This is a genomic window from Haloterrigena sp. KLK7, from assembly GCF_037914945.1.
Lineage (GTDB): Archaea > Halobacteriota > Halobacteria > Halobacteriales > Natrialbaceae > Haloterrigena > Haloterrigena salinisoli.
Map to the genome: position 1 here is coordinate 2,022,161 of NZ_CP149787.1, position 111,773 is coordinate 2,133,933.

Annotated in this window: 112 protein-coding genes and 1 pseudogene (2 of these 113 running past the window's edge); 65 read left to right on the forward strand and 48 right to left on the reverse strand. The window is 66.0% G+C overall.

What is annotated here, in order from left to right; all coding sequences use genetic code 11:
• Window positions 1-1,287, forward strand: the 3' end of a protein-coding gene (gene folP, locus WD430_RS09920; RefSeq protein WP_339102288.1) for a dihydropteroate synthase. The gene continues 1,296 nt to the left of window position 1, outside the view; 1,287 of the gene's 2,583 nt are visible here — the last part of the coding sequence; the start codon falls outside the window, past its left edge; its stop codon occupies window positions 1,285-1,287.
• A 490-nt stretch (window positions 1,288-1,777) separates the two neighbouring features.
• Entirely contained in the window at window positions 1,778-2,266 is a 489-nt protein-coding gene (locus WD430_RS09925) for a hypothetical protein (protein ID WP_339102289.1), read from the forward strand.
• 10 nt (window positions 2,267-2,276) lie between these two features.
• Here WD430_RS09925 and WD430_RS09930 read toward each other — a convergent pair whose 3' ends face one another.
• Window positions 2,277-2,549: a hypothetical protein gene (locus WD430_RS09930; RefSeq protein WP_339102290.1), complete on the reverse strand. Its 273-nt coding sequence runs from the start codon at window positions 2,547-2,549 to the stop codon at window positions 2,277-2,279.
• A gap of 177 nt (window positions 2,550-2,726) precedes the next feature.
• On the opposite strand from WD430_RS09930, the gene WD430_RS09935 reads away from it, so the two are divergent.
• Window positions 2,727-3,497, forward strand: a complete 771-nt coding sequence (locus tag WD430_RS09935) for a hypothetical protein (RefSeq protein WP_339102291.1) — start codon at window positions 2,727-2,729, stop codon at window positions 3,495-3,497.
• Between the two features lie 115 nt (window positions 3,498-3,612).
• Here WD430_RS09935 and WD430_RS09940 read toward each other — a convergent pair whose 3' ends face one another.
• Entirely contained in the window at window positions 3,613-3,873 is a 261-nt protein-coding gene (locus WD430_RS09940) for a hypothetical protein (protein WP_339102292.1), read from the reverse strand.
• A 145-nt stretch (window positions 3,874-4,018) separates the two neighbouring features.
• Between WD430_RS09940 and WD430_RS09945 the strand changes: the two genes are divergently transcribed.
• Window positions 4,019-5,074, forward strand: coding sequence for an aldo/keto reductase (locus WD430_RS09945; protein ID WP_339102293.1), 1,056 nt, complete (start codon window positions 4,019-4,021; stop codon window positions 5,072-5,074).
• Window positions 5,075-5,132: 58 nt separating this feature from the next.
• On the opposite strand, the gene WD430_RS09950 is transcribed toward WD430_RS09945, so the two are convergent.
• From WD430_RS09950 to WD430_RS09960, 3 genes are all read right to left on the reverse strand, one after another.
• Window positions 5,133-5,402, reverse strand: a complete 270-nt coding sequence (locus WD430_RS09950; RefSeq protein WP_339102294.1) for a hypothetical protein — start codon at window positions 5,400-5,402, stop codon at window positions 5,133-5,135.
• Between the two features lie 82 nt (window positions 5,403-5,484).
• Complete coding sequence (locus WD430_RS09955) at window positions 5,485-5,805, reverse strand: hypothetical protein (protein ID WP_339102295.1); 321 nt, start codon at window positions 5,803-5,805, stop codon at window positions 5,485-5,487.
• A 1-nt stretch (window position 5,806) separates the two neighbouring features.
• Window positions 5,807-6,151 carry a winged helix-turn-helix domain-containing protein gene (locus WD430_RS09960; RefSeq protein ID WP_339102296.1) on the reverse strand — a complete coding sequence of 115 codons (345 nt, stop codon included), beginning with the start codon at window positions 6,149-6,151 and terminating at the stop codon, window positions 5,807-5,809.
• A 102-nt stretch (window positions 6,152-6,253) separates the two neighbouring features.
• On the opposite strand from WD430_RS09960, the gene WD430_RS09965 reads away from it, so the two are divergent.
• Window positions 6,254-6,682, forward strand: a complete 429-nt coding sequence (locus tag WD430_RS09965) for a hypothetical protein (RefSeq protein ID WP_339102297.1) — start codon at window positions 6,254-6,256, stop codon at window positions 6,680-6,682.
• A gap of 26 nt (window positions 6,683-6,708) precedes the next feature.
• Here WD430_RS09965 and WD430_RS09970 read toward each other — a convergent pair whose 3' ends face one another.
• Window positions 6,709-7,512, reverse strand: coding sequence for an NAD(P)H-binding protein (locus WD430_RS09970; protein ID WP_339102298.1), 804 nt, complete (start codon window positions 7,510-7,512; stop codon window positions 6,709-6,711).
• Between the two features lie 150 nt (window positions 7,513-7,662).
• Between WD430_RS09970 and WD430_RS09975 the strand changes: the two genes are divergently transcribed.
• The 3 genes from WD430_RS09975 to WD430_RS09985 all read left to right on the forward strand — a co-directional run bounded on the left by WD430_RS09975 (window position 7,663) and on the right by WD430_RS09985 (window position 9,559).
• The gene (locus tag WD430_RS09975; RefSeq protein WP_339102299.1) at window positions 7,663-7,797 is read left to right on the forward strand and encodes a zinc ribbon domain-containing protein; all 135 of its coding nucleotides are present in this window, start codon (window positions 7,663-7,665) and stop codon (window positions 7,795-7,797) included.
• A gap of 187 nt (window positions 7,798-7,984) precedes the next feature.
• Window positions 7,985-8,974 carry a bile acid:sodium symporter family protein gene (locus tag WD430_RS09980; protein ID WP_339102300.1) on the forward strand — a complete coding sequence of 330 codons (990 nt, stop codon included), beginning with the start codon at window positions 7,985-7,987 and terminating at the stop codon, window positions 8,972-8,974.
• 120 nt (window positions 8,975-9,094) lie between these two features.
• Window positions 9,095-9,559, forward strand: a complete 465-nt coding sequence (locus WD430_RS09985) for an NUDIX domain-containing protein (RefSeq protein ID WP_339102301.1) — start codon at window positions 9,095-9,097, stop codon at window positions 9,557-9,559.
• A gap of 55 nt (window positions 9,560-9,614) precedes the next feature.
• Here the strand turns inward: WD430_RS09985 and WD430_RS09990 are convergent, their stop codons facing one another.
• The 3 genes from WD430_RS09990 to WD430_RS10000 form a co-directional block, all read right to left on the reverse strand.
• Entirely contained in the window at window positions 9,615-11,054 is a 1,440-nt protein-coding gene (locus tag WD430_RS09990) for a DUF402 domain-containing protein (RefSeq protein ID WP_339102302.1), read from the reverse strand.
• Window positions 11,055-11,145: 91 nt separating this feature from the next.
• Complete coding sequence (locus WD430_RS09995; protein WP_339102303.1) at window positions 11,146-11,523, reverse strand: hypothetical protein; 378 nt, start codon at window positions 11,521-11,523, stop codon at window positions 11,146-11,148.
• A 78-nt stretch (window positions 11,524-11,601) separates the two neighbouring features.
• The gene (locus WD430_RS10000) at window positions 11,602-11,757 is read right to left on the reverse strand and encodes a hypothetical protein (protein ID WP_339102304.1); all 156 of its coding nucleotides are present in this window, start codon (window positions 11,755-11,757) and stop codon (window positions 11,602-11,604) included.
• A 123-nt stretch (window positions 11,758-11,880) separates the two neighbouring features.
• Between WD430_RS10000 and WD430_RS10005 the strand changes: the two genes are divergently transcribed.
• Both WD430_RS10005 and WD430_RS10010 read left to right on the forward strand, forming a co-directional pair.
• Window positions 11,881-12,894, forward strand: coding sequence for a PrsW family intramembrane metalloprotease (locus WD430_RS10005; protein ID WP_339102305.1), 1,014 nt, complete (start codon window positions 11,881-11,883; stop codon window positions 12,892-12,894).
• A gap of 114 nt (window positions 12,895-13,008) precedes the next feature.
• Complete coding sequence (locus WD430_RS10010) at window positions 13,009-15,594, forward strand: AAA family ATPase (RefSeq protein WP_339102306.1); 2,586 nt, start codon at window positions 13,009-13,011, stop codon at window positions 15,592-15,594.
• 410 nt (window positions 15,595-16,004) lie between these two features.
• Here WD430_RS10010 and ubaA read toward each other — a convergent pair whose 3' ends face one another.
• Complete coding sequence (ubaA, locus tag WD430_RS10015; RefSeq protein ID WP_339102307.1) at window positions 16,005-16,847, reverse strand: SAMP-activating enzyme E1; 843 nt, start codon at window positions 16,845-16,847, stop codon at window positions 16,005-16,007.
• Between the two features lie 185 nt (window positions 16,848-17,032).
• Between ubaA and WD430_RS10020 the strand changes: the two genes are divergently transcribed.
• The 4 genes from WD430_RS10020 to WD430_RS10035 all read left to right on the forward strand — a co-directional run bounded on the left by WD430_RS10020 (window position 17,033) and on the right by WD430_RS10035 (window position 20,693).
• Complete coding sequence (locus tag WD430_RS10020; RefSeq protein ID WP_339102308.1) at window positions 17,033-17,218, forward strand: HVO_0416 family zinc finger protein; 186 nt, start codon at window positions 17,033-17,035, stop codon at window positions 17,216-17,218.
• 162 nt (window positions 17,219-17,380) lie between these two features.
• Window positions 17,381-17,539, forward strand: a complete 159-nt coding sequence (locus WD430_RS10025) for a hypothetical protein (protein ID WP_339102309.1) — start codon at window positions 17,381-17,383, stop codon at window positions 17,537-17,539.
• A 98-nt stretch (window positions 17,540-17,637) separates the two neighbouring features.
• Window positions 17,638-19,512 carry an ATP-dependent helicase gene (locus WD430_RS10030; protein ID WP_339102310.1) on the forward strand — a complete coding sequence of 625 codons (1,875 nt, stop codon included), beginning with the start codon at window positions 17,638-17,640 and terminating at the stop codon, window positions 19,510-19,512.
• Window positions 19,509-20,693: a M24 family metallopeptidase gene (locus WD430_RS10035; RefSeq protein ID WP_339102311.1), complete on the forward strand. Its 1,185-nt coding sequence runs from the start codon at window positions 19,509-19,511 to the stop codon at window positions 20,691-20,693. Before WD430_RS10030 ends, WD430_RS10035 begins: the two co-directional genes overlap by 4 nt.
• A gap of 22 nt (window positions 20,694-20,715) precedes the next feature.
• On the opposite strand, the gene WD430_RS10040 is transcribed toward WD430_RS10035, so the two are convergent.
• Together WD430_RS10040 and WD430_RS10045 are read right to left on the reverse strand one after the other, a co-directional pair.
• Window positions 20,716-20,868, reverse strand: a complete 153-nt coding sequence (locus WD430_RS10040; RefSeq protein ID WP_339102312.1) for a hypothetical protein — start codon at window positions 20,866-20,868, stop codon at window positions 20,716-20,718.
• Between the two features lie 49 nt (window positions 20,869-20,917).
• Complete coding sequence (locus tag WD430_RS10045) at window positions 20,918-21,202, reverse strand: hypothetical protein (RefSeq protein ID WP_339102313.1); 285 nt, start codon at window positions 21,200-21,202, stop codon at window positions 20,918-20,920.
• Window positions 21,203-21,335: 133 nt separating this feature from the next.
• On the opposite strand from WD430_RS10045, the gene WD430_RS10050 reads away from it, so the two are divergent.
• Window positions 21,336-21,941 carry a riboflavin synthase gene (locus WD430_RS10050; RefSeq protein WP_339102314.1) on the forward strand — a complete coding sequence of 202 codons (606 nt, stop codon included), beginning with the start codon at window positions 21,336-21,338 and terminating at the stop codon, window positions 21,939-21,941.
• A gap of 649 nt (window positions 21,942-22,590) precedes the next feature.
• On the opposite strand, the gene WD430_RS10055 is transcribed toward WD430_RS10050, so the two are convergent.
• The 3 genes from WD430_RS10055 to WD430_RS10065 all read right to left on the reverse strand — a co-directional run bounded on the left by WD430_RS10055 (window position 22,591) and on the right by WD430_RS10065 (window position 25,262).
• Window positions 22,591-23,376, reverse strand: coding sequence for an SDR family oxidoreductase (locus tag WD430_RS10055; RefSeq protein ID WP_339102315.1), 786 nt, complete (start codon window positions 23,374-23,376; stop codon window positions 22,591-22,593).
• 102 nt (window positions 23,377-23,478) lie between these two features.
• Window positions 23,479-24,963: a sodium:solute symporter family protein gene (locus WD430_RS10060; RefSeq protein WP_339102316.1), complete on the reverse strand. Its 1,485-nt coding sequence runs from the start codon at window positions 24,961-24,963 to the stop codon at window positions 23,479-23,481.
• Complete coding sequence (locus WD430_RS10065) at window positions 24,960-25,262, reverse strand: DUF3311 domain-containing protein (protein WP_339102317.1); 303 nt, start codon at window positions 25,260-25,262, stop codon at window positions 24,960-24,962. The genes WD430_RS10060 and WD430_RS10065 overlap by 4 nt, the downstream gene beginning before the upstream one ends.
• Before the next feature lie 216 nt (window positions 25,263-25,478).
• Here WD430_RS10065 and WD430_RS10070 point away from each other — a divergent pair, with 216 nt between their 5' ends.
• Window positions 25,479-26,333: a helix-turn-helix domain-containing protein gene (locus WD430_RS10070; RefSeq protein WP_339102318.1), complete on the forward strand. Its 855-nt coding sequence runs from the start codon at window positions 25,479-25,481 to the stop codon at window positions 26,331-26,333.
• Here WD430_RS10070 and WD430_RS10075 read toward each other — a convergent pair.
• Window positions 26,297-26,464 (reverse strand): hypothetical protein, encoded by a 168-nt coding sequence (locus tag WD430_RS10075; protein WP_339102319.1) that lies wholly within the window; start codon window positions 26,462-26,464, stop codon window positions 26,297-26,299. The genes WD430_RS10070 and WD430_RS10075 overlap by 37 nt on opposite strands.
• 136 nt (window positions 26,465-26,600) lie before the next feature.
• On the opposite strand from WD430_RS10075, the gene dnaG reads away from it, so the two are divergent.
• From dnaG to WD430_RS10090, 3 genes are all read left to right on the forward strand, one after another.
• Window positions 26,601-28,040 (forward strand): DNA primase DnaG, encoded by a 1,440-nt coding sequence (gene dnaG / locus WD430_RS10080; protein ID WP_339102320.1) that lies wholly within the window; start codon window positions 26,601-26,603, stop codon window positions 28,038-28,040.
• A gap of 153 nt (window positions 28,041-28,193) precedes the next feature.
• Entirely contained in the window at window positions 28,194-28,379 is a 186-nt protein-coding gene (locus WD430_RS10085; protein ID WP_339102321.1) for a hypothetical protein, read from the forward strand.
• A gap of 100 nt (window positions 28,380-28,479) precedes the next feature.
• Window positions 28,480-28,683: a hypothetical protein gene (locus WD430_RS10090; protein ID WP_339102322.1), complete on the forward strand. Its 204-nt coding sequence runs from the start codon at window positions 28,480-28,482 to the stop codon at window positions 28,681-28,683.
• 57 nt (window positions 28,684-28,740) lie between these two features.
• On the opposite strand, the gene WD430_RS10095 is transcribed toward WD430_RS10090, so the two are convergent.
• On the reverse strand, window positions 28,741-30,090 hold the full coding sequence (locus WD430_RS10095; protein WP_339102323.1) for a DUF92 domain-containing protein: 1,350 nt from the start codon (window positions 30,088-30,090) through the stop codon (window positions 28,741-28,743).
• 211 nt (window positions 30,091-30,301) lie between these two features.
• Here WD430_RS10095 and WD430_RS10100 point away from each other — a divergent pair, with 211 nt between their 5' ends.
• Window positions 30,302-30,907, forward strand: a complete 606-nt coding sequence (locus WD430_RS10100; protein ID WP_339102324.1) for an undecaprenyl diphosphate synthase family protein — start codon at window positions 30,302-30,304, stop codon at window positions 30,905-30,907.
• On the opposite strand, the gene WD430_RS10105 is transcribed toward WD430_RS10100, so the two are convergent.
• Both WD430_RS10105 and uppS read right to left on the reverse strand, forming a co-directional pair.
• Window positions 30,904-31,302: a hypothetical protein gene (locus WD430_RS10105; protein WP_339102325.1), complete on the reverse strand. Its 399-nt coding sequence runs from the start codon at window positions 31,300-31,302 to the stop codon at window positions 30,904-30,906. The two genes, WD430_RS10100 and WD430_RS10105, sit on opposite strands and share 4 nt — an antisense overlap.
• Before the next feature lie 74 nt (window positions 31,303-31,376).
• On the reverse strand, window positions 31,377-32,333 hold the full coding sequence (uppS, locus tag WD430_RS10110) for a polyprenyl diphosphate synthase (protein ID WP_339102326.1): 957 nt from the start codon (window positions 32,331-32,333) through the stop codon (window positions 31,377-31,379).
• A gap of 117 nt (window positions 32,334-32,450) precedes the next feature.
• Here uppS and WD430_RS10115 point away from each other — a divergent pair, with 117 nt between their 5' ends.
• From WD430_RS10115 to hemA, 4 genes are all read left to right on the forward strand, one after another.
• Entirely contained in the window at window positions 32,451-32,858 is a 408-nt protein-coding gene (locus WD430_RS10115; protein WP_339102327.1) for a DUF5778 family protein, read from the forward strand.
• 129 nt (window positions 32,859-32,987) lie between these two features.
• Complete coding sequence (locus WD430_RS10120; protein WP_339102328.1) at window positions 32,988-34,070, forward strand: Lrp/AsnC family transcriptional regulator; 1,083 nt, start codon at window positions 32,988-32,990, stop codon at window positions 34,068-34,070.
• Between the two features lie 29 nt (window positions 34,071-34,099).
• On the forward strand, window positions 34,100-34,756 hold the full coding sequence (locus tag WD430_RS10125; RefSeq protein WP_339102329.1) for a bifunctional precorrin-2 dehydrogenase/sirohydrochlorin ferrochelatase: 657 nt from the start codon (window positions 34,100-34,102) through the stop codon (window positions 34,754-34,756).
• The gene (hemA, locus tag WD430_RS10130) at window positions 34,753-36,081 is read left to right on the forward strand and encodes a glutamyl-tRNA reductase (protein ID WP_339102330.1); all 1,329 of its coding nucleotides are present in this window, start codon (window positions 34,753-34,755) and stop codon (window positions 36,079-36,081) included. The genes WD430_RS10125 and hemA overlap by 4 nt, the downstream gene beginning before the upstream one ends.
• Before the next feature lie 84 nt (window positions 36,082-36,165).
• Here hemA and WD430_RS10135 read toward each other — a convergent pair whose 3' ends face one another.
• On the reverse strand, window positions 36,166-36,345 hold the full coding sequence (locus tag WD430_RS10135; protein ID WP_339102331.1) for a hypothetical protein: 180 nt from the start codon (window positions 36,343-36,345) through the stop codon (window positions 36,166-36,168).
• 216 nt (window positions 36,346-36,561) lie between these two features.
• Here WD430_RS10135 and WD430_RS10140 point away from each other — a divergent pair, with 216 nt between their 5' ends.
• Window positions 36,562-36,843: a 4a-hydroxytetrahydrobiopterin dehydratase gene (locus WD430_RS10140; protein ID WP_339102332.1), complete on the forward strand. Its 282-nt coding sequence runs from the start codon at window positions 36,562-36,564 to the stop codon at window positions 36,841-36,843.
• A gap of 7 nt (window positions 36,844-36,850) precedes the next feature.
• Complete coding sequence (gene lwrS, locus WD430_RS10145) at window positions 36,851-37,237, forward strand: LWR-salt protein (protein WP_339102333.1); 387 nt, start codon at window positions 36,851-36,853, stop codon at window positions 37,235-37,237.
• Window positions 37,238-37,283: 46 nt separating this feature from the next.
• On the opposite strand, the gene WD430_RS10150 is transcribed toward lwrS, so the two are convergent.
• Window positions 37,284-37,745, reverse strand: a complete 462-nt coding sequence (locus WD430_RS10150; RefSeq protein ID WP_339102334.1) for a hypothetical protein — start codon at window positions 37,743-37,745, stop codon at window positions 37,284-37,286.
• 194 nt (window positions 37,746-37,939) lie between these two features.
• Between WD430_RS10150 and WD430_RS10155 the strand changes: the two genes are divergently transcribed.
• Together WD430_RS10155 and WD430_RS10160 are read left to right on the forward strand one after the other, a co-directional pair.
• A complete protein-coding gene (locus tag WD430_RS10155) occupies window positions 37,940-38,569 on the forward strand; it encodes an HAD family hydrolase (protein WP_339102335.1) in 630 nt (209 codons plus the stop codon).
• Window positions 38,570-38,694: 125 nt separating this feature from the next.
• Complete coding sequence (locus WD430_RS10160; RefSeq protein ID WP_339102336.1) at window positions 38,695-38,892, forward strand: hypothetical protein; 198 nt, start codon at window positions 38,695-38,697, stop codon at window positions 38,890-38,892.
• Window positions 38,893-39,297: 405 nt separating this feature from the next.
• Here the strand turns inward: WD430_RS10160 and WD430_RS10165 are convergent, their stop codons facing one another.
• The 3 genes from WD430_RS10165 to WD430_RS10175 form a co-directional block, all read right to left on the reverse strand.
• The gene (locus WD430_RS10165; protein ID WP_339102337.1) at window positions 39,298-39,561 is read right to left on the reverse strand and encodes a glutathione S-transferase N-terminal domain-containing protein; all 264 of its coding nucleotides are present in this window, start codon (window positions 39,559-39,561) and stop codon (window positions 39,298-39,300) included.
• 145 nt (window positions 39,562-39,706) lie between these two features.
• Window positions 39,707-40,360 carry a helix-turn-helix domain-containing protein gene (locus tag WD430_RS10170; protein WP_339102338.1) on the reverse strand — a complete coding sequence of 218 codons (654 nt, stop codon included), beginning with the start codon at window positions 40,358-40,360 and terminating at the stop codon, window positions 39,707-39,709.
• A 103-nt stretch (window positions 40,361-40,463) separates the two neighbouring features.
• Window positions 40,464-42,329 carry a molybdopterin biosynthesis protein gene (locus tag WD430_RS10175; protein ID WP_339102339.1) on the reverse strand — a complete coding sequence of 622 codons (1,866 nt, stop codon included), beginning with the start codon at window positions 42,327-42,329 and terminating at the stop codon, window positions 40,464-40,466.
• 240 nt (window positions 42,330-42,569) lie between these two features.
• Between WD430_RS10175 and WD430_RS10180 the strand changes: the two genes are divergently transcribed.
• From WD430_RS10180 to WD430_RS10215, 8 genes are all read left to right on the forward strand, one after another.
• Complete coding sequence (locus tag WD430_RS10180) at window positions 42,570-44,054, forward strand: MATE family efflux transporter (RefSeq protein ID WP_339102340.1); 1,485 nt, start codon at window positions 42,570-42,572, stop codon at window positions 44,052-44,054.
• Window positions 44,055-44,222: 168 nt separating this feature from the next.
• Window positions 44,223-44,546 carry a hypothetical protein gene (locus tag WD430_RS10185; RefSeq protein ID WP_339102341.1) on the forward strand — a complete coding sequence of 108 codons (324 nt, stop codon included), beginning with the start codon at window positions 44,223-44,225 and terminating at the stop codon, window positions 44,544-44,546.
• Window positions 44,547-44,686: 140 nt separating this feature from the next.
• A complete protein-coding gene (locus WD430_RS10190) occupies window positions 44,687-45,721 on the forward strand; it encodes an AIR synthase family protein (RefSeq protein ID WP_339102342.1) in 1,035 nt (344 codons plus the stop codon).
• A gap of 615 nt (window positions 45,722-46,336) precedes the next feature.
• Window positions 46,337-47,698 (forward strand): bifunctional hydroxymethylpyrimidine kinase/phosphomethylpyrimidine kinase, encoded by a 1,362-nt coding sequence (gene thiD, locus WD430_RS10195; protein WP_339102343.1) that lies wholly within the window; start codon window positions 46,337-46,339, stop codon window positions 47,696-47,698.
• Window positions 47,695-48,714, forward strand: a complete 1,020-nt coding sequence (locus WD430_RS10200) for an LLM class flavin-dependent oxidoreductase (RefSeq protein WP_339102344.1) — start codon at window positions 47,695-47,697, stop codon at window positions 48,712-48,714. Before thiD ends, WD430_RS10200 begins: the two co-directional genes overlap by 4 nt.
• A gap of 49 nt (window positions 48,715-48,763) precedes the next feature.
• The gene (locus WD430_RS10205) at window positions 48,764-49,093 is read left to right on the forward strand and encodes a tRNA-binding protein (RefSeq protein WP_339102345.1); all 330 of its coding nucleotides are present in this window, start codon (window positions 48,764-48,766) and stop codon (window positions 49,091-49,093) included.
• Between the two features lie 110 nt (window positions 49,094-49,203).
• Window positions 49,204-50,625, forward strand: coding sequence for an APC family permease (locus WD430_RS10210; protein WP_339102346.1), 1,422 nt, complete (start codon window positions 49,204-49,206; stop codon window positions 50,623-50,625).
• Window positions 50,622-51,338 carry a universal stress protein gene (locus WD430_RS10215; RefSeq protein ID WP_339102347.1) on the forward strand — a complete coding sequence of 239 codons (717 nt, stop codon included), beginning with the start codon at window positions 50,622-50,624 and terminating at the stop codon, window positions 51,336-51,338. The genes WD430_RS10210 and WD430_RS10215 overlap by 4 nt, the downstream gene beginning before the upstream one ends.
• Before the next feature lie 57 nt (window positions 51,339-51,395).
• Here WD430_RS10215 and WD430_RS10220 read toward each other — a convergent pair whose 3' ends face one another.
• Window positions 51,396-52,226 carry a universal stress protein gene (locus WD430_RS10220; protein ID WP_339102348.1) on the reverse strand — a complete coding sequence of 277 codons (831 nt, stop codon included), beginning with the start codon at window positions 52,224-52,226 and terminating at the stop codon, window positions 51,396-51,398.
• Between the two features lie 174 nt (window positions 52,227-52,400).
• Here WD430_RS10220 and mutS point away from each other — a divergent pair, with 174 nt between their 5' ends.
• A complete protein-coding gene (mutS, locus tag WD430_RS10225; RefSeq protein ID WP_339102349.1) occupies window positions 52,401-55,091 on the forward strand; it encodes a DNA mismatch repair protein MutS in 2,691 nt (896 codons plus the stop codon).
• A gap of 73 nt (window positions 55,092-55,164) precedes the next feature.
• Window positions 55,165-56,223, forward strand: coding sequence for a hypothetical protein (locus tag WD430_RS10230; RefSeq protein WP_339102350.1), 1,059 nt, complete (start codon window positions 55,165-55,167; stop codon window positions 56,221-56,223).
• A 53-nt stretch (window positions 56,224-56,276) separates the two neighbouring features.
• On the opposite strand, the gene WD430_RS10235 is transcribed toward WD430_RS10230, so the two are convergent.
• Window positions 56,277-57,113 carry a YihY/virulence factor BrkB family protein gene (locus WD430_RS10235; RefSeq protein WP_339102351.1) on the reverse strand — a complete coding sequence of 279 codons (837 nt, stop codon included), beginning with the start codon at window positions 57,111-57,113 and terminating at the stop codon, window positions 56,277-56,279.
• A 187-nt stretch (window positions 57,114-57,300) separates the two neighbouring features.
• On the opposite strand from WD430_RS10235, the gene WD430_RS10240 reads away from it, so the two are divergent.
• Window positions 57,301-58,098, forward strand: coding sequence for a glucose 1-dehydrogenase (locus tag WD430_RS10240; RefSeq protein ID WP_339102352.1), 798 nt, complete (start codon window positions 57,301-57,303; stop codon window positions 58,096-58,098).
• A 15-nt stretch (window positions 58,099-58,113) separates the two neighbouring features.
• Here the strand turns inward: WD430_RS10240 and WD430_RS10245 are convergent, their stop codons facing one another.
• Together WD430_RS10245 and WD430_RS10250 are read right to left on the reverse strand one after the other, a co-directional pair.
• Entirely contained in the window at window positions 58,114-58,569 is a 456-nt protein-coding gene (locus WD430_RS10245; RefSeq protein ID WP_339102353.1) for a PIN domain-containing protein, read from the reverse strand.
• Window positions 58,570-58,938, reverse strand: a complete 369-nt coding sequence (locus WD430_RS10250; protein ID WP_339102354.1) for a hypothetical protein — start codon at window positions 58,936-58,938, stop codon at window positions 58,570-58,572.
• A 2-nt stretch (window positions 58,939-58,940) separates the two neighbouring features.
• Between WD430_RS10250 and WD430_RS10255 the strand changes: the two genes are divergently transcribed.
• The 3 genes from WD430_RS10255 (at window position 58,941) to mutL (ending at window position 63,177) form a co-directional block, all read left to right on the forward strand.
• A complete protein-coding gene (locus WD430_RS10255) occupies window positions 58,941-59,825 on the forward strand; it encodes a dihydrodipicolinate synthase family protein (RefSeq protein WP_339102355.1) in 885 nt (294 codons plus the stop codon).
• 39 nt (window positions 59,826-59,864) lie between these two features.
• Window positions 59,865-60,875, forward strand: a complete 1,011-nt coding sequence (locus WD430_RS10260; RefSeq protein WP_339102356.1) for a hypothetical protein — start codon at window positions 59,865-59,867, stop codon at window positions 60,873-60,875.
• A 94-nt stretch (window positions 60,876-60,969) separates the two neighbouring features.
• The gene (gene mutL, locus WD430_RS10265) at window positions 60,970-63,177 is read left to right on the forward strand and encodes a DNA mismatch repair endonuclease MutL (RefSeq protein ID WP_339102357.1); all 2,208 of its coding nucleotides are present in this window, start codon (window positions 60,970-60,972) and stop codon (window positions 63,175-63,177) included.
• Between the two features lie 51 nt (window positions 63,178-63,228).
• Here mutL and WD430_RS10270 read toward each other — a convergent pair whose 3' ends face one another.
• Window positions 63,229-63,438 carry a hypothetical protein gene (locus tag WD430_RS10270; RefSeq protein WP_339102358.1) on the reverse strand — a complete coding sequence of 70 codons (210 nt, stop codon included), beginning with the start codon at window positions 63,436-63,438 and terminating at the stop codon, window positions 63,229-63,231.
• A gap of 218 nt (window positions 63,439-63,656) precedes the next feature.
• Here WD430_RS10270 and rtcA point away from each other — a divergent pair, with 218 nt between their 5' ends.
• The 4 genes and pseudogenes from rtcA to WD430_RS10290 form a co-directional block, all read left to right on the forward strand.
• On the forward strand, window positions 63,657-64,862 hold the full coding sequence (rtcA, locus tag WD430_RS10275) for an RNA 3'-terminal phosphate cyclase (protein WP_339102359.1): 1,206 nt from the start codon (window positions 63,657-63,659) through the stop codon (window positions 64,860-64,862).
• A 136-nt stretch (window positions 64,863-64,998) separates the two neighbouring features.
• Window positions 64,999-65,952, forward strand: a complete 954-nt coding sequence (kdgK1, locus tag WD430_RS10280; RefSeq protein WP_339102360.1) for a bifunctional 2-dehydro-3-deoxygluconokinase/2-dehydro-3-deoxygalactonokinase — start codon at window positions 64,999-65,001, stop codon at window positions 65,950-65,952.
• A 169-nt stretch (window positions 65,953-66,121) separates the two neighbouring features.
• Entirely contained in the window at window positions 66,122-67,495 is a 1,374-nt protein-coding gene (locus WD430_RS10285; RefSeq protein ID WP_339102361.1) for a hypothetical protein, read from the forward strand.
• A gap of 104 nt (window positions 67,496-67,599) precedes the next feature.
• Window positions 67,600-67,764 (forward strand): annotated as a pseudogene (locus WD430_RS10290) (NAD(P)/FAD-dependent oxidoreductase); the annotation flags it as partial.
• Between the two features lie 12 nt (window positions 67,765-67,776).
• Here the strand turns inward: WD430_RS10290 and WD430_RS10295 are convergent.
• The 4 genes from WD430_RS10295 to WD430_RS10310 all read right to left on the reverse strand — a co-directional run bounded on the left by WD430_RS10295 (window position 67,777) and on the right by WD430_RS10310 (window position 70,102).
• Entirely contained in the window at window positions 67,777-68,838 is a 1,062-nt protein-coding gene (locus tag WD430_RS10295; protein ID WP_339102363.1) for a site-specific integrase, read from the reverse strand.
• A 20-nt stretch (window positions 68,839-68,858) separates the two neighbouring features.
• Window positions 68,859-69,299, reverse strand: coding sequence for a hypothetical protein (locus WD430_RS10300; RefSeq protein ID WP_339102364.1), 441 nt, complete (start codon window positions 69,297-69,299; stop codon window positions 68,859-68,861).
• Window positions 69,296-69,697: a hypothetical protein gene (locus WD430_RS10305; protein ID WP_339102365.1), complete on the reverse strand. Its 402-nt coding sequence runs from the start codon at window positions 69,695-69,697 to the stop codon at window positions 69,296-69,298. Before WD430_RS10305 ends, WD430_RS10300 begins: the two co-directional genes overlap by 4 nt.
• Before the next feature lie 210 nt (window positions 69,698-69,907).
• Window positions 69,908-70,102 (reverse strand): hypothetical protein, encoded by a 195-nt coding sequence (locus WD430_RS10310; RefSeq protein WP_339102366.1) that lies wholly within the window; start codon window positions 70,100-70,102, stop codon window positions 69,908-69,910.
• Window positions 70,103-70,176: 74 nt separating this feature from the next.
• On the opposite strand from WD430_RS10310, the gene WD430_RS10315 reads away from it, so the two are divergent.
• A complete protein-coding gene (locus WD430_RS10315) occupies window positions 70,177-70,506 on the forward strand; it encodes a hypothetical protein (protein ID WP_339102367.1) in 330 nt (109 codons plus the stop codon).
• A gap of 374 nt (window positions 70,507-70,880) precedes the next feature.
• Here WD430_RS10315 and WD430_RS22610 read toward each other — a convergent pair whose 3' ends face one another.
• Genes WD430_RS22610 through WD430_RS10325 form a run of 3 tightly spaced genes read right to left on the reverse strand, consistent with a single transcriptional unit; the run spans window position 70,881 to window position 71,550 of the window.
• Entirely contained in the window at window positions 70,881-71,015 is a 135-nt protein-coding gene (locus tag WD430_RS22610) for an AbrB/MazE/SpoVT family DNA-binding domain-containing protein (protein ID WP_407067119.1), read from the reverse strand.
• Entirely contained in the window at window positions 71,015-71,308 is a 294-nt protein-coding gene (locus WD430_RS10320) for a hypothetical protein (RefSeq protein ID WP_339102368.1), read from the reverse strand. The genes WD430_RS22610 and WD430_RS10320 overlap by 1 nt, the downstream gene beginning before the upstream one ends.
• Window positions 71,309-71,310: 2 nt before the next feature.
• On the reverse strand, window positions 71,311-71,550 hold the full coding sequence (locus WD430_RS10325) for a hypothetical protein (protein WP_339102369.1): 240 nt from the start codon (window positions 71,548-71,550) through the stop codon (window positions 71,311-71,313).
• 80 nt (window positions 71,551-71,630) lie between these two features.
• Between WD430_RS10325 and WD430_RS10330 the strand changes: the two genes are divergently transcribed.
• Entirely contained in the window at window positions 71,631-71,945 is a 315-nt protein-coding gene (locus WD430_RS10330) for a hypothetical protein (protein WP_339102370.1), read from the forward strand.
• Window positions 71,946-72,110: 165 nt separating this feature from the next.
• Here the strand turns inward: WD430_RS10330 and WD430_RS10335 are convergent, their stop codons facing one another.
• Window positions 72,111-72,536, reverse strand: coding sequence for a response regulator (locus WD430_RS10335; RefSeq protein WP_339102371.1), 426 nt, complete (start codon window positions 72,534-72,536; stop codon window positions 72,111-72,113).
• 1,299 nt (window positions 72,537-73,835) lie between these two features.
• Here WD430_RS10335 and WD430_RS10340 point away from each other — a divergent pair.
• From WD430_RS10340 to WD430_RS10355, 4 genes are all read left to right on the forward strand, one after another.
• Entirely contained in the window at window positions 73,836-76,760 is a 2,925-nt protein-coding gene (locus WD430_RS10340) for a hypothetical protein (protein ID WP_339102372.1), read from the forward strand.
• 474 nt (window positions 76,761-77,234) lie between these two features.
• Window positions 77,235-78,836 carry an NAD(P)/FAD-dependent oxidoreductase gene (locus tag WD430_RS10345; RefSeq protein WP_339102373.1) on the forward strand — a complete coding sequence of 534 codons (1,602 nt, stop codon included), beginning with the start codon at window positions 77,235-77,237 and terminating at the stop codon, window positions 78,834-78,836.
• Between the two features lie 131 nt (window positions 78,837-78,967).
• Complete coding sequence (locus WD430_RS10350; protein WP_339102374.1) at window positions 78,968-79,327, forward strand: hypothetical protein; 360 nt, start codon at window positions 78,968-78,970, stop codon at window positions 79,325-79,327.
• Window positions 79,328-79,586: 259 nt separating this feature from the next.
• A complete protein-coding gene (locus WD430_RS10355) occupies window positions 79,587-81,029 on the forward strand; it encodes an APC family permease (RefSeq protein WP_339105810.1) in 1,443 nt (480 codons plus the stop codon).
• 220 nt (window positions 81,030-81,249) lie between these two features.
• Here WD430_RS10355 and WD430_RS10360 read toward each other — a convergent pair whose 3' ends face one another.
• On the reverse strand, window positions 81,250-81,654 hold the full coding sequence (locus tag WD430_RS10360; RefSeq protein WP_339102375.1) for a CBS domain-containing protein: 405 nt from the start codon (window positions 81,652-81,654) through the stop codon (window positions 81,250-81,252).
• Window positions 81,655-81,846: 192 nt separating this feature from the next.
• Here WD430_RS10360 and WD430_RS10365 point away from each other — a divergent pair, with 192 nt between their 5' ends.
• The 3 genes from WD430_RS10365 to WD430_RS10375 are packed head-to-tail and all read left to right on the forward strand — an operon-like array spanning window position 81,847 to window position 89,102.
• Window positions 81,847-84,099 carry a hypothetical protein gene (locus WD430_RS10365; RefSeq protein WP_339102376.1) on the forward strand — a complete coding sequence of 751 codons (2,253 nt, stop codon included), beginning with the start codon at window positions 81,847-81,849 and terminating at the stop codon, window positions 84,097-84,099.
• Window positions 84,092-85,189: a hypothetical protein gene (locus tag WD430_RS10370; protein ID WP_339102377.1), complete on the forward strand. Its 1,098-nt coding sequence runs from the start codon at window positions 84,092-84,094 to the stop codon at window positions 85,187-85,189. Before WD430_RS10365 ends, WD430_RS10370 begins: the two co-directional genes overlap by 8 nt.
• Window positions 85,182-89,102: a UvrD-helicase domain-containing protein gene (locus WD430_RS10375; protein WP_339102378.1), complete on the forward strand. Its 3,921-nt coding sequence runs from the start codon at window positions 85,182-85,184 to the stop codon at window positions 89,100-89,102. Before WD430_RS10370 ends, WD430_RS10375 begins: the two co-directional genes overlap by 8 nt.
• A 50-nt stretch (window positions 89,103-89,152) precedes the next feature.
• Here WD430_RS10375 and WD430_RS10380 read toward each other — a convergent pair whose 3' ends face one another.
• Both WD430_RS10380 and WD430_RS10385 read right to left on the reverse strand, forming a co-directional pair.
• On the reverse strand, window positions 89,153-89,572 hold the full coding sequence (locus WD430_RS10380; protein WP_339102379.1) for an EamA family transporter: 420 nt from the start codon (window positions 89,570-89,572) through the stop codon (window positions 89,153-89,155).
• A complete protein-coding gene (locus WD430_RS10385) occupies window positions 89,569-89,991 on the reverse strand; it encodes an EamA family transporter (RefSeq protein ID WP_339102380.1) in 423 nt (140 codons plus the stop codon). The genes WD430_RS10380 and WD430_RS10385 overlap by 4 nt, the downstream gene beginning before the upstream one ends.
• A gap of 166 nt (window positions 89,992-90,157) precedes the next feature.
• Between WD430_RS10385 and WD430_RS10390 the strand changes: the two genes are divergently transcribed.
• From WD430_RS10390 to WD430_RS10400, 3 genes are all read left to right on the forward strand, one after another.
• Window positions 90,158-90,715 (forward strand): 8-oxo-dGTP diphosphatase, encoded by a 558-nt coding sequence (locus tag WD430_RS10390; RefSeq protein WP_339102381.1) that lies wholly within the window; start codon window positions 90,158-90,160, stop codon window positions 90,713-90,715.
• Window positions 90,716-90,792: 77 nt separating this feature from the next.
• Window positions 90,793-91,005, forward strand: a complete 213-nt coding sequence (locus WD430_RS10395; protein ID WP_339102382.1) for a hypothetical protein — start codon at window positions 90,793-90,795, stop codon at window positions 91,003-91,005.
• A 182-nt stretch (window positions 91,006-91,187) separates the two neighbouring features.
• Window positions 91,188-92,036 (forward strand): hypothetical protein, encoded by an 849-nt coding sequence (locus WD430_RS10400; protein ID WP_339102383.1) that lies wholly within the window; start codon window positions 91,188-91,190, stop codon window positions 92,034-92,036.
• A gap of 53 nt (window positions 92,037-92,089) precedes the next feature.
• Here the strand turns inward: WD430_RS10400 and WD430_RS10405 are convergent, their stop codons facing one another.
• Window positions 92,090-93,064: an NADPH:quinone oxidoreductase family protein gene (locus tag WD430_RS10405; RefSeq protein ID WP_339102384.1), complete on the reverse strand. Its 975-nt coding sequence runs from the start codon at window positions 93,062-93,064 to the stop codon at window positions 92,090-92,092.
• A gap of 147 nt (window positions 93,065-93,211) precedes the next feature.
• Here WD430_RS10405 and WD430_RS10410 point away from each other — a divergent pair, with 147 nt between their 5' ends.
• The 3 genes from WD430_RS10410 (at window position 93,212) to gltB (ending at window position 100,630) form a co-directional block, all read left to right on the forward strand.
• Window positions 93,212-93,988 carry a YihY/virulence factor BrkB family protein gene (locus WD430_RS10410; protein WP_339102385.1) on the forward strand — a complete coding sequence of 259 codons (777 nt, stop codon included), beginning with the start codon at window positions 93,212-93,214 and terminating at the stop codon, window positions 93,986-93,988.
• Between the two features lie 105 nt (window positions 93,989-94,093).
• The gene (gene proS / locus WD430_RS10415) at window positions 94,094-95,575 is read left to right on the forward strand and encodes a proline--tRNA ligase (RefSeq protein ID WP_339102386.1); all 1,482 of its coding nucleotides are present in this window, start codon (window positions 94,094-94,096) and stop codon (window positions 95,573-95,575) included.
• Between the two features lie 501 nt (window positions 95,576-96,076).
• Entirely contained in the window at window positions 96,077-100,630 is a 4,554-nt protein-coding gene (gene gltB, locus WD430_RS10420) for a glutamate synthase large subunit (protein ID WP_339102387.1), read from the forward strand.
• Window positions 100,631-100,737: 107 nt separating this feature from the next.
• Here the strand turns inward: gltB and WD430_RS10425 are convergent, their stop codons facing one another.
• The 3 genes from WD430_RS10425 to WD430_RS10435 form a co-directional block, all read right to left on the reverse strand.
• Window positions 100,738-101,346, reverse strand: coding sequence for a peroxidase-related enzyme (locus tag WD430_RS10425; protein ID WP_339102388.1), 609 nt, complete (start codon window positions 101,344-101,346; stop codon window positions 100,738-100,740).
• Window positions 101,347-101,422: 76 nt separating this feature from the next.
• Window positions 101,423-101,842, reverse strand: coding sequence for a GIY-YIG nuclease family protein (locus tag WD430_RS10430; RefSeq protein WP_339102389.1), 420 nt, complete (start codon window positions 101,840-101,842; stop codon window positions 101,423-101,425).
• An 87-nt stretch (window positions 101,843-101,929) separates the two neighbouring features.
• Window positions 101,930-102,583 (reverse strand): hypothetical protein, encoded by a 654-nt coding sequence (locus WD430_RS10435; protein WP_339102390.1) that lies wholly within the window; start codon window positions 102,581-102,583, stop codon window positions 101,930-101,932.
• Between WD430_RS10435 and WD430_RS10440 the strand changes: the two genes are divergently transcribed.
• Window positions 102,551-103,762 carry a hypothetical protein gene (locus tag WD430_RS10440; RefSeq protein WP_339102391.1) on the forward strand — a complete coding sequence of 404 codons (1,212 nt, stop codon included), beginning with the start codon at window positions 102,551-102,553 and terminating at the stop codon, window positions 103,760-103,762. The genes WD430_RS10435 and WD430_RS10440 overlap by 33 nt on opposite strands.
• 560 nt (window positions 103,763-104,322) lie before the next feature.
• On the opposite strand, the gene WD430_RS10445 is transcribed toward WD430_RS10440, so the two are convergent.
• Window positions 104,323-105,336, reverse strand: a complete 1,014-nt coding sequence (locus WD430_RS10445; RefSeq protein ID WP_339102392.1) for an RAD55 family ATPase — start codon at window positions 105,334-105,336, stop codon at window positions 104,323-104,325.
• Window positions 105,337-105,493: 157 nt separating this feature from the next.
• Here WD430_RS10445 and WD430_RS10450 point away from each other — a divergent pair, with 157 nt between their 5' ends.
• Together WD430_RS10450 and WD430_RS10455 are read left to right on the forward strand one after the other, a co-directional pair.
• The gene (locus WD430_RS10450) at window positions 105,494-106,483 is read left to right on the forward strand and encodes an NAD-dependent epimerase/dehydratase family protein (protein ID WP_339102393.1); all 990 of its coding nucleotides are present in this window, start codon (window positions 105,494-105,496) and stop codon (window positions 106,481-106,483) included.
• A 90-nt stretch (window positions 106,484-106,573) separates the two neighbouring features.
• Window positions 106,574-107,635 (forward strand): NAD(P)-dependent glycerol-1-phosphate dehydrogenase, encoded by a 1,062-nt coding sequence (locus WD430_RS10455; protein WP_339102394.1) that lies wholly within the window; start codon window positions 106,574-106,576, stop codon window positions 107,633-107,635.
• A 45-nt stretch (window positions 107,636-107,680) separates the two neighbouring features.
• Here the strand turns inward: WD430_RS10455 and WD430_RS10460 are convergent, their stop codons facing one another.
• The 3 genes from WD430_RS10460 to WD430_RS10470 form a co-directional block, all read right to left on the reverse strand.
• Entirely contained in the window at window positions 107,681-108,502 is an 822-nt protein-coding gene (locus WD430_RS10460) for an ABC transporter permease subunit (protein ID WP_339102395.1), read from the reverse strand.
• Entirely contained in the window at window positions 108,499-109,446 is a 948-nt protein-coding gene (locus WD430_RS10465) for an ABC transporter ATP-binding protein (RefSeq protein WP_339102396.1), read from the reverse strand. Before WD430_RS10465 ends, WD430_RS10460 begins: the two co-directional genes overlap by 4 nt.
• 189 nt (window positions 109,447-109,635) lie before the next feature.
• Window positions 109,636-111,462 (reverse strand): S9 family peptidase, encoded by a 1,827-nt coding sequence (locus WD430_RS10470; protein ID WP_339102397.1) that lies wholly within the window; start codon window positions 111,460-111,462, stop codon window positions 109,636-109,638.
• Between the two features lie 310 nt (window positions 111,463-111,772).
• Between WD430_RS10470 and WD430_RS10475 the strand changes: the two genes are divergently transcribed.
• Window position 111,773, forward strand: partial view of a hypothetical protein gene (locus tag WD430_RS10475; protein ID WP_339102398.1) — a 1-nt sliver only. It continues 602 nt past the right edge of the window; a 1-nt sliver of its 603-nt coding sequence is all that appears in the window; its start codon straddles the right edge of the window (only 1 of its three bases is visible, at window position 111,773); its stop codon lies beyond the right edge, outside the window.

The following is a 111,773-nucleotide window of genomic DNA, read 5'->3' on the forward strand; positions in this document are numbered from 1 at the left end:
CCGAAGCGGATTCGCGACCGCGAGGACGCCCGCGAGGCGCTCGCGACGGCGAACGTGCCCGCCGCGGGTAACTCGGAGATTCAGGGCGACGCCGTCCACCGCGTGGTCTCGCTCTCGCTGGGCTATCGGCAGGCCGCGGCCGTCGAACGGGAACTGCTGCGCCTCGGCGGCGAGTGTGCCCTCTCGGGGCTCCAGCGCGACGAGGAATCGGTCGACGCCGTCCTGATGGGCACCCTCTCTCAGTTCGAACGCCTCGTCGAGCGCCTCGAGTCCGGCGCCCCGTCCGCGAGCGGGCCGGACGCCGACGTCGACTCTGGCGGGCTGCTCGGCGTCGTCCGCGAACTCCGGGAGCGCCTCGAGATCGATCCGAACGAGGCGTTCACGAACGTACGCGGGGCGAACGCGGCGGGCTCGAGCGGCGAGCCGTCGACTGCCGGTGTCGACGTCGATGCCGACACCGCCGACGCGTGTCCCTGGACCGATCGCACCGCCGTCATGGGCATCCTGAACGTCACGCCGGACAGCTTCCACGACGGCGGCGAGTACGACGCCCTCGAGGACGCCGTCGCCCGCGCCGAGGCGATGATCGAGGCGGGCGTCGACGTGATCGACGTCGGCGGCGAGTCGACCCGGCCCGGTGCCGAGCCCGTCTCGACCGAGACGGAGATCGACCGCGTCGTGCCCGTCGTCGAGGCGATCGCCGACCGCGACGCCCTCGTCTCGATCGACACCCGAAAGGCCGCCGTCGCCGAGGCCGCCCTCGAGGCCGGTGCGGACATCATCAACGACGTCTCGGGGCTCGAGGACCCCGAGATGCGCTTCGTCGTCGCCGAGCACGACGCGATGCTGGTGCTGATGCACAGCATCGACGCGCCGGTCGTCCCGGGCCGCGAGATCGAGTACGACGACGTCGTCGAGGACGTGATCGACCGGCTCTCCGAGCGGGTGCTCCTCGCGGAGAAGGCCGGTATCGACCGCGAGGACATCATCGTCGACCCGGGGATCGGCTTCGGCAAGTCGGCTCGCGAGGCCTTCGAGATCCTCGATCGCACCGACGAGTTTCGGGCGCTGGGCTGTCCGATCCTGATCGGCCACTCCCACAAGTCGATGTTCGAACACGTCGACCGCGAGGCCGGCGAGCGCGGCGCGGCGACCGTCGCTGCGAGCGCGATCGCGGCCGATCGCGGCGCCGATATCGTCCGGGTCCACGACGTTCCCGAGAACGTCGCCGCGGTCCGGACGGCGCTCGCGGCCCGCGATCCGGAGCGGTTCGACTGGCAGTCCTGACGCCGATCCCTCGCGTCCGGGGACCGGTCACGGTTCGCTTGCAGTAGCTAGTAGCACGGTTTCTTTATTCAGAGATCTGTCTGAGAGCGGATCGGATAATTCGGTCACCACAGGTGCGTATCTTCCGCAGAGAGTACTCCTAGAGTATTTTCTACACCACGGAGATATGCAATAACCGAAACATATTATTGAGTTTCTCGATATCATTTCGCATGGACGGACCATTCATTCCTCTCGACGAGGCGAGTAAGGGTTCAGATAGCCCCTGGGTACTAGCCATACTACTTCTCTTCTTCCTCATTCTATTAGCGATGTTTTATCTTACTTAATTCACGTTAAAAGTGAGAGTCCAGAGAATTACGTAGCTCTACACTTCTGAACGGATAGCTCTCACCGTGCTAGATTCGGCCTCTACACTGACAGCAGTTGCATATGGAAATTGAATTACATATACAGAAGACACTTATAATACACATCGGTAGGAAGGAATATGAAACGGCGAACACTTCTCGCGACTATTCCGAGTACAGCCCTCATCGCTGGCTGCATCACAAACAACACCGATGAAAATAACAACGGTCAGAGAAGAAACAATGGTGTGAGGGATGAAGGCCCATACAATCAACCCGCACAGTATGATGAAGTAAAGCATCTGACCGTACAGAATGGCCTGAACGAAAGTATCGACGGTACGATAGTAGTTAGAGATCTTGACACTGGGACTGTCCTTTCAGAGACGAATATCACTGCCCCCAAACCGCAAGGAGACGATAGAGGTGTCCCGGCAGACACGACCATACCAACAGCTGATGAAAGTGGAAACTACTCAGCAGAAATCACGGTCGAAGGCCGAGGAACCGTAACTACTGAATTCCATTTGCGCACTCCTGTCAGTGACCCTGTTCTATACATCGGCGGGGTAGCACCTGACGAGGACGAACCGTTCGGTGCTGGTGTAGATGGTGCGCCGGCTGTCTGATTGCTCGCTATTACGCCGTATCGCTCGTCCCGCCCTCGGCGGGTACTGACTCGAGCCAGTACCCGATCCGTTCGCGTCGCGTTCGCGCCTCCGATAGCCACGTCGTCGCGTCGTGCCCGCGTATCCTCACGGGCGGGTGTCTGGACCAACCATCGGTTTCGGCTCCGCTCTCGCGCCGTCGCCGCGTTTCCTCGAGCGCACTCGCGAGTCGCGAGACCTCGCCCCAGTCGTCCTCGAGAGCGGCCAACAGTCGGGTCGCCCGCCGTCGTCGCTCGAGGCGCATCTATCGGGTATCGTGACCGAGTGCGTCCATAGTCGTTCCGCTGGGCTGACCGTTCGCCGGCCGACTGACGGCGACCGACCGCCGATCCCTCGATATTCCGTTTCAGGTGCCGGTCCAAGCTTCAACCGTCCGGACAGTGTAGCCACCACGAGCGCAGCGAGCGCGGAGGTTCATTCAATGTCCGAGGAACACGATCACGACCTGGCGACGGAACTCCCGACGGAAGCGGCCGAGAAACTCGACGAGTACGACGCAGAGAAGCCGATGGAGGCGGTCACATCGGTCGTTAGCGGCGACCTCAAGACCGTGCTGCTGCCGTTGCTCGGCGGCGGCGCGGTACTCCTGTCGGCACTCAAATCGCTCGGGAAGGGGCAGCTCCGAGCGATTCCGAAGGCCGCTATCGCTGCCGGCCTGCTCGGCTACGGGCTCCGGAACCGCGGCGGGGACGAAGCGGAGACGTTCCAGCCGACGTTAGACGAGATCGAGGGCGGAAGTGACGACAAGGACGTCTCCGACGCGGCCCACGCGGCCGCCGAGCGCCCCGATTCCGGACAGGAGTCCGAGATCGACGCCAGCGGGGACGTCCACGAGTCGGCGCAGCTCGGCGAGGAGGGCGAGACGGGATCGCGGATCGAGTTCACCGACGACGGGGACGCGGAGGAGACGCGCACGAAACCGGACCACGTGGGTGACGAGGAGGACCCGCGCCGGGATACCGGCGACGACGACGAGACGGTCGAAGTCGACGTCTCCGATACGGCCATGGCCGAGGAGACCAGCGAGGCGACGGGTCCCGACCCCGAACAGGCCCAGCCCTCCCAGACCGACGCGATCGAACCCGAGGAGACGCCCGAGGCGGACGCCTCGGACATGAAGGTCGAACCGGGCGAGGAAGCCGACAGCGTGACCGACGAGGACGACGAGACCGAAGACGACGAGGACCGGTAACGCGACCGCGCCGGCGACGACCTCTGCGGAACACGATCGCGTTCGGCCGCGCTCGCTCGAGACCGACGACCGGCTGTCGGATCTCTCGAGTGCGTGTTCCCCTCCCGTGTGCCGGCTACGGGCGCCGACGCTCTCGCGTCGCGTCCTCGCGCGCCGATCGCTGGGCGGACTGCCAGCCGGAGAGGAGGAGAGCCGGGAGGGCGACCGCCGCGAGCGCGAGCAGCGCGCCGCCGACGGCCGTCCAGCGGGTAACGCGGCTCGGGTCGAACCGCGCGAGAGCGGTGACCTCGAGGACGATCACCGCCGCGACGGGGACGCCGAGAACGGCGAGTCCCAGCGCGGCGTACTCGAGGCGCCGGGAGCCCTGCGTTGTCATACGGAGTGAACGGCGTCCGTTCACAATGAGTCGTTCGAATCGCGGAGCGCGTCCCTCACGGGATTACACACAACGCCATCATATTTCGCGATCCGAAAAGCGATATTCCGAATCCCATAAGTCCCCTCGATACGAACGGGCGACTATGCAATACCAGGAACTCGGCGACTCCGGCGTCGAGGTCAGCGAAGTCGGTTTCGGCGCGTGGGTCGTCGGCACCGACTGGTGGGGCGACCGCTCGGAAGACGACGCCATCGAGATGATCCAGTACGCCGTCGACCAGGGGATCACCTACTTCGACACCGGCGACGTCTACGGTCACGGCCGCAGCGAGGAGTTGCTGGGCGAGGCCCTCTCGGAGGTCCGCGACGAGGTCACGATCGCCACCAAGGTCGGCTACGACTTCTACGACAACCCGCAGGCCGGCCACGGCGAACTGCCGAAGGAGATGGACCCCGAGTACCTCCGGGACGCCGTCGAGCAGAGCCTCGATCGGCTCGGCGTCGACTCCGTCGACGTCCTCCAGTTGCACAACGCCGACGTCGACGAGATCACGCCCGACGTGCTCGAACTCTTAGACGAACTCGAGGCGGAGGGGACGATCGACGCGACCGGCCTCGCGCTCGGGCCCTCGATCGGCTGGCTCGCGGAGGGCGACCTCGCCATCGAGGAGGAGTTCGACTCCGTCCAGCTGGTCTGGAACATGCTCGAGCAGGAGGTCGGCAACCACTTCCTCGAGACGATCGAGCGCACGGGCTCGTCGACGAGCCTGATCCCCCGCGTTCCCCACTCCTCGGGGATCCTCAACGAGCAGGTCACGCCCGACACCGAACTCGGCGAGGGCGACCACCGCGGCTTCCGTCCCGACGAGTGGTACGAGACCGGCTGGGAGAAACTCGAGCAACTGCGCTTCCTCGAGCGCGACGGGGAGCGCACGATGGGGCAGGCGTCGATCGCGTGGCTCCTGAGCCACGACTCCGTCGCGACCGTCACGCCGACCTTCCGGACGAAAGACGACATCGACGAGTGGGCCGCCGCCAGCGACGTGCCGAAGCTCTCCGACGAGGAACTGGCCCGCGTCGAGGAACTGTACGAGAACGACTTCGACATCGACCGCGACGACGGCATGGACTCGCTTCGCTCGTCGGTCGACGGCGAAGACATCGAGTCGGCCGGTCTGGACAAGCTGGCAGCTGACTGAGCCCGAACGTCCCGACGCGCGTCCGTCTCGCTTCCCGGCCGTTCGAGCCGGCGTCGAATCACTCCCGATCGGTGTTCGTCAGTCTGAACTCGAGTTCGAGCTTCCCCTCCGTTTTCACGTTGACGCCCCCGAGTTCGTCCGAGAGCTGGTCGCGCGCTCGAGAGCTGGGTTCGACGGTGACCGAGACGCTGTTGCTGTTGGCGTTGTACGCGATGTTGCCGACCGTGACGTCGAACGAGAAGAGGTCGGGGACGTCCTCCCTGAGACGGTCGCGGACGTCGTCGACCTCCGACCGCACGTCTGCCATCTCGTCGTTGAGCGTCGACATCGACGGGAGTAGTGCGTGCGAGCTGTTAACGATTCACCTTGAATGTTCCCCTCGAGTCGTTATCCTCGGCGCAACGGGACCGTCAGGAGGGCATCCGGAGGGCGTAGAGGATCGCGACCAGCCCCGACAGCTGACTGAGTTGGCTGAGGACGGCGACCGTCGTCTCCGAGAGGAACGGGATCGCGACGTAGAGCACGACCAGCAGGAACGGCACGGCGAGCGCGAGAGCGAAGCCGACGGCGATGACCAGCATCGGTCGGCTGTCGTTGCGCCGGTAGCCGCGGTAGGCCTGGTACGCGATGAACAGCCCGATGAGGGCGCTCAGGACGTCGGTCGCCTGAACGAACGTCACGAGCCACTCCGCGGCCGTCGACTCCCAGAGCTGCAGCGGTAGCGACTGCACGCTAGATCCCCTCGATGAGATCCGTGAACCGGTCCGCGATGTCCGTCCGGCGGTCGATCCGAAGCGTCAACCCGTCGTCCTCGAGGTCGATCGTGATCCGCTCCAAGTTCGTCGCGTAGACGGTCCGGTGGTGACCGCCGTCGGGATCGGGTTTCGTTCGCTCGACGAGGAGCCCGCACTCGCGGAGGTCGTCGAGCCGCCGGTACACCGTCGGTTTGGACGCGTCACAGCGGTCGCTCAAGGTGGTCGCTGACATGGGTTCCTGGCTCGTCTGGGTGAGGATCGTGCGCACCGTCGGGTCCTCCAGCAGGGCCCCGATCGTCTCGACGTCCGGCTCCTCACTCACGGTAGGGACGTCTACCGAGAACTGACATAAAGGGGTTTTCACGACTGCAGCGGCTGCAGTCGTTCTCGCGGCTCTTTCGTGACCGAACGCGTCGGTACTCGTATGTCGCCATCGACTCGAGCGACCGACGATCGAACCGGCCCGGCGATCCCGTCCCGCGTCGCGACCTGGCTGTGGACCCGAGTGGCGGGCTCGAGCCCGCTCCGGCCGACCGCAGGCGGCGGACTCGCGCTCGTCGTCGCCAGCGCCGCAGTGAGCCTCGCCGCGTCCGGCCTCCTCGAGGGGACGATGCGAATCCGCTGGAGCGTCGGCACCTACTACGGCCCGGAGCACGCGCCGACGACGCTCGTCCTCGCCGCGTTTCCGATCCTCGTCGCCGTCGCGGTCGGCGCGTTCCGCGGACTCGTGGCCGGCCTCGAGCGCCTCGAGGAGTTCGACGGGAACCGGGGGTACTACGAACTGGCGGCGCTGGTGGTTCTCCTGTCGCTACTGCTCACCCAGATCGCACTCGTCGTCGCGAACCTGTGGTGAGCGGCGGCGGTGGAGCGTGACAGCGCCTACCGTTTCGCGTCCGCCGCGAGACGGTCGCGGTGCTCGGCCTCGAGCCACGCCTTCCACGTGGTCGTTCCGACGGTCCGATCCGGACAGCAGGCCGCGCCGGATCGGAAGCCGGCGGCGACTTTTCCCGGCAGCGGGAGTCGGACGATCGGCCGTCGGAGTCCCCGAACGTCGCGGTAGGTTTCCGCGAGATCGCGGACGGTCAGGATCTCGGGCCCGCCGACGGCCGGCGCCCGTCCGCCCGCCTCCGACGTCGCGTAGTCGGCGATCGCCGCTGCCGCCTCGTCGACGGCGATCGGCTGGAGGCGAATCCCGGTCGGGAGCGGCCAGATCGGCACGCGCGCGATCGTCTCGAGGACGTCGCGGACGAACGAGTGGAACTGGGTCGCCCGCACGATGGTCGACGGGACGGGGCTCTCCGCGACGGCCCGTTCGGCCGTCAGCTTGCGCTCGTAGTACGAGTAGGGAATCTCGTCGACGCCGACGATCGAGACGTAGACGAAATTCGAGACGCCGGCGTCGGCCGCCGCCTCGAGCAGCCGTTCGGTGCCGCGGACGTCGACCGCCTCGGTGTCGCCTTGCGGCGCGGTCGCGGCGTGGACGACCACGTCGACGTCCGCCACGGCGTCGCGGATTCCCGTTCCGTCGATCAGATCCATCGCGGCCCACTCCACGTCCGTCCCGCCGCCCGTCGGCGGCGATCGACTCGCCGCGACCACTCCGTGGCCCGCGTCGCGCAGGCGCGGTCGCAACGCCGATCCCAGCGTCCCGGTCGCGCCCGTCTGGAGCGTTCGACGAGTCATCGGTGTTACAGCTTCGATCGGCATCACCGAAATACGTGTGGGTCAGTCTCCCGTGCGTCGCCGGCCGCGAGCCGGTATATAACCCCCTCTATATCTGGGTACCCCCCCTATCCCCGACGCGGACGTACCGTTATCCGGAGGAACACGGCAATGAACACCTACGAGTTTACCTGTCCGGACTGTCGGCGAGCCATCCCGGTGACCGAACCGATGCGAGAGGCGACGCTGTCGAGCGGCTGTCCGGTGTGCGGGCGGTCCGTCTCCGGCGAACACTTCGCGGTTTGATACCGACGGGCACGACGATCGGAACGCGGTGATCGAGCGTTCGAGCGACGACAACGCCGTTTTCAACGGGAACGGTCGATCTGCGAGCGGTCCCGACCCTCGATTCGACGGATCTCGCGGTTCGGCGTCCCGAACGAACACGGAAGCCGGAGTTTTGATAGTCCGGACACCCAGAGGACCCAGTCGAATGCGTTTGCATACCACTCTCGAGCGGATCGGTGAGTTCACGAGCAAGTACTTCGTCCTCTGGGTGGTGATCGCGGCGCCGCTGGCGCTGTACGCGCCCGATCTCTTCACGCCGATCGCCCCGTACATCACGCCGCTGCTGGGGATCATCATGCTCGGCATGGGACTGACGCTGACCCCCGACGACTTCCGTCGGATCGTAGAGCGGCCCCGCGACGTCGCCGTCGGCGCACTGGCCCAGTGGCTCCTGATGCCGACGATCGCGTACGTCCTCGTCGTCGCGCTCGGCCTGTCGTGGGAGATCGGCCTCGGTCTGATCCTGGTCGGCGCGGCGCCCGGCGGGACGGCGTCGAACGTGATGACCTACCTCGGGCGCGGCGACGTCGCGCTGTCGGTGTCGATCACCACGGTGACGACGATCGCCGCGCCGGTGGTGATGCCGGCGTGGATCGTCCTGCTGGCCGGCGAGTCCATCTCGGTCACGTTCGCGGAGATGGCCGGATCGATCGTGCAGGTCGTCCTGTTGCCGGTCGTCGGCGGACTGGCGCTGCGCTACGTCCTCGACAGGCGCGCCCCGGCCGTCGCGAAGGCGGGGCTCTCCGTCTTCCCGGCGATCAGCGTGGTCGCGATCGTCGCGATCGTCGCGGCCGTCGTGGGGCTCAACGTCGAGACGATCCTCGAGGCCGGCGCGCTCGTCTTCCTCGCGGTCGTCCTGCACAACGGGCTCGGACTGGGCTCCGGCTACGCCGTCGGCCACGCGACGGGCATGGCCGAGGATCGGTCGCGGGCCTGCGCGTTCGAGGTCGGCCTCCAGAACAGCGGGCTCGCGGTCGCCCTCGCCACCGCGCACTTCAGCGCCGGCGCCGCGCTGATCCCGGCGCTGTTCAGCGTCTGGCACAACGTCTCCGGGCCGGCGCTGGCGACGCTCTTTACGCACCTCGACGATGACGAACCGGTCGAGGACGCCGACGCGACTATCGCGTCGGACTGAGATCCCAGACGTCCGTTTCGCTTCCCTCTCGATTTCGAATCGAACGTACAGTCACCTTAGTGTCTTTTAACGTACTATGGGGCAGGGTTTTTACGGGAGAACGGTGTGCAGTTTCGTATCATGACCGACGTAACGTACGTCCAGAAAGCGTGTGCGTACATCACCCGCGGGTCGGGTGAGCTGCTGGTCTTCGAGGGGCCGGGCCACGAGGGCCTCCAGATCCCGAAGGGGACCCTCGAGGCCGGCGAATCGCCTGCGGAGGCACTGTTCAGAGAGGTCGTCGAGGAAAGCGGTCTCGGAACGTTAAACGGAGCGACGAAGCTGACGACCGACGTCTGGACCCGCCGCGAGTCGCCGCCCAAGCGGTACATCCGGCACTTCTTCCACGCGACGGTCCACGAATCGCGCGATCGCTGGACACACACCGTCACCGACGGCGGCGGGGAACACGGCGCCGAGTTCGACTTTCGGTGGATCCAGCCGTCGACGGACCGCGAGTTCGCCCTCGATCTCGACGACTACGTCCATCTGCTGCCGTCCGACTCCGCGTCCGACGAGGGCGACGTCGCGAGCATCTCGGACTGAGTCGGCGTCTCCGGCGCTCGAGCGCCACCTCCGGCGATCCGTATCCGATCCGTCCTTACTTCGAGAGCGCCCGTTCGACGGCCGCCGCGACGCTCGTCGCTTTCTCGGCCAGTTCCTCGGAGACGTGGCCGTCGTCGACCGCGGCCTCGAGTTCGTCCGCGTCGACGGTCTCGACCGTCCCGTCGGCGCGGCGGATCACGTCGATGTAGAGATCGACGTACCGCGCCGTGTCCGGGAACAGTTCGACGGGCGTGCAGACGTTGACGTACGTTCCCTTCGCTGCCCCGGTTTCGTCCCTGTACGTCGTCGGATACCACCAGCGACCCTCGCGGAACTTCGTGACGGCGACGTCGCCCTCCTCCTTCGGAACGCCGAGCGCGTCGTAGCTGCCGCCGCCGCGCATCGACCGCTCGAGGGTGACCGAGCCGTCGGGGTCCCAGTCGGTCACCTCGCCGCGACCGAGCGAGATGAGCCGGCCGTCGGGCTTGCCGTGACCGATCTCGAGGCGGTCGCCGGTCGTCGGCCCGAACTGGCGGGAGACGGCGCCGAACGGGAATCCGTCGCCGTCGTCGCCGTCGCTCTCGACGGGCGAATCGCAGACGGCCTCCGCGAAGTCGACGGCCGCGCTCGCGGCCCGGTCGGCGGCCTTGGTCCGGTGGTGGCCCGCCATCGTCGTCTCGACCTCGCGGCGCACCCCGTCCAGTGCGAACCGCGACTCGCGGCCGAACCAGGTCCACGTCGTCGCCCGCGGCGCGGCGAGTCGGCCCGGTTCGCCCGGCGATTCCGGCGCGTCGGCGAGCGCGTCCTCGAGCGCCCGCGCGCGATCGACCGCCCGCTCGAGGGCGGTCCCCATCGCCTCGAGGTCGGCGTCGGCGGCCGCGCCCTGCCAGCGCACGCCCCAGTCGTCGGGAACGTCGACCGACAGGAGGTCGGTCATGCCGACGAGTTCGTCGGCCCGTTCGCCCCGGAGCGCCGCCGAGACGCCGGTGCGATCGCGCGAGAGGGTGACGAGGCCGTCCGCGACTTCGAGGGTCGGCTCGACGCGCGGGTCGTCGTCGGCCCACGGCGGCGCGGGCTCGGTGACCTGCACGCGGTAGCGGTTCCCCGCATCGACGTAGCCGTCGACGTCGTCGTAGTGGAGGTAGCCGCGTCGGCCGTCGCCGAGGTCGACCGTCGCACCGCCCCCGCCGCCGGCGTCGACGACCTCGCAGTCGAAGACCGCACCGCGAGGGACGTCGTCGCCCCAGCGGAAGCCATCGATCGCGAGGGACTCGAGTTCGCTCGCGACCGTCCCGACCGCGTCGGGTTCCCCCGAGAGTTCGACGCCCTGTCGGTCGCGGGTCGTCTCGATCGCCACGTCCGCCGGCGCGGCCTCGAACGAGGCGTCGAACCGCTCTCGGATGGGCTCGGAGGCCTGGACGACCTCGAGGTCGCGCTCGCGGAGCAACTGCGTGATCGCCGTGGTGTAGATGCCGCGGACGCGTCCCGTCGTCATCGCTGTCCCTCCGTCCGTCGGTCCCGGTCGGTCCCGCGATACGCTCGCGCACGGCGACCGCCGCAGGCGGTGACTCGCTCGTCCACTGGGATCACCGCAGCGTCTCGCGGTCCGGTGCGAATCGAACGCGGCCGTTGATCGTCGGTCCCAGCGTCAGTTCGACCGACTCGTCGGGCAGTACGCGGCCGTCCTCGACGTAGACGCCCCACGTGTCGAAGCGGAGCCAGCCCCGCATCTCGTCGGCGTGAGTCGTCAGATCGAGGTATTCGACGGTGTGTTCCGGATACTCCGAGGACGAGTGAGCCATGTCCATGTCGGAGTAGACGGTATCGTGCTCGTCGAAGAATTCCTCGAGGGCCGCCGCGTCGGCCGCGACGGCCTCGACGACCGCCTCCGAGGCGGCCCGGAGATCGTCGGTCTCGAGGCCGACGTCGCGAAGCGCCTGCTGGGTTCGCTGATCGAAGTGCATGAGCGCCGATTCGGGCGGGAGACCTTTGTGGATTCCGAGTCCGTGCGGGCTACTCGTCCCGCCGAAACCGGACCGTCGCTAGTCGTCGGCCGCGACGCCGTCGTCGGGCTCCGCGGACGGGGCCGTCGAAACGTCCTCCGACGGCTCCGAGGTCGCGTCCGCCGCTGTGTCGTCGTTCGGTTCGTCCGGTCCCGGCGGTGCCGTGTAGTGAATTCCGCGGCTGCCACTGTACATACTTGGCGACCATCGGTAGCACGCCCGGATAAGTACAGTCCTTATACAGTTCTTGATAGTTAATATCATACTAGGTGCAGGCGCCGCCGAACGCTTACCGGAGCGGCCGTCGTAGGACCGCCCATGGCACGCAGGCGCGATCCGGTCGAAGCGGCGAGCGAGGAGTCGACCGATCTGTACGACGTCTCGACGTGGGAGCCGCGATCGATCCTCGATCGATTCGCGTACGCGATCTATACGGGCATCAGCTACGGACTACAGACGATCGTTCTCGCGGTCGCGTTCGCGATCACGGTCGCGTTACTGGTCCAACCGGCGCTGCTCGTCGTCGAGGAGGGATCGGTCGTCATCGCCGTCTTCTTCGGGCTCTCGGTCGTTCCGGCGGCGATACTCGCGGCCTTCATCTGGTACTCGGACATCACGACGCACGAACCGCTCACGCTGCTCGTCGCGACCTTCGTCCTGGCCGTGCTCTTCGCGACGTTCGCGGCCGTCGTCAACTCCCTATTTAGTCCGAGCTTTCAGACGCTCGGATCCCTCGGCATGGTCCTCTTTTTCTACCTGATCGTCGGTCCCGTCGAGGAGACGGTGAAACTGCTCGCGATCCGGTTCTTCGCGTACCGGAGCGACGCGTTCGACGCCGTCATCGACGGCGCGGTCTACGGTGCCGTCGCCGGCCTCGGGTTCGCCGCGATCGAGAACACCCTCTACATTTCCGGTGCGATCGCCACGGCCGACACCGGGCTCCTCACCGTCGCGGCCGGGACCACGACCGTCCGGGCGCTCGTCGGCCCCGGTCACGTCATCTACTCGGCGATCGCGGGCTACTACCTCGGGCTCGCGAAGTTCAACCCCGAGCACGCCGGCTCGATCGTCACGAAGGGGCTGCTGATCGCCGCGTTCATCCACGGCACGTACAACGTCACGGTCGGCATCGTCCCCAACCTCGTGACGAGCGCCACCCCGCTTCCGTTCGGAGCGGCGTTCATCGGCTACGTCGTCCTGTTCGACCTCGCCATCGGCGCGTTCCTCTACCGGAAGATCGCCAGGTACCGCCGGGCCTTCCGCGCCGTCAGGGACGACACCGGACCGGATCCGCAGTCGGAACCGACCGAGTTCGATCCGCCCCAGCGCTGACGGACGCGATCTCGAGCGACGTTCTCGGCGCCTCGACCCGTCGGACCGCGCGGTCGGACGCGGCCCGCTGGTGCAGGCAGCATAGGCTTGCCTCGGAGAGCGCCATGGTCTCCCATGAGTGCCACGTTTACCGACGACGATCTCGAGAAAACCGTCGAGAACGAGTCCGGCGAGGTGATCGGGACCGTCGCGTCCGTCGAAGACGAGACCGCCCGCGTCGAACCCCGGGCCGGCCTCGTCGACTCGATCAAGGCCGCCCTCGGCTGGAGCGGGAGCCACGACGACACCGTCGCGATCCACGAGGACGCCGTCGACGAAATCTCGAGCGAGACGATCCGCCTCGAGACGGTCGCGGCGAGCGAGACGGCGGCCGAATCCGCGACGGACGAACCGGCGGGCGCCGATGCGACTCCATCGGCAGCGACCGAAGCCGACGACGCGACGGAACCGCGGGCTCGGGCGGACGACGAGCCCGCGAACGCCGCGGAACGCGATCCCGACACCGAACTCGCCGAGAACGCGGGCGGGGACACCCGCAGCGAAGCGGACCAACCGACGGGGAACGCGGCCGATCAGGTCGCCGAGTCCGACGACAGTGCTCCTGACGAGGAGCGCGACCGTTCCAGGTCCGGTAGCGCGTCGTCCGAGACGACGACACAACCCGCGAAGCCGTCCATGATCGACGATCCGGACGTGGACGAGCCGAGGGACGTTCCCGACGAACCGGAAATGGGTGAGCCGATGACTGCTCCCGACGAATCGGACGTGGACGAGCCGGAACCGGCTCCCTCCGAGCCGGATATGGGCGAACCGGTAAACACCCCCGACGATCCGGAGACGAGTGAGCCGAGAGACGCTCCCGACGGCTGGGAGTCGGACGATCCGATGGACGAATCCGGTGACAGCGATCTCTCCGACGGGACGGACGCGGCCGATACGTCGAGCGAGGCCGACGTGATCGTCGAACGAGACGAACGGGACGAAGCGACGGATCCGCGAGAAGGGGCCGTCGAAACGGACGACAGAGACGCCGACACGAGCGAGCGAGCTGCCGAAACAGATGAGACAGACGTCGATATGCCGGCGTCACCCGACGAACTGAGCGAGACTCGAGCCGGCGACTCGTCGGACGAGACGGACGAGACGGACGGCGCGGGCGTCCAGAACACGCCGGTCGGCGAGGCCAAGTCGGCGCCCGACCACGCCGAGATGGGGGCGCCGGTCGACGACGCCGAAACCGAGGAATCGGTCGACGATGCCGAGATCGAGGAACCGGTCGACGACGCCGAAACCGAGGAATCGGTCGACGACGCCGAAACCGAGGAACCGGTCGACGATGCCGAGATCGCGGAATCGGTCGACGATGCCGAGATCGAGGAACCGGTCGACGACGCCGAAACCGAGGAACCGGTCGACGATGGCGAGATCGAGGAATCGGTCGACGCCGACCGCGAAGCGGAGACCGAACCGACTGCGGCGTCGGCGGGGAGCGACACGAACGACGCGAGCGACGACGCGTCGGAATCGACGGCCGAGGAGACGGATCCGGCCGACGAACTGAATCCCGGCGTCGATCTCGAGGCCGTGGCGGAGTCGACTGACAGCGAGCGTTCCGAGGAACGAGGGCGGACGGAACGCGACTCGTCCGCGACCGACGGGGACGCCGATATCGCCGATGCGGTCGATACCGGCGTCGACCTCGAGTCGGCCGCGGAAGCGACCACTGGTGCCGACCGCGAGGGATCCTCGAGCGAAACCGAATCGATGGATCTCACCGACGCGGTCGACACCGGCGTCGATATCGAATCGGTCGCGACGGACGACGCGGCGTCGCGGACCGACGCCCGTCCGGAGACGGAACTGGATCCCGACGTCGACGCCCGTTCGGGTCCCGAGGCCGATCCGCGGCCGGAGACCGAACTCGAGTCGACGGAGTCGACGGTCGACGACGCGGCGCCTCGAGACGACTCGCTGACCGCGGACGAGCGGCAGTCGCAGGCGGACGTCGTTCCCGGCGTCGACATCGAATCCGCCGTCGACGCCGACGAGGACGCGAGTTCGGGTCCGGAGATCGATCCGGAGACGCTCGCCGGCCGAGAGACCGAGACCGAGCCGACGGACGGGACGGTCGCCAGAGAGCGCGTCGACGACGAGACGGACGTCGACGGCGCGGAGCCGGCGACAGCCGATCGGTCCGATCGATCGAGCTCGCCGTTTGCGGCCGCGATCGCGGCGCAGCGGGCCGCGATGACCGGCGGGCAAGAGCTGGTCAAGCAGGGTATCGCCGCCCAGCAGGCCGCCGCCCGATCCGCCGTCGAGACGCCGCTGCGCATGCAACAGCAGGGCCTCGAGGCGACGCAGGCGGCGACCAGCGGCTACTTCGATGTCGTCGGTGCGCTGCTGGGCGGTGGCGCTGGGTCCGATCGTGGCTCGTCCGAGTCGATGGACGAGATGGTTACCGAACTCGAGGACGCATCTGCCGAGCTTCCGGCCACCGAGTTCGAGCAACAGCTCGCGGTCCACCTCGAACTGCTCCGATCGATGCAGACGCAACTCGAAGAGACGGACGACGAGATCGACGACGACGAGATCGACGACGACGCGACCGACGACGACGCGACCGACGAGATCGCCGGCGACCTGCTCGAGCGACAGATCGCGATCCTCGAGGCGTGTCAGCAGCGGCTGACCGACGACTGAAGACGACCGTATCCGTCCCCGTTCGCGTCTTCGAACGGCGCGTGGCTGAAATGGGAGTCTCCGGCCAATCGCGGCAACGGGGAATTGCCACCCCCTCCCCAGCCGATTCGCTCGCTTCATCTGCTCACGGGCGCTGCGGGACGGCGAAGCCGTCCCGGCAGTCGCGGCGCATAGCGCCGCGCACTGCTCGTTCGCATGGTATGCGGGACCTCCGGTCCCGCACTACTCGCTCATCCCTCGCGCAGCGTCGGCGATCAGTTCTCGCTGTCGCTCACGGTTCACTCCGTTCACCGTTCGCCTCGCTCGAACGTGATCGACAGCGCGCGCCACCGCACTTAGCCCGCCAAAGCGACTGGACGAGCAGTGTCTACCGCGGTCACTCGAGAACGAATCGAGGACGGACCGGCCGTTCAGTCCGCGGAAATCTCGCAGCTGCCCTCGTAGCTGACGTCCTCGACCGATTCGATCTCGGGCTCGTCGCCACAGACCGGACAGGTCGGGTTCGACTGGATCGGGACTTCCTCGAAGGTCATGTCCATCGCGTCGTACATGAGCAGGCGGCCCTCGAGGAGGTCGCCCGTCCCGAGGACGTACTTGACGACCTCGGTGGCCTGAATGCAGCCGACGGTGCCGGGCAGGACGCCGAGGACGCCGGTCGTGGCGCAGTCGGGGACGGTGCCCGGCTCGGGCGCCTCGGGGAAGATACAGCGGTAACAGGGCGGGGAATCGTCTGTTCCCTCCCCGCGCTCGTTCGTGAACGTCGTGACCTGCCCCTCGAAGCGGTAGATCGCGCCGTGGGAGAGCGGCGTCCCGGTGAGGACGCAGTGGTCGTTGAGCAGATACCGGGTCCCGAAGTTGTCGCTGGCGTCGAGAACGACGTCGTAGTCGGCGACCAGTTCGCCGACGTTGGCCGCGGTGAGGCGGGTCTCGTGGGTGTCGACGTCGATGTCGGGGTTCAGCGCCGCGACGTAGTCGGCCGCGCTCTCGACCTTCGGGCGGCCGACGTCGCCGTCGCCGTGGACGATCTGGCGCTGCAGGTTCGATCGCTCGACGACGTCGTCGTCGACGATTCCCAGCCGGCCGATCCCCGCCGCCGCGAGGTACTGGATCGCCGGCGAGCCCAGCCCGCCCGCCCCCACGACGAGCACGCTGGCCTCGAGCAGCCGCTGTTGGCCCTCGGGACCGATCTCGTCCATGATCACGTGTCTCGAGTAGCGATCGAGTTGGGTCGCATCGAGGCGGAGGTCGCTCATGGCCGATAGTTGGGCCGAGACCGAGAAAAGTCCGCGGGTCGTCCCAGGGGCGCTGGACCGCCCATCGGACGACTCGAGCGTCGCAGTCGACCGTCGGTCATCGGTTCGGCGATGGTGTTCGGTGGTCGAGGCAGATCTAGGGGCCAACCCAATCGTTTAATACTGTGGCAGCCATTGACACACTTATGGCAACCTCACCCAATGACGGCGGTGACGACGTCATCGACCAATTCCTCTCGGACCGCGGTCACACCGTAGAACGAGTCGGGTGGGAGCAGGAGTATAACAAGAAGCAGTGCCCCGACTGTGGCGGCCTCCACGACACGTCCGCCACGGCCTGTACCGTCTGTGGGTGGGAACCGACGCCGTAGTCACGGCGTCGGGTCGCTCGTTTTCGGCGTCCGCTGAACCGCGATCAGAGGCAGCGCTCGCTGGTCCGACGACGGGGAATCAGTGCTAATTCGGCCGTAATTTCAACGTTCAACATGCGATACAATTATAACGTATGGTTACCCTATAGTTCGCTGAGAACAATGCCGGAATGCCAGAACTGCGGCGCGTTCGTAACGGATGCCTACGCACGCGTGTTCACGCCGCGCAACGTCGACGATCCGCGGGTCTGTCCCGACTGTCAGGACAAGATCCGCGACGGTGCCGACGTGCGAAACGCCCGCTCCCCGCGAAACCCCTGAGACGTTTCGAAACGATCCGTTTCGTCGTCGAACGGCTGTCGATTTTTGCCGACGAAAACCCACGTGACTTATGGGTATTGCGACCCTGAACAGGGATAATGGCTACCACGGAGACGAAGGTGACCCGGTTGTTCGGTGGTCCGGGCAGCGGGAAGACCACTGCCCTGCTCGACCACGTCGAAGAGATCCTCGAGGAGGAGGGCGTGACCTTCCGGGATATCCTCGTCGTCTCGTACACGCGAGCGGCAGCACAGGAGGTTCGTGAGCGACTGGCCGAGCGACTCGGCGAGAGTCCCCGCGCGCTGCAGGGGAACGTCTGTACGATGCACGCGAAGGCCTACGAGCTGCTGGACCTCTCCCGAAGCGACGTCATCGGCGAGTCCGACAAGGAGGAGTTCTGCGAGCAGTACGGCCTCGAGTACGAGGACGAGTACTCGGGCGCCGGTCGCCGCACCGCCCGATCGACGACGATCGGCAACAAGGTCATCGCGACCAGTCAGTGGCTCCAGCGGACGCGACGGGACGTCACGGACTGGTACGACGTTCCCTTCCAGTGGAACGACGAGGAGGTCCGACTGCCGCCCGAGATCGACCCCAACGCCCAGGAGGGCAACAAGTACACCCCGACCTGGCCCAGCGACGACGATCGGATCGACGTCCCCGAGGCGATCCGCGCCTGGCGCTCCTACAAGGGCGAGGAGGGCAAGATCGGCTTCGCGGACATGCTCGAGCGGGTCGCACAGCGCTCTCTGCTGCCGAACGTCGACTTCCTGGTGATCGACGAGTTTCAGGACATCACCACGCTGCAGTACGACGTCTACGAGGAGTGGAAACCCCACATGCGGCAGGTGCTGATCGCCGGCGACGACGACCAGGTCGTCTACTCCTGGCAGGGCGCCGATCCCGCGCTCCTACTCGACGAGGAAGTCGACGAGGACGTCATTCTCCCCAACTCCTACCGACTGCCGTCGAACGTCCTCAACGCGGTGAACAAGGAGATTCGCCACATCGAGACGCGCCAGGACAAGGACTTAAAGCCCCGTAAGGAGGGCGGCGCCGTCGAAGCCCGCGCGAACGCGTCGATGCTCGACGTCGTCAGGAACGTTCGGCGGACGCTCAACCAGACTGACGGCACCGTCATGGTGTTGTTCCGGGCGCGCTACCAGATGTTCCAGTTCATCGACGAGTTCATCACCGAGGGCGTCCCCTTCACGTCGCTGACCGACCAGCGGATGTGGACCGACCGACTCACCCAGTACGTCCGGGCCGTCGAGGCCATCGACGAGGGCGAGGACGTCACCGGTCTGCAGGCGCGGCGACTCGCCGACATGCTTCAGGAGTCGGCCTTCGGGACCAACGATCGCGACGACCTGTTCGACACAATCGACGACCGCCAGGAGGAGGCCGGCATCGACGACCTCGAGGAGCTCATGATCCCCGCCGACGTCGTCGAGGACCACGTCCCGTTCATGCCCGGTCCCGCCTCGGCGGCCGACATGGTCCGGAAGGTCACCAACTTCCAGACGAAGAGCGTCCAGTCGTACTTCGCGATCGGCGAGTACCTCGGGATGGAGACCGACCGCGTCCGCGTGGGCACGATCCACTCCGCGAAGGGTCGCGAGGCCGACCACGTCATCGTCGGCACCGACCTCACCGAGAAGGTCGTCGAGCAGATGGTCGCCACCGTCGACGACCCCACTGACATTCCCGGCTGCGAGGAGTTCACCAAGAACACGTCGCCGGTTCCCGTCCTGACCGACAACGAACGCCGCGTCTTCTACGTCGGCATGTCCCGGGCCCGCGAACGGCTCGTGCTCCTCGAGAACCTGGTCGACGGCGCGCCGACGCTCCCGATCGACGTCCTGCTCAACAACCGGCTGACCGAGATGCCGCTGGAGGAACTGGTCGAGCAGGCCCAGCAGCCCCAGGACGCCGACGCGGACGACAACGAGGTCGAAGCCGAAGCGCCGTGACCGACGCCGACTCGACCGCGGGCGACGCGGTCGACACTGCCACCGCCCCCGCAGGCGACGTCGCCACGCGCCTCGAGTCGCTTCTCACCGACACCCTCGAGCGACGCGACGCCGCGGCGTTCGTCCACGTCGGGACTCCGCGCGATCCGGGGATCCGGTACTGTCGGTCGGCCCTCGAGGATGTCGAGGGCCGGTCGACGGCCGATCGAGAGCGGACGCTCACGGCCGTCGCGTTCGACGGCGACGCCGGCGAGTGGATCGCGGTCACGGCCGCCGACGCGTCGTCCCATCCCGCTCGGGCGCTCGCCTCGCGACTGGCCGACCGCGTCGACGGCGGGACGGTCCTGACGCCGGCGCGGCTGCCCCACGACGCCGCGCTCTACCTCGAGGAGGCCGACTTCGAACCGGCCTCGACGGACGTCCTCGAACGCGCTCGAGCGGCGAAGACGCCGGCCGAACGCGAGCGGATCGCCGCGGCCCAGACCGCCGCGGCCGCCGGTATCCGTCGAGCGGCCGCGCTGCTCGCCGACGCGACGGTCGCGGACGGCCGCCTCGCGGCCGACGGCGAGGCCGTGACGCCGGCCCACCTCCGGACGGTAATCGACGAGGGCGTCGTGGCAGCGGGCGCGTTTCCAGCCGGTAACACCGTCGTTAACCCCGATCCCGGACACGCGCCCTCGAGTCGCGACGCGGCCGACGAACCACTTCGCCCCGCCGAGCCGATCGTCCTCGAGACGGCGCCACGCGGCCCGGACGGTTACCACGGCGGTCTCGTCCGCACGCTCGTCGTCGACGGCGACGGCGGCCGGGAGCGGCGGGCCCACGTCGGCGCGACCCAGTCGTTTCGCTCCGCGGCGGCGATGCTGACCGCCGACGCCGAGTCGGTCACCGCCGTCGAGGCCGACCTCGAGGCCGAGGTCCGCGCGTTCGGCTTCGAGGACCCCGACGCCGTCGCGACGCGCGTCGGCGGCGTCGGCCTCGAGCCTCGAGAGCGACCGCTCGCGGGCGGCGACGAGATCGGTCCGGGGAGCGTCGTTCGACTCGAGTCGGCCGTCCGCGTCGACGGCGACCGCTGGCTGCGGATCGCCGACCTCCTCGTGAAGGGCGACGCGGGGGAACGGGCGACCTATCTGGCGGCGCCGTCGCGCTCGCTCGAGCCGCGGGCGCTGCTCGAGGAGTAGCGGCGTCGGGCGCGCTCAGCGCTCAGCCGTCGGCGTCGGTATCGTTCGTCGAGCGCTCGTCGGTCGCGTCGCTGTCCGTCTCTGTTTCGGAACGAGTCACTCGAGCGTAGAGGCTCAGAACGGCTTCACTCACGAGGGAGACGGCGTGAACGAGCGCGATGACGAGGTCGGACATCTATCGGTTCGATACTCGCTCCGGCGGAATAGTTGTTGTTGATCGAACACTATCGCTGTTCGTCCTCGGGAGTCACGTCCACGATGTCGCGGTCCTCGTCCTCTGGCTCCGGCTCGCTGACGACCGATCCGACGACCCGTTTGACGGCCAGTTCCGGGAGGTCCGACGGCGTCGTCATGCGGTGCTGGACGACGACGAGCAACACCGCGAGGGAGACCAAGACGGCCCCGACGAGCGTCTTCCCGTCGATCAGGAACTGAACCCCGGCCATGGCGGCGGGAAGCGCGAAGACGAGCGTGCCCGCGAGTTTGATCGTGTCGATGATACCGGCCATTACCCGGGGTACGCGCGATGCCGTCAAAAACGCGGCGACTCCGTCACTGCCGTCGCCGCGTTCTTGGGGACCACAGAACTGGAACGAGTTCCGAGTTCGGAACGGCTTTATCCGTCGACTCGGACGTTCGCATATGTTCACGGGAATCGTCGAGGAGACCGGCGAGATCGTCGCCCGCGAGCGGACCGACGACGGGCTCCGTCTTCGCATCGGCGCCGACGAGGTCGCGACGGGCCTCGAGCACGGCCAGAGCATCAGCGTCAGCGGCGTCTGTCTGACGGTCGAACGCTTCGAACCGAGCGCGTGGTTCGAGGTCTTCCTCGCGACCGAGACGGTCGAGCGGACCTATCTGGGCGCACTCGAGGAGGGGGACGTCGTCAACTTAGAGCGGGCGATGCCGGCCGACGGCCGGTTCGACGGCCACGTCGTGCAGGGCCACGTCGACGCGGTGGCGACGGTGACGGATATCGAGTCCGTGGAGGAGGACTGGTTCTTCGAGTTCGAACTGCCCGAGGGGTACGGCCGCTACGTCGTCGAGAAGGGGTCGATCACGCTCGACGGAATTAGCCTCACCGTCGCCGACTTAGACGAGGCCGCGGGTCGGGTGACCGTCGCCATCATCCCGACGACCTACGAGCTCACGACGCTTTCGGAGAAGTCGGTCGGCGATCCGGTCCACCTCGAGGTCGACGTCCTCGCGAAGTACGTCGAACGACTGCTCGAAGCGCGGTTCGAGTGACGACTCCGTCGGTGAGTCCGCTCATCGTTCCCGTCATAATTTCGGCTACTTACCGAAACCGCTCCGCTGGGACCGGACGGTCGATACAGAGCACCGCTTACTGATTGTTTTCTAATATATCGGAAAGGTATTTGGCGCTCGAATATGTAAGTCAAATATGGTCTCTGCGAATGGTCGCATTCCGAGGGAGTTACCGACCCCAGTACGTCTCGGACTCGCTATCGCCCTCATCGGTAGTTTCGCGCTCGCTATGTACACGATGCAACCCTTACTGTGGCTGTTCAGCGTCGTCGCTGTCGGGTTGACGCTCTACCTGTTCTCTCTGTTTTATCGACTAGTGATCGCCGTCGAAACGATTGCTCGCAAATTGTAAACGACGCGCAGAGCACAAGACAGTGATCCTCCGAAAATACTTCCGCAGTCCGTTCTCGTGGCAGCTGTGAGTTCCACGGTCCTCCCCAGCCGATTCACTCACTCACTTCGCTCGTTCGTTCATCCCTCGCGCAGATTCGTGCCGCGGTTCGTCGCCGGCGAGGACCTCACTTCGTTCGGACCTCGCAGCACTCACCGCGGCACAGCGCGCGCCACCGCGTGGTATTCGTCTGTCGCTCGACTCCCGCTGGAGGGGGTCGAGCAGATTTGAGCGCGCCTAACTCCGCAACAGCCCGCCGTCGATCGGGAGCGCGACGCCGTTGACGAAACTTCCGCGGGGACTCGAGAGCAGCGCCACGACGTCGCCCAGTTCGCTGGGCTCGCCGAGGCGGTCCATCGGGATGTCGCTCGACATGTCCGCCAGCCCCTCCTCGTAGTCCTCGTAGACGCCGCGCTCGATGTTCGCCTCGATGAGCTCCTCGATGCGGGGCGTCTCGATCGTTCCCGGGAGGACCGCGTTCGCGCGGATCTCGGGCGCGAACTCCCGCGAGACCGTCTTGACGAGGCCGATCACGCCGCGGCGCACGGAGTTCGACAGCAGGAGGCCGTCGGCCACCTCGCGGACCGTTCGGGACGTGATGCAGGTGATCGTCCCGTACTCGGACTCGAGGAGGTGCTCGTGGGCGTTCTCGATCGTCCAGACGACGCTCATCACCAGCAGGTCGTAGGCCTGGTACCAGTCCTGTTCGTCGGTCTCGAGGAAGGTCGTACTCGGCGGACCGCCCGAGGAGGTGACGAGGTGATCGATCCCGCCGAAGGCGTCGACCGTCTCGCTGACGAGGTGGGAGACCTCGTCGGGGTCCGTGAGGTCGGTCGGCGTCGCCCGAACCTCGCCGTCGCCGACCTCGGCGAGTTCCTCGCGGGTCTCCTCGAGGCGCTCCTCGTCGCGTCCGCAGATCATCACGTTCGCGCCCTCCTCGGCCAGGGCCTCGGCGCTCGCGAAGCCGAGGCCGCTCGAGGAGGCCGTCACCAGTGCGCTGTTCTCGTCGAGTTCGAGGTCCATGCGCGTACCCAGGGCGACGAACTACAAAATCCCGGTGCCAGTGGCAAGGGAGTCACGAGCAGCCAGTTGCGGCGCGGCGAGGTCGGTCGGACGGACGGCCGTTCAGTCCGCCCCCAGTCGCTCGAAGTAAATCGCCCGCCGCTCGTCGGCCGCGGGCGTCGTGACCAGCGAGACGGCGACGGTGACGACGAGACCGAGTCCCATACCGACGATGCCGGCCGTCCATCCGGCGTAGCTGCCGGGGACGAACGCGAAGAAGAGACTGGCGAGGTAGAACGCCTGGCTGATCAGGATTCCCGCAGTGATTCCGGTTCGGGTCGTCCGGCGCCAGTAGAGGGCCACGAGCACGGGAAACGCGAGCTGCGCGAAGCCGCTGAAGGCCGCGTCCCCGAGTTCGAACAGCGTCGCGGGGTTCAGGAGGCTCGCGACGAACGCCGCCGTGGCGAAGATCACGACGACGCTGCGAGCGATCAGGTCCTCGGTTCGCTCGGAGAGCGCCCACCCGAAACGGGCGAGGGTCGGTCGGCACAGGTCCCGGGTGAAGTACGACGACCCCGACAGCAGCATCGAGTCCGAAGAGGACATCATCGCCGCCATCGCGCCCGCGATGACGAGCGCGGCGAACCAGATCGGCGTGTACTCGGCGAGCACGATCGGGAGCACGTTGCCCCCCTCCGGTACCGTCACGTCGAGGCCGGCGGCCCACGCGCCGAGCATGAACGAGGGGAGGAACAGCAGGACGCAGAGGATCGGCCAGAGGGCGAAGGAGCGCTTGAGCACCGTCTTCGAGCCGGCGGCGAAGAACCGCTGGTTGACCTGCGGGAACATCGCGACGCCGAAGCCGATCGTGATCGCCGTCGAGAGCATCCACTGGGCCGTGTAGTAGTCGCTCCCCAACGAGAGGAAGCGGGCGGTCTCCTCGCTCGCCGCGAGCGCCTCCGTCGCCGCCCCGGCGCCGCCGATTTCGGCGAGCACCCACAGCAGAGCGACCCAGGTCGTCACGAGCATGAACGCGCCCTGCAGGGTGTCGGTCCAGGCGATGCCGCGCATTCCGGCGGCGACGACGTAGAGGATCATGAACGCGGTGATCAACCCCGCGCCGGCGGCGTAGGAGATCGCGCCCTCGGTCAGCGCCTCGAGCGCGGTCCCGGCGCCGACCTGCTGGAGCATTATGTAGGGAAACAGCCACAGCAGGCTGACACCGGCGACCAGCGCCCGAAGTCCCCGCGAGCCGAAGCGGTCGCCGAGCATCTCGCCGAGCGTGACGTAGCCGTACCGGCGCCCGAGCAGCCACTGCTTGTAGCCGATGACGTACCAGAGAATGGCGAAGATGATCCCGTCCATCAGTCCCATGACCAGCACCCACTCGGGGCCCTGCGCGTAGGCGATGTTCGGCCCGGCGAAGAAGGTGAACGCCGACAGTAGCGTCGCGAAGGTGGTAAAGAGGAGGACGACCGTCCCCAGCGTCCGACTCGCCAGGTAGAAGTCCTCCGCGGTCCGGTCGGTCAGCCGATAGGCGACCAGCCCGATCGCCAGCGCCAATAGCAGGTAGCCGACGATGATCCCCAACTGTAGGGCGACGCTCACGGCCGATCACCTCCCGTTGCCGGTCGCGACGAGCGATCCCCGTGCTCGAGACTCGAGGCCTCCGACCCGTTCGCCTCGCTCGAGTCGCCCTCGCGTCCGGGTTCGATGCCGATACCCCACGCCCGCTGGGCGAACGCCCAGAAGACGGCGGACGCGAGTCCCATCCAGCCGACGTGCCACCAGAGCCACAGCGGCAGGCCGGCGACGACCGTCGAATCGCCCCAGAGGAACCACGGGACCGCCAGCGCACAGAGGACGATCCCGACCGCGCCCCATCCCAGAAGTTGCAGTCGGCGCATATCCGGGTGTTCGGCCCGACGTTGGTAACAGTTTCCCTTCAACCGTGGTCGTTGAAGAAGTTTCGTTATCGATAGCGCGAGAGCGTTCTCCGCCGGGATTTCGAGGCTGAAATCGCTCTTTCGCCTGCTCGAGAAACTGGTCGTCCCAAGCTAAAATCGCTCTTTCAGACAGGACAAAACGTATAGTAATCGCCGAACGAGTACGACGCGAACCACATGGCTCGGCTGTTCCCGTTTCGCTCCGAACCCGCCGAGAACGAGGGCCGGCCGCGTATCGTCGGGCTCGAGGGCGAGGACGCCGACGCGGTCTTTAGCGCGCTCTCCTCGACGACGGCCCGCCGGATCTACGCGCGCCTCGACGAGGACCCCGGCACGCCCAGCGACGTCGCCGAGGCCATCGACTCCTCGATCCAGAACGTCCGCTACCACCTCGAGAACTTAGAGGAGGCGGGGCTCGTCGAGGTCGTCGACACCTGGTACTCCTCGCGGGGCAACGAGATGAGCGTCTACGCGACGACCGACGGGCCGCTGATCGTCACGAGCGACGAGTCGACGGCCAGTCGGCTTCGCGAGGCCCTCTCGCGGTTCGTCGGCGGGGTCGCGTTGCTCGCTGCCGGCGGGCTGTTCGTCCAGTACGGCCTCACGCGGTGGGCCGAGTCGGTGACGGAGTCCGCGCCCGCCGAGGCGACGCCGGAGGGTGCCGACGCCGACGCCGGCGGTGGGGCCGATAGGACGAGCGGCGACGAGACGGGCGGCGACGGGACGGACGGAAGTGGAAGCGGGGGCGGTGACGGCGACGGTGCCGACGCCCTTGAGGAGGAGACGGACGACGTCGGAATCGCCAGCGACGAGCCCACGGGCGACGGCGCGTCGAGTCCCGACGGCAACGGAAGCACCGAGAACGCGACCGGGAACGAGACCGTCGACGGCGCGGCCGACGGCGCCGCGGACGTGGCCGACGCGATCTTCGACGTCGCACCGCCGGGACTGCTCTTCTTCCTCGGCGGCCTGCTCGTGTTGCTCGCCGTCGCGGGCTACTGGTACTGGTACCGGTACCGGCCGGCGTACTGAGTCTCCCTCGAGACGATCGCCGGCGTATCGGGAATCCGCTCGTCGGCGTCCGGGGAGCGGATCACCGACGCCCCGAACGATCGGCCCGTCGGCGCTCCGTTCGGCCGGATCGCCGCCGTTCCGACCGTCACTATCGTCGGTAGCCCCGTCGGCGGTCGGTTCGATCCTCGGAGTCCTTGAAGGTCAACAGCTATTTCCCCGTCACGATCCAAAACCTACATAAATCGATCGCGGTCCCGATTCGCGGGACCGCGCTGCGAGGACACTATGGAAGACACGTCGAAATATCTCATCCACGCCGATGTCACGGCCGAGGGGGTCGTCGAGCGGAGCGACGTCGTCGGCGCGATCTTCGGTCAGACCGAAGGCCTGCTCGGCGACGAACTCGATCTCCGCGATCTCCGCCAGTCACAGAAAGTCGGACGCATCGACGTCGAAATAGTCAGTACCGGCGGCCAGTCTCGAGGCCATCTCACCATCGCGACCAGCCTCGACAAGGTCGAGACCGCGACGCTCGCCGCCGCCCTCGAGACGATCGATCGAGTCGGTCCCTGTCGGGCCGACCTCGAGGTGACCGAGATCGAGGACGTCCGCGCCGCCAAGCGCAAGGCGGTCGTCGACCGCGCGAAGGAACTGCTCCAGACGGGGTTCGACGACAGCGTGATGTCCTCCGAGGAGATCCTCGCGGAGGTCCGCCAGCACGTCCGCGTCGAGGACATCACCGAGTACGAGGGACTGCCCGCGGGGCCGCGAGTGACGGACAGCGACGCGATCATCGTCGTCGAGGGACGGGCCGACGTCCTCACCCTCCTCAAGTACGGCGTCAAGAACGCCATCGCGGTCGAGGGCACCAACGTCCCCGACGCGGTGGCCGAACTGACCCACCACCGCACGGTCACTGCCTTCCTCGACGGGGATCGGGGCGGCGACCTCATCTTAGAGGAACTGTCGCAGGTCGGCGACGTCGACTACGTCGCGTTCGCGCCGGCCGGCGAGTCCGTCGAGGACTTAGACCACCACCAGCTGTTCACCGCCCTCCGGAACAAGGTTCCCTACGATACCGTCTCGGGGATGAACGAGCCCCGGGAGGCCGTCGCCGCGACCGACGGCAGCTCGACGCCGGCTCCGGCCCCGACGGAGTCGGCGGCCGACCGCGACGCCGACGGCTCGTCGCAGGCGATCGACGGCCCCGCGGAGTCACCGCCCGAGACGGTGAGTCCGTCGACGCCGTCCGGCGACGCGAGCGACAGGAGTCGGACCGCCGTCGACGATGACGGTGTCGGCCACGGCGACGAGTCCGGTTCGTCCGCGTCGGAACAGACCGCGGGGTCGGCGTCGGTCGAGACCGATTCCGACGCGGAGGCGGCGACCGGGGACGACGAGGACGCCGAACCCGAGACCGTCTACGGCCACGCGACGGCGATCGTCCGACGAAACACCGACCGCGTCCGCTTTCTCGACGCGGACGGCGACGCCGTCGACGAGACCGACGCGAGCGACGCCTACGCCGCCCTCGAGTCCCTCGAGACGGTGCCGACGGCGATCGTCCTGGACGAGATCCTCGACCAGCGGCTGCTCGATCTGGCGGCGGATCGCGGCGTCGAGCGGATCGTCGCGCGCTCGCTGGGCCAGTTCACCAAGCGACCCACCGACGTGCGGATCCACGCGATCGACGACATCGCCGAGGAGCCGCCCGACACGGAGTGACGGCCGTCGATCGGATCGTCCGACCGTCCCGGTTCGGGACGACACGTGACTGGTAGTAGGCGTTCGGCATCTCATCTCGGACGAGCGCCGCGTGAGTCAACCCACGCGGGAGGACTGTGTCACGTCCTGGTGTTCCGACGACGACACGGGCACGTGTCCCTCCCGATCGACGTGACGGACGGTGGGGTCGACTCCCTCGGGGAATCGTCGGGGTATCGAGGCGAGCGTCGGCACCGTCCCCGGACTGTGGCCGGAAGCGTCGCGGTCGTCGTCGGCGCCGGACTGTCTCTGTGGATCGAGCGGACGACCGCGGGCTGTGGCTGTGGCGGCGGCTGTTGAGCCGCGTCGCAGACCGACACGATCGCTTCGGTTTCGCTCACTCCCGTCGCATGGGACCCGGACGAGTAATTGATATGCGACCAGTGTCGAGCGACTGGTAATGACTCCGCCACCGACGGCCGCGCTCGGGTTGCTCGGCGCCTGGGCGCTCGTGATATTCTGGGTGACTGCGGCCGGCGCGATCGCGCAAGCGCGCGACGACGATCGACTGGACTCCCTCGTCCCGGACGAACGACTCGACGGACTCGACGACTCCCCGTCGGGCCGAGCGACCGAGCGCTCGTTCCCCACGGCCGACGACTGACGACCCCGAACCGCGACGGACCGACGCCGCACCCGCCGACACCGATTTCTCGTTTCCTCAGCCGAGCACGGCGAACGACAACACCAGCAGCGCACAGACCAGCGCGCCCGAGAGCGTCGCGAGGAAGTTGACGCTCTGGTTGCCCAGCACTCGCCCCTCGAGGGTCGCCCCCAGCAGGCTGTCGACGGTCATGCCGACGACGCCGGCGGCGACGATGATCACCGCGCCGACGGCCGAGACCTCCTCGAAGAGACCGTAGGAGATCCCGGCGACGACGGTCGCGCCGACGATGCCGGCGATCTCTCCCTGCCAGGTGACCCCGCCGTCGGTGCCGGGTTCGACGGGTTCGAGGGTGGTGATCAGCCGCGGCGTCTCGAAGACGCTCCCGATCTCGCTCGAGAGGGTGTCGCTCATCGCCGTCGCGACGGAGCCGGCGAAGGCGAAGAGGAACAGGCTCGGCTCCGGATCGCCGGGCAACAGCGTCGCCGAACTGGCCGCGTAGCCCAGGACGGCCCCGAGCGCGACGGCGGCGTTGCCCAGCACGTTCCCGCTGCCGCGGGCGCCGTTGTTGTCCTCGGCGACGCCCAGTTCCGTCTTCTCCTCGTAGCGGTACTTCGAGGAGAGCCCGCCGATGGCGAAGAAGGTGATGAGGACGGCGAACCAGCCGTAGCCGCCGAGGACGATCGTCAACAGCCCCAGCAGGGTCCCGGTGAGCATCCCCGCGATCGAGGCCGTCTCGAGGGCGTAGGAGGCGTAGCCGAAGGCGACGGTGATCGCGAGCGCGGCGGCGATCTCCCCCCCGGAGAGGGCCAGCGCCGGCTCGAGCTCAGCGAGCAGCCACGCGAGGAGGCCGACCGTGAGCATGACGACGGGATCGTCGTTCGCGAACAGGACGTCCCGGAGCAGCGACGCCAGCAGCGCGCCGCTGGCACCGAGAAAGACCATCGTCGGCAGCGCCGCCGACAGCGACTCGAGGGCGGCGCCGTCGGCGATCGAGCGCGCCGCCGTCTGTCCGACGACGGCGGCGAGGGTCGCGACGACGCAGAAGACCGCCACGTGGACGACGTCGCGATCGGTCCACTGGCCGGCGAGCTGCTCGGCGAGGTTGCCGTAGCCGACCAGCAGGACGGTCCCGACGAAGACCGCGACCGACATCGACGTCGTGACCGCGATGAGACCGAGCGTGGACCCCGCGAGTACGAGCGTGACGATGCCGTAGAGACGCCCCGCCTCGTAGTCGCTCGGATAGGCCAGCAGTTCGAAGAGCGGCCCGTCAGTCACGGCGAGCGCCCCGAGGACCGCGACGGCGGCGATCGCGGCACCGACCTGCGGATTGCCGAGCGGAACGGCGAGTGCGAGCGTACAGAGGGCCGCAAACACGCCTGCTCGCCGAACAGGTGCTGTCACGATATCGAGTCCTTTCTGTGGCGTTCACTTGAAGCTTCGTGAACTGCGGTGTGGCCGTTCTGCCGCGCCTCAACGGTGTGCTGCGTCGGAACGACTCCGTTCCGCCGGCCGACATTTCGGTCGCGGACCGGGACGATCGCTGCTCTGACTGGGGAATCGCTGCTCGCGAAAACCCGAAACCGGTATCACACCGGACCGGAAACTCACTGCCGTGGGTCTGTACGAACAGTATCTCGCTCTGCGGATCCGTCGCCACGACGGCGAACTCCCCGATCACATCGCGCTCGTCATCACCGAGCGCGACCTCCTGGAGCGGGACGCCTACGAGACGCTGACGGATTTCTTCGCGTGGGCCTTCGAGTACGCTACCCAGGTGACCGTCTACGTCAGCGTCCTCGACGCCGCGGCGGTGCCGGCCCTGCGACGCGAACTCGAGACGCTCGAGGCGCCCCGCGAGGTGGCCGTCCGCGGCCCGGAGGATCGAACGCCGGCGGAAGCGCCCATTCGAATCGGGATCGGTCTCGGCGGAAAACACGAGTTCACCAGCGCGGTCCGGACGCTCGCGGAACACGTCGACGACGGGCAGCTGGCGCCCGAGGAGATCGACGACGAGCGGGTCGAAGATCACCTCATCTTCCCCTCCGAGCCCGATCTCGTGATCAAGACCGGCGCCGAACGGCTCTCGGATTTCATGATCTGGCAGTCGGTCTACTCGGAGCTGTACTTCACGGACGTCAACTGGCGGGACTTCCGCAAGCGGGACTTCCTGCGGGCCGTCCGGGAGTACTGTAACCGATCGCGTCGGTTCGGTCGCTAACGGCGCGGGTCACGGGACTCGACCGACTCGCGGTCGTCGCCGTTCGGCGGCGTTCCCAGCGGTTCCTCGAGGGCGACGACGGGCCCCGACAGGTGGACGGTTTCCGACCGGAGTTCGTACTCGAGCAGCCCGTGGTCCTCGAGTTTCGGCAGCGTCACGTGAACGAGCGCGACGCGAACCGCCGCTCGGGTTCGCTCGCCGTCGAACGCGGCGATGTCGGCCGCCAGCCGATCGAGCGAGATCGGCGGCTCACACCGCGACAGGACCGGAAGCGCGATCCGCGTCCGCGAACTACCGAGCAGGGTCGCGGCCGTCTCGGTCGAGCAATCCGCCAATCGCGTGAGCCGCTCGATGTCGACGACGGTGGCAGCTACAATCGCAATTATTACGTCCATATATGGGGGAAAATTTCCGGGACGGAGCGACTCCGCTGTCGGGTTCGGGGCTTCGTCGACGGTCGCCGACGCGGTCAGTCGGCGGCCCGGCGGCTCGAGTCGATTCCGTCGCCCTGTTCGCTCTGGATCGCGTCTAACTCCTCCAGATCGGGCTGTTCGGACGTCGGGAGCGAGTCGCGGAACCGCTCGACGATCGACTTCGCCTCCGCGAGTTCGGCGTCGCTGACGGCGCCGAGCAGGGCCAGCGCCCGTCGGGCACGGTTCCGCCGCCAGGATTCGGCGCGGTGTTCGTAGGTCCGAATCCCCCGTAGGAAGTCCGTCTTGGAGAACTCCGGCCAGTAGGGCGTACAGAAGAAGACGGCCGCCTCGTTGCCGTTGGCGTGCCACGGCAGGAAGTTCGAGGTTCGCTCTTCGCCGGCGGGTCGAATGATGAGATCGACGTCTCGAAGCGGTCGGTCGTACAGTCGACGTTCGATGTCCTCGATATCGATCTCCTCGGGATCGAGTTCTCCCGCTTCGACATCCTCGGCGACCCCACGGGTGGCCTCGAGCAGCCGCGAGCGACCGCCGTACGCGAGCGCGATATTGAGCACGAACCGGTCGTAGTCGGACGTGCGGCGTTCGGCGTACTCGATGGCGTTTTGAACCCGATCGGGGAGCAGCTCCGTTTCGCCGATAGCGCGGATACAGACCTCGTTCTCGTGAACGCGGTCGGCCTCCGCGAACTCGTGGAGTTTCTCGCAGATCAGGTCGAACAGCGCCTCGTTTTGCTCGTCGGGTCGATTGAAGTTCTCCGTCGAAAACGTGTACAGCGTCAACTCCTCGACGCCGATGTCCTGGCACCACTCGAGGACCCGTTCGGTCGTCTTCGCTCCTTTGCGGTGGCCCTCGGGAGCATCGTCGCCGTTGCTGCGGGCGTACCGTCGGTTCCCGTCTTGAATCACTGCGACGTGGGTCGGTGCGCCGGAGATCTCCCGCGAGAGCAACCCCTCGTAGGCAGCGTCGACGCGTTCACGGAGCCACCGCTTCATTGCTCGAGTAAAGGTCTCCTATCCCTATGTGTCTTGTGTGGCATCCCACGGCATGCAAACGCCGGCCGCTCGAGAGAATCGTGACCGCTATCCGTTCGGCCCCGCTCGGTTCGGACAATGGCAGACGCGATCGACGACGACCTCTACCAGCGGACCAAGGCACTGCTCGAGCCCGGCGAGATCGATCTCAACGGCGCGATCGTCCACACTGACTACGACGGCCAGGAGGACGTCCAGATGATGCAGGCCACCCTCGACGTCGGCGACATCATCGCCGACAAGTCGGGGTACGATCCGGACGACTGCTACGTCTACTCGGGCAACGACGACCCCGACTTCTCCTCGAACCAGCATCAGGGACTGACGCTGGACGACGAGGAGTTCGTCTGGGAGTGCCAGCAGCTGCTGCGCGAGGGGAGCTTCGACATCGTCATCTACTACCGGGCGAGCGCGGACCACGAGGCGATCCTCGAGGAGATCCGCGAGCTCGGCCACGAGGTCACCGGCGTTCGGGGCGACGAGTAGCGGGATCGAATCGACGCGCCGGTTCTCGACCGGACGTCGCTCTCGCCGCCGGACGCTCGAGTCGGGGCGCGCCGACTCGGGAGGCCCGTCTCCGAGTTCCTTATAGTTCGGTAGTCCGGAGTGGCGCGTATGACCACTGACGTCGACCTCACGGAGCGCGAGCGGGCGGTCGTCAACGCCTATCAGGGCGGATTTCCCGTCACCGATCGGCCGTTCGAACCGGCCGCGGCCGCACTGCGCGATCGCGGGGTCGACATTTCGGCGACCGAGTTGCTCGAGACGATCAGCGAGTTGGACGAGCGCGGCGTCCTCTCGCGGTTCGGCCCGCTCGTCAACGCCCAGGAGATCGGCGGCGCGGCGACGTTGGTGGCCATGCACGCCCCCGAAGAGCGGTTCGACGAGCTCGTCGAGCGAGTCAACGATCACCGCGAGGTCGCGCACAACTACGAGCGCGAGCACCCCCATCTCAACGTCTGGTTCGTCGTGAGCGTCGCCGACGAGGACCGCGTCGACGACGTCCTCGCGGAGATCGAGGACGAAACTGGGCAGGAGACGTACAACCTGCCGAAACAGCAGGAGTTCCGCGTCGAGGCGAAGTTCTACGTCGACGGCCCGCTGGACGGCGACGGCGACGTCGAGCGCGCCGGCGTCGACTGCACCGATCTCGGCCCCGACGTGGCGCCGGCCGACAGCGAGACGCTCTCGCCGGCCGAGCGCGACCTGATCCTCGAGGTCCAGGACGGCCTCCCCCTCACCGAGACGCCGTACGCCGACGTCGCCGACGCCATCGGTCGAGAGACCGAATGGGTCCTCGAGACGATCAAACGGTTCGAACGGGAGAGGAAGATCCGCCGGATCGGCGTCGTGCCCAACCACTACGCGCTGGGCTACACGGAGAACGGGATGACGGTCTGGAACGTGCCCGACGAGCAGGTCGACGAGGTCGGCCCCGAGATCGCCGCCCTGCCGTTCGTCACTCACTGCTACGAGCGGCCGCGCCACGAGGGCGTCTGGCCGTACAACTTCTTCGCGATGACCCACGGCCGCAGCGAGGACGAGAGCCGACGGCGGATCGAACAGGTTCGGGAACGGATGGACGACCACTGGAACGTAACTGACGACGACTGGGACACCTTGCACTCCACACAGATCTTGAAGAAGACCGGTATTCGTTTGGACGAGCGTGCCGAGGCGAACACCGAGGCCGAGTAACGGATGACGAACGAACGTTCGATACCGAAATGATTCCACTCCTGCACGATTTCACGGGCGCGACGGTACTCGTCTTCGGCGGCGGTCGGGTCGGCTCTCGGAAGGCCCGACGGTTCGCCCGCGAGGCCGACGTGATCGTCGTCAGTCCCGACTTCGCCGACCGGGAGTTCGGCGGGGCCGAACTGATCCGTTCCGCGCCCGATCCGGCCGACGTCGACGGCTGGCTCGAGCGAACGGACCCCGCGCTGGTCGTCGCCGCGACCGACGACGCGGCGCTCAACGAGGCCGTCGCGGAGGCGGCTCGAGCGCGCGGAGCGCTGGTCAATCGCGCCGATCGATCGGGCGAGCGCGACGTCGGCAGCGTCGTCGTTCCCGCGACCGTGCGCGAGGACCCCGTCGTCGTCTCGATCGCGACCGGCGGTACCGCCCCCGCGTTGAGCAAGTACCTCCGGCAGGACCTCGAGGAGACGCTCGCGGGAGCCGGTGAGATGGCGCGGGCGTGTGCCGAGTTGCGGACGGAACTGAAATCCCGGGACGTTCCGCCCGAGCGACGGCGGGAGCTCGTCACCGGCGTCGTCAATTCTCCGGACCTTTGGACAGCTTTACGTACCGGTACTTCCAACTATCGTCAAGTGATTGAGGACGTGCTGGACGAGGAACTATCTACTGGGGGTGATCGACCGTGATCTCGGCCGGAGTCGTCACGGCTGCGCGCGTGACACACGAGAGCGGTAGCGTCGACGACCTCGCGGCCGCGAGTCCCGAGAGCCAACGCGCCGCCGTCGCCGACCTGCTCTCGGTGCCGGAGATCGAGGAGGCGTACGTGCTCTCGACGTGCAACCGCGTCGAGGCCTACGTCGTCGGCACCGACGCCGCCGTCGGCCGGGCCGCTCTCGAGGAATTCTTCACCGGGGTCGAGGACGACGCCGTCGTCGTCACCGACCACGACGAGAGCCTCCACCATCTGCTGTCGGTCGCGGCCGGCCTCGAGTCGGTCGTCCTCGGGGAGGATCAGATTCTCGGACAGGTCCGGACCGCCTACGAGGACGCCCGGACCACCGGCGGCATCGACGAGATGCTCGAGACCGCCGTGACGAAGGCGATCCACGTCGGGGAACGGGCACGCACCGAGACCGAGATCAACGAGGGCGTCGTCTCGCTGGGCTCGGCGGCGACGAAACTCGCCGGTCGAGAGATCGACCTCGACGGGACGACCGCGCTCGTCGTCGGCGCCGGTGAAATGGGCCGGCTCGCGGCTCGCAGCCTCGCCGACGCCGGGGTGGACGACGTCGTCGTCGCGAACCGGACGATCGATCACGCCGAACACCTCGCGGCCGAACTCGACGTCGCCGCCGAGGCGGTCCCCTTAGAGGCGCTTTCCACCGTCGCCAGCGGTGCCGACGTCGTCGTCACCGCGACCGGTAGCGAGGAGCCGATCCTCGAGTCGGAACAGCTCGCGACCGACGGCGACGTCGACGCCGGTCCGGACCGGGTCGTCGTGGACCTCGGTCAGCCCCGCGACGTCGATCCGGCCGCCGACGAGCTCTCGACCGTCGCCGTCTACGACTTGGACGACCTCGAGTCGGTCACCGAGGAGACCCGCGAACAGCGGTCCGACGCGGCCAGCGAGGTCGAGTCGATGGTCGACCGCGAGTTCGAGCTGCTCTGTGACCAGTACAAGCGCGCCCGCGCCGACGAGGTGATCGCCGCGATGTACGAGTCCGCCGAGCGCATGAAGGAACGCGAACTCGAGACGGCGCTGTCGCGACTCGACGGCGAGGAATTCTCCGAGCAGCAGCGAGAGGTCGTCGAGGCGATGGCCGACGCGCTGGTCAACCAGCTGCTCGCCCCGCCGACCAAGAGCCTCCGCGAGGCGGCGGCCGAAGACGACTGGAGCACGATCAACACCGCCCTCCAGCTGTTCGATCCCGACCTCAGCGGCGCCGACGAGCCGGTCGCCCCGCCCGTAACCGGCGCCGCGGCCCCGCTCGAGGCGACCGACGACGACTGATACGGATTCGTGTCCGTAGTTACCGCCGATCGGCCTCGCGAGTCGCCGATCGGTGGGAATTGATGACACGAATCCGTATGACGGTCAGTACCAGAGCTTCGTCGCGTCGACGATATCGAGGGCGTCGTCGGCTTCGACTTCCCATATTCTGAGGACGAGGTGTGCCTTGCAGTAGTACTCGGTCGTCTCGATCCCGGTGTGTTCGTTTTTGAGAACGAGTTGGCACGTCTCGTCGTTCGCACAATCGCCTGACCGATCACACATTACACTGCCAGCACGTACTCCGTTCGGGGATAAGTCCTTGTCGGCGCCTCCGTTCGTTCGCGACCCCGATTCCGTCGGTCGATTCGGTCGCGACGCGTCCCGCCGATCTTCGCTCAGTGAATCGCCGATTCGTCCCGTTCGAGGCGGTCTCGAGACCTGTCACGGCGAATACGGCGTGGCACAATCATTATTTGATTGGCTTCCGTTCGGGCGACTATGGCCGACCTACTCTCCGACGACGAGATCGATGCGCAACTACCCGACGAATGGTCGCGCGAGGGCGACGAGATCGTTCGGGCCTACGAGTTCGACGACTACCTCCGCGGCGTCAACTTCGCCCAGATGGTCGGCGAGATCGCCGAGGCGCAGGTCCACCATCCCGAGATCGTCATCCGCTACGAGGAAGTCGAGATCCGACTGACCTCCCACGAGGAGGGCGGGATCACGGAACAGGACATCGAGATGGCGGAGCTGATCGAGTCAGAGCGCGACGCCTGAGTCGAGAATGGAGGCACGGTACGTCTTCCGCGCCGAACTCCGCCTCGAGGCCGACGAGGCCGAGGTTTCCCTCGAGCCGTCGACGACCGGGACGACCGTTACCGTCTTTCGCGAGGCGCCGGAGCCGGGCGAGGAGGGCTGGCTGTTCTTCCGCGATACGCTGTGGCGCGGCGAGGTGGGCGACGCCGAGTACGGCCGTCGGCTCGCCGAGGAGTGGCTCGGCGAGCCCGTCGAGTCGGTCTCGTTTCGCGAACTCCAGGTCGACGAGGCGTACTTCGCGGCGCTGAAGAAGGAGATCGCCGACGACCTCGAACTCTTCAACGCCGAGAACGTTTCGGAAGTGCTCTCGAAGTACCTCGGCTCGAGTATCCGGGTCAGGGGCGACGACGAGTAGAAACGGTTCGTCGTCTTCGCCTCGATCCTCGTCCCAGTCGAGCGCCCTACTCCTTCGCCGGGCCGTCCGACGCGTCGCCGGACTCGCCAGCGACGTTCGGATCGTCGAATGTCGCACACGCGTCGAGTAGCGTTTCGACCGCCGCCGACGGATAGTCGAGACACAGCGTTCCGGTTCGGCGATCGGACGAGACGACGCCGCTTTCCTCCAGCATCGGAACGTCGACGTGAACGAACATGGTTTCGACCTCCCGAACTCGATCGTCGGCGACGTCCTCGGGATCGGTCCCGGCCAGTTCGGCGGCGACGTATCTCGCGAGAGCGGTCCGGTCCCGCAGGTCGTGTTCTCGCAGGTAGTACAGCGCGTACCGTCGCCGTCGGTTGCTCAGCAATCGCAGGAACTCGTCGAGGTCGGGGACCCCGCCGTCGGGGACGCTCGGAGCCGAGAACGGTTCCATTCGAGCGCTCGAGCCACCATCGTCGTCGGAGTCGTCCTCCCACTTGTCCATACTACCACTCGTGTATAACATCCGGTTATATATTTGGGATGGTACGGCGCACCTCATGAATGGGTTCTAGTAATACTTGGGATGATATTTGATCGATCTAGCGCTCCGGATCGTCACCGGGTCTCGCCCGCCGGCGTCCGACGCGGAGAACAGGCGATACATCTTTACTCGAGACGACCGTATCCCTGTGTCCGATGGACGGCGAGTACGACTTCTGGCTGCTCGACCTCGACGGGACGCTCGTCGACGTCGAGTGGTCCTACACTCGGGACGTGTTCGATCGGGTCGGTGAACGGCTCGAGTACGAGTTCACTGACCGGGAGGCCGACATTCTCTGGAGCGGGCTGACCGGCTCCCGGGACCGACAGCTCCGGGAGTGGGGCATCGATCCCGACGAGTTCTGGACGGCCTTCCACGACGAGGAGGATCCGATGGTTCGCGCCGAACAGACCTATCTCCACGACGACGCCGGGTTCGTCGCCGACCTCGAGGAACCAGTGGGGCTGGTGACCCACTGTCAGGAGTTCCTCTGCGAGCCGGTGCTCGACCGGCTCGGGATCCGCGACTGGTTCGACGCTCGGCTCTGTTGTACCCCCGAGACGGGGTGGAAACCCGACCCGAACCCGGTCTACCGCGTGATGGACGAACTCGGCGTCGGCGAGAACGGCCACGCGGGCGTCCTCGCGGGCGACGGCGCCAGCGACGTCGGCGCGGCCTGGAACGCCGGTCTCGACGCGATCCACGTCGAGCGCGTCGGCCACGAGCGCCGGGGGCGGTGCGTCCGCGGCGACTACCGCGTCGAGTCGTTCGACGAACTGTTCTGATCGCCTCGCGGTTCGCGACGACCCGTGCCCGACTCGAGGCGCCCGCCCCTCGCGGTCGCTCGCGACCCCTGGATAGACACCGAAAAGGCTTCAGGAACCTGGTCGCAGATAGCGATAGAGACGCGATGAAGTACTGTCTGAACTGCGACTGGCATACGAGCGCGACCGACGAACCGTCCGCCCACGCTCGATCGCGCGCGGCGATCGAACACCACGTCGAGACCGGGCACACGATCGACTCGAGCGACGGCGTCGTCCCCCCGCGGATCCCCGACGTTGCCGACGAGGTCTTCGTCGGCGATCTGGTTCCCTCGAGCGACTGACGCTCGCTCGGCGTCCGTCGCGGCCCGCGTCCGAGCGATGGTGGCCGCTCCGGTTCGTCTTCCTCACCGCTGCGCTGCCGAGCGGTCGGCTGAGACCGCACAATCCAGCGTGACAGCCCTCGACTGCCCGACGCTCGTCCGATCTGCGTATCGGAGGTGTTTTGTGGCGGTACCAACAAGCGGGAGTAGACGGCACGGTCAGCAGTCACCTTTCAGCCTGCGTGGTCTCCACGCGGGTTCACCTGCCTTGACCTACCCCGTCGCTTCAACAACCGCGAGCGGTCGCTATGGCGGATTCTGGGATACGTCGACGAAACGTCCGGCAGCCGTGCAGACGGACTGATTCTTTCCGGCGCGCTCGAGGCGGACGGTTCGAGTCGGTCGCGGGGGTAACGCGACCGAGCGCTAGTCGTACTGCGTCTCGAGGTAGTCGACGATCTCCTCGCTCTCGTAGCGCGTCTCCTCCCGGTCGGTGTCGACGAGGAACGGGATCGCGTCCTCACCGCCGATGGCCTCCATCGCCTGCAGCGTCTGTTCGTTGAGCGTGTCACCGCCCTCGTCGCCCGGCCGCCGGGGATTGTGGATCACGTACGAGACGCCGAGATCGGTGAGTTTCTCTCGGACCTTCGCGCTGTGCGGACAGCCCTCCGCCTGGTAGAGTTCGAGCATGCACGGCCACCGTCGCCGCTCTGCGGCGTAACTGTTGGCCATGCACTCGTCGCGTGCCGTCCTCGAGCGGCGTCGCCTGTACCCGACCCGCGTCGCGGTCCGTCCTCGAGTCGCTCCGTCTCGGAGTCGGATCGCCGCGCGTCGCTCACTCGAGTCGCGAGCGCTCGCCGGCCGGCTGGAGTTCGTCGTCGACCAGCGTCTCGTAGGCCCGGCGGAACCGCTCGGAGAGCGCCTGATGGGAGATCCCCAGCTCGTCGGCCAGTTCCTCCATCGAGATGCCGCGGGGGATCTCGAAGTAGCCGTGCTCGAGGGCGGCCTCGAGGGCCTCCTGCTGTTCGGGGGTCAGCTGCGTCTCGTCGTCCGTGACGCCGCTGACGTCGCTGACCCGGCGCAGATCGGCGGAGATACCGGCCTCCTCGAGGCGGTCGTAGGCGTCGACGAGGGCGTCGCGGTCGCGAAACCGGACCCGCACCTGCCACCAGCCGTCGGTGCCCCACATCTCGAGCAGCGAGCCGCCCTCGGCGAGCAGTTCGTCGCTGAGTCGGACCGTCTCGTCCACGAAGTTCACGTCGTACAACAGCCGGGACTCGGTCTCGACGAGGAGTTCGTGGCCCGCGACCGTCGGGTCCGCCTCGAAGGCGGCCTCGGCCGTCTCGCGGTCGACGTCGGAGACCCAGAGGGACGGTCGCGTCTTCGACACCGAGGACTCGAGTTCGAACGTGGCGTCCGGGACGTGCTCGAGGGCGACCCCCAGTGTCGTCTCCGCAGCCGGAAGGCGGAACTCGGCGATCGTGGACATTACCACTCGTACACTCCACGGGAGTAAAAAGCGCTATTCAGACGGGGATGACTGTCGCTCGCGTTGATACCGCCGATCCGTATCGACGGTTCCGGCCCCGTCGTCAGCCGTCGGCTTCGGGACCGAACTCGCGCTCGAGGGCGGCGGCGAGTTCCCGCACGCTCTCCTTGCCCGTCCGATCGGGGTTCGCGAGGACGCGGACCGGCTGCTGGTCGACGGACACGAAGCCGAGATCGAGGCGTTCGGCGGTCGCGCGCAGCCCGAGACCGACGTCGGCGTCGCCCGCGATGACCTTGCGGGCGGGGCTCTCGTGGGCCCGCAGGCCCAGATCGAAGCCGTCGATCGCCTCGCGGAGGTCGCGAGCGCTCGCGTCGCGGTCGGCCGCGAGGTCCGACAGGGCCGCCTCGAGACTCGAGCGCAGTCCGGAGTCGGTCGTCCGGTTGACGAAGCGCAGGTCGCGGTCGATCAGATCGGCCAGTCCCTCCACCTCGTGGGGGTTGCCGGCCTGCGTGACCAGCCCCCACTCGCGGGTCCAGCGGCCGAGTTCTTCGGCGTCGATGTCTCGGTCGATCGACCCCGCCGCGACCGCGACGTCCGGCACGCCCTCGCGGAGCCGTCGCAGTCCGGGACGGGTGCCCACCGAGAGATAGCGGGGGTTCTCGAGGCCGTCGAGCAGCCGATTGAGGGCGGGATCGTCCTCGCCGACGCCCAGCAGCGTGGGCGGTCGGACGTCCGGCGAGAACAGGCGGACCGTGACGGACTCGCCCGCCTCTACGTAGTCGGTCTCGGGGCCGACCTCGACGACGCCGTCGGCCTCGGCGAGGCTGGTCGTCGCGCCGCTGCCCTTGTCGACGGGGTAGACGAGCGGTTCGTCGTTCGAATCTTCGACCAGTCCGACCGGCATCAGCCGCATGCGGCCCTCCTCGTAGCGTTCCTCTCGAGCCATCGTCCCGGCGACGGTCGCGGCACGCGGCTCCGGCACGCCGGCGGCCTCGCGGATCGCGGGCGCGACGAAGGTCCGGAAGACCATCATCGCGGAGACGGGGTAGCCGGGGAGACCGACGTACGCCGAGTTCTGGAGGCGGCCGACGAGCATCGGCTTCCCGGGTTTGACGCTGACGCCGTGGAGGAGCAGTTCGCCCTGCTCCTCGATCACCCGGTAGATGACGTCGACCGCGCTCGCGCTGGTCGACCCCGAGGAGAGCACGAGGTCGCACTCGTCGGCGGCCTCCCGCAGGATCCGTTCCATCTCGTCCTGTTCGTCGCCCGCGTGCGGGTAGAGCACGGCCTCGCCGCCGGCGTCCTCGACGCCCGCGGCGATCGTGTAGCTGTTGACGTCGTAGATCTCGCCGCGCGCGCTCTCGAGGTCGTCGCCCGGTCGCACGAGTTCGTCGCCCGTCGAGACGATACCGACCGTCGGGCGCCCGCGGACGGGAATCTCGTCGACGCCCAGCGCCGAGAGCAGTCCGATGTCGCGAGGGGTGATCCGCGTGCCGGGGCCGAGCGCCCGTTCGCCCGCCGCGACGTCGGCGCCGGCGAACATGACGTTATCGCCGGGCGCGACCGACGTGCGCACGAGCACCTCGCTCCCCTCCGTATCGGTCCGTTCCACGGGCACCATCGCGTCCGCGCCGTCGGGCATTACCGCGCCCGTCGAAATCTCGACGGCCTGGCCGTCCTCGAGGGCCACGTCGGGTTCCTCGCCGGCGTGGACCTCGCCGACCACCTCGAGTCGCGCCGGATCCGCCTCGTCGGCGCCGAACGTGTCCCGGGCCCGGAGCGCGTAGCCGTCCAGGCTCGCCCGGTCGAACCCCGGCACGTCGAGTTCGGCGTCGAGTCGCGCCGCCAGCACCCGGCCGCGGGCCTCCTCGAGCGAGACGCGCTCGAGTCCGCCCTCGAGCGACAGCGAGTCGATCGCTGCCCGCGCCTCCGCGGGGGTCGCGAGATCGCGAAACTCCTTGCGTTCCATACCCGCAGTTGGCGGCCCGGGGGTAAAAACGTCGGTCGAACGCGGCCGTCGACTCGATCGGTCCGCGCCGAGCGACCGCCGGATCGCCGCCTCGTCGATCGCCGCCGTCCGGCTCGTGTGTCAGAATCGAGAGGGGTAGATAATGAACGATAATGGTGTACTATTGGGTGAATGTGAGGGTTTCTCTCGAGACACCTCACGATATGAAGTCATTTACTGCTCGGTCACGAACGGGTTATCGTGAGTTCTCGTCTGCGTACCCTCCCGAATCCCTTCCGCTGGCTGCTGCTCTCGGTGGGCTATCTGCTCGCTCGGCTGGACGTGATCGACCCCCAGCGCGTCGAGCGGACGACCGACCTCGCGTGGCCGCGGATCGTGACGGGGATCGCCCGGATGTCCAAGTCCGCGGCGGACGTCGCGATGGTCGGGATCGCCCTCGGACCGGCGGCGATCGCCGGCGTCGGGCTCGCGACCCCGTTCTGGGGGCTCGCCTTCGCGTTCGCCGGGGGCGTCGCCGGCGCCACGATCAGTCTGGTCTCCCAGCGCTACACCGGCGGGAGCGTCCGCGAACTCTCGCTGGCGGTGACGACCAGCGCGCTCGTCGTCGTCGCGATCATGCTCCCGCTCGGGGTCCTCTACGGAACGGTCCCCGAACGGCTGATCGGGCTCGTCGGCGACGACGCCGCCTCGATCGCGTACGGGGCCGATTACCTCCGGGTCGTCGCCCTCGGCGTCCCGTTCGCCGGGCTGAACCTCATCGGGAGCCGAACCCTCGTCGGCGCCGACGACGCGTGGACGCCGATGACCCTCCGGGCCGGCGGCGCCGTCGTCAACGTCGCGATCAACGCCGTGTTGATCTTCGTCCTGGAGATGGGCGTCGTCGGCGCGGCGATCGGGACGGTCGTCGCGAACGTCCTCGTACTGACCGCCTTCGCCGTCGGCTTCGCGACCGGTCGCCTGCCGATCATCGGCGAGTTCCCGGTCACCCTCGACCTCGGCTGGCCGCCGGCGACGGTCGACGACGTCCGCGACGTGCTCTCGATCGGGACGCCGCTGGTGTTCACCAACGGCGCCCGTCGGGCCGCCCAGTTCCCGATGCTCGCGATCGTCGCGCTGTTCGGGCCGAACGTCCTCGCGGCCTACGTCGTCGCCCGCCGCGTCCGCGACCTGATGGACACCCCCGGCTGGGGGTTCTCGCTGGCCTCGAGCAGCCTCGTCGGCCAGGAACTGGGCACCGGCGACGAGCGCTCTGCGGACACCTACGGCCGCGAAGTGCTCTGGTTCGGGACCGGCGTCTATCTGGTCAGCGCGACGATCGTCTTCGTCTTCGCCGAGCAGGTCGGCCGCGTCTTCGTCGACGATCCGTCGATCCTGCCGCTGGTGACGACGTTCATCGCCGTCGCCTGCGTCAGCGTCGTCTTCCGCGGAGTCAGCGGCGGCGCGACCGGGCCGCTGCGGGCCAGCGGCGACACCAACTGGCCGTTCTACGGGCAGGTACTGGGACTCTACGTCTTCACGATCCCCGTCGCCTTCCTCGGCGCCGTCGCCGTTCCGGTGCCGGGTCTCGAGGTCGCGACGCCGCTTGGAATCGGCGCGCTCTACGCCGCGCTGGTCCTCGAGACGCTCGTTCCCGCCGTCGTCACCTACTACCGGTTCGAGAAGGGGTCCTGGAAGGTCATCAGCCGGTCGTACCGTCCCGAGTCGGGCTCTTCGCCCGGCGATTAGTCGTCGCGGCGGATCGCCGTCTGTGGTAGTCCCCGACGGCGACTCGAGCGCGCGATCTCCACTCCAGTCCGGCACCCGCTCGATCTGTCCGACTCGCTGTCCTCGGTGATCTTTTATAAACGAACACGGATGAATGTCTTTTTCCGCTCGAGTGTCGAATCGCGTGGTATGGCTACCCATGGCTTTCAGGACGGATCCGGCACGGGCGTCTCCCTGCCCGACGCGGTGCCGTTCGATCTGCCGCACTTATCGCGACTGAGCTGGGAACTCGGATCGCGCGTGGTCGACGGCGAGGACGTCGTCCGACACAGCGAGTGGGGCCGGACGGGTCGCTCGTGGCTGCTGACGATCTTTCGGGTGACGGCGAACACCGTCGTCATGCGAGTCGAGACGCCCGTCGGCCGGGAACGGTTCTACGGCGCCGCCGAGCAGGACCTCGAGTCGGCGCTCCCGAAGCTGGAGTCGGCGCCCCGCTGGGAGCGTCTCGAGTAACGCAGGTCTTCGTCGAGGGGCTCCGCGAGCGGTAACCGCTCTGCAACCGGTGCTCGGTCAGTGAGTGTCGATTTCTCTGCGAGCGCTCGTGTCGCGTCGAAATCACTATCGCTAAGGCGACGCGCTGGGACTGCCCGAGCGTGAGCGACCTCGGCAAGATCGATCGACAGTTCTTCGACCGGCGCGTCGCGCCGAACCTCGGCGCCGACCGCGACGACGTCGCCCTCGGTCCCCGACACGGCGTCGACTTCGGCGTCCTCGAGATCGGCGGGAAAGCCCTGGTGACCGCGACCGACCCCGTCTCGATCATGCCCCAGTTGGGACTCGAGCGCGCGGCCCGATTCGCGCTCGACCTGGTGCTCGCGGACGTCGCCGTCAGCGGGATCCCGCCCTCGCATCTCTCGATCTGTTTCACGCTCCCCGAGACGATGACCGACGACGAGTTCGCGACCGTCTGGGAGACGATCCACGAGGAGTGCGTCGACCTCGGCGTGGCCGTCGTGACGGGCCACACCGCCCGCTACTCGGACCCCTCGCATCCGTGGGTCGGCGCCGCGACCGCGATGGCCGTCGGCGATCCCGACGCGATCGTCCGCCCCGACGGCGCCCGCCCGGGCGATCGGCTGCTCCTGACGACCGGGCCCGCGGTGGAGTCCGTCGGACTGCTGAGTACCCTGTTCGGCGATCAGCTCGAGGAGAGGCTGCCCACTGACGTGATCATCGACGCCCAGGACCGTCTCGAGGAGGTTTACTGCGTCCGAGACGCCCTTGCGGCGGCCGCCGCAGGGCCCGTGACGGCGATGCACGACGTGACCGAAGGGGGGCTCGCAGGCGCGCTGAACGAGATGGCCGACGGGGCGGGCGTGCGGTTTTCGGTCGACAGCGAGGCAGTGCCGATGCGCCCCGGCGTCCGGGAGGTCTGTGAGTCCCTCGAGATCGATCCCTGGGCCGCGACCAGCAGCGGGTCGTTGCTGCTGGCGGTCGATCCCGAGGGTGTAGACGACGTAATGGCGGCGCTCGAGGATCGGGACACCGTCGTTTCCGAGATTGGAGCCGTCGAAACCGGAACTGACGACGACGGCGAGGTGCTCGTCGACGGCGACCGACTCGCCCACCCCACCGTCGACCCCTCGTGGCGAGCGTACGCCGAACTGGCAGATTCGGCGAGCGAGTAGTGTGATTTCGGCCTCGAGCCGTCGTTCGTTTCCGTCCGATATTTGAGTCGTAGTCGTTCCGCCCGTTCAACGGTGGCGCGTGCGGAGCCGCAGTGAGTGACGAACGAACTGCGGCTCTACTCACGCGAGGGACGAGTGAACGACCGGAGGGAGTGAACGAATCGGTTGGGGAGGGTGTGGTACTTATTGCCTCCAGTGTGAGCAGATCGCTTCTCGTATCGAAATATACCGGTGAGCGTCCTGCCACCGTGGCTACTGGGAATTGCCACGCCCTCCCCAACCGATTCACTCGTTCACTTCGTTCACTCGTTCATCCCTCGCGTGGAATCGAGTCGCGGTTCGCTTGGCTCGCGGTTCCCGCCGGTCACCGCTCGCGTTCTCGAGGCCTCACTTCGTTCCGCCTCGCACCGCTCACCGCGACTCCGCACGCGCCATCGCAGTCCATCGGCGCGGTGGGGCGCGATGTCCCGTTCGGTGAAGGCGGTACGGGATGACGCTCGAGAGAGGGTTCGAGCGGGGGTTCGAGAGGCGAACGAGGCGAAACGAGAGCGCTCGAGTGACACTCACGATCCTCGACCATGACCGCTTTGTACAACCGGAAAATACGAGCCACACATGAGAACGCCAGCACCCGATTCGCGCCCGGTAGCCCTGACGATCGCCGGCAGCGACTCCGGCGGCGGCGCCGGGATCCAGGCCGATCTCGCGACGATGGCCGCCCACGGCGTCTTCGGCACGTCCGCGATCACGGCCGTCACGGCCCAGCACACCCGCGGCGTCGAGTCCTCGCACGTCCTGCCCGTCGAGGAGATCGAAGCCCAGATCGAGGCCGTCACCGGCGACTTCGCGGTCGGCGCGGCGAAGACCGGGATGCTCGCGACGACGCCCGTCATCCAGACCGTCGCCGAGTACGCCGGCGAGTTCGAGTTCCCGCTGGTCGTCGATCCGGTGATGGTCGCGACCTCGGGCGATCGGCTGCTCGAGGCCGAGGCCGAGCGCGCCTACGAGGAACTACTGGGCGAGGCGACGCTGGCGACGCCCAACGCGGACGAGGCGGAGGTGCTGACGGATATCGAGGTGACCGACGACGAGAGCGCGGTCGAGGCCGGGGAGGCGATCCTCGAGACCGGCGTCGACGCCGTCCTCGTCAAGGGCGGCCACGTCCCCGGCGAGTCGGTCCGGGATACGCTCGTCACCCCGGAAGGAGTCCGAACGTTCGAGCACCCCCGGATCGGTACCGAGGCCACCCACGGCTCGGGCTGCACGCTGGGGTCGGCGATCGCGGCCCGCCTCGCGACGGGCGAATCGCTCGAGACGGCCGTCGAGGGCGCCACGGAGTTCCTCGCCCGCGCGGTCCGGTACTACTACGACGTCGGCGAGGGCCACGGCGCGGTCAACCACATGGTCTCGCTGCGAAACGAGGCCAGCCGCGAGCCGACCGCCGAGGAGGTCCAGGCCGTCGTCGACCGGTTCGTCGACGCGGACGTCTCGGCGCTCGTCCCCGAGGTCGGGATGAACGTCGCCGGCGCGACCCCCTACGCCGAATCGGTCGCGGAGACGGCGGCCGTCGAGGGGCGGATCACGCGCACGCTCTCGGGCGTCCGCCCCAACCGCGGGGTTCGGTTCGGCGCCTCGAGTCACGTCGCCCGCTTCCTGCTGGCGGCGCGGGAGTTCTTCCCGGAGCTCCGGTTCGCGGTCAACTGCCGGTTCGACGCGGCCGTCGAGGACGCGCTCGAGGCCCTTGAGTGGTCAGTCGCCGAGTACGACCGCGACGAGCAGCCAGACGAAATCAGCGAGACTGAGGGGAGCACGATGGGCTGGGGCGCCCGGCAGGCCTTCGCGGACCGCGAGGAGTCGCCGGTCGCGATCGTCGACCGCGGCGAAATCGGCAAGGAAGCGATGGTGAAACTCGTCGCGAGCGATCCGGAGACGCTGGCCGATCGAGCGCTGACGCTCGACGGCGAGGTGGACCGATGAGCGCCGACGAGTCCGGTTCCGGCTCCGCGACCGACGACTCGGCGTCCGCTGCCGACCTCGACGTCGGACTCGTTCTCCCGCAGTACGGGACCGACGTCGGGACGGTTCGGGACACGGCTCTCGAGGCCGAAGCGCTCGGCTACGACGCGGTCTGGCTCGAGGACCACTTCCAGTCGTGGATCGGCGACCCGCGGCGGGGCGTCCACGAGCCCTGGACGACGCTCGGCGCCCTCGCGGAAGCCACCGACGAGATTCGGCTCGGCACGCTCGTCACGAGTCGGGACTACCGCCACCCCGCGCTGCTGGCGAAGATGGCCGCGCAGGTCGACCGGCTCAGCGACGGCCGCCTCGAACTCGGCCTCGGCGGGGGCTGGTACGCCGACGAGTACGAGCGGTTCGGCTACGAGTTCCGGGAACCGCCCGCGGAGCGGCTCCGACGGCTCGCCGAGACCGTCGAAATCTTACAGGGGCTGTGGACGACCGACGGCTACAGCCACGAGGGCGAGCACCTCGAGGTCGACCTCGAGGAGGCCTTCTGCGAGCCCCGGCCAGTTCAGGACCCCCACCCGCCGATCTGGATCGGCGGCGGGGGCGAGGCGTTCACGCTGCGGTACACCGCCGAACTCGCCGACGGCTGGAACTTCGGCACCTTAGCGCCCGAGGGCTTCGCCGACAAGCTCGAGGTACTGCGCGAGCACTGCGAGAGCGAGGCGCGCTACGACGAGATCCGCAAGTCGGCCGAGCTGTTCGTCTTCGTCGGCGAGACGACCGACGACGCCGAGGCGAAGCGCGAGCGGTTCGCCGACGAGTACCTCCCCGACGAGCCCGCGGAGCCCCGCGAGTTCTTCCTCTCGGGGTACGTCGAGACGGCGCCGACGGGGACGCCCGAGGACGTCCGCGACCGACTCGCGGAGTACGCCGGCGCCGGGATCGAGGAGGTCATGCTCGTCGTCCCCGACGCGGCCGACGACGGGGACGAGAGCCTCGCGCTGCTGGCCGACGAGGTCCTCGCGTAACGGTTCCGGAAACGGAACGCTCATTCTCGAGGCCGAAATAGCGACCCGCATGGTCGAGAGTCCATTCGACGTCGACATCCGCGTCGGCGAGGTGCTGGACGCCGAACCGTTCCCCGAAACGAACAAGCCGAAGATGACGAAGCTGTGGATCGACCTCGGCGAGGACCACGGCGAGGTCCAGTCGGCCGCGCAGCTGGACCACCACTACGACCCCGAGGAGCTCGAGGGGCGACAGGTCCTCTGTGCGACGAACCTCGGCTCCGTCCGGATCGCCGGCTTCAAATCCGAGGCGCTGACCGTCGGCGTCCCGGACGAGGAGGAGTTCCCGGTGCTCGTCGAACCCGAACAGGACGTGCCCCTGGGCGGCCCGCTGTTCTGAGACGCCCGTACTGACGCGGTATACCTCTTCTCGTGGGAGACGGTATCGAACTGCGAACAGTCATCAGAATCTGTACGTAGATCTATACGTTCGGCCGTGATTCCGCCGGTATGGACGGCGCATCGCCGTCGACCGAGGGCACGAACATCGAGGGCGAGTCTCCGGAAACCGAGCCCACCACTGAGACGGACGAGGCGACGATCACCGACGACGCCGAACTCGAGCGGACTCTCGGACTCACCGGCGGTCTCGCGATCGGGATCGGGACGATGATCGGCGCGGGGATCTTCGTCTTCCCGGGACTGGCGGCCGGCCGGGCCGGACCCGCCGCGGCGGGGTCGTTCGCCATCGGGGCCGCCGTCGCCCTGCTGGTCGCGCTCCCGGCCTCGGAGCTCGCGACGGCGATGCCCAAGAGCGGCGGCGGCTACTACTTCATCTCGCGAGCGCTCGGCGCGCTCGCGGGCGCCGTCGTCGGGCTGTCGCTGTGGTTCGGACTGGTGTTCGCGACGGCGTTCTACCTCGTGGGCTTCGGCTACTACGCAGTCGACACGCTCGCCGAACTCGGTATCGCGGTCGGCGAGGGACTGGTCATTCCGGTCGCCCTGTTGTTCGGCGCGGGCTTTACCGTCCTGAACGTGACGGGCACGGAGAACGCGGCGAAACTCCAGAACGGGATCGTCGCCCTGCTGCTGTCGATCCTCGTCACCTTCCTCGCCTACGGTAGCCTCGACGCGGTCGGGCTGGTCGGCGAGCCGGCGGCGCCCGAACGGTTCGCGCCCTTCGGCGCGATGCCGGTGTTGACGACCGCGGCGCTCGTCTTCACGTCCTATCTCGGCTTCGCGCAGGTGGCGACCGTCGCCGGCGAGATGCGGAATCCCGGTCGGAATCTCCCGCTGGCGATGGTCGGCTCCGTCCTCGTCGTCGGCGTCCTCTACGTGGTGACGATCTTCGTCGCGACGAGCGCGTTCGGCAGCGAGGCGCTCGCGGGCTTCGGCGAGACGGCGATGGTCGAGGTCGGTCGCCACTACCTCGGTGCCGCCGGCGCGTTCGCCATCGTCTTCGGCGGCCTGCTCGCGACGATGTCCAGCGCCAACGCCTCGATTCTCAGCACGTCGCGTGCCATCTACGCCGTCTCGAGGGACGCCCTGCTCCCGAAGCGGGCCAGCCGGATCAACCTCCGGTACGGCACGCCCCACGTCGCGCTCGGGCTGGCCGGCGGGCCGATCCTCGTTCTGACCGCCACCGGGCAGGTCGAACTGCTCGCCGAAGTCGCCTCCTTCCTGCATCTGATCATGTACGGGCTGATCTGCGTGGCGCTGATCGCGCTCCGGCGAAACGAACCGGCGTGGTACGACCCCGACTTCCGGGTACCGGGCTACCCGTTCGTGCCGATCCTCGGTGCGATCACCAGTTTCGCCATGCTCGGGTTCATGCAGCCGGCGTCACAGCTCGTCGGCGTCGGGATCATGATCGCGACCGCCGGCTGGTACGCCTATTACGCCAGGGACGTGTCCCTGCGGGGTGAGCTATGACGCGGGTTCTCGTCCCGCTGGCGATCCTCGAGGGCGAGTCCGTCTCGCCCGGGCTGACGACGCTGCTCGAGCCGGTCGACGTGACCGTGCTCGGCTACCACGTCGTGCCCGAGCAGACGCCGCCGGACCAGGCGCGACTGCAGTACGAGGACCGGGCGACCGCGGCCCTCGAGGACCTCGCCGCGACGTTCCGGACGGCCGGTACGAGCGCCGATCACCGCCTCGTGTTCACCCACGACCGGGAGCAGACGATCGATCGGACCGCGGCGGAGACGGGGACGGACGCCACCGCAGTCACGGGAGCGAGCGGACGGATCGACCGAATTCTCGTGGCGCTAACGGGCGACGTGGCCGTCGATCGGATCGTCCGGTTCGTCGCCGCGTTGATCGACGATCGCGAGATCGGGGTCACGCTGCTGCTGGCGACGGACGACGCGGGTCGTGACGCGGGCGGGGAACTGCTCGAAACGGCCGCTGGCGGCCTCTCCAGTCGCGGTATCGACGTCGAAACCGAGCTCGTCGTCGACGCGCCGACCGTCGAATCGCTGCTCGAGGCCGCGGCCGACCACGACGCGATCGTCGTGGGCGAACGAACTCCCTCGCTCCGGTCGCTCGTCCTCGGCGAGGAGGCCGACCGGATCGCCGTCGAGTCGGTCGCCCCGGTCCTCGTGATTCGCGACGTCGACGGGCCACCGGCTGCGGACGACGCCTGATCGAATCGCGACCGGAGACGGGTCGGGACCGCGACCGAAGACGGATCGGGACCGCGATCAGTCGTCTCGACTCTCCGGCCCGTCGTCGTCCGCTCTCCGAACCGTATCGACCACGTCAGCGGGTTCCTCGTCGGTCGGTTCCCCGTCGCTCTCCTCGGCTGGCGCCTCGAGGTACTCGCCGCGAATCACGAGCACTGGATCGACCGTTTCCCGGGCCAGCCGCTCGGCACGGTCCCGAAAGACGTAGCGACGGATCGACGGCCGGCTCTCGCCGACGACCAGCAGGTCGTGATCGGCCGCGGCCTCGAGGATCTCCTCCGTCGGCGAGCCGTCGACGACGACCGTCCGGTCGATTCGGTCGCGGGCGACGCCCTCGTCGACCAGCGCGTCGCGCGCCGTCTCGAGCAGTTCCGCCCCTGCCTCCCGACGCGACTCGTCGCCGGCGACGTGGAAGAGCGTCACCTCGAGGTCGGTACCGTCGAGGACGGTCCGGAGCAGTCGCGCGATGTGGTCGACGTTGACGTCGCTCCGGATCGCGACGAGGACCGTCTCGAGGACGGGCGCCGGGTTCAACAGGAGGACGGCGTCGCAGGACTCGGCCACCGCGACGCGTTCGAACGTCTTCAGTCGGTCGTGGGTGAAGGCGAGTCGCGACGCGACGTCGCAGCCGGCGTCCTCGAAGACGGTCCGGAGCTCCTCGAGTTCGGCTCGGGCGCGGTCGCCGTACTGGTCGCGCGCCTGTTCCGGTGCGGTCTGGTCGGGTATCTCGCGGTAGCCGAGCAGGACGACCGGGATCGACGCGAACGCGTCGACGACCGTCGCCGGCACGGCCTCCCCTTCGAGGACGTCGACGGGGACCAGCACGCGGTGATCGCGGGGTGAAGACATGACTAGTGGTCCGTCCTCCTACCACGGTGCGCCCCATATAGCCCTCCCGTGGCGCCGCCCGAACCGCGGGTCGGCCGCGTCTCGATCGCGTCTCGGGGAGCGACTCGGACGCGGACCGACCACTTCCGCCGCGGATCCCGCAGGGTTTTTGCGGTGGAGGGACAGTCACCGCCTATGACAGAGGCGACGGGTATCGTCGGGGAGTTCTTCTCGCTCAAGGAGGACACCGACGCCGATCTGCTGACGATGCAGTGTGGCGACTTCTACGAGTTCTTCGGCGAGGACGCCGAGATCGTCAGCGACGAACTCGATCTCAAGGTCTCCCAGAAGTCCTCGCACGGCTCGTCGTATCCGATGGCCGGCGTGCCGGTCGACGATCTGACGCCCTATCTGAAGGCCCTGGTCGAGCGCGGCTACCGCGTCGCGGTCGCCGACCAGTACGAGACCGACTCCGGCCACGCCCGCGAGATCGTCCGCGTCGTCACGCCGGGCACGCTGCTCGAGACGACCGACGCCGACGCCCAGTACCTGGCAGCGGTCGTCGACGGTACCGGCGGGAGCGCCAGTGGGCGCGGCTCGAGCGGGAACGACGACGGCTACGGCCTCGCGTTCGCGGACGTGACCACGGGACGGTTCCTCGTGGCCGACGCGGCGGACGCCGACGACGCGCTGACGGAACTGTACCGGTTCGATCCCGTCGAGGTGCTGCCGGGGCCCGACGTGCGAACGGACGACGACCTGCTGAATACGGTCCGCGAACGGATCAACGCCGCGCTGACCCTTCACGAGACGGAGGCCTTTGCGCCCAAACGGGCCGCCCATACTGTCCGGGAGCAGTTCGGCGAGGAGACGGTCGACCGGCTCGCCGTCGGCGACTCGACCCTGGCGGCCGCCGGCGCGATTCTGGACTACGTCGCGGAGACTGGAACCGGCGTGCTCGCCTCGATGACCCGGGTTCAGGCCCACCACGGCGACGACCACGTCACGCTGGACGCGACCACCCAGCGCAACCTCGAGCTGACCGAGACGATGCAGGGCGAGCGCGAGGGCTCGCTGTTCGCGACGATCGATCACACCGAGACCAGCGCGGGCGGCCGCCTGCTCAAGGAGTGGCTCCAGCGGCCGAGACGGTCGCTCGAGACGCTCGAGCGCCGTCAGGAGAGCGTCGCGGCGCTGTCGTCGGCGGCGCTGGCCCGCGACGAGTTACAGGATCGACTGGGTGACGCCTACGACCTCGCGCGGCTGGCCTCGAAGGCCAGCCACGGCAGCGCCGACGCGCGGGATCTGCTGTCGGTCCGCCAGACGCTCGCGGTCCTGCCCGCGCTCGCGGAGGTCCTCGAGTCGAATCCCGAACTGGCGGCGTCGCCGCTGTCGGAGATCGTCGAGAGACCCGACCGCGCCGCCGCGAGCGAGCTTCGAGAGTCGCTCGAGGAGGCCATCGCCGAGGAGCCGCCGTCGACGGTGACGCAGGGCGGGCTCTTTCGGACGGGCTATGACGACGAGTTGGACGAGGTGATCGAGCGCCACGAGGAGATCAAACGGTGGCTCGACACGCTCGCCGAGCGAGAGAAGAAACAGCACGGACTCTCGCACGTGACCGTCGACCGGAACAAGACCGACGGCTACTACATTCAGGTCGGGAAATCGGCCGCGGACGGCGTCCCCGACCACTACGAGGAGATCAAGACGCTCAAGAACTCCAAACGGTTCACCACCGACGAACTCGAGGAGAAGGAGCGCGAGATTCTGCGCCTCGAGGAGCAGCGGGGCGACCTCGAGTACGAACTGTTCGAGGAGTTACGCGAGGAGGTCGCCGACCGGGCCGAACTGCTCCAGGACGTCGGCCGGGCGCTGGCGACCGTCGACGCGCTGGCGAGTCTGGCGACCCACGCGGCCGAAAATCGGTGGGTCCAGCCCGAGTTACACCGGGGCGACCGCCTCGACATCGAGCAGGGACGCCACCCGGTCGTCGAGCAGACGACGGAGTTCGTCCCCAACGACGTGCGACTGGACGAGGATCGGGGGTTCCTCGTCGTCACGGGTCCCAACATGTCCGGGAAGTCGACGTACATGCGACAGGTCGCCGGGATCGTCCTGTTGGCCCAGATCGGCAGCTTCGTCCCCGCCGAGTCGGCCGAGATCGGACTGGTCGACGGCATCTTCACCCGCGTCGGTGCGCTGGACGAACTCGCACAGGGCCGATCGACGTTCATGGTCGAGATGAGCGAACTCTCGAACATCCTCCACACCGCGACCGAGGACTCCCTCGTCATCCTCGACGAGGTGGGCCGCGGCACGGCGACCTACGACGGCATCTCCATCGCGTGGGCCGCGACGGAGTATCTCCACAACGAGGTACGGGCGAAGACGCTGTTTGCCACCCACTACCACGAGCTGACCGGCCTCGCCGAGAAGCTGCCCCGCGTCGCCAACGTCCACGTCGCGGCCGACGAGCGCGACGGCGACGTGACCTTCCTCCGAACGGTCCGGGACGGCCCGACCGACCGCTCCTACGGGATCCACGTCGCCGACCTCGCCGGCGTTCCCGACCCCGTCGTCGAGCGCTCGAGAGACGTCCTCGAGCGCCTGCGCGAGGAGAAGGCGATCGAAGCGAAGGGCGGGGCCTCGAGCGAGCCCGTTCAGACCGTCTTCGACCTCGGCGACGGCGAGTTCCGCGGGCCGGCGAACGCTGACGGCGGTGAGCCGGCGGAGCGGAACGAAACGGACCAACAGGGAGAAACGGTCGATTCCGAGGCGAAAGCGGTCCTCGAGGAGTTCGCGGAAATCGACGTCAACACGACGCCGCCGATCGAACTGGTCACGGAGGTCCAGAAGCTCCAGGAGCGGCTCGAGGACGGGGAGTAGCCGCCGACCGCTACTCGACTCGAGTTTCACCTGCAGCGAGGCCGTTTTTGCGTCTCGAAGCCGCCTACTCGATATGAGCTACGACGCGCTCGTCGATCGACTCGCGAGTGACGACCGCGAGCGGCGGATCGCGGCGTTTCCGGACGGCAGCGTCGATACCTACTACACCGCGTTCGACGAGACGGGCGATCGGATCGCGGCCCGCGAGACGTTCGGGGATCGAATCGCTCGCGGCGACAGTGACTCGGTTCCGATCGAGCGCGACTCCCGGGCGCCGGGCGGGCAGGCGGTGAACATGGCCCGACAGGTCCACGCGCTGGGCGACGAACCGACGCTCTACGGCCACCTCGAGGACCCGATCTTCGACGACCTGCCGTTCGAGGCGGTGTCGATGGGCGAGCCGTCGCGGATCTCGGTCTTCTCCTTTGAGGACGACGCCCTCCTGTTCGCGGAGCGGTCGTCGGCTATCGCGACCTGGTCGCTGGCCGATCTCGAGACCGCGGCGCCGAGCGGCGACGCCGGCGAGGCGCTGACGGCCGACGCCGTCTGCTGTGGCAACTGGGCGTCCGCGGAGGGGCTGGCCGACGCGCTCGCGACGCTCGCCGCGGGCTCGTTCGAGGCGTCGACGTTCGTTCTCGATCCCGGTCCGGTGAGTACGCGGTCCGACGAGGCCCCGCTCGACCTGCTCGAGGCGCTCGGCGAACTCGAGGCGGCGACCGACGTCGTCTACAGCGTGAATCGGCCGGAACTCGAGGAGACGGCGGCCGCGATCGACGCCGACGCAGACGTGGCGACCGATTCAAACCCGGACGCGCCCGGTGCGGACGCCGATCTCGAGCGTCTCGAGCGCGTCCGGGAGGCGGCGGGGATCATGGGCGCCGTTCTCCACGAGGCCGAGCACGCGGCGGCGGCGACGCGGGCGGAGACGACGGTCGTGGAGAACGTCGCCGTCGAGGACCCCGAACGGCGGACGGGCGCGGGCGACCGGTTCGGCGCGGGCCTCGCCGTCGCCCGCGCACGCGACTGGGACTGGGAGACGGCGCTCGCGCTCGGGAACTGCGCGGCCTCGTACTACGTCGCGACGGGCGAGACCGGGTCTCGAGACGATCTCCGTTCGTTTCTGGAGGGCTGAACCGCGATCTCGACGGTCGCGTCGATCTCGAGCACCGACCGACGCTACAGGTCTCACGCGCCGACCGGTTCCTGCGCGTTCCCGTCCTCGGAATCGCGGTCGTCCTCGCGGTCGATCGCGTGGTGGCCGCCGATCACGACGTTGACCGCCGCGCCGACCAGCAGGATCAGTGCGTTGCCGTAGAGCCAGATCAACAGCAGGATGACCGCGCCGAACGTCTCGAACGTCCCGACCGTGTTCACCAGCCCGACGTAGATCCCGAAGACGGTCTCGAGGACGACCCAGCCGCCGGCGGCGATGAGCGTTCCCGGGAGGGCGTCGCGAACCGAGACGTCCGGGTCCGGGAAGACGTAGTACATCGGGAAGAATCCGACCGAGAGGGCGACGAACAGGGCGATCGGCGTCGCCGCCTGAACGACGGGGTTGTCGATCGCGGCCAGCGTCGTCGTCCCGAAGCCGGCGCCGACGGTGGCGATCAGGATGACCGCGAAGACGACGGCGCCGTTGACGAGCTTCTCCGGGAACGAGTTCTCCCCGTCCGCGTAGAGTTCGTCGAACGCGGTCGTGACACCGCGGAAGATGCGCAGCATGCCCCACAGCAGCGAGACGAGCCCGATCAGCGACGCGCCGCCGCGTTTCGAGGCGTGGGTCAGCGCCTCGTAGACCAGCCCCTGGCCGGCGGGGCTCAGGTGATCGCGCGCCATCGCGACGAGCTGTTCGGTCAGGTACTCGTTGCCGACCGCGCCCGCGACGATAAACAGCAGGAGCAACAGCGGCAACAGGGAGAGAAAGGCGGCGTGGGCGATGCTGCCCGCCATGAACGTCACGTTGTGCTCGTCGATGACGACGGCGACCTCCCGGGCGACGGCGTAGATCCGTCGCGCGTCCATACCGACTCGAGGCCATCGTCGCCGAAAAGACCGCCGCTGGCGTGTGCCACCGTGTCGCAAGCTGGGCGCTCGAGCCTCGAGAGCCGGAGCGCCGATCGGCGGAGACGAGCGACGGCTGATCGGACGATGGGGCGCCGAAGGTGTCGGATCGGTACAGCTATGCCGCGAGGAGACACGAGTTAGCACGATGCACGAACCGGAGTTCGGCGTCGCGGGCGAGACGGCGATCGTCACCGGCGCGAGTCAGGGTATCGGCGAATCGATCGCGAGGACGCTCGCGGCCGGCGGTGCGAACGTCGCGATCTGTTCGCGCTCGATGGACCGCGTTGGGCCGGTCGCGGAGGAGATCAACGCGGCGGACGACGCGGGCGAGGCGCTGGCCGTCGAGTGTAACGTCCGCGAGCGCGAGCAGGTGCAGAACCTAGTCGACGAAACGATCGACGAGTTCGGCGACATCGATATCCTCGTGAACAACGCCGGCGGGGAGTTCGTCGCGCCGTTCGAAGAGATCTCCGAGAACGGCTGGCAGACGATCGTCGACCTCAACTTAAACAGCACCGTCCACTGCACGCAACTGGCCGGCGAGGTCATGCGCGAGGGGTCTGGCGGCGTCATCATCAACCTCTCGTCGGTCAACGGCCAGCACGCCGCGCCCGGCGAGAGCCACTACGGCGCCTCGAAGGCGGCGATCATCCGGCTGACCGAGACGCTGGCCGTCGAGTGGGCCGAACACGATATTCGCGTCAACTGCGTCGCGCCGGGCCTGATCCAGACGCCCGGCGTCGCCGAGACGCTGGGCATCGACAGCGAGGACATGCCGCCCCGCGAGAAGGCGGAACGGCGCATCGGTCATCCCGAGGAGATCGCCGACGTCGTGCAGTTCCTCGCCAGTCCCGCGGCCTCGTTCATGAACGGCGAGACCGTGACGGCGAAGGGCGTTCCGCGAGCCGGGAACTCGATGTCGCAGGATCTGGGGCTCGAATAGCGGACGTACTACTGATTACCGGGGGATGACAGTCATCCCGAGCGTTTCGAAATCACCGTCGTATGCGAGGACGTGATCGACGTTTCGTTCTCGCATCGTGGCTGCGATCATGTGGTCGGTGAACGAGATCTCGTGGTCGTCGTAGGTCTGCAGTGCGTCGCCGACCGCATCGAACCGGGATTCGGTTTCGAAGATCAGTTCGATCGTCTCCGAGTCGACGATTCGATTATACGCTTCTCGAGCGAGTGCTGGCGTCGCTTTCGACTGAAGTAACGTCACTAGCTCGTCGACGACGTACGTATTCGTGTACAGTGGTCGGTACGGAACGTTCCCTCGAACGACGTCTTGAAAAAACGCTCGGGTCGTCTCGTGTTCGACAGCCTGGGCGTGAAAGTACGCGAACAGCCCGCTCGTATCGAGAAATAGCGCTGTCGGACCGTCGTCGTTCGGTGCGAATTGGGGGTCACCCATCTACTCGTCCCCGTACAGGTAGTCGTCGGTTTTCGTAGCCGTCACCGACTCTCCGCCGTCCTCTGTCGGTTCGTACGAGAAGAACGGATCGTCAGGGTCCGGTCGGTCTCTCGTCGCGACGTATTCCTTCGCTGCTTCGTTGAGCGCCTCCTTGAGCGTCTTTCCCTGCCGTTCAGCGATCGATCGAAACCGTTCGTACTCTTCTCCGGAGAGCGAGGTCTGAACAACCGTTTCATCGTTCGTATCCATGTCCATGGCCACCTCCATGTCCATGTTGATGAGCGGCAGGGATAATTCCTCGGACTCGAGCGCCCCCGAATCGAAGTCGAGAGAGCGAGTACGTTTTTGCATCCTCCGGGAAACACCCACGTATGGATCTCCAGCAGGCACTCCGGGGAATCACCACGCCGCTCGTCACTCCCTTCGATCCCGACTCGAGCGACGTCGACGAACCCGCGCTCCGAAACGTCATCGACCGCCTCCTCGAGAACGACATCGACGCCGTCTTTCCCTGCGGCACCACGGGCGAGTTCGCCAGCCTCGCTCCCGAGGAACGACGGCGCGTCCACGAAATCGCGGTCGACGCGGTCGACGGCGAGGTCCCTGTCCTCGCGGGCGCCGCGGCCACGAGCGTCGCCGAAGCGGTCGACTACGCGGAGGAGGCCGCCGAGATCGGCGCCGACGCTGCGGTCGTCACGCCGGCGTACTTCCACACCGCGAACGCGCCCGAGGGGAACCAGCGGTTCCTCGAGCGGATCGCCGATCGATCCCCGTTGCCGCTCCTGCTGTACAATATCCCGGCCTGTACGGGCCAGCGACTGGAACCGGAGACCGTTGAAACCGTCGCCGGCCACGATAATATCGTCGGTCTGAAGGACTCGAGCGGCGACCTCGAGTACTTCCTGTCGGTCATGCGCCGGACGCCGGAGGAGTTCCGCATGCTGCAGGGGTACGACGCGCTCCTCGTCCCCGCGCTCCGGATGGGCGCCGACGGTGGAGTGAACGCGCTGTCGAACGCTGTGCCCGAGCAGTTGACCGAACTGTACGAGAAGTACGACGGCGAGCGCGGCGACGAACTGCAGGACGCCGTCAGCGGACTCTTCGACGCGTGCGCCACCTACGGGTTCGCGCCGGCGGCGAAGACGGCGCTCGAGTACCGCGGCGTGATCCCCTCGGACGCCGTCCGGCCGCCGCTGGTCGAGGTCCCCGCGGACGGCCGCGAGACGATCGGGAGCGCGATCGACGCGTTGATCTAGTCAGAGAATTAATGTTTTTCCAGGGCGTACGGTCGTCCGATGAATACCAGTTCCGCCGGTTCGGATTCGGATCCTGCACTCGAGTCCGACACCGGTCGCGGTCCCGGCCGCGATCCAAACCCCGTTCCCGATCCCGGCGCCGACTGGCCCGCCGCCGTCGGACTGTACGTCGCTGTCGTCGCCGCCGGACTCGTCGGAACGGCTGCGATCGCTGGCGGGGCCTCGAGCGACGCGGTTCTGGGGCTCGTCCCGACGGTCTTCACGGGCGGACTGCTCTGCGGGGCGGTCGTCGCACGGGCGAATCCCCGGTTCGCCCTCCGGCTGGGCGACCTGCGGTGGCGGACGCTCGCGCTCTGTCTGCCGGTGCCGGCCGTCGCCGGTTCCCTCGGTCTCCTCGCCGCGACCGGCGTCGTGACGGGCGAGTGGCCGTTCCTGCTCGCCGGCATCGGCGCGGCCGGTATCGGACTGTCGGCGCGGGTGCTCGCACTCGTCGCCCGCGACCTGTACGTCGAGGCGACGGTCGACGAACCCGGAGAGGCGGTCGCGGAATGGGCGTGGTATCAGTCGGGCACTAACGTCACCATGATCGCGTTCGGCGCCGGGCTGCTGGCCGTCGCCGCGGTCCTCTATCTCGGTTTCGGTTTCGGACGGCTCACGGTTCGACTCCCGCTGGCCGGCCTCGGCTGTCTCGCCGTCGGCTGGGCCCCGACGGTCTCGCTCCCGAACCCGGTCGGCGCCGAGCCGATCCGCCTCTCCGTGCCCCACATCGAGTACCCGCGGGCTGATATCCGCGCGTATTCGGCCGGAATCGTCGTCGAACCGCGGTTCGTCCCTTCCTACCGGCGGTTCGTACCGTGGACCCGACTCACCGACGTCCGGGTGACCGACGAGCGACTCGTCCTCGAGCGCCGCTGGCGGCCCGACGTCCGCTGTGATCGGGCCGAGATCGACGACCTCGAGGGAGTTCTCGACGCGCTCGAGACCGTCCGCCGAACCGGACGGTCTCCAAACCACAGATTAACCTCGCTCGAGCGAGAGCGACCGCCATGAACCGAGCGAACGGAGTCGGACGGACTCGAGCGGAGGCCCGCAGTTTCGGGACGCCCCTCGAGTCCGCCGGTCGCTCGCTCGCGCTGATCGAGCCATGACCGACGAGCCACCACAGGAGACCGAGATCCGCCAGCTAGACGAGGACACCGTCGCCCGCATCGCCGCCGGCGAGGTCGTCGAACGCCCCGCCAGCGCGGTGAAGGAACTCGTCGAGAACAGCCTCGACGCCGACGCCGACAGCGTCGACGTCACCGTCGCGGAGGGCGGCACCGAACTGATCCGCGTCGCCGACGACGGCCGGGGAATGAGCGAGGCCGACGTCCGCGCGGCCGTCCGCGAGCACACGACGAGCAAGATCGAGGGGCTCGAGGACCTCGAGTCGGGCGTCGCCACGCTCGGCTTCCGCGGCGAGGCCTTACACACCATCGGCTCCGTCTCGCGGCTGACCATCTGTTCCCGACCGCGCGAGGGCGACGGCACGGGGACGGAACTCGTCTACGAGGGCGGCGAGGTGACGAGCGTCGAACCGACGGGCTGTCCCGAGGGGACGATCGTCGAGGTCGAGGACCTCTTCTACAACACGCCCGCGCGCCGGAAGTTCCTCAAGACGACGGCGACGGAGTTCGCCCACGTCAACCGCGTCGTCACGCGCTACGCGCTCGCGAATCCGGACGTCGCGGTCTCGCTGACCCACGACGGCCGCGAGGTGTTCGCGACGACGGGACAGGGCGACCTCCAGGCCGCCGTCCTCGCGGTCTACGGCCGCGAGGTGGCCTCGTCGATGATCCCCGTCGAGGCCGACGCCGACGACCTCCCGCCGGGGCCCCTCGACTCAGTCTCCGGACTGGTCTCCCACCCCGAGACCAACCGCTCGAGTCCGGAGTACCTCGCGACCTACGTGAACGGCCGGGCAATCACCGCCGACGCCGTCCGCGAGGGGATCATGGGCGCCTACGGCACCCAGCTCGGCGGCGATCGCTACCCGTTCGTGACGCTCTTTCTCGAGGTGCCCGGCGAGGCCGTCGACGTCAACGTCCACCCCCGGAAACGGGAGGTCAGGTTCGACGACGACGATTCCGTTCGCCGGCAGGTCGACGCCGCCGTCGAGTCGGCGCTGCTCGAACACGGCCTGCTGCGCTCGCGGGCGCCCCGCGGCCGGTCGGCGCCCGGCGAGGCCAGCGTCGCTCCCGGGGACGCCGCTCGCGGGACGGCCGACGGAGAGCCGACGGCCGAGGACCTTCCGGCCGCGCTCGAGTCCGACGACGAGTCGGGGTCCGAATCCGAATCGCCGTCCGAACCGACGGCCGACGATACCGCAGCGGCCTCGTCGCGATCGACGTCGGCAGTCGACGCGGGATCCGCCGACGGCGGTTCGACGACGGGTTCGGCCGGGTCGCCACCGGCCGGCGGCGCCTCGAGTGGGTCGTCCGGAACCGCTTCGAGCGGTCCGTCCGGCAGCGACTCGAGTGGTACGTCTGAAACTCCGTCGGGAACCGCCTCGAGCGAGTCGATGCGACGCGCCTCGAGCGACGCTCCGACGACCGAGTCGACGACGTCTCGAGGGGACTCGAGTGCCGATCGCAGAGGCGACGATTCCGATCGGACCGACCGCGAGCCGACTCGCAAGTTCGCCGCGGCCACCGAGCAGCGGACGCTCTCCGGCGAGCGCGCGACCGGCGACGAGACCGAGTTCGACTCGCTGCCGGCGTTGCGCGTACTGGGACAGCTCGACGACACCTACCTCGTCTGCGAGACCGACGACGGCCTCGTGCTGATCGACCAACACGCCGCCGACGAGCGGGTCAACTACGAGCGCCTCCAGCGGGCGTTCGCCGACGACCCCGCTGCGCAGGCGCTGGCGGAGCCCGTGGAACTCGAGTTGACCGCCGCCGAGGCCGAGGCCTTCGAGGGCTACCGCGAGGCGCTCTCGCGGCTGGGCTTCTACGCCGACCGGACCGACGACCGGACGGTGGCCGTGACGACGGTCCCTGCAGTGCTCGAGGAGACCATCGCGCCCGAGCGCCTGCGGGACGTCCTCGCGTCGTTCGTCGAGGGCGACCGCGAGGCGGGCGCGGAGACGGTCGACGCGCTGGCCGACGAGTTCCTCGGAGACCTGGCCTGCTACCCGTCGATCACGGGCAACACGTCGCTGACCGAGGGGTCGGTGATCGATCTCCTCGAGGCGTTAGACGACTGCGAGAATCCGTATTCCTGTCCGCACGGGCGACCGGTGATCGTCCGGTTCGACGAGCGCGAGATCGAGGATCGCTTCGAGCGGGATTATCCGGGCCATCAGGGCTGACGGCCGTCGATCGATCGGTTCTCGAGCGGTCCGAGTCGATGCTACCGGTCCCTACTGATCTCTGGTGTTGATGGCGTTGAACTCCTTCCAGAGACCGATCAGGACGAGGATCGTCACGAGTGCGAGTCCGACGAGCAGGGCGGTTTGCCACTCGCCGAGCGCCTTCGATTCGATCAGTCCGCCCGCCCAGCCGAGCGTGAAGACGATCAGTCCCGTCCCCGCGATGACGAGAATGACGAGCCGGTCTGCGAGTTCGGTCATGTGCGCCGCTTGCCGTCCACCGGTTGTAACGAGACGGCCTGCAACGGCTGCCGTCGACGCCGTAGCGCGGTTTTCGGCCGGTGCGACGGAGCCGCCGCTGGACCGCTCGCTCTCGAGAGCTACATCGGGGACGAGTCCGAGATCGGCCGCGAGGGCGCTCTCTCGTTCTCTCGCCCGCAATCGGCAACGGTACGGGGACCGACGCCGAACGGCCGTCCATGACGATCGACCTCGACGGCGCGAACGCGGGCGGCCAGTTCGTTCGGACCGCGCTCACGCTGTCGGTCCTCGAGAACGAGCCCGTCCGCATCGAGAACGTCCGCGGGAACCGATCCACGCCGGGACTGCGCCACCAGCACCTCGCCGTCCTCGAGACGATGGCCGCCGTCTGCGACGCCGACGTCTCGGGCGCGGAGCTGGGCGCCGAGACGGTCGAATTCGAGCCCGACCTCGAGTCGACCGCGGACGCCAGCGGCTGGAGCGACGGCGGACGCGGCCGGCTCGCGGGCGGCAGCTACGAGGTCGACATCGGCACTGCGGGGAGCGCGACGCTGCTGTTCGACGCGCTCCTCCCGCTCGCGACGATTCTCGAGTCGCAGCTGTCGGTGACGGTCACCGGCGGCACCGACGTGGCGTGGTCGCCGCCGCTGGACTACGCGCGACGCGTGAAACTGCCGCTGCTCCGACGGATCGGTCTCACCGCCGCCGTCGAGGTCGATCGCCGCGGGTTCTACCCCGACGGCGGCGGGCGAGCTACGCTCCATCTCGCGCCCTCGACGCTGGAACCGATCGACCTCGCGGCGCGCGGGCCGCTCGAGGGCGTTCGTCTCTACTCGACCGAGTCCGCGTCGCTGACGGACCGGGACGTGGCGTACCGACAGGCCGAGGGCGCCCTCGAGCGGCTGTCGCTCGGGGAGACCGACCTCGAGGTCGTCGACCGCTGCGAACGGACGGTCGAGAGCCCCTCGCCCGGCTCGGCGATCGTCCTCCGCGTCGATCACGGGTCGGGCATTGCGGGGTTCACCGCGCTGGGCGAGCGCGGCAAACCCGCCGAGCGCGTCGGCGAGGACGCCGCCGACGCTGCGAACCGCTTCCTCGAGCGCGACGCCGGGAGCGGGCCGGCGCCGCCCGTCGACCGCCACATGGCCGATCAGCTGCTGGTCTTCCTCGCGCTCGCGGGCGGTCGCGTCCGGATTCCCGCCGTCACCGACCACGTGGCGACGAGCCGCGAGTTGCTCGCGGCCTTCGGCGCCGATATCGCGCTCGAGGTCGAGGGAGTCAATGACGGCGATGCGAGGAGTGGCGTCGACGCGAGCGGCGGCGATGGTCGCGGGAGCGCGAGCAGTGACCGCACGAACGGGACCGGCGAGCGGACGACCGATGCGCCGGCAGTGGTGACGGTCGACGCGCCCGTCGGACCCTGACTCGAGGCCCTGGAACTGGAACCAACGGCTCTTACGCGCTGGTTAACTCATCGCCACCACTTATACCGCAGCCGTCCGTTGCTCCGGGTATGACCGACGCAGACAGCATCGGCGACTCGGTCCGGGGGGCCGATCAGTGAGCGACATCGTCACGTTCGGGGAGACGATGCTCCGCCTGTCGCCGCCACAGAACGAGCGCCTCGAGGACGTCGACGAGTTCGAGGTTCGAGCGGCCGGAGCGGAGAGCAACGTCGCGATCGCGGCGAGTCGGCTGGGCGCGACGGCGGCGTGGCTCTCGAAGGTGCCGGAGACGCCGCTGGGGAAGCGCGTCGTCGGGGAACTCCGCCAGCACGGGATCGACACCGACGTCGTCTGGAGCCACCGCGGGCGGCAGGGCACGTACTACCTCGAGCGGGCGGGCAAACCACGCGGGACGAACGTGATCTACGATCGGGAGAACACCGCCGTCTCGACGGCCGAGGCCCGCGAGTTCGACATCGATCGGATCCAGAACGCGCGCGTCTTCTTCACGACCGGGATCACGCCCGCGCTCTCGTCGACGCTCCGGGAGACGACGGCGAACATGCTCAAGGCGGCCCGACAGGGCGGAACGACGACCGCCTTCGATTTCAACTACCGGAACAAGCTCTGGTCGCCCGACGAGGCCCGCGAGACATTGACGCAGCTGTTCCCCGGGATCGACGTGCTCGTCATCGCCGCCAGAGACGCCCGGACCGTCCTCGGCATCGAGGGCGATCCGCGACAGCTCGCCCACCGGCTGGGGTCCCAGTACGACTTCACGACCGTCGTCGTCACTCGCGGCGCGGAGGGCGCGATCGGCTGGCACGACAGCGTCGTCCACGAGCAGACGGCCTACGAGACCGACACCGTCTCGTCGATCGGCACCGGCGACGCCTTCACCGGCGCGTTCATCGCCCGCCGGCTCCACGGCGACGACGTCCCGACCGCCCTCGAGTACGCCGCGGCGACGGCGGCGATCAAGCGGACGATCCCGGGCGACGTCGCGCTCGTCTCCAAGGAGGAGGTCGACGCGGTCGTCAAATCGGGCGGGACAGACCTCTCCCGATAGGTCCGCGAGGCGTCTCCGAAGCCGAGTTCGGGAACTCGAGTACGGCAGAGACCGACCGTCGTGGCGCTCGAGTGCGGTCGGAACCGAACGATGCGACGACCCTCGCGGCGCTCGTTTGGACGGGTTTGTCAGAAGCTATGTTATATTCCGGTCGGAATCTGTGACTGTCATGAATCGCGGAGTCGCAGTGATCGTTGCACTGCTCGTGGCGACGAGCGCCGTCGGCGCGGCGTTCGGAGCCAGCGCAGGCGCGTCGACCGACGTGGAATCGAGTACGAACACCGACGGCGAGACCGCGACGACGGCCGGCGGCGAGGCGTACGCCGGCACGCACGTCGCGTTCGACGTCGAGGGGGACGCGATCACCGACTACCGAGTCGGCGGCGAGGAGACGTTCTCCTCGGTGGCCGTTCAGTCGAGGAGCGAGGCCACCGCCGACGCCGGTCTCGGCGCCGACCTCGACCTCGAGACGCTGACGAGCCTCGAGGGCGCCGGCCTCTCGCTGGCCGCTCAGTCCGAGACGAGCGCCCAGGTGCGGGCCGAGAGCGGCGCGACGCTGTCGGCCCACGACACCGAACGCGGGACGCTCGTCGTCGAGAGCGGGAACGAGAGTCAGTACGTTACGGCCGAACTCGCCGCCAACGCGACGGCGAGCGACGAGGGCGACGACGGCGACCGCGTTCGCGTCGAGACCGACGACCACGAGGGCGTCTTCCTCGTTGTCGGTGACGGCGACGTGACGGTCAACAGCGAGGGCGACGTCACGGCCGAACTCGCCGAAAACGCGACGCTGGCGTTCCGCTCCTACGAGGAGGGCGAACGCGACGAGACCGCCGAGTACGAGGAGTCGCTGATCGCCGACGGCCAGTCGGCCGTCGAGGTTCACGTCGAGGACCGGAGCGGCGAGGCCGTCACTTACGGCCAGGAGACCAGCGCCGAGGTCGCTACCGAGACCCGGAATCAGGTCAACGTGACCATCGATCGCGCCACCCACACGGGGACGGTCGTGCTGACTACCGTCTCCGAGGAGGCCGTCGGCAGCCTCGAGGATCTCGAGGTCCGGATCGACGGCGAGGCCGCCACGGAGGTCTCCTCGAAGAGCGACCTCGAGGGCGCGATCGGGAGCGACGAGTCCCGATACATGATCGCCCAGCAGTCCGAGGCGTCGGCCGAGGCGACGGTCTACATCGCCGTCAACCACTTCTCCGAGCGAACGGCGACGATCGACGGTGCCGACAGCGACGACTCGGACGATAGTACCGACGGCGACGGGACGGACGACGGAACTCCCTCGAGCGACGACAGCGGCACGGACGAGGAGACGGACGGAACCGACGGCGACGAGACGGCCGACGGGAGCGAGACCGACGCGGCCGACGGCGACGACGCGGACGGTGAGACCAGCGATGGCGGTGACGACGAGAGCGACGACGGCGGCGGAAGCGACACCGGCGAGGACGGCGGCGACGGGATGCCCGGCTTCGGCGTCGTCGCGGCCCTGGTCGCCGCGCTGATCGGGATCGGCGTCCGCGTCCACAGCTAGCCGCCCCGCAGCATCGTTTCCGTCCCGCTTTTCAGTGTGTCGACCGGTTTCGCTCACCCACCACCTGAGGAACGCCTTTTTGTCGCGCCGGTGTACCCCGGGGTATGGTACACGTCGCGATCGTCGGCGCGTACGGCAGCGCGGGCGTCGCCGTCGCCGACGAACTCCTCGAGCGCCGTGCCGACCTCCCGGAGCTCGAACTGACGCTGATCGACGACGGCGACCCCGGCGGCGGACTCTGCATTCTGCGGGGCTGTATGCCGAGGAAAGTCCAAATCGTACTACCTCTCTAACTTGAATATCTGATTTCGGTAATCAGTCTCGATATCCTGATAGTACGTATGGATGTAATACTTGATCGTCCCGTTCAGGCTTTCACCCTTCGTATCTCCGCGCATATAGCCGACCAATTCTGAATTCCAGTCTTTCTTCACGGTGAAGTAGGTCGTAAAGAAGTGCCGGCCGTAATGACTGCTGATCGAGCGATATCCGTCCAGTTGGATTTCCTGAAAGTATTCATTCCATATATTCGAGCATACATTATCAGACAATTTGACATGGCTTTTCTTCGAGAGCAATAGCCACGGCTCATTGACGTTCGGGCGAACGAGAAGGTATCGAAGGATTACCTTTCGCAACTCATCATCGAGGGGCAAAACCCGGGTTCTCGAGGATTTATTTCCGTCTCGGTCGTCCGGTATGATAATTGAATTGTCGTAATCAGTATTCTTTCCTAACGACGGATAATGTCTCTCTAACTCATCATTATCGATGTGTACATCAGCAATTTTGATGTTCCCGACTTCACCCCGGCGCAAGCCGAGTTTGAGTTGCAGAAAGACAATGAGCCGATCTCGATAATGTTCCGGCAGACACTCACGGATGTCGTCAAGTTCGACCGGCGGATAGTCTTTTCTTTCCTCCTTATCAGGATTCCAATTATCAAGCACCTTTTCGAACGGATTATACGTCGTTGGATGCGGCGCTGTGTGCTCCTTTTGTAAGAATTCGTAAGCGTTGTTGACCGCACGTAGTTTCACTTTGATTGTCTGAACACTATTTTTTTCCTCGAGAGATTCAACAAAACTCCAAATATTCTGTTCAGTCGGGCATGAAGCCTCCCGTGGTTTAGATTCCATAAATTCAGACCATTCGCGCAACGATCGTTCAATAGTTGTGTGTCTTGACTTGGATAAATTCCGTTTGTCAACCACCTTGCTCATGTACATTTCAAACGGATCGGCTTCCATATCGTCTTCTTCGGATGCCTTCTCTTTCACTCTCGACATAATTTCAGATGGCTGTTCCAACGGATCTTCGTCATTACCTGTCTCTTCGGCCATAATTCGCCGCATTTGATCTGTCATTGTACTCTTTTTCGCTCGCTGATTTTGTAGTCCCAGCATTTGCGGGTTTCAGGCCCGCTAACGACCGCTAACATGACTGGCGAATAAACGTGAGGATAATTATAATTCATCATTAAGAACTTGTAGAATCCGTGCAACCGCTGAAAGTAGAAGTACGTTGTCGTGAGACTTTTTGATTCCATCATATCGCTGAAGTAATCTTCAACCTCGTCCGGGTGAGCGAGGGCATGATGACTTTCAACATGATTTTTCCATGACTTTTCGACTCGCCGGAATCTTCGAGATTCATAATCAGAAATGTCTTTCTGAGCGACAAATTCCGACCAGACATCACGGCCGTCGAATTGGTCAGAATAGTGATATAATCGATAGTAATCCGGGATATCCTGATACTCCGTGTAAACCCCCATCAGCTGCTTGGGATCGGTCGGTCTCATCGGAGGGTGAGTGATTCAATCCCATCTCGTTCAAGAAGTTCAACTATTCTATCATGAGTCGTCTCCGTGATGTGATTTTCAAGCTCGGCGATGTCTGCCTCCGGGTTCTCGTCAAGATACTGTTTGGCTACGTGAATATCTGAACCATACAACTGATCTTCTAACTGATTGATTCGCTCACGGGCCGAATTAAGTTCTTTTTTCAAGTCATTCCGCTGTTGTCGTAACTCCTCCTTCGATAGATCGGGCCTGACCGTCGTATCAAATCCTTTATCAGTCTTAATCCCGGCTTCAGTCATCGCCCGGATAAATTCTGATTGGCTGAACCCTTTTTCTTCCGCGCGGTCCTCCCAGCGTTCTTTCTGGTCCTCGGGGACTCTCAGCGATACTAATGCCATCTACAGTCCGGAAATGTATTACACCGAGTTAAACCCCACGGTACAAGGCCTGAAGGTCCAGAATTCTCGGGATTCAGGATTAATCATCTGTTTCAATCATCACGATCCGCCCGTGAGTCGCCCCCGGTTCATAGAAAGCTCGAGAAGGCCGTTATACGGCGTTACCTGAGGGTTTTCCCGGCGGCTAAGGGGTAGCCCAGTAAAGCTGTATTACTCCCGATCGCGGACGTTTGGGTCATCGAAGAAGTCAGTAATCATCATTGATTCGCCCTCGACTATTTCCGCTTCCAAAAAGTCACAAATTTGATGATCGGTAAAGTGACCGTGCCACCGCTCGAGGTCGGATTGATCGCGGTACGGATTCCGCTGCAAGAGGATCATTTGCCATTGCTGAAGGTCATTCATCTTAATCGCCAATTATCACTGCCCAAAGATAACTTTTTCGTCATATTTTTATTCCTTCAAATACTAAATGGAATATGAAAGAGAATTGCCTCGATTGCGCCGAACCGACGACAGACAATTTGGCAGTGATTTGGAACGATCCGGATTGGGGAAAGTTCATTTTTCCCGCTCGGGAGGCGTGGATTTATGAACCCGAGAAGGTCGGCTATTTCTGTGATAGCTGCTGGGAATCGTGGAATGAGCAGCTGCAAGAGGTGAAACCGTACTTGATTCTCGCGAACAATGGTTACAAGCCGGAAATATGTTGGAAAAAGATTGACCAACTAATGAGTACAATCCCGGAGTGGTATTACGCTAAAGCGACTGTACTGCCTCCGGAGGAGATTCAAGATCGTCTTGATTAGTTTCAATCCCTTCGGTCTGAATCTTGTCAGCAAAGTCCGGAACCATATCCGACTAATACGGTATTATCAAACATAAATGTGTCAGTATCAAACGATCGCTCGTTTCAAGCCACTCGTCCGCGGAAAAATAGTCCACGAGATTTCATACTGTTTGTCATGTGAGGATCTCAAAGCAACGAGCTATAAGTCAAATCAGGAGATTGATAGATTCATTCACAAAGACTTAGCAGAATTAGTCCCCGATTCTGATAAAGCCTTGACGTACTGCCATACTTTAATTCGGAACGAAAGAGCTATGGTAAAACCCGAATGGTGGGATGATGTAACGGACCGTTACTGACGGAAAGAGAGGAAATGATTAACCTCGCCGGATTTCACGGGTCATCGGGGAATTTACCATCAAATGACATTTCTACCCGATCGCCGGGCGAAATGTCATATTCGTCACGTATATCAACGGGAACTACGATCTGTCCCTGACTTGATATCTTAGCAACGAAACGAGTCATTATTCTGCCGATCGGATAACTTCGTTCTCTTCATTCCGGATCTCGAACGTGTCGTAAAAACTGGTATACACGTCTCCCTCGACTAATTCAAGGGGCACTTCTTCGCCATCCTCGAATAACACGCGTTTACCCGGGCCGAGGTTTAATCCGTCCGGGAAATCATCAATATTATCTTCCGTCACAGTGATAAATAAATCGCCGTGGCGGTTGATGGCCCGATCCGCGTCTTCGGGTAGGTCTCGCGTCACTTTATCGCCGTATCCAAAGTCGTCTTCTCTTACATTAGGAGTCATGATTATTCAATATATTTGTCAAAAACCGCCTGAATGTCTTCTCGGAGATCCTCTCTCGAGGTATACTCATCATCGTTGACATCCATAATTAGGTAGGCGAGGTCGTCAGCTAACTCGGCATTACCGGTTCGCATCTCAGTCAGCTTCCGCGCCATTTGCCGCTCATCACGGGCTGCTTCGTCCGTATCCATGTTATTGCGAACATCACGGAGCATTAACTTTTCTACTGCCGCGTAACTCATACTTTCTCTTAGTTTTCAATATACTAAAAGCTTTGTACTCAACATTAAGATATTTACCCCTTAGTGACATATTGGGCACTATGGAAATGATTTCCAACGAAGAAGACGGGGAAATAATCGTTAACGGGGCTGAACCCTTAGCTTTAGGGATTAGCAATTCGGTCGGCGGGGAGGTCGATCGACAGGAGCATTTGCGCCAGTTAATATCTCAATGGCTTGACGTTATTGGTTTCCGGACGAATGAAGATGTACAAAGGTGGAAGAATGAGGGGTATCGCGCTCGAGATATTTTGAACCGACTCCGAGAGGAAAAAAGAGCCGGCGAACCCCTCGAGAATTTCGATCCGTGGCCGCCCGGCCGTGACCCCCGGAAATCGTCGTTCCCAAGGGTCTGAGACTCGAGGTTACAGCCGCCGGATTGCTGGTGCTATTCGTTTTCGAGATTTCTACATTCAGTTTTCAGTGAAAACGGCCGGAGAGTGGGTGCCTCTGACTCATCCCCGCACCCCCATTCCTCCATTACAATCAGTATCTATGAACTTTCCGAAGTAAACGAATGGTCACGGAGGGAGGTGGGCGACCTTCAGCCAGAACTTCTCGAGCGCTTCAGTAATGGTATCAGCTTCTGCCTTATCAGCGGGCTTCTTGATATGAGCATTCGCGTGGAGATCGTAGGAACGAGCGGTCTTTTCTGCTTCGATCGTCGCCGTTAATACGAGTACAGGGATCCGATGTAATTCCGGCGTATCCTTCATTTCCTTGAGTATCTCGTTACCACTCGTGCCGGGCAGATTGAGGTCAAGAAGAATCAAATCGGGGCGTGGACTATCCGCATGATCTCCCCGCTGATGGATGAAATCGAGAGCTTCGTCGCCATTGGTAACCATGTGAATCGAGGCATTTATTTCCTCAAGAGAGTCAATGAAAGATGACATTTCATCGGGAGAAGATTCTACTAAGAGAACGTCCCGATCAGAATTTCCCATGAGAGGAACAATGATCCGACCCTAAATCAGACTTCAACCTTATATATTTGGTAGTGAGCCGATTTCACGCCAAAATGGAGATCCGATACGCCGATCGGGATTGCTCTCCATTTCAACGTTCTTCACCGATAATAAGTGTCGACTCGCCGATCGATGATACTCTCGTGGGTTACAGCCGCCGGATTGCTGGTGCTATTCGTTTTCGCGATTTCTACATTCTTCTTCGATGATCAATTTCGTCTCGCCGATCGTCGTCACCTTCGAGCGCATCAAATCAGGCGACTCAGGTGTTACCCAAATGATGACTTGGTCATTACCATATCGGATTTCTTCAATGTCTGTGGTCTGGTACCACATATCAAAACATTCGGTCTATACCGCTAAAAATCCCCTTGAGAGGTGTTTGACACCCCTATACACGGATTCACCCTGACGGGAATGATCACACTCCGTCGAATTTTGTCAGAACTGATACTCAGGATATATTACTACTCCGTACTACCGACGGGAGAATACGCTACCCCCGAAAATCCGGCGGCTCGAGGCTTCGATTCGTATATTCAGGAAAATTGAACCGGGGTTTTTCGAGTAGTAACCCAGCTTGGAGCCGCCGGAATTCTACTCCGCCGGATTTTTTGAGAACGAACATTCAGTCTTATTGAAACGGGGATTCTAACTCGAAATCACTGACTGACGATTACCAATGACAATTTCGGCAATAGAGGCTTTCTCTATCGATTTCGGAATCAATCACCACTATTATACTTAGTTGTGGTTCATGCCGAAATGGGAGAAACTACCGGTAGAAGTCGTCAGCCTACGAAATCACCATTGTATGTTCATAATTCCGGATTGCCGATTTCCCACAATTCCCGCCATAAGTTATGAATATGTTTTCTGAATAATATGCATATTATAACTCGATATAACTGGGCAATTTGGGGATATCCTCGAGCTGTCTGGCGATCGGCCGAATTAACCCGGTGGTTATCGCCGTCGTCGGGAGTTATAATCCGAGATGGCCAGTAATACTCGATTACCCTCGAGTCGCTTCAGCGGCCGCTCAGAGCGATCTTTATTTTTCTCGACATTTATTTTGCTTTCGTGCAAATATCATTCCGACGAAAACAAGCGGCTCAGGCCCCCTACCCGAGAGATTCTTAAGTAACGAGACACTATGAAGAAGTAACTCAGGATACATCGGAAGTGGAGCGGGCGGGGATGCCCGAGAGAAAGCCCCTAACACTTTCTCTTAGGTAATCCTCGTTTATCTACCTTCCGGTATCTGAGCTATCAGATATGACAGGAGAATTACCTATCGAGAAAGATGCGGACGATTTCGCGCGAAATTATTGCTACTTCGTTCCGGGGCGAATAGACAGATCAAAAAGACCGGGCGAGGTATACGGCGGTTATCCCGGGAATCCCGTCGCTGAGGACAAAGAAGAGATGTTCCCGGATCGAGACGTATATCCGGAATTTTCAGAAAACGACAATGTCTATTCGGGCGAGCAAATGTATGAATCCAAATACGATAAATATGACATATATTTCTGTTTACTCGGCGGGAAGCTCGAGTATCAGGGCGAAACGTATTATTCGCTCGTTCTCGATTACGACTTTTATAAAATCGAAGACGAATCAAAAAGAAGGACTTACGAAAACCATGATTTCGTCCGGCAAGGTGGCATGGTTGTTGAGAGTCAGTCCGGCGGGAAACACCAGTATTTCTTAACAAAAGATCCCGACATTCTCGAGGGATTGAAGGCCGCGGAGCATGTTGACTTGAAAGGGTTTGTCGCGGGCGGATTTACCCTCTGGTGGGGGAATACGGATGATTATAACCTCATATCAGATAACTTTCCATTAGTTGTTGATCGCGAGGATCTACTGCGGACTCCCTTTGTTGAGGAGAAACCGGATCGGAAAAATAGGGGCGCCGATGTGCCGGAAATATCGCGAAAAAAGACCATCGAGATGAAGGAAACGTCGGATATCAAGGAATTATTCGCGGCAATTAATAATGTCAAACTCTCCGATGTTAATCTCGATTTACCCGAACATCCGGATTACGGCGCCCCGGTGTATGATCCGTCCTTTTATCGAACGACCGGCGGTAGTGATTCATTCGAGTGGGACCCCGGAATCAATGCCTTTTGGGACCGAAAGGGACAGACCACTACCTATCGGGTTTTTGATATTTTCAGAGTCGTCGCGGATTACGTCGATCACCCGGATGAATCCATCTATGGCAGTCAATTCTTTGAAGCCGTCGAGGAATTCCGTAAATCCGGGGCACCTATCCCGGAATATACCGACGAATTTGGGGTTGAAAAGTGTGAGCCGCCGGGATTTGAAAAACGGAAATGGACGGGCGGCGATGAGATCCGAGAGGAGGAGATTCCAAATTTCGTGAAGAACGCGGGTGAAAAAACGCGGTTACTCTCCTATGACCCCGGGATCGGCAAGACCTATACAACGACGAAAACAGCCCTCGAGAACGAGATCCCGTTTGTCATTTACTTTGAAAATCATACCAAGGCGAAAGAGCATTATGATTTAATGCGGGACAAATTCGGGGTTGAGCCGCTCTATCTCCGGGGAATTACACAGCCCGGTATGTGCGAATTAGTAAGCGAGCATGAAGATGAATTTAGGGAGCTGAGTCAGCATTTTAAACACGGTAAATCTCATTTAATTCTCGAGGATCGACATGGCGATTGCAACTGTCAATGGAAGCGTCAGTTCGACAAGATTGATGTTGCAGATTATATAATCGCGCCGAACGCTTACCTCGGGTATGAGGACCTGACCGGGCGGCTCCAGATTATTGATGAATCCGGAATTATTGGTATTGAAAAGGAACGGTATGGGAAGAATGATCTCAGAGATTACCGAGATTTCATTCAAGATGAAATGGAGTATCCCTCGATTGTCCAGCATATCAATGACCTGATAGACTTAATCCGCGGAGAGACAGTTACTCCGGAGTGGAAATTAGGAAAGTGGGACACATACCGCGCGAAACTTGACATATCAACCCGGGTTAAGGAACTTGCTCGAGAGGGGGACTATCACGATGATTTGACTAATGCGATATTATCGCACGCCGGATTCGAAGGTGGGAAAGTCGCTGGCGATGAGATTATCCTAAACGGAGGCTGTCAAGAATTTGAACACTATCAGCGAGTAATTAAACCGACCGAGGAAGAAGAGGGGATCAAAGTTGTAAAACAGCCCACATACCTTCATTCCGCCGAAATCCGGCAGAAAGAAGGCAACTTCCCCGGCGGATTATTCCACAAGCGGATTCCGACGTACAAATACCTGAATCCGATCATTCTCGACGCTACTCCGAATATCAATTTGATTGAACGTCAATTCGGAGAATTCGACCAGATCGGGGATGATACTTTCGAGTGCGAAAACCTCACAGTTATTCAAATAACAGATGGAATGTATCATCCCGGCACCATATCGCAAAGTGATGGATTACAAGAGCGTATTCAGGTATTACTCGATGCCGCGCCGCCAAACATGCTGCACGTAGCCTCGAAGGATCATCTCTCGACCTTCGATTTTCCCGGCGAATCGGTACATTATCATGGACTTCGAGGTCTAAATAAGAAGGAAAAAGATGGGGTAATTTTAGTCGGCGCCCCGCACCCGAGAATCGATGATTTACGTCAACAAGCCGAGATGTTCACCGATCAGGATTTCGCGGAATACTCGGAAAGAGAAAGCAATCCAAGGTACGAAAAATATAATTTCACGGATTCTGATGGCATCGGCCGAAAAGCCCCGACTAAGCAATTCGACGGACTATTCGGATTTTGGGAAAATCTCACTACCGACGAAATGAAACAAGCAATTCACAGAATTCGGCCGATTACGTCCGAAAAAGAACAAATAGCGGTTATTATTTCCAATGTTCCCTTACCGGTCGAAGTGGATCACTTGGTTACGTGGGACGACATTCTCGATAAAAACAGTGACGAGGCTATCGAATTGTTCGACCATTTCCGCGGTGAAACGGTTACCTCGAGTGAATTGCTGAATAAACCCGGTCTCGCCGACGATACTATCCGATATCATCGCCGACAGCTTGAATCTGCGGGTTATGTGGAAAATTTAGGGAAGAAAAGTTTCGAAAAACCTGAACGGGAATATGAATTCAAAGATATTGATATATCGCCAATCAATGTTAACCTGCCATTGGAATAGCTAATGGTAATTCACCGGTCTGACGGCTCATAAGCTCAATTTCTCCGATTTCGGCATGAGCCACAACTAAGTATAATAGTGGTGATCGATTCCGAAATCGATAGAGAATGCCTCTATTGCCGGAATTTCCATTGGTAACTAATTGACTATCAGCTTTTTGATATTCTGACATCAGCCATTGCTCCCGGTTTTGGTTTTCGGCCAAATAATTTGGTGATTCACAAAGACTGGTCGAAAACTTGAAAAGCCACGAAACCGTACTATTAATTGCTGCTCGTCGTCAGGCTCAATCCGGCCACTTGGCTAAAGCGGGCGTCAATGCCCGTTTTTCCGACAACGGCCTTTTAATTGACACGTTCGTTCTCGAGAAATCCGGCGGAGTGACATCTATCGGGCTCGAGGGTAGGGGTTTCACTGGTAAGATTGTCTTACAAATCCGAGGACTAACGACTGTTCAAAATCATACTTTGAGCCATGCACGTTGCCATTATTGGCGCGTATGGATCGGCCGGAGTTGCAGTCGCGGATGAATTACTCGATCTGGAACCAGATGTTGAATTGACACTAATTGATAATGGCGATCCGGGCGGCGGGCTGTGTATCTTACGTGGGTGTATGCCAAGCAAGGATGTATTATCAGCGGGTCAACATCTGTATCAATTCCGTCATGATGACCGACTTTCTGTTTCCTGTAATAATGCGCTCGAGGACTATTCAGATTGGGTGATTGACCAAATTCCTGATGAGGTGTATGACGATTTCGACAGTATGCCGAGCAAAGATGTCCTTTCGGCCGGACAGCATCACTACCAGGCGCGCCACGACGACCGACTCGAGGGCGTCCCCGACGTCGATCTCGAGGCGGTCGTCGCCCGAAAGGACGAGCACGTCTCGGGATTCGCCGAACATCGCCGCGGTCACGTTCACGAGCTGGCCGAACGGGAGGGCGTCGAGTTCCTCCGCGAGACGGCGCGGTTCGTCGACGATCGCGTCCTCGCGGTCGGCGACCGCCGACTCGAACCGGATTACGTCGTGATCGCGACCGGGTCCGTACCGAACATCCCAGAGCTGCCGGGCATCGACGACGTGCCGGTTCGGACGAGCGCGGACGTCCTCGACGCGGCCGCGTTCCCCGACTCGGGTCTCATTCTGGGCAACGGCTACATCAGCCTCGAGCTCGGTCCCTATCTCAGCGAGGTCGGCGACGTCGATCTCACCGTCGTCGAGCACGACGAACGGCCGCTCGACGCGTTTCCGGACGCCTACGGCGACACCCTCCTCGAGATCTACCGCGACCAGTTCGGGATCGAGGTGTTGACGACGACGGACGAGAAGCGCCTCGAACCGACCGACGACGGCGGCGTTCGCCTGTTCGTCGAGCGAGACGGCGAGGGCGAGGAGCGCGCGATCGAAGCGGACGAACTCTACTGCTTCACCGGTCGCAGTCCGAACCTCGAGGGACTGGGCCTCGAGCACACGCGGCTCGAACCGGGTTCGGGCTGGGTGGGGTCGACGATGCAGGCGACCGACGACGAGCGCGTCTTCGTCGTCGGCGACGCGAACGGCCGCGAGCCGATCCTCCACGTCGCCAAGGAACAGGGCTTCGCGGCCGCAGCGAACGTCGTCCACCACGCGCGCGGCGACGACCTCGAGCCCTACGCGAACGTCCCCCACCACGTGATCTTCTCGGGACTGGGCGTCTACCCCGTCGCCAGGGTGGGGCACACGCCCGCGACGGCCGCCGAGTCGGGGATGGACGCCTTCGTCGTCACCCGCGAGGTCTCGTCCGACGGCGTCTTCAAGACCAAGGACCACCCGGAGGGGCGGGCGACGCTGGTCGTCGACGCCAACAGCGGGGCCGTCCTCGGCTATCAGGGCGTCCACCTCCACGCCGACGTGATGGCGAAGACGATGCAGGTCGTCGTCGAGATGGGACTGGACGTCCGCGAGGTCCCCAATCGGGCCTACCACCCCACGACGCCCGAAATCCTCGACGGCCTCTTCCGCGACGCCTGCGCCGAACTCGAGGAGCGTCAACAGTGCGTCGGTCCCGATTCGCGGGATTCGGCGCTGTAGACGCGTGCTATCATCGCGGCGAAATCCGCGGAAGCAGACTGCTTCTCGGCGGAACCGCTTTCCCGTGGCCGATTCTCGAACGATGTAGTTCCGGGCGTACACCCAAGGCGGATGCGATCGAACGACTATGCATGGGTGAGAACACCACTCATGACGGAGCCGACGAGCGGGAACCGGAGCCGATCGAGGAGGACCCGACGGACGCGATCGATCTCGAGCTCACCGAGCGCGTCCGCGTGGGCGTCACCCGCGGCGAGACCGACCTCGAGATCGGGCCGCCGCGGGACTACCCGGATCGGGCCGACGTCTCCGTCCGTCCGGAGTCGGACGACGGGGACCGGATCGTCGTGAGCATCGACGCGATGGCGGGCGATCACGGTACGGGTCACGCGGACGTCGAACTGACGCCGGCGGAAGCCCGGCGGCTCCGGGATCGGCTCGACGAGACGATCCGCTGGATGCCCGACGACGATCGCAAACCGGATCAGTAACGCTATCGCCGCTCTCAACTGGAACCCGGCGGATCGATCGTCATCGCCGTCGCGACGGCCTCGAGAGCGACACGCGAGATATTACAGTGGTAACAGACTATAGGTTATCAGATACAATAATCGATAATCAGCGGCTTCCTATTACCGAACTACGTCCTGTGTCCCATATATTGAACAAATACATTCATTATGAATGGGTATCCATCTCATGCCGTGATAATACGTGGCTGCTGACGATTTCAAGTTAATCAACGAAACGGTGGGGGTCGGGGCGGCAATCGCATTACTGATCGGGACTGCGCTGGGGATGAGCATTTTCCTCGTCCCGACGCAGATGGCCGCCGAGGCCGGTCCGAGCGTCGTGATCGCCGTTCTGGTCGCGATCGTTCCGATGGCGCTCGGCGTCCTGCAACTGTTACAGCTCGGCGGGGCGATCCCCGTCGCCGGCGGCGCCTACGTCTACGGCTCGCGGCTCGTCGGCCCGTACTGGGGCTTTCTCAACATCATGCTGCCGATCGTGGCCGTCTGGGCGTACCTGCTCTTCGCCGCGCTCGGATTCGCCCAGTACCTGCCGTACCTCCTCGAGTTACTGGGAGTCGGTATTCAGATCCCGGCGGTCGCCGCGACGATGGCGATCCTCGCGTTCTTCCTGCTGGTCAACTACGTCGGCATCCAGATGGCCGCGCGGGCCCAGATCGCGCTCGTCGCCGTCCTGATCGCCGGCATGCTGACGTTCATCCTCGGCGGACTGGCCTCGTTCGATATCGGGAACTTCGAACCGCTGTTTCCCGACGGTCCGGGCCAGCCCTTCGAGGAGGGACTGGGGCCGTTCTTCCTCGCGATCGTGTTACTGTACATCCCCTTCCAGGGGTTCGCCATGATCATCGAGATCGGCGAGGAACTCGAGAACCCGACGACGAACATTCCGCGGGTCCTCGCCGTCGGGATGTCGTTCGTCGCGGTGCTGTCGATCGCGATCGTCGTCGCGCTGATCGGCGGCGCCTCGTGGGAGTCCGCCGTCGGGCCGGACGGTGAACCCGTCGACGGCGCGCTCGCGGCCGTCGCCGACTCGTTCGGCACCGTCCCCACGGCCGGACTGGTGCTCATCGCCGTCGCGGCGCTGGTCGCCGCGGCGACGACCGTGAACACGCTGTACACGTCCTACTCGCGGACGGTCATGCGCGCCTCGCGGGACAACCTGCTGCCCGGCTTCTTCGCGGGGATCCACGACCGGTTCGACACGCCCCACCGAGCGGTCGTCTTCATGGGCGTTCCGCCGCTGGCCGTCGCCCCCTTCGTGAGCTCCCTCGACGAGCTCACCGGCCCCGCGTTCCTCGACTGGCTCGTCGTGGTCGTCGTCACCGGGACCTTTCTCTCCTTTATGATCAGCGCGGTCGCCCTCTGGAACCTCCCGACGAAGTTCCCGCAGCGCTACGCGGACTCGGTCTACAAACTCCCGCTGCCCGTCCTGAAGCTGGTCGCGATCGGCAATATCGTCGTCTCGTTCGCGTTCATGCTGCTCGTCGCGGCGAGCGCGCCGACGGCGCTGGCGTTCGTGGCGGCCTTCTCGCTCGTCTCCTCGATCGGCTACGTCTATCGCGTCCGCTCGTCGACGACCGCGGGTACCGACCTGCGGACGGAGATGTCGGTGTTACACCGCCACGAGGGCGGCGACGACGACCCCGTCGACCGGAGCGACTGACGACCCGCGGACACCCGCCGTCGCGTGCCCCTTCCGCTGGCGGCTTCGGACTCGAGCGGCGATGCGTGGCCCGACGCGGACGACGACCCGTAACCCGACGCGGGCGACGACCGATTCACTCGAGTCTCGCTCCGAAACCAGTACCGTACACGTCCCCCTCCGGAACCAGTGTGGCGGGTCGGAGACGCCGCGACTGAACGCCGACCGGCGGCGAAAAGAACTATTCGGGGCTCGGCGTCTCCTCGCGCGAGAGGTACGCCGCCAGATCGGTCGTCGTTACCATGCCGATCACGCCTACCTCGTCGTCGACGACGGGGAGGTGGTGGAAGCCGTGCTCGACCATGGCGTCCGCGGCGTCGCGGATGCTGTCCTGAGCGGTGGCCGTGATGATGTCCTCGGTCATGTACTGCGAGACCGGCGTCTGGTCTTTCGGTTTCCGTTCGGCGACGATGCGAACGAAGTCCGTCGTCGTCAGGATCCCCTTGAGCCGGTTGTCGTCGTCGGTGACGACGACCGAGCCGATCTCGTTCTCGAGCATCAGTTGCGCGGTCTCCTCGACGAGCGTGTCCGGCGTCACGGTGTGAAGCGACGCGGACATGACCCGTCCGACGAAAATATCCTCCATACACATCTGTATTCTTTATACACCATAAGAATTGTCGAATTCGAGTCGTCCGGCGGACGGCCGACGCGGCGGACGAGGAGCGCGAGACCGTCCATCGATCAGCGAATCGACACGCGATGCCGCGAAGACCACGTTCAGTCCGTGGCGCAGGTTTAAGTACGAACTCGGCTATACTGGGTGACAGACCGATCGATGGCGCCGCCACCGGACTCCCTCGAGGGCACCTGTCAACTCCGCGCCGAACCGGCCCCCAGCGACGAGCTTTTCGACTGGATCGCCGGCGAGTACGCCGCCCTCGCGGCCGAGTACGGGCCGCGGAACGTCCTGGTGTTGAAACGCCATCCCGCGGGCCTCGAGCGGCTCACCGACGCGCTGGCCGCCGTCGGGGCGACGGACGGGACTCCCCAGTCTCCCCGCGTCGAGTCGCTGCCCGAACACGCGTCGAAGGTCCTCGAGGCGCTGGACCCGTCGCTCGACCGGCTCGAGTACGAGGAGCGTATCGAGCTCATCTCGCTGGTGATCGACGGCGCCAGCCGCGAGGTGCCGGCCTACCTCGAGCGCGCCGCCGCCCACGAGAGCTTCGCTCGCGACGTCGGGCAACTGCTGCTCGAGGCGACGCGCCAGCAACTGCGCCTCGCGGACGTCGAGAGCGAAGATCCCCACGACTGTCTGGCCTTTCTGTACGCGATGAACGACCGGTTCCACGCCGAACTCGAGGAGCGCGGCTACGTCGAACGGGCGGACGTGATCCCCCGGACCGTCGACGCCCTCGAGGCGAACGCGGACGACCTGCGGACGCGGGTCGGCGAGTCGATCGACGCCGTCCTCGCCGTCGAGTTCGAGGAGTACCGCTGCCTCGACCGGCGCTACCTCGCGGCGCTGACCGCCGACTCCGACCTCGTCTGTCTCGGCGAGCGCCACGCCAGCGTCGAACGCACCCGCGTCGAATCCGGCCCGATCGAGGACCACGTCGGCGACGGGCTGGAGATCGAGGTCCTCGAGTCGGGCGAGAACCGAAGCGAACCCGCGACGGCGCCACATCGCTCCGTGACGCGATTGCTGGCGACCGGCGAGGCGCCGCGGACGAGCGACGAAGCGTCGAAGGCGACCGGCGAATCGGCCGCCGACTACGCGCGCCGGATCCGCACGCGGACCGCTCGCGAACAGGCCCGGTCCGTCGCCACCGAGATTCAGGCGCTCCGGGATCGGAACGGCTGGAGCTACGACGACTTCGCCGTCGCCGTTCCCCGGATCGAGCGCGTTCCCGAGACCAGAACGCAGCTCCGCGAAGCCGGGATCCCGACGGCGACGATCGGAACGCCGTCGCTCGCCGAGGACCCGGCCGTCAACGAGCTCTACGCGTTCGTGACGCTGCAGTGTGAGCGCGAGCGCGACGGCGACCGGATCGACGCCGAACTCGCCGACGACCGCGCGCTCCGCGATCGCGACCCGGACGATCCGGAGACGGTCGCCGTAGAGCGGCTTCGAGCCCGCGTCGACGACTTCTCGCCGACTCTGCTGGCCGACTGCGCCGGCGCGAGCGTCTCGGGGTCGCTCGAGCGGTGGATCCGCCGAACGGATCTGAAGGGGCGGATCGCCCGCGAGGAGGACTGGATCGACGCCCGCGAGGGGTACGCGGGAGTTCGTCGCGTCCTCGAGATCGCCCGGTTCGTCGAGGAGACCGACCTCGTCGGCCCGGACTGGCAGGGGCTGCGGCGGATGCTCCGACGGACGATCCAGTACGACGCGCCCTACGTCCACGCGGTCGAGACGCAGCCGCCGACGGGCGGCGTGACGGTCTGTGCCGTCGACGACCTGAAGTACGACTCGCGGGAGGCCGTCTTCCTGCTGGACCTGATCGACGACACCTACCCCGGCGAGCAGTTCCTCACGCAACTGTTTCCGACGGCGTGGCTCCGCGGGATGGACAGCTATCCGGCCGTCACCGATCCCAGCGTCGAGGACGTGACGGCGACGTTCGCCACCGTCGACGCCGCCGACGTCGGCGATCCGTTCGAGACCTACCACGCCCAGCGCTCCCGGCGGCGCCTCGCGCTCGGCTCCCGCGCCGCGCGGAGCCGCCTCTACTGCTGTTCGTACGAACGCGGTGCCGGCGGCCTGCGCCGGACCTACGACGAGTCGCGCTACCTGCAGGAACTCGAGACGGCGCCGGGGCTCGAACTCCGGGCCGTCGACGACGAGACGGGCGCGGCGATCCACGGCGAGTCCAACGCCCTCGAGGCGGTGCTCGCCCAGCCCCGCGGTGAACTCGAACGCATCCTCCGGGAGGCCAGTACGGGCGGCGAGGCGGATCTCGGTGCGACCGAGGAACTGTTCGAGGAGATCGCGGTCGTGCTCGCCGAGGGCGAGGTCGACGACGAATTCGCCGAGGCGGTCCGCTCGCAGTTCGAGTTCGCCGCCGGCGAGGTGATTCGCGATGACTGACCGCGTCGACGCGGAGCCGGGCGACGTTCCCGACGCGCTCTCGACCGACGGCATCGAGACCTTCCTCCACTGTCCCCGCCGGTACGAGTTCGCCCACGCGTACGACCTCGAGGGCGACGGCGACGAGTCGTCGATCGACGACCGCGTCGACCTCCTGCGGACCGCGATCTGCGACGCGCTGCGACGCGGCGAGACCGACCGCGACGGCCTCCTCGAGGCCGCTCGAAATCGACTCGAGGCGCTCTGGGGCGACCACGACGAGCGGTTCCACTCGCTGGCCCAGCGCCGACACGAGCGACGGGTCCTCGAGGCGACCCTCGAGGCCTACGCCGAGGCGGTCGGCGCCGAGCACGCCGCCGGCATCGAGGCGCTCGCGGCCGACGCGGCTGGCGGCGAGCTGATCGGTCCGGACCTGCCGCTCTCGAGTACGGTGTCCCTTCCCGAGCGAGGTACGCGGAATGCAGACGGCGATGGGGCCGCCGATACGGGGACGGTCCCCGACAGCGTCTCGATCGACGCGACTGTCGACTACGTCTACGCGGACGGCTCGTCGATCGTCGGCGTCCGATTCGTCCCGACGTTGGCGCCCCTGGGGCTCCTGCGCTACCGATCCGAGTGGGAGGGCGACGTCGCCGGCCAGTTCACGGACCACTTCGATTCCGACGTGGACACCTTCGAACCGGCGTTCGTCGGTGCGCTCTTCGAAACTGCGACAGTCCTCGACGGCCTCCGGAACCGCTGTGACCGGCTCGGCCTCGAGGACCGGACCTGCCGGTACGTGCAGATCCCGCTGGCGGACCGCTCGCGCACCGCGGTCAACTGGGTCCGCGAGACCGTCGAGACGAGCCTCGAGACGGTCGATCTGACCGACGTCTACATCGATCACCACACCTACGGCATGACCCACGAACACCGGAATCGGACGGTCGACGACCGCCTCGCGCGCGTCGTCGGCGACCTCGTCGCGGGCGCGTTCGATCCGACCGAGACCGGCCGCTGGGACGAGATCTCGAGCGAGGCCTGTCCCGACTGCGGCTACACGGTCTGCTGTCAGGACTACATCGCCGCGGAGGTGCGGTTCGATGGCTGAGGAGGGTCGCGGGTCGGACGCGCCCGACGTGCTCGACGATGACGGTCCCCTCGAGCCGAAGGGCAACCAGCGGGCGGTCATCGAGAGCCGGGCGGACTGCACCTCCGTCGACGCCGGTGCCGGCACCGGGAAGACGACGACGATGCTCATGCGGATCGAGCGCGCGATCGAACGCGGCGAGGTCGATCCCGACGACGTGCTGGTGTTGACGTTCGCCAACGAGGCCGCCGGGAGCATCCGCGAGGCGGTCGCCGAGCGCCTCGATCCCGCGGCCGCGGCGGCCATCGACGTCTACACCTACCACTCCTTCTGCTACCGGTTAGTCCGGGACTACGCCTACTACCTGGGCTACTCGCCGGAGTTCGACGTCGTCACCGAGCGCAAGCGACGCCGGATCGTGGGTCGACTGCTGGCGACCAACGACTACGGCTTCGCGACGGCCACGCGGGGCGACGGCTCGCCCGACGACCTCACCGCCGCCGTCGACGATTTCATCCAGGCGATGAGTCAGGAGGACGTCACGCCCGACAAGTTACGGGAGCGACTGCCCGCCGTCCGAACCCTCGAGCTCTGCAACGAGTTCGTCCTCTGGCTCGAGCGGACCGCCGGCCAGGACCTCTCCTTCGACAACGAGGCGCTTCGCTACTTCAACGCCGACGACCACCTCGAGGCGGCCACCGCGTCGCTGGTCGAGTACGGGAAACTGCTCGAGTACTGCCGCGAGAAGATCGCGGAGGCGCCGGAACCGTTCCGCGAGGACGCCGTCGTTCGCGATATCGATCGCTACCTTCGGGTCATGCAGGACACCGTGACGAACGCGATCGAGGCGCTCTCGCTCGAGGACCGGACGACTAAACAGCTGCCGCGGGCGCTGTTCGGCAACGAGATCTGGCGGACCGCGACCGAGCGCCTCGAGCAGAGCCCCTTCGGCCGGCTGAAACACTACGTCGAGTTCCTGCGGCTGGCCCGCCACTACACCGACGTCTACGCGGACTACCACGACGCCCTCGAAGCGGAGGGCGCGCTCGACTTCGACGAACTGGTCCGGACGGCGACCGGGCTGCTCAGTGATCGCGCGGAACACCGTTCCGCGGACGATTCGAACGGGTCGACGACCCGTGAGACGATCGCCGACGAGATCACCGGCGAGTGGACGCAGGTCTACTGCGACGAGTTCCAGGACACCGACGAGACGCAGTTCGCGCTGATCACCGAACTCACCGACGGCCCCGATCGACCCGACCTGCTCGCCATCGGCGACAAGGACCAGGCGATCTACGGCTGGCGGGGAACCGATCGGGAGGGGCTCGACCGGCTCGCCGACGCCTACGACGACCACCGGGGGATCGAACTCGAGCTCAATTTCCGGTCGCGCCAGGAGATCCTCGATCTCACGAATCACTGCGACTACGGCTCGCAGTCCTCGAAGCGGCTCCGCGAGGTCGGGCGGACCCCCGGCGAGTACCGGGCGGATTGCGACGCGACGGCGGGAAGCGAAACGGGAGCCGAGAGCGACGAGACGCCGGCGGACGATGCGGCGACCGAGACCGACGAGGACCCGCCGGATCGCGTCGTCAAGATCGAAAGCGGCGAGCTCGGCCCGTCGACGGCCGATCAGGTCGCCACGACCGTCTCGCGGTTGCTGAACGGTGAGGCCGAGAACGTCCCCCGACGCTCGCTCGAGGACATCGCGGTCATCGTCCGCACCAATCGCCACGCGCAGGCCGTCGCCGACGAGCTCCGGGAGCGACGGATTCCCTACGAGATCTCCGGCTCGCCGCGCGGCGAGATCGATCCCGGAACCCGGACGCTCATCTCGTATCTCCGCGTCCTCGTCGATCCCGACGCCGACGCCCACCTCCGGCGCGTACTGCTCTACCGGTATCGGCTCTCCGAGAGCGATCTCGCGACGCTCCAGCGGGCGGACGGCTCGCTGTACGACGCCGTGATGGCGGTCGATCCGGGTGAGAGCGATGGAGTCGAGTCGGAGACGCCGACCGACAGACTCGAGTCGGATACCCTCGAGAACCCCGATCGCGTCCGGCGAGCGCGCGATCACCTCGCCGAACTCGAGGCGCTTCGCGACGTCTACCCGCTGTCGGGGTTCCTCCAGCGGTTCCGCGCGGTGACTCGCCTCGAGTGGTTCCTCACCAGCGAGGAGCGCGAGGAACTCGAGCGCGTCGAGCGGTTCGCCGAGGCCTACGTCGGCGATTCCGTTATCGGGACGCTGACGCCGGCGTTCGTCGATTCGCTCGAGCGGACGCTCCGGGGCGGCGGGAGCGATCGGACGCGGGGCACTCAGTCGACGGACTCGATCGACGTGATGACCGTCCATCAGGCGAAGGGCCTCGAGTTCGACACCGTTCTCGTTCCCTACCTCTCCGACGAGGAGTGGTGCGTCGAGCGCGATTACGCCCAGCGAGCGCGATACCGGCTGCTCGCGGCGACGCTCGACGACGAGATCGAGTCGCCGCTGCTGGCCGACCTCGCGACCGAGACCGTCGGCGAGGAGTGGCGCGTGCTCCACGTCGCGCTGACGCGGGCCGAGAACCACCTGTTCGTCTTCGGGAGCGAGTACGACTACGACGGCGACGAGGACGAACTCGGCTGCTCGACCGCCGACGCCTGCCTCTCCGGCGATATCGAGTGGTCGGTCGCCGGCGAGCGGATGGAGCTGTGGACGTCGCTCCGCACGAGTTTCGAGCGAGTACGGGAGACGTATCCCGAGACCGTCGTCGACCGCACCGACGAACTCGCGATGGCGGCCAGCGTCGATCCGGGGACGATCACCTACTACGCCGGCTACGACGACCGCCGCGTCGAGCCCCTCGAGACGCGGGACGCGATCGAGACCGTCCACCGACTGGGCCGACTGCTGCGCGGGGAGACGCTGTTGCCGGCCGCCGACGCGGCGAGTCACGTCCCCGAGGCGTTCGGAAGCGATCGGGGCGATAAGAGCGGCGCGGCCGCCGAGATCGGTGAGGCGGATTCGACCCGCCGGATCCCGACCGGGCGTCGGCTCTCCGCGCTGACGACCGATACCGTTCGGTTCCCCGTCGAGACGCTCTCGGACGCGACGACGCTGCCGGTCGCTCTCCGTCACAGCTACACCGCCCTCGAGACCCACGACACCTGCCCGCGAAAGCACTACCTCGATCACGTCGTGCGGGCGTTCGACGATCCGACGGGGGTCGCGGGCGGGGCGACGACGCGATCGGCGGCGGACGTGGCGGCAACGGCGGACGCGTCGGCGACGGACGCACCGCTCGAGTCCGGCTCTCGGCTCGTCGGCACCGTCTTTCACGACGTCGCGGAGGAGGCGTTCTACCGCGAGTACCACACCCGCGAGGCGTGGCGCGAGGCCGCCGTCCGACAGCTCACCGCGCGGGATCTACTTGAGTACCGCGAGGGCGTTCTGGGCTGTATCGACCGGTTCTTCGAGGCCACCGCGGCCGAGTACGACGCGCCGGTCGCCGACTGGGAGCCGGTCGCCGCGGAACTGCCCTTCGCGCTCGAGGACGTGGCCGACGTGACCGGCGACGTCGTCGGCTATATCGACTCGATTCGGCGGACGCCCGACGGCGAGCTGGCGGTGCTCGACTACAAGGCGACGGCCGAACGGATCGCGCCGGCCGACGCCACGCAACTGGCGCTGTACGCCCGCGCCTGCGAGCAGCGGTTCGACGAGCCGGTGGCGTCGGTCGGCTACGTCTACGTGAGCGAGGCCGCCGGGCCGCGCGTCGACCTGCTCGAGCCGGACGAGCTCCCCCCGTGGACGACCGTCCGCGAGCGACTCGCGGCGGTCGACGATCCCTCCTTCGCCGAGACGACGCCGGGCGGCCACTGTCGGTACTGTCCCCACCGATCGCTCGGCTGCGGGCCAGACGACCTCGAGACCCCGGGCGACGACTGATCGCGGCCGGCGATCGACTCCCGTCGGGCGCAGGCCGGCCCGCGACGCGGTCACAGCGACATGAGGACGACCGCGAGCACGGCGAACGCGATTCCCAGCCCCTTCCTGACCGTCAGGGACTCCTCGAGGACGACGATTCCGATGACGGAACTGATCGCGATGAACAGGCCGTAAATCGGGACGACGACGCTCACCGGACCGAGCGCCAGCGCCCGGTAGTAGGCCAGCAGGCCGACCGCGAGGAACGTTCCCCAGACCGCGATATAGGGCGCCTTCGGGTGCGAGAGATACTGCCACGGCGACGTTCCCCGGTAGGCCATCAGGCCGCCGATCAGGACGGTCATGAGCGCGTTCGACAGGAAGACCGCGGTCGTACTCGGGATCGACTCCATCGCGATCTTCAGCAGGGGCGCGACCAGGCTGTACGTCGCGAACGCCAGCAGCGACAGGACGAGGTAGTTGCGCTTCACTGCTCACCACCCGCGCTACAGACGATCGCGACGACCGCACAGCCGATGCCGGCCGCTCGAGTCAGCGTCAGCGTCTCGTCGAGAAACAGGATGCCGATGACCGAACTACCGACGATAAAGAGTCCGTAGATCGGGACGACGACGCTGACCGGACCGACCTCGAGTGCGGCCGTGTACGCTAGTATTCCGACCGTCAGGAAGACGCCACCGGCGTAGACGTAGCCCGCGCCGGCCGACGTCGCGAGAGCGGGGTCGGCGGTGTCCGTGGCGACCATCACGACGGTCGCGATCGCGAGGAAGACGAGCGTCGCGAGGAACAGCCCCGGCGCCGGCGGAACGTCCTCCGTGACGTAACTCGTCAGCGGCGCGACCGCCGAGTACGCCAGCAGAGCGACGAGGACCCAGAGCAGATACTCCATACCGATGCTCGGGTGGTAACTACCTAACGGCTGTCGAAGGCGGCGAGGATTCCCGGGAATATGACAACGATAGTAGGGGAGGGTGTGACACGGTAGACGACTCTCCGACGGCGGGACCGCGCCTCGAGTGCGGGCGCTTTATCCCGAGCGGGCCGAACGATGGCGTATGACCGAGACGACGCTGTGCTTTCCGTTGCGGAGCCGCACGGCCGACGGTGACGGGGCGGGGGGAGACGGCGTGACTGCCGAGACGGACGAGGTGCTCCTGATCGAGAAGCGACGAGGCCTCGGCGAGGGCTGGTACAACGGTCCCGGTGGCAAACTCGAGGCCGGCGAGACGCCCCGCGAGTGTGCGGTCCGCGAGACCCGCGAGGAGGTCGGCCTCGAGGTCGACCCCGCGGCCCTCGAGAAGGCGGGCGAACTCGAGTTCGCGCTCGACGGGGAGGCCCACACGTTCTGTCACGTCTATCGGACGCGGTCGTTCGCCGGCGAGCCGACCGCCACCGAGGAGGCCCGTCCGGAGTGGGTTCCCGTCGACGAGGTGCCCTACGACCGGATGTGGGACGACGATCACCTCTGGCTGCCGAGCGTCCTCGAGGGACGGACCGTCGCCGGCCGGTTCCGGTTCGAGGGCGGGCAACCGCTGGACGAAGCGGAGTTCGTCGATCACGATCTCGAGTGGGGCGTCGACTTCGCGGCGGACGACGGCGGCGGACGGTCGTGAGACGGGACTCGAGGCCCGGCGTCGTTCGATCGGCGACCGTTTCGCCGTACAGGCATCGATTACTCTCGGGTCGCGTCGTGATAGCCCGGGGCGGTACGATCGAGCGGACGGTCGCCGCGGCAGCGAGCGTCGTCGGGACGCTCGCGGGCCGTCTGGGGGAACCGTCCGACGACAGCGACGGCGACACGGAGACGAAGGAGGGGGTCTTCGAAGACGACTCGGCGTCGGCCGCCGGCGACGGCGGGGCTGCTGCGGATGGCGACGAGCATCCCGTCGACGACGAGGAGTGACCGACCGGACGCTGCGAGACGAGGCCGGGAGCGATCCCGTTCTCGAGGCGCCGACTCGGTGTTGGGGGCCCATAAGACGATTTCATCGATTGCGGCGCTCGTAACTGCGACAGCGCGGGGTCTCCCGCTCGCGTATCGTCTGCATACTCTTTTCCGCGTCCGTGGTAGCGCCGGCCGAATAAATGACTGAGACGACTCGTCGACGGACGTTCATCGGAGCAGTCGTCGGAATTGGCGGCGCGCTCGCGGGCTGTCTGGGCGAGACGAGCGACGACAACGGCGAGACCGAGACCGAGGAGGACATCTTCGGTACCGAGCCGGTCGAAGCCGGCCGCGACGAGGAGTCCGCCAACGCCGCGAGCGGTAGTGAGAATGACAGTGAAGACAGCGATGGGGCCGAAGACGAGGACGAGAGCGGCGGTGATGGGGAGAACGAGAGCGACGGCGAGGGAGACGAGGACGAGAGTGACGGCGGGGGAGACGAGGACGAGGGCGGCGACGACGGTAACGAGAACGACGGGGACGGCGGGGATGGCGGGGACGGCGGCGAGGGCGATGGGGATGACGGTGACGAGAGCGGCAGTGACGGGGACGAGAACGACAGCGATTCCGCGACGAGCGACGGCGGCGACGAAGACGGTGGCGACGGCGAGAACGACAGTGAGGACGACGGCAGCGGCGGCGAAGACGACGGCAGCGACGGCGAGGATGACAGCAGTGATGGCGAGGATGACAGCAGTGATGGCGAGGATGACAGCAGTGATGGCGAGGATGACAGCAGTGATGGCGAGGATGACAGCAGCGGCGGCGAGGACGACGGCAGTGACGGCGAAGACGACGGCAGTGACGGCGAAGACGACGGCAGTGACGGCGAAGACGACGGCAGTGACGGCGAAGACGACGGCAGTGACGGCGAGGACGACGGCAGTGACGGCGAAGACGACGGCAGTGACGGCGAAGACGACGGCAGCAGTAGTGAGGATGACAGCAGCGGCGGCGATGAGAACGAGGACAACGAAAGCGACGACTGAGGCCGGCGTCCGCGCTCGAGGGCGCGGGCTCCGGCTCGGTCAGTGCTCGGTGCCTAGGGCTTCAGGACGACCTTCCCGGAGCTCTTGCGGTCCTCGATGTACTGGTGGGCCTCGGCGGCGTCCTCGAGCGCGAACGACTCGCCGAGGATCACCTCGAGGTCGCCGCTCGTCAGCCCCTCGGTCAGCTCCGGCACCGCTTTCATCACCTTTCCGGGGTCGTGCATGGAGGCCTGTCCGAGGTGGAACCCTTTGACCGTCTTGTTCTCGAAGAGCAGGCGTCGGTTCTCGACCTCGCCGGGGACGCCACTGGCGACGCCGAAGGTGACCATGCGACCGAAGTGGGCCATCGCGTCGAGGCTGCGCTCGAAGACGTCGTCGCCGACGCTCTCGAGGACGAGGTCGACGCCCTCGCCGTCGGTCTCCTCGTCGACGACCTCGCGGAAGTCCGTCTCCGTGTAGTTGATCGGGTGGTCGCAGCCGAGGTCGGCCGCGAGATCGAGTTTGTCCTGGGTGCTCGCGGTGCCGAAGACCTCGGCGCCGGCGTTCGAGGCCAACTGGACGGCGGCCGTCCCGACCCCGCCCGCGGCGGCCTGGATCAGCACTGATTCGCCCTCAGCCAGCCCGCCCCACTCGAACAGACAAGAGTGGGCGGTGAGGAACTGGACGGGGAAGCCGGCGGCCTCCTCGAAGCTCGTTCCCTCCGGAATCGGGAAGAGCATCGCGGCGTTGGCGGTCGCGTACTCCGCGTAGCCGCCGGTGTCGAGCATCGCGACGACGCGGTCGCCTTCCGAGACGTCCTCGACGCCCTCGCCGACCGCGTCGACCGTCCCCGCGGCCTCCATCCCGGGGACGTACGGCGCGTCGGGACCGCCGGGGTAGACCCCGCGTCGCTGCATGATGTCCGCGAAGTTGATTCCCGCGGCTTCGACGTCGATGCGGACCTCGCCCGCGTTCGGGTCCGGTAAGTCAGCGTCGACGACCTCGAGCGCGGCGCTGTCGCCGTACTCAGTTACTTCGATCGCTTTCATACGAATGCGTGTACCGGAGTCGCACACATAACGCTGTCAGAACCGGACGAAACCGAGAGAGCGTTCATTGTTTTCGCCAGGGAACCCGACCGAAACAGTTGCGACTGCCACGCGTGGGTTCAACAGGACAGTCGTCGTACGACGCCTATGTCGACCGTGGGGTCCGTCATCGCTCTCGCGAGGGATCGAAATCTGACGTTTCTGGCGGCGGGAATCGCCTACTACGCGTTCGTCTCGACGATACCGCTGATACTGCTTGCCGTGACGATCGCGTCGTTCGTGGGGGGTCAGGCGCTGGCGGATCAGGTGACCAGCATGCTCAGCCAGCAACTCTCGTCCTCGGGACAGCAGATGGTGTCACAGGCGCTCACCAACCCGTCCGGTCGGGCGGCCGCGTCCGTGGTCGGGTTCCTCGGAGTCCTGTGGAGCGCCCTGAAGCTCTTCCGGGGCCTCGATCAGGCGTTCGACGAGGTGTACGCAGACGAGGTCGACGCCTCGCTACTGGGACAAATCTGGGACGGTCTCGTCGTCGTCGTCGGAATCGCGCTCGCCGTCGTACTCGTCGTCGCTGTCGGCGCCGCGCTCTCGATACTGAACCTGCAGATCCCGTTCGCTAACGTGCTCGGGTCGCTCGTGCTGATCGTCGTCCTGGCGATCGCGTTCCTGCCGATATACTACGTACTGCCGCCGGTGAGCGTATCGATCGGCGAAGTGATCCCGGGGACGATCGTCGCCGCGATCGGCTGGGTTCTACTCCAGGTCGGCTTCCGGATCTACGCGGCCAACGCCGGCAAGTACGCGGCGTACGGCGTGATCGGAGCCGTGTTGCTGTTCGTCACGTGGCTGTACTTCGGCAGCATCGTGATCCTGCTGGGCGCAGCGGTGAACGCCGTCCGTCGGGGTGCGACGGCGGAATCGCCGTAGCCCGCTCCGGCCCCTGTCGACGCAGGTGGCGTGACCGCGAGACGAGCGCCACCGAGCGTCCGGCCTTCGCATGGTTTAAGACCGCGCTGGCTGGATAACGTACCAATGAGCGACGAGAGCCAGGAACTCGGGATCACCGAGTCGAAATCGCACAAGCCCGGCGAGTGGTACGCCGAGGTCGTCCAGAAGGCCAACCTCGCGGACTACGCTCCCATGGGCGGCTTCATCGTGACGAAGCCCCGCGGCTACGCGCTGTGGGAGGGTATCCAGGACGCGCTCGACGGCTGGTTCAAGGAGACCGGCGTCGACAACGTCTACTTCCCGATGTTCATCCCCGAGAGCTTCCTCGAGCGCGAGAAGGACATCGTCGAGGGGTTCGACCCCGAGGTCGCCTGGGTGACCCAGGGCGGCCACGAGGAACTCGAGGAGCGCCTCGCAGTGCGTCCGACCAGCGAATCGATCATCGCGCCGTTCATGGCCGACTGGACGCGCAGCCACCGCGACCTGCCGCTGCGGCTCAATCAATGGTGTTCCGTGGTTCGATGGGAGGCCACCGAGACTAAGCCCTTCTTCCGGACGAAGGAGTTCATGTGGCAGGAGGGCCACACCGCACACGCGAGCGACGAGGGTGCGTGGGACGAGGTCTGGACCCGACTCGGACAGTACGAAGACCTCTACGAGGACGTGCTCGCGATTCCGGTGCTGCGCGGGAAGAAGCCGGAACACGACAAGTTCCCCGGCGCGGACACGACGACGACCGTCGAGGCGCTGATGCCCGACGGCAAGTCCGTCCAGGGCGCGACCAGCCACAACCTCGGCCAGAGCTTCGCCGAGGCGTTCGACATCACCTTCGCCGACGAGGACGAGGAGGAACGGACCGCCTACACCACCTCGTGGGGGCTCTCGTGGCGCGCGCTCGGCGCGCTCATCATGACCCACTCCGACGATCAGGGGCTCGTGCTCCCGCCGACCATCGCGCCCACGCAGGTCGTCATCGTCCCCATCTGGCAGGAGGACACCAAGGAGGACGTCCTCGAGTACTCCGAGAACATCGCCGACGACCTCGAGGACGCCGGCTTCCGCGTCGAACTCGACGACCGCGACGAGCGCAATCCCGGCTTCAAGTTCAACGAACACGAGCTCAACGGGGTGCCGCTGCGACTCGAGATCGGCCCCTACGAGGTCGAAGACGAGGAGGTCACGATGGTCCACCGGCCGGACAACGAGGAGTCCGTCGAGGACCGCGACGACATCGTCGAGAGCGTCGACGACCACTTGGAGGAGATCTACGACAAACTGTACGACGCGGCCGAGGAGAACTTAGAGGAGAACGTTCGGGAAGCCCACAGCCCGGAGGACATCCTCGGAACGATCGGCAAACACGGCGGCTACGTGAAGACGCCGTGGTGCGGCGACGAGGCCTGCGAGGAGGCGATCAAGGAGAAGATCGCCGCCGAGATCGTCATGCAGCCACTGGAGGACGCGGGCGGACGGTCGAGCGCTGAGGTGCCCGAACCCGACCGCGACGAGTGTGGCGTCTGCGGCGATCCCGCCGACGAGATCGCCTACTTCGCGAAGTCGTACTGATCGGCGATCGGGTCTCCCGCCGGCCCGGTTCTAGCTGCCCTTCTTCCCATACCGTCCGTGGCTCCCGCGCTCCGTTCGACGCGAGCCACCGCTCGCGGCTCGGATCATAGTTGCACCCACGGGAATTGCAGCAGTACCACCGACGGATCGAGCCCCGTGAGAGGATAACACACGGGCCTAACTCTTTAACCGAATCTTCCTTACGGGTTGCGAGAGTACGAACGGATGTGGTGTTCACTCTGGTGGGTGAGCACTACGTGCCTCTGACACTGCTGCCCTGCCCGGGCAGCTATTCTTTCCCGCTCTCGAAACCGATTTTCGAAGCCAGTCTCGGTATTTCGTTTCGACAGTGATCGACGTTCTTCGCTCCCGACAGATTCTGCTGAACAATTATGATACTTGTATAGTAGGGCAATATACCTTATATTCGATTATATGTGTTTATAATACACTTAGTCATTATGGATCAGCCTCTTATAGGAGTTCTCGTTATGGTGGTGTATGCCACAGCCACAGATAGCGTCATCCGCCGAGCGTTCGCAGGGGCTCGGAGACCCTACGGACGAACGGTCGAACTGCGGCGTCGGCGTCGTCATGGACCTCGATGGGGATGGGGGACACGATGTCGTTGCCGACGGGCTCGAACTACTCGTCAATCTCGAACATCGCGGGACCACCGGCGCGGAGAAGAACACCGGCGACGGCGCGGGTATTATGCTGCAGCGACCCGACGCCTTCTTCGAGGACGTTCTCGAGACTACTCTTCCGGACATCTACGCCGTCGGATCGCTCTTTCTCCCGCAGGACGACGAAGCGCGGACGGAACTCGTCTCGCTCGTCGAGGACTCGCTCGCGACGTACGATCTGGACGTCCTCGAGTGGCGCGACGTTCCGACCGACAACGAGGATCTGGGGAAGACGGCCGTCGACTCCGAACCGGACGTCTGGCAGGTCGTCGTCGCCCCCGAGGGCGATATCGATCAGGAGACGTTCGATCGACGCCTCTACGTCGGTCGACGAGCCCTCGAGAACGCCGTCGAGGACGCGGACATCGAGAACAAGGAGCGCTTCTACGTCGTCTCGCTCGATTCCAAGACGATCGTCTACAAGGGGCTGCTGAAGGGCGTTCAGGTCCCCTCCTACTATCCCGATCTCACCGACGAACGAATGGAGTCGACGTTCGTGATGGTCCACGAGCGGTTCTCGACGAACACGCTCGGCGCCTGGCACCTCGCTCACCCCTACCGGAACATCATCCACAACGGCGAGTTCAACACCATTCAGGGCAACATCAACTGGATGCGAGCCCGCGAGACGGACATCGAGAGCGACGTACTCTCCGACCTCGAGGCCGTCAAGCCGATCATCGACGACCCCGACCAGTCCGACACTGCCAGCGTCGACAACGCCCTCGAGTTGCTGATGCAGGACGGGCGCGACCTCGAACACGCCCTCCGGATGCTCGTGCCCGAGGCCTGGCGCGGCGACGATGCGATGGACGAGGACCGCAAGGACTGGTACGACTTCCACGCCTCGCTCGTCGAGCCGTGGGACGGGCCCGCGCTGGTCGCGGCGACCGACGGCGAACGCGTCGGCGCCGTCCTCGACCGCAACGGGCTGCGTCCCTGCCGATACGACGTCACGACCGATAACCGCCTGATCATGGCCAGCGAGGCCGGCGCCCTCGAGACCGAGCCCGCGGAGATCGAAGAGCGCGGTCGGCTCCAGCCGGGCCAGCTGTTCCTCGCCGACCCCGAGGAGGGACGGGTCATTCCGGACGAGGAAGTCTTCGAGGACCTCACCGACGAGCGCTACGGCGAGTGGGTCCAGCAGGAGCAGGTCCACCTCGACGACATCCGGACGACCGACGACAGCGGTTCAAAGCAGCCCGTCGACGACCTGCGTGACTACCAGGCCGCCTTCGGCTACACCCACGACGAACTCGAGAACCTGATCGAGCCGATGATGCAGAAGGGGAAGGATCCCGTCGGTTCGATGGGCGACGACACGCCGCTGTCGGTCCTGACCGAGTTCAACCGACCGCTGTTCTCCTACTTCAAGCAGCTGTTCGCGCAGGTCACCAACCCGCCGCTGGACTACATCCGCGAGGAGCTCGTCACCTCGATGGAGTCGCGACTCGGCTTCCAGCGTAACCTGCTCGACGAGTCGCCCGAACACGCCCGCCAGCTCGTGCTCGACTCGCCGATCCTGACCGACGGCGAACTCGAGTCGATCCGCGACTGTTCGGCCAACGGGATCACGGCCGCGACGATCGACATCACCTACGAACCGGAGAGCGAGGAGCCGGGCGACGATCTGGCCGCGGCGATCGAACGCGTCCGCGAGGACGCCGTCGAGGCCATCGAGGACGGGAACGACATCATCGTCCTCTCCGACCGGAGCGTCGACGACGACCGGATCGCGATCCCCAGCCTGCTCGCGACGGGCGGCGTCCACCACCACCTCGTCCGCAACGGACTGCGCAACCACGTCGGCCTCGTCGTCGAATCGGCCGATCCGCGCACCGTCCACCACTTCGCGACGCTGGTCGGCTACGGCGCCGGCGCCGTCAACCCCTACCTCGCCTACCAGACCATCGAGGACATCACCGCGGGCGAGGACGGCGCGGACACCGAGGTCGCCATCGACGCCTACGTCGGCGCCGTCGAGGACGGCCTGCTGAAGATTATGGCCAAGATGGGCATCTCGACGGTCGAGAGCTATCAGGGCGCCCAGATCTTCGAGGCCGTCGGACTCGATTCGGACCTCGTCGCGGACTACTTCGAGGGCACCGAGAACCGCACCGAGGGGATCGGCCTCGCCGAGATCGAGGAGGACCTCCGCGAGCGCCACGAGACCGCCTTTGGCGCCGAGGACGATCCGAAACTCGACCGCCACGGCGAGTTCGAGCACCGCTCCGGCGGTATCCACCACCAGTGGAACCCCGACACCGTCGGCGCGCTCCAGCAGTCCGTCCGCTCGAACGACTACGAGCGCTATCAGGAGTTCGCCGAAAAGATCAACGACCAGCAGCAGAACCTCCAGACCCTGCGCGGGCTGCTCGAGTTCGACTCCGACCGCGAGTCGATCCCGGTCGAGGACGTCGAGCCGATCAAGGACATCGTCGAGCGGTTCTCGACGGCCGCGATGAGCCTCGGGAGCCTCTCGCCGGAGGCCCACGAGAACAACTCGATCGCGATGAACCGGCTGGGCGGCAAGTCCAACTCCGGCGAAGGCGGCGAACCGCCGGAACGGTTCGACACCGAACGCGAGTGTAACGTCAAGCAGGTGGCCTCGGGCCGCTTCGGCGTCACGTCGACGTACCTCTCTTCCGCCGACGAGCTCCAGATCAAGATGGCCCAGGGCTCCAAGCCCGGCGAGGGCGGCCACCTCCCCGGTTCGAAGGTCAACGAGATGATCGCCCACGTCCGCAAGTCCACGCCGGGCGTCGGCCTCATCTCGCCGCCACCGCTGCACGACATTTACTCCATCGAGGACCTCAAACAGCTGATCTTCGACCTGAAGGCGGCCAACGAGGAGGCCGACATCAACGTCAAACTCGTCTCCGAGGCCGGCATCGGCACCGTCGCCGCCGGCGTCGCGAAGGCCAACGCCGACGTGGTCCACATCTCGGGCCACGACGGCGGTACCGGCGCCTCGCCGCGCACCTCGATCAAGAACGCCGGCCTCCCGTGGGAACTCGGTCTCGCGGAGGCCAACCAGATGCTCTGTGCGACGAACCTGCGCGACCGCATCCGCGTCTCCGCCGACGGCGGGATGAAGACCGGTCGCGACGTCGCCGTCGCCGCCCTGCTGGGCGCCGAGGAGTACGTCTTCGGGACCGCCTCGCTGGTCACCGGCGGCTGCGTGATGGCCCGACAGTGTCACAAGAACACCTGCCCGGTCGGCGTCGCCACCCAGCGCGAGGACCTGCGCAAGCGGTTCCCCGGCGAGCCCGAACACGTCATCAACTACATGACGTTCATCGCGCAGGAACTGCGCGAACTCATGGCCGAGCTCGGCTTCGAGACGCTCGACGAGATGATCGGTCAGGTCGACGTCCTCGAGCAACGCGACGACGTCGATCACCCGAAGGCCCGCAACGTCGACCTCTCCGAGGTCCTCGCGGACCCCGGCAGCGACGTCCGCCGCAAGATCCGCGAGCAGGACCACGAACTCGAGGAGCAGCTCGATCGGGACCTCATCGAGGCCGCGGCCGACGCTATCGAGGACCAGGAACCGGTCTCGATCGACGCCGAGGTCACCAACGTCGACCGCACCGTCGGCGCGATGCTCTCGAACCGCATCACCAGCCGCTACGGCGAGCCCGGCCTCCCCGAGGACACCATCACGGTCGACCTCGAGGGGACCGCCGGACAGAGCTTCGGGGCGTTCCTCGCCAGCGGCGTCTCGATGCACTTAGACGGCAGCGCTAACGACTACGTCGGCAAGGGTCTCTCGGGCGGCAAGATCACGATCCGCACGCCCGAAACGGCCGGCTACGATCCGACGGAAAACATCTCGATCGGTAACGTGGCGCTCTACGGCGCGACCGACGGCCAGCTGTACGTCAACGGCGTCGCCGGCGAGCGCTTCGCGGTCCGCAACTCCGGCGCCAAGGCCGTCGTCGAGGGCGTCGGCGACCACGGCTGCGAGTACATGACCGGCGGCGTCGTCGCCGTGCTCGGCGAGACCGGCAAGAACTTCGCCGCGGGGATGAGCGGGGGCGTCGCCTACGTCTACGATCCCGACGACGAGTTCGAAGCGAAGGCCAACACCGGAATGGTCTCGCTACACGACTCCCTCGAGGAGAAAGACGAGCAGATGCTGCGCCGACTCGTCGAGAACCACGTCGCCTACACCGGCTCCGAGCGGGGTGAACTCCTGCTCGAGAACTGGGAGCGCGCGCTGGACGCCTTCGTGAAGGTCATGCCCGAAGCCTACCACGAGGCGATCACCGAGCAGGGCAGCGACGACGTCCGCGAGGAGCTGCCGGGTACGCCCGAGGTGTCCGCCGAGGCCGAATCCACCAGCTTCGCGGCGAGCGACGACTGATCGGCTGGTCGCTACTCGGTCGTCCGTTCGGTTCCGCCGGCTCCGCTCGTTCTGCTGGTACCGCTGCTGTCGCTGTTACCACGGCTTTCGCTGATTCTCCAGTCCTGTTACTCCCGTCCCAACGTGTGGAACTCGTCGTTGGGCCGCATCCCGGCGAACATCGCCAGCCGATTGCTCAGGTTGTAGAACGCGGTCACCGCCGCGATGTCCCAGATCGCTTCCTCGCCGAACCCGGCCTCGCGGAGCGCCTCGAGGTCGTCCCGCTCGACCTCGGTCGGGCGTTCGGTCAGTTTCACGGCGACGTCGAGCATCGCGCGGTGGGCGTCGCCGATGTCCGCGGTCCGGTAGTTGGCGACCAGTTGGTCGGCCAGCAGCGGATCGTCGGCGTAGATCCGCACGAGCGCGCCGTGGGCGACGTTGCAGTAGTAGCAGTGGTTGACCCCCGAGACCGCCACGATTATCATCTCGATCTCCTCGCGCTCGAGGGCCGCGTCCTCGACGAGCGCGTCGTGATACGCGAAGAACGCGCGGAAGTGCGACGGTTTGTACGCCATCGCCGCGAAGACGTTCGGCGTGAATCCCGCTCGCTCGGTCTCGTCATCGATGCGCTCTCTGAGGTCGTCCGGGAGGTCCTCGAGGTCGGGAACCGGAAACCGGTCCATCGCGTCGTCGTGCAGTACCGGCTCGGACGCGCCGTCGGTGTCCTCTTCGGCCATAGGGACCGGTCCACACGGAGCGGTATAACTCGTGGTGGCGGTCCGCCGTCGGCGTCGGCGGTCGACGGCGGACGATCTACTCGGTCCGAGGACGACCGCCTTCGGCCACGGCGGCGTCGCGAACGGCGTCGATGCCGGGCACGTCGAGCAGGTGCCCCGCGCAGTCACAGTCCGAGGCCCCGAAACCGTCGACCTGCTCGCCCGGCAGCGAACTCGCCAGTTCGCACTCCCGGTCGGCGTCGGGAAACGTGAGCGCGGCCTCGAGGCTCGTCTCGGGGTGGCCGAGCAGGTAGTCGATGTGCCAGTGGCGAGTGTCCCGTTCGCCGCGGGCGAGTTCGCGGTGGCGATCGATTCGGGCGAAACCGCCGGGGCCGAAGGCGCTGCCGACGTAGGCGTAGGTCCCGGCGGCGAACTCGCGCTCGCCGAGCGCGCCGACCGCGAGCGTCGTCGCTCGCGGGACGTCGACGACGAGCACGTAGGTGCCGCTCTCGCTCATAGCCGGGCGTCGGGTCCGAGGCGACAAAAACGGGGTCGGTTCGGATCGACTCGAGATCGACGGAGACGGAACCGGTGCGTTAACGCCCTACCTGCGATCGTCGCTGCGTTCGTCGTCTCGATCGACCGGATCGTTCTCGTGGACGTGCCGGCGGTTGCTCGTGTCCTCGTCGCCCTGCTGGGCGTGGTGGCGCTCCTCGCCGCCACCGGGGAGTCCCTGACTCGACTGATCGCCGCGGTCAGTCGAGGAGGGCTGGTCGCGCTGGCGGTTCCAGTCGCGGTTGTGGCCCTGCTCGCCGCGGTCGTCCGCGCGCCGGGACTCCTGATCTCGCGGGCTCTGGTACTCCCGGTCGAAGTCCGGTTCGGCGGTCCAGCTTCCGCCCTCGGACCGCCGGCCGTGCTGCTCGTGCTCGAGGCCGCCGCCGGACCGGGTCTCGGATCGGCGCTGGTCGCCGCCTTCGCCGCCCTGTGAGCGCTGTCCTCTCTGGGGCTGGCCGCGCTGGTCCGCGTACTGCTGGCCGCGCCGGCCCTGACTCTGCTGGCCGAACTGGGAGTCGCCCTCGCGGGCCTCGTTGCGACGTTCGTGGCCGCGCTGGAATCCCTGCTGGCTGCCGCCCTGCTGAGAGGCGTCGCCACCGCGGCCGCGCTGACGTCGCTGCTCCTGGTGCTGGCCGCGATAGCCTCGTTCTCGGCGATCTTGCTGGTTCTGTTGGTCCTGGATCTCCGTCTCGCCGCGGGGCATTCGTTCGTTGATTCCCCGATCGCGGCCGCGCTGCTGGGATCCCTGGCGCTGCTGACCGCGCTGCTGGTCCCGTTGACCGCGCTGTTGGCGCTGTCCGCGCTGGCCCTGCTGCTCACGACGCTGCTGGTCTCCCATCCCCTGAGGCTGCTGACCGCCCTGGGGCTGGTACTGCTGGCGGTCGTGACGGGCCTCACCGCCGTACTGGAGGTTCGACTCCCGGATCGCGTCGGTCTCGAAACCGCTCTGCTGGCCCTGTTGGGTCTGGCCGCGCTGGCCTCGCTGGGCCTGGCCGCGCTGGCTCTGTTGCCGGCCCATCTGTTGGCGATCGCGCTGCCCGCGCTGTTGACCGCCCATCTGCTGTCGGTTCCGTTGACTCCGCTGATTGCGCTGCTGACCGCCAGTCTGCTGTCCGCGTTGGGTCCCTCTCTGCTGTCGATCCTGCTGGCCTCCCATCTGTTGGCGACCCTGTTGACCGCCCGTCTGTTGCCGACGCTGCTGCTGGCCGCGCTGCTCTCGCTGCCCGCGTGGGGACTGCGACTGATCGCCGCCTCGCCGGCGCGCTTCGGCGCCGTACTCGAGGTTCGCGTCGTCGCTCACGTCCGGTTCGAACTGACTTCCGGGATGGCGCTGTCGCTCGCGGCGGGACTGTTCGTAGCCGCCGTGTTGCTCGTACTGGCCGACTCGTTCGCGTCCCTGTCCCTGCTGACCGCGCTGTTCGTGTCCTCGAGATCCGCGCTGGGGCGCCTGTCGTCCTCGCTGCCCGCGCTGTTGAGTACCCGTCTGCTGGCGGCCCTGTTGCCCGCGCTGTTGACCCTCCATCTGCGGACGCTGCTGATCGGGTTGGCGGCCTCCCGTCTGCTGCGTCCGCTGGCCGCGCTGTTGGCCGCCCGTCTGATCGCGTCGTTGACCGCCCATCTGTTGGCGACCCTGTTGACTGCGCTGTGGCGATCGTCCGCGCTGACCCTGCTGATCGGTCCGACGCTGCTGGCCGCTCATCTCCTGGGGCTGGGGCTGCTGGCCGCCCTGTGGGTTGCGCTGCTGGCGATCGTGGCGGGCCTCGCCGCCGAACTGGAGATTCGACTCCTGAATCGCGTCGGTCTCGAAGCCGCTCTGCTGTCCACCCTGCTGGTTTCGTCCGCGCTGGCTCTGCTGGGGCTGTCCGCGCTGGCGCTGCTGTGACTGTCCGCGTTGCCCCTGCTGACCGCCCATCTCGGAACGGCCCCGCTGCTCGCGGTTCATCCGCTCGTTGCGACCGTACTCCTCGCGGCGACCCTGCTGACGGTCGTCACCGCCGTGACTGCGACCCATGCTGGGTTCGCCGGACGTCCCGCGGACGTACTCCTCCGAACTGTGCCACTCTCCGTCGTTCCCTCGAGACGGGCCGTTCGCGCCCGTCTCCTCGCTGCCGCCGCGACTGTATAGTCCGTGTACCCAGCCGCGATCGTCGTCGCGTTGCTGGCGTCCCTCGGACTCGCGATACCGATCGTCTCGCTCGGCGTCGCTCGAGCGGTCGGTGCTTCGGTCTCGCGTGCGGTCGCGGTCGTGTCGGTCGTTCATGGCTGTGACTGTGGTGAAACTGCGGTCGATCGGTGATCACTCGGCTCGGTTCCTGGCCGTTCGCGCCGTGCGCTGTCGGCCGGTCGCCGACAGGACTGGCGCCGCGGTAGCCTCGACATCGTGTGATCGACCGCCCGAGCGGATAAAAGGAGAGCGCGCGCTAGCGTGCACGCCGGACCGCGTCAGCGCCGCTCCCGGACGCCCTGCGCCTCCCGCGACGGCGGTGCGCCGGGAGCCGTCCGTTCGGGAGATTCCACGACGGACGAGAGCAGTCCCCGAACCGGTTCGTACTCGTAGGTGATCCACTGGGGCAGGAAGCGGGCGCCGGTCAGCTTCCGGATCCCCAACTGCCGGAGTCGCGTGTCGGACTCGAGGTGATCGGCCAGCCGCAGATCGACGACGCCGTCGAAGACCGATTCGTCCATCGACGCGCCCTCGTCGCCGGCCGTCCAGCCGCCGAAGATCGGGACGTACCGCGCCTTGCAGACCGTCGCCCGCGTCTCCGTAACGAACTCGTGGACGTGGTCCGTCTCGAGGCCCCGAGCGAGTTCGCTCAACGAATCGATCGTCATCAGCCCGGTCTCGGTCATCTCGAGGTCGTCGAGCGCCGCGTTGCACTCCCGCAGGATCGGTTCGACGTCGGTCGGCTCCTCGATGGCGACGATCGACTCGGCGGCGGCCTCGCCGACGAACTCGATCCACTCGCTGCGGTGGTCGCGGAACGCGTCGCGGTCCGCGAGCCGGTGGGTGAAACAGTCGACGAGCCGGAGTCGGTCGTCCTCGAGGGCCGGCAGGACGTTCCAGCCGTTCTCGAAGAACCGCTCGAGGACCGCCGCCGGCGGCGTGGTCGCGGTCACGAGGACGGCCGGTTCGCCGCGCTCGATGGCGCGCCAGACGAGTTCGGTCAGCAGTTCGCTCCGTCGGGTCCCCGCCGCGCCGGAGAGACAGACGAACGAGTCGGCCGGGACGCCGTTGGGTACCAGCGAGTCGATGGGTTCGACGCCCGTGACGATGCGCTTGTACGCGCTCGGATCGGGGATCTCGTCCCCGTCGTCGCCCTCACTGGCCTCGAGACAGGCCGTCGAACAGAACTGGCCGTCGTCGGTCTCCTCGGGTTCGCCGGGGATCGGATAGCGACAGTGATCGCACTCGAGGGGATACTCGGCGGAGCGCTCCGGCCGCTGTTGTGATGTCATGGGTAACGCCGGCTACGACGAACGGGGAAAAAGAACCAGTCCGTGCCGAGCGCGACTTTCTCGTTCTCCTGATTTTCTGTCGCCGAAGATCGTACTCGTTCGGCCGCTCGCCTCGGCGGTCCGCCACCGTTTTCCACGCGACCGTCGAGGGTCGACCATGGACGACGCACTCGTTATCGGCGGCACGCGCTTTATCGGGCGCCACCTCGTCGAGGAGTTGCTCGAGCACGACTACGACGTGACGATCTGCAATCGCGGGACCCACGAGAACCCCTTCGCGGACGACGACCGCGTCGCCCGCGTCGAGGGCGACCGGACGAACGAGGCGGCGCTCGAGGCCGCGGCGATGACCGTCGAACCCGACGCGGTCTTCGACTGCGTGGCCTACCAGCCCCGGGACGTCCGCGCGGCGACCCGGATCTTCGACGACTGCGAGGCCTACGTCTACGTCTCCAGCGGTTCGGCCTACGGCCGCGAGGAGATCCCCAAGCGCGAGGACGAGACGCCCCTCGAGCCCTGTACGGCCGATCAGGCGACCGACGACTCGAGCGAGACCTACGGCAACCGGAAGGCCGAGGGCGACCGGGCCGTCTTCGCGGCCGCCGAGCAGGGGGTGAACGCGATGAGCGTCCGTCCGCCCGTCGTCTACGGCCCGCACGACTACACGGAGCGCCTCGACTGGTGGATCGACCGCGTGAACCGCTTCGACCGCGTCGTCGTCCCCGGCGACGGGACCAACGTCTGGCACCGCGCGTACGTCGAGGACGTCGCGAGCGCGCTCCGGGTCGTCGCCGAGCGCGGCGAGGCCGGCGAGGCCTACAACGCCGGCGACCGACGGCTCGTGACGCTCGCGGAGTTAGTCGAGCTGATCGCGGACACGCTCGGTACGGACGTCGAAGTCGTCACCGCCGGCCCCCGCGAACTCGCGGCCGGCGGCATCGAACTCGAGGACTACGCGCTCTACCGCGACTACCCGCACGTCCTCTCGACGGCGAAACTCGCCGCGCTGGGCTGGGAGTCGACGCCGCTCGCCGAGGCGATGGAGCGGTCGGTCGACGCCCACCTCGAGAGCGACCGCGACGGGAGCGAGCACGGCCCCGACAGAGACGCCGAGGAGCGCGTGCTGGGCATCTTGGATACCGTCTGAGCGAGACGGTCGCGCGATCGGATGGCGGCGGGCGGTCTCCGATCGATACGACAGGAAAAGCACATAGCCCGCGGGTGAGTGAGGGTGCGTATGTTCGAGAAGTCGACGTGGATTCGCCTGCCGCGAAACGTCGTGGTCGGGCACGGCGTCATCGACCGGGTCGTCGACGTCGTCGACGATCTGCATCTGCAGGGTCGGCCGCTGTTCGTGACCAGTCCGACGCCGAAGGAGGTCGCGGCGGACCCGATCGTCGCCGAGTTCGAAGCCGTCGGCGTCGACCCCGCCGTCGTCACGGTCGAGGAGGCGACGTTCGGGGCCGTCGAGGACGTGATCGAGACCGCCGAGGCCGCCGACGTCTCCTATCTGGTCGGCATCGGCGGCGGCAAGGCCATCGACATCGCCAAGATGGCCAGCCACCACCTCGAGATGGGCTTTCTCTCGGTGCCGACGGCGGCCAGTCACGACGGGGTCATCAGTAATCGCGGCTCCGTCCCTGACGGCGACACCCGCCACAGCGTCGCGGCCAAGCCGCCGCTGGCGGTCGTCGCCGACACCGAAGTGCTCTCGCAGGCCCCGTGGGAGCTGACGACCGCCGGCTGTGCCGACATCATCTCCAACTACACCGCGGTGATGGACTGGCGGCTCGCGAAACGCCTCAAGGACGTCGAGTACTCCGAGTACGCCGCCGCGCTCTCGGAGATGACCGCCGAGATCCTGGTCGACAACGCCGACCTCATTCGGCCGGGCCTCGAGGAGTCGGCCTGGGTCGTCAGCAAGGCGCTGATGTCCTCGGGCGTGGCGATGAGCATCGCCGACTCCTCGCGGCCCGCCAGCGGCGCCGAACACCTCTTTTCCCACCAGTTGGATCGGTTAGCGCCCGACGCCGCGCTCCACGGCCATCAGGTCGGCGTCGGTTCGATCATGACCGCCTACCTCCACGGCGGGGAGGACGGGATCTGGCACGATATTCGGGACGCACTGAACAGCATCGACGCGCCGACGACGGCCGCCGAACTCGGGATCGACGACGAGACGGTACTCGAGGCGTTGACGACCTGCCACGAGATCCGCGATCGCTACACCATTCTCGGCGACGGGATGAACGAGCGGGCCGCCCTCGAGGTGGCGACGAAAACGGGCGTCATCGACTGACACGCCGACTCGAGAACGAAGGACAGACCCGTCGACCGGCGACGGTCAGCCCAGATCGGCGCGCTCGAACCGCCAGATACCGAGCACGAGCGGGACGACCAGCCAGGCGAGCAGGATGACGATCATCACCTCGCCCTCGAGATACCACGGACTGTCCGGCGCCGTCTGGCTGACTTGGGACGGAAAGACGAGATCCATCGCGCCGAAAAACGCCATGATCGGACTCATGGCCGCTTCGATAAAGGAGAGGGCGTTCTGGGAGAGATCGAGGCCGAAGAGGTCGTTGAGGATCCAATTGAGCGCGAAGCTCACCATTCTGAACAGGGCGAGAACGGTCGTCACGAAGAAAAAACCGATCGTCCCGCCCATCGCCCTCGATCGCGAGGCCGTCGCGGCGGAGATGCCGATCGCGACCGAGACGTACGTCAGGGTGAACAGGATCGTCAACGCGAGCGCTCCGAGGAGCATCTCGACGTCGATCGACGGATACCAGAGGGTCCCGAGAATGGCGCCGATACCGAATCCGACGAGGATCGATCCGATGACGACGGTCGAGCGGGTGAGAAACTTCCCGAGGACGACATCGCGGCGACTGTTCGGAATCGAGAGCATGTACTTGATGCTCCCGGACTCGCGTTCGCCGGCGATGGCCAGATAGGCGGTCACGAGCGCGACGAGGGTGAGGATCATCGCCCCGTTGCCGGTCAACATGGTCAACGCGTAATAGAACTCGGGGTCGTCGGCGTTGTTCTGACCGAAGTAGAACATCAACACCGCGATGAGCACGTAGAGGCTGGAGACGAACCAGACGATCTTCGCCCGACGAACGTCGAGGAAGTCCTTTTTCGCGACGTCGAGCGTGCTCATGCCGTCACCTCCGGCGCCGGGGCCTTCTCCTCGTCCGCCCGCTCGCCGTTCGTGTAGCTGTTGAACAGCTGCTCGAGCGAGGTGTCCTCGGAGATGATGTCCTCGACGGCCGTCGCCGCGGCGACGCGTTCGACGACGTCGACCTTAGCCGACGGGTCGGCGCAGGTCGCCGTGATCGTCGTCCCCTCGACGCTGACCGAGCGGACGCCCTCGAGTCTCTCGAGGGCGAGCGAGTCCGGCACCGTCGCGACCTCGAGCGAGATGGGGGCGCCGAGGTCGAGATCGCCCTGCAGGTCGTCGAGCGTGCCGGTCGCGACGAGGTTCCCCTCGTTCATGATGCCGATCCGGTCGCAGACGGCCTCGACCTCCCCGAGGATGTGACTCGAGAAGAAGACCGTGGTGCCCCGCTCGGCCTCCCGCTGGATGATCTCGCGCATCTCCTGCATTCCCGTGGGGTCGAGTCCCGAGGAAGGTTCGTCCAGGAGCAGGAGGTCGGGGTCGCCGACCAGCGCCATCCCGAAGCCCAGTCGCTGGGTCATCCCCTTCGAGTAGCCGCCGGCGGCTCGGTCGCCGTCCTCGCTGGTGAGACCGACTCGCTCGAGGAGGGCGTCCGGGTCGTCGTCGGTGCCTTTGGTATCGATGACCCACTGGAGGTGTTCGCGTGCGGTGAGTCGGTCGTAGACGCTCGCGCCTTCGGGGAGGACGCCGATCCGGTGGCGGATCTCCTCGGCGTCGGTCTGCGCGTCGAGGCCGAGCACCGTCGCGGTCCCCTCGGAGGGTCGCACGAAGTCCAGCAGCATGTTGATCGTGGTCGACTTCCCGGCGCCGTTGGGGCCGAGGAAGCCGAAGACTTCGCCTTCTTCGACGGTCAGGTCGAGGCCGTCGACCGCGAGGACGTCCCCGCCGTACCGTTTGGTCAGGGCGGCCGTTTTGATAGCGGACATACATGAACTCCCTACCCGTCGAAATGTAAATCTTGCTAAGAGTATGGAGGGCGATTAACGAGTGACATGTTGTAACAAACGCGGCGAACCGGGCGAGGCCGGCGCGGCCGGCGAACGTCGACCGGCGCTACGAGGACGGCACCGACGCGATCGAGGCGGTGAGCCGCCGAATCGGGTTCGCCGGACCGATCAGACGTGTTCGTCGAGGAAGTCCGCGATCGCGGAGTAGGCCTCGATGCGGTTCTCGAGCTTCGAGAAGCCGTGGCCCTCGTCCTCGAAGATCAGCTTTCGGACGGGGACGCCCTGTTCTTCGGCTCGTTCGGCGATCTGTTCGGCCTCACCGACGGGGACGCGGGGGTCGTTCTCGCCGTGAAGGACGAACAGCGGCGCCTCGATGTTCTCGATGTTGTTCGTCGGCGAGATCTCCTCGAGGAACTCGCGGTCCTCCGCGAGCGAACCGTACTCGGCCTCACGGAGTTCGCGGCGCCAATCGCCCGTGTTCTCGAGAAAGGTGACGAAGTTGGCGATGCCGACGACGTCGACGCCGGCGGCCCAGAGGTCGGGGTACTCGGTCAGCGCGGCCAGTACCATGAAGCCGCCGTAGGAGCCGCCCTTGGCCGCGATTCGATCGGGATCGACCGCGGGGTGATCTCGAAGCCACTCCACGCAGGCCTCGATGTCGGCGACCGAATCCATCCGGTTCTCGACGTCGTCGAGCGCGGCGTAGTCGGCGCCGTAGCCCGACGAACCGCGGACGTTCGGCTCGAAGTAGGCGTAGCCCCGATCGAGGAAGTACTGCTTGACGGAAGAGAAGGACGGACGACGCTGGCTCTCGGGGCCGCCGTGGATGTCGACGATGACGGGGACGCCGTCTCCGTTCTCGTCGGCGCCGTCCGGCAGCGTGAAGAAACCGGGCACCTCGAGTTCATCGAAGCTCTCGACGTGGACGAGTTCCGAGTCGTCGAACGACTCCGGCGGGATACCGGCCGTGGGCGCGCTCGTCCACTGCTCGGCCGCGCCGGTCTCGACGTCGACGACGAAGACGTTCGTGTTGACCGCGTCGCCGGTCGTCGACAGCGCGAAGCGTTCGGCGTCGGGATCGAAGCTCACGCCGCCGGAGATCCCACCCGGGAGATCGGGTTCCGGGAAGGTCTCGAACGCGGTTGGGTCGCTCTCGTCGAATTCGCCGACGGTCAGGTCGGTGTAGCCCTCCACGTTCCGGGAGTAGACGAACCGGCCCGTCTCGTCGTCCAGCGCGATACCGCCGACGTTCCATCCGTCTCCGTCGGCGACGGTCTCGAGATCGCCCGTCTCCAAGTCGAGATACGCGAGGTAGAGGGTGTCCGCGTCGCCCTCGTCGGTGACGAGGTAGATCCCCTCGCCGTCGGGCGCCCAGCTGGCGCTCTGGTAGCGGACGTCGCCCTCGTGGGCCGTGAGGTGCTCGAGTTCGGGGTCGTCGGCCTCGAGGTCGAGGACGTAGAGGTCCTGATCGAAGTTGGAGTAGGCCTGCGAGACCAGCAGCCGGGAGTCGTCGGGGCTCCAGCCGGACAGCGAGAGCCAGCCGTCGCCCTCGTAGACGAGGGTCGCGTCGTCTCCGCGCTCGTCTCGGCCCTGCACGTAGAGGTCGAAGACGGACTCGTCGCGGCGGTTCGAGGCGAACGCGAACCGGTCGCCGTCGTGGCTCCAGCCGCCCCAGCGGTGTTTGGCGTCGGGCATCGCGGTCAGGTTCTCGATCTCGCCCGTTTCGGCGTCGAGTCGGAACAGCTGCGCGCGCTCGTTGCCGCCCTCGTCCATTCCGAAGATCAGCTCCGGGCGCTCCGGCGACCACGAGGCGAAGGTCACTCGCTCGTCGTAGAACGTCCGCTGCTCGGGCCACGCGCGGGGTTCCTCGAGCGTCCAGACCTGCGGCGTACCGGTCGTGTTCATCAGGAACGAGAGCCGCTCGCCGTCGGGACCGAAGGAGGTCCCGTAGGCGCTTCGAATATTGAGGTACCGTTCGATCTCGTAGCTGCCCATACACGGGGATGACGCCTCGAGTGGGTAGTGGTTTGGGTTGAGGCGACGGCGTTGCCGCCGATCGACGATTCCCCGCTGTCCGCCTCTTCGGCGTCGAGATCGCGCACCGAACTCGATCGGACGCGAGACAGTACGGATTCGCGATAGGACTAGGGGGATCTTACAGCGACGAGCGTCGCGGCCGGTCGGTGGCGCGATCGATTCCGGCGGATTCGACGCGCACACCCGCGAGGACTCGCTTCCGACCCGACGATTCGTCGTCTGATCGCAGCGCGTAACAAACTTCCTCGAGCCGAAAGTCTGCGATACGA

Excerpts from the sequence above, each read along its gene's own strand:
- WD430_RS09925 (WP_339102289.1), top strand. The coding sequence starts at position 1,778 with ATGAAACGGCGAACACTTCTCGCGACTATTCCGAGTACAGCCCTCATC.
- WD430_RS09930 (WP_339102290.1), bottom strand. The coding sequence starts at position 2,549 with ATGCGCCTCGAGCGACGACGGCGGGCGACCCGACTGTTGGCCGCTCTC.
- WD430_RS09935 (WP_339102291.1), top strand. The coding sequence starts at position 2,727 with ATGTCCGAGGAACACGATCACGACCTGGCGACGGAACTCCCGACGGAA.
- WD430_RS09940 (WP_339102292.1), bottom strand. The coding sequence starts at position 3,873 with ATGACAACGCAGGGCTCCCGGCGCCTCGAGTACGCCGCGCTGGGACTC.
- WD430_RS09945 (WP_339102293.1), top strand. The coding sequence starts at position 4,019 with ATGCAATACCAGGAACTCGGCGACTCCGGCGTCGAGGTCAGCGAAGTC.
- WD430_RS09950 (WP_339102294.1), bottom strand. The coding sequence starts at position 5,402 with ATGTCGACGCTCAACGACGAGATGGCAGACGTGCGGTCGGAGGTCGAC.
- WD430_RS09965 (WP_339102297.1), top strand. The coding sequence starts at position 6,254 with ATGTCGCCATCGACTCGAGCGACCGACGATCGAACCGGCCCGGCGATC.
- WD430_RS09970 (WP_339102298.1), bottom strand. The coding sequence starts at position 7,512 with ATGACTCGTCGAACGCTCCAGACGGGCGCGACCGGGACGCTGGGATCG.
- WD430_RS09975 (WP_339102299.1), top strand. The coding sequence starts at position 7,663 with ATGAACACCTACGAGTTTACCTGTCCGGACTGTCGGCGAGCCATCCCG.
- WD430_RS09980 (WP_339102300.1), top strand. The coding sequence starts at position 7,985 with ATGCGTTTGCATACCACTCTCGAGCGGATCGGTGAGTTCACGAGCAAG.
- WD430_RS09985 (WP_339102301.1), top strand. The coding sequence starts at position 9,095 with ATGACCGACGTAACGTACGTCCAGAAAGCGTGTGCGTACATCACCCGC.
- WD430_RS09990 (WP_339102302.1), bottom strand. The coding sequence starts at position 11,054 with ATGACGACGGGACGCGTCCGCGGCATCTACACCACGGCGATCACGCAG.
- WD430_RS09995 (WP_339102303.1), bottom strand. The coding sequence starts at position 11,523 with ATGCACTTCGATCAGCGAACCCAGCAGGCGCTTCGCGACGTCGGCCTC.
- WD430_RS10000 (WP_339102304.1), bottom strand. The coding sequence starts at position 11,757 with ATGTACAGTGGCAGCCGCGGAATTCACTACACGGCACCGCCGGGACCG.
- WD430_RS10005 (WP_339102305.1), top strand. The coding sequence starts at position 11,881 with ATGGCACGCAGGCGCGATCCGGTCGAAGCGGCGAGCGAGGAGTCGACC.
- WD430_RS10010 (WP_339102306.1), top strand. The coding sequence starts at position 13,009 with ATGAGTGCCACGTTTACCGACGACGATCTCGAGAAAACCGTCGAGAAC.
- ubaA (WP_339102307.1), bottom strand. The coding sequence starts at position 16,847 with ATGAGCGACCTCCGCCTCGATGCGACCCAACTCGATCGCTACTCGAGA.
- WD430_RS10020 (WP_339102308.1), top strand. The coding sequence starts at position 17,033 with ATGGCAACCTCACCCAATGACGGCGGTGACGACGTCATCGACCAATTC.
- WD430_RS10025 (WP_339102309.1), top strand. The coding sequence starts at position 17,381 with ATGCCGGAATGCCAGAACTGCGGCGCGTTCGTAACGGATGCCTACGCA.
- WD430_RS10030 (WP_339102310.1), top strand. The coding sequence starts at position 17,638 with ATGGCTACCACGGAGACGAAGGTGACCCGGTTGTTCGGTGGTCCGGGC.
- WD430_RS10040 (WP_339102312.1), bottom strand. The coding sequence starts at position 20,868 with ATGTCCGACCTCGTCATCGCGCTCGTTCACGCCGTCTCCCTCGTGAGT.
- WD430_RS10045 (WP_339102313.1), bottom strand. The coding sequence starts at position 21,202 with ATGGCCGGTATCATCGACACGATCAAACTCGCGGGCACGCTCGTCTTC.
- WD430_RS10050 (WP_339102314.1), top strand. The coding sequence starts at position 21,336 with ATGTTCACGGGAATCGTCGAGGAGACCGGCGAGATCGTCGCCCGCGAG.
- WD430_RS10055 (WP_339102315.1), bottom strand. The coding sequence starts at position 23,376 with ATGGACCTCGAACTCGACGAGAACAGCGCACTGGTGACGGCCTCCTCG.
- WD430_RS10065 (WP_339102317.1), bottom strand. The coding sequence starts at position 25,262 with ATGCGCCGACTGCAACTTCTGGGATGGGGCGCGGTCGGGATCGTCCTC.
- WD430_RS10070 (WP_339102318.1), top strand. The coding sequence starts at position 25,479 with ATGGCTCGGCTGTTCCCGTTTCGCTCCGAACCCGCCGAGAACGAGGGC.
- dnaG (WP_339102320.1), top strand. The coding sequence starts at position 26,601 with ATGGAAGACACGTCGAAATATCTCATCCACGCCGATGTCACGGCCGAG.
- WD430_RS10090 (WP_339102322.1), top strand. The coding sequence starts at position 28,480 with ATGACTCCGCCACCGACGGCCGCGCTCGGGTTGCTCGGCGCCTGGGCG.
- WD430_RS10105 (WP_339102325.1), bottom strand. The coding sequence starts at position 31,302 with ATGGACGTAATAATTGCGATTGTAGCTGCCACCGTCGTCGACATCGAG.
- uppS (WP_339102326.1), bottom strand. The coding sequence starts at position 32,333 with ATGAAGCGGTGGCTCCGTGAACGCGTCGACGCTGCCTACGAGGGGTTG.
- WD430_RS10115 (WP_339102327.1), top strand. The coding sequence starts at position 32,451 with ATGGCAGACGCGATCGACGACGACCTCTACCAGCGGACCAAGGCACTG.
- WD430_RS10120 (WP_339102328.1), top strand. The coding sequence starts at position 32,988 with ATGACCACTGACGTCGACCTCACGGAGCGCGAGCGGGCGGTCGTCAAC.
- WD430_RS10125 (WP_339102329.1), top strand. The coding sequence starts at position 34,100 with ATGATTCCACTCCTGCACGATTTCACGGGCGCGACGGTACTCGTCTTC.
- WD430_RS10135 (WP_339102331.1), bottom strand. The coding sequence starts at position 36,345 with ATGTGTGATCGGTCAGGCGATTGTGCGAACGACGAGACGTGCCAACTC.
- WD430_RS10140 (WP_339102332.1), top strand. The coding sequence starts at position 36,562 with ATGGCCGACCTACTCTCCGACGACGAGATCGATGCGCAACTACCCGAC.
- lwrS (WP_339102333.1), top strand. The coding sequence starts at position 36,851 with ATGGAGGCACGGTACGTCTTCCGCGCCGAACTCCGCCTCGAGGCCGAC.
- WD430_RS10150 (WP_339102334.1), bottom strand. The coding sequence starts at position 37,745 with ATGGACAAGTGGGAGGACGACTCCGACGACGATGGTGGCTCGAGCGCT.
- WD430_RS10155 (WP_339102335.1), top strand. The coding sequence starts at position 37,940 with ATGGACGGCGAGTACGACTTCTGGCTGCTCGACCTCGACGGGACGCTC.
- WD430_RS10160 (WP_339102336.1), top strand. The coding sequence starts at position 38,695 with ATGAAGTACTGTCTGAACTGCGACTGGCATACGAGCGCGACCGACGAA.
- WD430_RS10165 (WP_339102337.1), bottom strand. The coding sequence starts at position 39,561 with ATGCTCGAACTCTACCAGGCGGAGGGCTGTCCGCACAGCGCGAAGGTC.
- WD430_RS10170 (WP_339102338.1), bottom strand. The coding sequence starts at position 40,360 with ATGTCCACGATCGCCGAGTTCCGCCTTCCGGCTGCGGAGACGACACTG.
- WD430_RS10175 (WP_339102339.1), bottom strand. The coding sequence starts at position 42,329 with ATGGAACGCAAGGAGTTTCGCGATCTCGCGACCCCCGCGGAGGCGCGG.
- WD430_RS10185 (WP_339102341.1), top strand. The coding sequence starts at position 44,223 with ATGGCTACCCATGGCTTTCAGGACGGATCCGGCACGGGCGTCTCCCTG.
- thiD (WP_339102343.1), top strand. The coding sequence starts at position 46,337 with ATGAGAACGCCAGCACCCGATTCGCGCCCGGTAGCCCTGACGATCGCC.
- WD430_RS10200 (WP_339102344.1), top strand. The coding sequence starts at position 47,695 with ATGAGCGCCGACGAGTCCGGTTCCGGCTCCGCGACCGACGACTCGGCG.
- WD430_RS10205 (WP_339102345.1), top strand. The coding sequence starts at position 48,764 with ATGGTCGAGAGTCCATTCGACGTCGACATCCGCGTCGGCGAGGTGCTG.
- WD430_RS10210 (WP_339102346.1), top strand. The coding sequence starts at position 49,204 with ATGGACGGCGCATCGCCGTCGACCGAGGGCACGAACATCGAGGGCGAG.
- WD430_RS10215 (WP_339102347.1), top strand. The coding sequence starts at position 50,622 with ATGACGCGGGTTCTCGTCCCGCTGGCGATCCTCGAGGGCGAGTCCGTC.
- WD430_RS10220 (WP_339102348.1), bottom strand. The coding sequence starts at position 52,226 with ATGTCTTCACCCCGCGATCACCGCGTGCTGGTCCCCGTCGACGTCCTC.
- mutS (WP_339102349.1), top strand. The coding sequence starts at position 52,401 with ATGACAGAGGCGACGGGTATCGTCGGGGAGTTCTTCTCGCTCAAGGAG.
- WD430_RS10230 (WP_339102350.1), top strand. The coding sequence starts at position 55,165 with ATGAGCTACGACGCGCTCGTCGATCGACTCGCGAGTGACGACCGCGAG.
- WD430_RS10235 (WP_339102351.1), bottom strand. The coding sequence starts at position 57,113 with ATGGACGCGCGACGGATCTACGCCGTCGCCCGGGAGGTCGCCGTCGTC.
- WD430_RS10240 (WP_339102352.1), top strand. The coding sequence starts at position 57,301 with ATGCACGAACCGGAGTTCGGCGTCGCGGGCGAGACGGCGATCGTCACC.
- WD430_RS10245 (WP_339102353.1), bottom strand. The coding sequence starts at position 58,569 with ATGGGTGACCCCCAATTCGCACCGAACGACGACGGTCCGACAGCGCTA.
- WD430_RS10255 (WP_339102355.1), top strand. The coding sequence starts at position 58,941 with ATGGATCTCCAGCAGGCACTCCGGGGAATCACCACGCCGCTCGTCACT.
- WD430_RS10260 (WP_339102356.1), top strand. The coding sequence starts at position 59,865 with ATGAATACCAGTTCCGCCGGTTCGGATTCGGATCCTGCACTCGAGTCC.
- mutL (WP_339102357.1), top strand. The coding sequence starts at position 60,970 with ATGACCGACGAGCCACCACAGGAGACCGAGATCCGCCAGCTAGACGAG.
- WD430_RS10270 (WP_339102358.1), bottom strand. The coding sequence starts at position 63,438 with ATGACCGAACTCGCAGACCGGCTCGTCATTCTCGTCATCGCGGGGACG.
- rtcA (WP_339102359.1), top strand. The coding sequence starts at position 63,657 with ATGACGATCGACCTCGACGGCGCGAACGCGGGCGGCCAGTTCGTTCGG.
- WD430_RS10285 (WP_339102361.1), top strand. The coding sequence starts at position 66,122 with ATGAATCGCGGAGTCGCAGTGATCGTTGCACTGCTCGTGGCGACGAGC.
- WD430_RS10295 (WP_339102363.1), bottom strand. The coding sequence starts at position 68,838 with ATGGCCGAAGAGACAGGTAATGACGAAGATCCGTTGGAACAGCCATCT.
- WD430_RS10300 (WP_339102364.1), bottom strand. The coding sequence starts at position 69,299 with ATGAGACCGACCGATCCCAAGCAGCTGATGGGGGTTTACACGGAGTAT.
- WD430_RS10305 (WP_339102365.1), bottom strand. The coding sequence starts at position 69,697 with ATGGCATTAGTATCGCTGAGAGTCCCCGAGGACCAGAAAGAACGCTGG.
- WD430_RS10310 (WP_339102366.1), bottom strand. The coding sequence starts at position 70,102 with ATGAATGACCTTCAGCAATGGCAAATGATCCTCTTGCAGCGGAATCCG.
- WD430_RS10315 (WP_339102367.1), top strand. The coding sequence starts at position 70,177 with ATGAAAGAGAATTGCCTCGATTGCGCCGAACCGACGACAGACAATTTG.
- WD430_RS22610 (WP_407067119.1), bottom strand. The coding sequence starts at position 71,015 with ATGACTCGTTTCGTTGCTAAGATATCAAGTCAGGGACAGATCGTAGTT.
- WD430_RS10320 (WP_339102368.1), bottom strand. The coding sequence starts at position 71,308 with ATGACTCCTAATGTAAGAGAAGACGACTTTGGATACGGCGATAAAGTG.
- WD430_RS10325 (WP_339102369.1), bottom strand. The coding sequence starts at position 71,550 with ATGAGTTACGCGGCAGTAGAAAAGTTAATGCTCCGTGATGTTCGCAAT.
- WD430_RS10330 (WP_339102370.1), top strand. The coding sequence starts at position 71,631 with ATGGAAATGATTTCCAACGAAGAAGACGGGGAAATAATCGTTAACGGG.
- WD430_RS10335 (WP_339102371.1), bottom strand. The coding sequence starts at position 72,536 with ATGGGAAATTCTGATCGGGACGTTCTCTTAGTAGAATCTTCTCCCGAT.
- WD430_RS10340 (WP_339102372.1), top strand. The coding sequence starts at position 73,836 with ATGACAGGAGAATTACCTATCGAGAAAGATGCGGACGATTTCGCGCGA.
- WD430_RS10345 (WP_339102373.1), top strand. The coding sequence starts at position 77,235 with ATGCACGTTGCCATTATTGGCGCGTATGGATCGGCCGGAGTTGCAGTC.
- WD430_RS10350 (WP_339102374.1), top strand. The coding sequence starts at position 78,968 with ATGGGTGAGAACACCACTCATGACGGAGCCGACGAGCGGGAACCGGAG.
- WD430_RS10360 (WP_339102375.1), bottom strand. The coding sequence starts at position 81,654 with ATGGAGGATATTTTCGTCGGACGGGTCATGTCCGCGTCGCTTCACACC.
- WD430_RS10365 (WP_339102376.1), top strand. The coding sequence starts at position 81,847 with ATGGCGCCGCCACCGGACTCCCTCGAGGGCACCTGTCAACTCCGCGCC.
- WD430_RS10370 (WP_339102377.1), top strand. The coding sequence starts at position 84,092 with ATGACTGACCGCGTCGACGCGGAGCCGGGCGACGTTCCCGACGCGCTC.
- WD430_RS10375 (WP_339102378.1), top strand. The coding sequence starts at position 85,182 with ATGGCTGAGGAGGGTCGCGGGTCGGACGCGCCCGACGTGCTCGACGAT.
- WD430_RS10385 (WP_339102380.1), bottom strand. The coding sequence starts at position 89,991 with ATGGAGTATCTGCTCTGGGTCCTCGTCGCTCTGCTGGCGTACTCGGCG.
- WD430_RS10390 (WP_339102381.1), top strand. The coding sequence starts at position 90,158 with ATGACCGAGACGACGCTGTGCTTTCCGTTGCGGAGCCGCACGGCCGAC.
- WD430_RS10400 (WP_339102383.1), top strand. The coding sequence starts at position 91,188 with ATGACTGAGACGACTCGTCGACGGACGTTCATCGGAGCAGTCGTCGGA.
- WD430_RS10405 (WP_339102384.1), bottom strand. The coding sequence starts at position 93,064 with ATGAAAGCGATCGAAGTAACTGAGTACGGCGACAGCGCCGCGCTCGAG.
- WD430_RS10410 (WP_339102385.1), top strand. The coding sequence starts at position 93,212 with ATGTCGACCGTGGGGTCCGTCATCGCTCTCGCGAGGGATCGAAATCTG.
- proS (WP_339102386.1), top strand. The coding sequence starts at position 94,094 with ATGAGCGACGAGAGCCAGGAACTCGGGATCACCGAGTCGAAATCGCAC.
- gltB (WP_339102387.1), top strand. The coding sequence starts at position 96,077 with ATGCCACAGCCACAGATAGCGTCATCCGCCGAGCGTTCGCAGGGGCTC.
- WD430_RS10425 (WP_339102388.1), bottom strand. The coding sequence starts at position 101,346 with ATGGCCGAAGAGGACACCGACGGCGCGTCCGAGCCGGTACTGCACGAC.
- WD430_RS10430 (WP_339102389.1), bottom strand. The coding sequence starts at position 101,842 with ATGAGCGAGAGCGGCACCTACGTGCTCGTCGTCGACGTCCCGCGAGCG.
- WD430_RS10435 (WP_339102390.1), bottom strand. The coding sequence starts at position 102,583 with ATGCCCCGCGGCGAGACGGAGATCCAGGACCAACAGAACCAGCAAGAT.
- WD430_RS10445 (WP_339102392.1), bottom strand. The coding sequence starts at position 105,336 with ATGACATCACAACAGCGGCCGGAGCGCTCCGCCGAGTATCCCCTCGAG.
- WD430_RS10450 (WP_339102393.1), top strand. The coding sequence starts at position 105,494 with ATGGACGACGCACTCGTTATCGGCGGCACGCGCTTTATCGGGCGCCAC.
- WD430_RS10455 (WP_339102394.1), top strand. The coding sequence starts at position 106,574 with ATGTTCGAGAAGTCGACGTGGATTCGCCTGCCGCGAAACGTCGTGGTC.
- WD430_RS10460 (WP_339102395.1), bottom strand. The coding sequence starts at position 108,502 with ATGAGCACGCTCGACGTCGCGAAAAAGGACTTCCTCGACGTTCGTCGG.
- WD430_RS10465 (WP_339102396.1), bottom strand. The coding sequence starts at position 109,446 with ATGTCCGCTATCAAAACGGCCGCCCTGACCAAACGGTACGGCGGGGAC.
- WD430_RS10470 (WP_339102397.1), bottom strand. The coding sequence starts at position 111,462 with ATGGGCAGCTACGAGATCGAACGGTACCTCAATATTCGAAGCGCCTAC.